This is a genomic window from Streptomyces griseoluteus, from assembly GCF_004784465.1.
Lineage (GTDB): Bacteria > Actinomycetota > Actinomycetes > Streptomycetales > Streptomycetaceae > Streptomyces > Streptomyces griseoluteus.
In genome coordinates this window covers 111,395-226,737 of sequence record NZ_SRRU01000008.1, presented here as the reverse complement: position 1 = coordinate 226,737, position 115,343 = coordinate 111,395, and the positions used below count along the sequence as shown (strand labels likewise).

92 protein-coding genes and 1 pseudogene (2 of these 93 running past the window's edge) are annotated in these 115,343 nt (G+C 71.0%); 55 read left to right on the top strand and 38 right to left on the bottom strand.

Going from position 1 to position 115,343, the window contains the following annotated elements; genetic code table 11:
• A protein-coding gene (locus tag E5082_RS22475; RefSeq protein WP_135793052.1) for an enoyl-CoA hydratase/isomerase family protein crosses the window boundary here: on the bottom strand, positions 1-744 show its 5' portion. 315 nt of this gene lie to the left of the window's left edge; the window shows 744 of its 1,059 coding nt (coding positions 1-744); the start codon lies at positions 742-744; the stop codon falls past the left edge of the window.
• A 181-nt stretch (positions 745-925) separates the two neighbouring features.
• On the opposite strand from E5082_RS22475, the gene E5082_RS22470 reads away from it, so the two are divergent.
• Together E5082_RS22470 and E5082_RS22465 are read left to right on the top strand one after the other, a co-directional pair.
• Positions 926-1,273, top strand: coding sequence for a tetratricopeptide repeat protein (locus E5082_RS22470; protein ID WP_135793051.1), 348 nt, complete (start codon positions 926-928; stop codon positions 1,271-1,273).
• A 97-nt stretch (positions 1,274-1,370) separates the two neighbouring features.
• Complete coding sequence (locus tag E5082_RS22465) at positions 1,371-2,015, top strand: peptide deformylase (protein ID WP_135793050.1); 645 nt, start codon at positions 1,371-1,373, stop codon at positions 2,013-2,015.
• Between the two features lie 8 nt (positions 2,016-2,023).
• On the opposite strand, the gene E5082_RS22460 is transcribed toward E5082_RS22465, so the two are convergent.
• A complete protein-coding gene (locus E5082_RS22460) occupies positions 2,024-3,454 on the bottom strand; it encodes a dihydrolipoyl dehydrogenase family protein (protein ID WP_135793049.1) in 1,431 nt (476 codons plus the stop codon).
• Between the two features lie 192 nt (positions 3,455-3,646).
• Between E5082_RS22460 and trxA the strand changes: the two genes are divergently transcribed.
• A complete protein-coding gene (trxA, locus tag E5082_RS22455; protein WP_135793048.1) occupies positions 3,647-4,060 on the top strand; it encodes a thioredoxin in 414 nt (137 codons plus the stop codon).
• A 1-nt stretch (position 4,061) separates the two neighbouring features.
• On the opposite strand, the gene E5082_RS22450 is transcribed toward trxA, so the two are convergent.
• A complete protein-coding gene (locus E5082_RS22450) occupies positions 4,062-5,072 on the bottom strand; it encodes a LacI family DNA-binding transcriptional regulator (protein WP_190045207.1) in 1,011 nt (336 codons plus the stop codon).
• Between the two features lie 152 nt (positions 5,073-5,224).
• Here E5082_RS22450 and E5082_RS22445 point away from each other — a divergent pair, with 152 nt between their 5' ends.
• Together E5082_RS22445 and E5082_RS22440 are read left to right on the top strand one after the other, a co-directional pair.
• Positions 5,225-5,890 carry a TetR/AcrR family transcriptional regulator gene (locus E5082_RS22445; RefSeq protein ID WP_135793046.1) on the top strand — a complete coding sequence of 222 codons (666 nt, stop codon included), beginning with the start codon at positions 5,225-5,227 and terminating at the stop codon, positions 5,888-5,890.
• A gap of 17 nt (positions 5,891-5,907) precedes the next feature.
• Positions 5,908-7,077 carry an FAD-dependent oxidoreductase gene (locus E5082_RS22440; protein WP_135793045.1) on the top strand — a complete coding sequence of 390 codons (1,170 nt, stop codon included), beginning with the start codon at positions 5,908-5,910 and terminating at the stop codon, positions 7,075-7,077.
• Here E5082_RS22440 and E5082_RS22435 read toward each other — a convergent pair.
• On the bottom strand, positions 6,989-7,732 hold the full coding sequence (locus E5082_RS22435) for a TetR/AcrR family transcriptional regulator (protein WP_135793044.1): 744 nt from the start codon (positions 7,730-7,732) through the stop codon (positions 6,989-6,991). The two genes, E5082_RS22440 and E5082_RS22435, sit on opposite strands and share 89 nt — an antisense overlap.
• 102 nt (positions 7,733-7,834) lie before the next feature.
• Between E5082_RS22435 and E5082_RS22430 the strand changes: the two genes are divergently transcribed.
• Complete coding sequence (locus E5082_RS22430) at positions 7,835-8,398, top strand: NAD(P)H-dependent oxidoreductase (protein ID WP_135793043.1); 564 nt, start codon at positions 7,835-7,837, stop codon at positions 8,396-8,398.
• Positions 8,399-8,460: 62 nt separating this feature from the next.
• Here E5082_RS22430 and E5082_RS22425 read toward each other — a convergent pair whose 3' ends face one another.
• The gene (locus tag E5082_RS22425) at positions 8,461-9,429 is read right to left on the bottom strand and encodes an SDR family NAD(P)-dependent oxidoreductase (RefSeq protein WP_135793042.1); all 969 of its coding nucleotides are present in this window, start codon (positions 9,427-9,429) and stop codon (positions 8,461-8,463) included.
• Between the two features lie 134 nt (positions 9,430-9,563).
• Here E5082_RS22425 and E5082_RS22420 point away from each other — a divergent pair, with 134 nt between their 5' ends.
• From E5082_RS22420 to E5082_RS22390, 7 genes are all read left to right on the top strand, one after another.
• Positions 9,564-10,550, top strand: coding sequence for an alpha/beta hydrolase (locus E5082_RS22420; protein ID WP_135793041.1), 987 nt, complete (start codon positions 9,564-9,566; stop codon positions 10,548-10,550).
• Positions 10,551-10,596: 46 nt separating this feature from the next.
• The gene (locus E5082_RS22415; protein WP_135793040.1) at positions 10,597-11,043 is read left to right on the top strand and encodes a type II toxin-antitoxin system PemK/MazF family toxin; all 447 of its coding nucleotides are present in this window, start codon (positions 10,597-10,599) and stop codon (positions 11,041-11,043) included.
• 373 nt (positions 11,044-11,416) lie between these two features.
• Positions 11,417-12,754, top strand: coding sequence for an ergothioneine biosynthesis glutamate--cysteine ligase EgtA (gene egtA / locus E5082_RS22410; RefSeq protein ID WP_135793039.1), 1,338 nt, complete (start codon positions 11,417-11,419; stop codon positions 12,752-12,754).
• Positions 12,751-14,085 (top strand): ergothioneine biosynthesis protein EgtB, encoded by a 1,335-nt coding sequence (gene egtB / locus E5082_RS22405; protein ID WP_135793038.1) that lies wholly within the window; start codon positions 12,751-12,753, stop codon positions 14,083-14,085. Before egtA ends, egtB begins: the two co-directional genes overlap by 4 nt.
• Positions 14,085-14,864 (top strand): ergothioneine biosynthesis protein EgtC, encoded by a 780-nt coding sequence (gene egtC, locus E5082_RS22400; protein WP_135793037.1) that lies wholly within the window; start codon positions 14,085-14,087, stop codon positions 14,862-14,864. The genes egtB and egtC overlap by 1 nt, the downstream gene beginning before the upstream one ends.
• Complete coding sequence (gene egtD / locus E5082_RS22395; protein WP_135793036.1) at positions 14,861-15,820, top strand: L-histidine N(alpha)-methyltransferase; 960 nt, start codon at positions 14,861-14,863, stop codon at positions 15,818-15,820. Before egtC ends, egtD begins: the two co-directional genes overlap by 4 nt.
• 157 nt (positions 15,821-15,977) lie before the next feature.
• Positions 15,978-16,190 carry a dodecin gene (locus E5082_RS22390; RefSeq protein ID WP_135793035.1) on the top strand — a complete coding sequence of 71 codons (213 nt, stop codon included), beginning with the start codon at positions 15,978-15,980 and terminating at the stop codon, positions 16,188-16,190.
• 58 nt (positions 16,191-16,248) lie between these two features.
• On the opposite strand, the gene E5082_RS22385 is transcribed toward E5082_RS22390, so the two are convergent.
• The gene (locus E5082_RS22385) at positions 16,249-16,740 is read right to left on the bottom strand and encodes a phosphatase domain-containing protein (RefSeq protein WP_135793034.1); all 492 of its coding nucleotides are present in this window, start codon (positions 16,738-16,740) and stop codon (positions 16,249-16,251) included.
• 107 nt (positions 16,741-16,847) lie between these two features.
• On the opposite strand from E5082_RS22385, the gene E5082_RS22380 reads away from it, so the two are divergent.
• Both E5082_RS22380 and E5082_RS22375 read left to right on the top strand, forming a co-directional pair.
• A complete protein-coding gene (locus E5082_RS22380) occupies positions 16,848-17,042 on the top strand; it encodes an antitoxin (RefSeq protein WP_135793033.1) in 195 nt (64 codons plus the stop codon).
• Positions 17,043-17,176: 134 nt separating this feature from the next.
• Positions 17,177-18,931 (top strand): NlpC/P60 family protein, encoded by a 1,755-nt coding sequence (locus tag E5082_RS22375; protein WP_135793032.1) that lies wholly within the window; start codon positions 17,177-17,179, stop codon positions 18,929-18,931.
• Positions 18,932-19,019: 88 nt separating this feature from the next.
• Here the strand turns inward: E5082_RS22375 and E5082_RS22370 are convergent, their stop codons facing one another.
• Genes E5082_RS22370 through E5082_RS22360 form a run of 3 tightly spaced genes read right to left on the bottom strand, consistent with a single transcriptional unit; the run spans position 19,020 to position 22,386 of the window.
• Complete coding sequence (locus tag E5082_RS22370; RefSeq protein ID WP_130329777.1) at positions 19,020-19,769, bottom strand: succinate dehydrogenase/fumarate reductase iron-sulfur subunit; 750 nt, start codon at positions 19,767-19,769, stop codon at positions 19,020-19,022.
• Positions 19,766-21,712, bottom strand: a complete 1,947-nt coding sequence (locus E5082_RS22365) for a fumarate reductase/succinate dehydrogenase flavoprotein subunit (RefSeq protein ID WP_135793031.1) — start codon at positions 21,710-21,712, stop codon at positions 19,766-19,768. The genes E5082_RS22370 and E5082_RS22365 overlap by 4 nt, the downstream gene beginning before the upstream one ends.
• A 2-nt stretch (positions 21,713-21,714) precedes the next feature.
• Positions 21,715-22,386 carry a succinate dehydrogenase gene (locus tag E5082_RS22360; RefSeq protein ID WP_135793221.1) on the bottom strand — a complete coding sequence of 224 codons (672 nt, stop codon included), beginning with the start codon at positions 22,384-22,386 and terminating at the stop codon, positions 21,715-21,717.
• A 119-nt stretch (positions 22,387-22,505) separates the two neighbouring features.
• On the opposite strand from E5082_RS22360, the gene E5082_RS22355 reads away from it, so the two are divergent.
• Positions 22,506-23,390: a LysR family transcriptional regulator gene (locus E5082_RS22355; protein ID WP_135793030.1), complete on the top strand. Its 885-nt coding sequence runs from the start codon at positions 22,506-22,508 to the stop codon at positions 23,388-23,390.
• A 120-nt stretch (positions 23,391-23,510) separates the two neighbouring features.
• On the opposite strand, the gene E5082_RS22350 is transcribed toward E5082_RS22355, so the two are convergent.
• The 3 genes from E5082_RS22350 to E5082_RS22340 all read right to left on the bottom strand — a co-directional run bounded on the left by E5082_RS22350 (position 23,511) and on the right by E5082_RS22340 (position 27,629).
• Positions 23,511-25,640 (bottom strand): putative bifunctional diguanylate cyclase/phosphodiesterase, encoded by a 2,130-nt coding sequence (locus E5082_RS22350; protein WP_135793029.1) that lies wholly within the window; start codon positions 25,638-25,640, stop codon positions 23,511-23,513.
• Positions 25,637-26,449 (bottom strand): SAM-dependent methyltransferase, encoded by an 813-nt coding sequence (locus tag E5082_RS22345; RefSeq protein WP_135793028.1) that lies wholly within the window; start codon positions 26,447-26,449, stop codon positions 25,637-25,639. Before E5082_RS22345 ends, E5082_RS22350 begins: the two co-directional genes overlap by 4 nt.
• A gap of 229 nt (positions 26,450-26,678) precedes the next feature.
• The gene (locus E5082_RS22340) at positions 26,679-27,629 is read right to left on the bottom strand and encodes an SCO0930 family lipoprotein (protein ID WP_135793027.1); all 951 of its coding nucleotides are present in this window, start codon (positions 27,627-27,629) and stop codon (positions 26,679-26,681) included.
• Positions 27,630-28,443: 814 nt separating this feature from the next.
• Here E5082_RS22340 and E5082_RS33460 point away from each other — a divergent pair.
• The gene (locus E5082_RS33460; protein ID WP_268255605.1) at positions 28,444-28,572 is read left to right on the top strand and encodes a hypothetical protein; all 129 of its coding nucleotides are present in this window, start codon (positions 28,444-28,446) and stop codon (positions 28,570-28,572) included.
• A 30-nt stretch (positions 28,573-28,602) separates the two neighbouring features.
• Positions 28,603-29,361, top strand: a complete 759-nt coding sequence (locus tag E5082_RS22330) for a bestrophin-like domain (protein ID WP_135793025.1) — start codon at positions 28,603-28,605, stop codon at positions 29,359-29,361.
• A 90-nt stretch (positions 29,362-29,451) separates the two neighbouring features.
• Here the strand turns inward: E5082_RS22330 and E5082_RS33750 are convergent, their stop codons facing one another.
• A complete protein-coding gene (locus E5082_RS33750; RefSeq protein ID WP_135793024.1) occupies positions 29,452-30,453 on the bottom strand; it encodes a hypothetical protein in 1,002 nt (333 codons plus the stop codon).
• 333 nt (positions 30,454-30,786) lie between these two features.
• Between E5082_RS33750 and E5082_RS22320 the strand changes: the two genes are divergently transcribed.
• Positions 30,787-31,476, top strand: coding sequence for a class F sortase (locus E5082_RS22320; RefSeq protein ID WP_135793023.1), 690 nt, complete (start codon positions 30,787-30,789; stop codon positions 31,474-31,476).
• A 26-nt stretch (positions 31,477-31,502) separates the two neighbouring features.
• Here the strand turns inward: E5082_RS22320 and E5082_RS22315 are convergent, their stop codons facing one another.
• Positions 31,503-32,339 carry a polysaccharide deacetylase family protein gene (locus tag E5082_RS22315; RefSeq protein WP_135793022.1) on the bottom strand — a complete coding sequence of 279 codons (837 nt, stop codon included), beginning with the start codon at positions 32,337-32,339 and terminating at the stop codon, positions 31,503-31,505.
• Between the two features lie 152 nt (positions 32,340-32,491).
• Here E5082_RS22315 and E5082_RS22310 point away from each other — a divergent pair, with 152 nt between their 5' ends.
• Entirely contained in the window at positions 32,492-32,965 is a 474-nt protein-coding gene (locus E5082_RS22310) for a universal stress protein (protein ID WP_135793021.1), read from the top strand.
• On the opposite strand, the gene E5082_RS22305 is transcribed toward E5082_RS22310, so the two are convergent.
• Positions 32,901-34,157: an MFS transporter gene (locus E5082_RS22305; RefSeq protein WP_135793020.1), complete on the bottom strand. Its 1,257-nt coding sequence runs from the start codon at positions 34,155-34,157 to the stop codon at positions 32,901-32,903. The two genes, E5082_RS22310 and E5082_RS22305, sit on opposite strands and share 65 nt — an antisense overlap.
• A 110-nt stretch (positions 34,158-34,267) precedes the next feature.
• Between E5082_RS22305 and E5082_RS22300 the strand changes: the two genes are divergently transcribed.
• Both E5082_RS22300 and E5082_RS22295 read left to right on the top strand, forming a co-directional pair.
• Positions 34,268-35,200 (top strand): LysR family transcriptional regulator, encoded by a 933-nt coding sequence (locus E5082_RS22300; RefSeq protein ID WP_135793019.1) that lies wholly within the window; start codon positions 34,268-34,270, stop codon positions 35,198-35,200.
• Between the two features lie 90 nt (positions 35,201-35,290).
• On the top strand, positions 35,291-36,712 hold the full coding sequence (locus tag E5082_RS22295) for an amino acid permease (protein WP_135793018.1): 1,422 nt from the start codon (positions 35,291-35,293) through the stop codon (positions 36,710-36,712).
• Here the strand turns inward: E5082_RS22295 and E5082_RS22290 are convergent, their stop codons facing one another.
• Entirely contained in the window at positions 36,713-37,813 is a 1,101-nt protein-coding gene (locus tag E5082_RS22290; RefSeq protein ID WP_135793017.1) for a CapA family protein, read from the bottom strand.
• A 228-nt stretch (positions 37,814-38,041) separates the two neighbouring features.
• Here E5082_RS22290 and E5082_RS22285 point away from each other — a divergent pair, with 228 nt between their 5' ends.
• The 3 genes from E5082_RS22285 to E5082_RS22275 all read left to right on the top strand — a co-directional run bounded on the left by E5082_RS22285 (position 38,042) and on the right by E5082_RS22275 (position 40,074).
• Complete coding sequence (locus E5082_RS22285; RefSeq protein ID WP_135793016.1) at positions 38,042-38,587, top strand: sigma-70 family RNA polymerase sigma factor; 546 nt, start codon at positions 38,042-38,044, stop codon at positions 38,585-38,587.
• Positions 38,588-38,721: 134 nt separating this feature from the next.
• Entirely contained in the window at positions 38,722-39,237 is a 516-nt protein-coding gene (locus E5082_RS22280; protein WP_135793015.1) for a hypothetical protein, read from the top strand.
• 183 nt (positions 39,238-39,420) lie between these two features.
• A complete protein-coding gene (locus E5082_RS22275; protein WP_135793014.1) occupies positions 39,421-40,074 on the top strand; it encodes a zf-HC2 domain-containing protein in 654 nt (217 codons plus the stop codon).
• A gap of 10 nt (positions 40,075-40,084) precedes the next feature.
• Here E5082_RS22275 and E5082_RS22270 read toward each other — a convergent pair whose 3' ends face one another.
• Positions 40,085-40,948, bottom strand: a complete 864-nt coding sequence (locus tag E5082_RS22270) for an Fpg/Nei family DNA glycosylase (protein WP_135793013.1) — start codon at positions 40,946-40,948, stop codon at positions 40,085-40,087.
• Between the two features lie 42 nt (positions 40,949-40,990).
• Positions 40,991-43,066: a SpoIIE family protein phosphatase gene (locus tag E5082_RS22265; protein ID WP_135793012.1), complete on the bottom strand. Its 2,076-nt coding sequence runs from the start codon at positions 43,064-43,066 to the stop codon at positions 40,991-40,993.
• Between the two features lie 176 nt (positions 43,067-43,242).
• On the opposite strand from E5082_RS22265, the gene E5082_RS22260 reads away from it, so the two are divergent.
• Entirely contained in the window at positions 43,243-44,655 is a 1,413-nt protein-coding gene (locus tag E5082_RS22260; RefSeq protein WP_135793011.1) for a lipase maturation factor family protein, read from the top strand.
• Between the two features lie 88 nt (positions 44,656-44,743).
• Positions 44,744-46,087: an amidase gene (locus E5082_RS22255; protein WP_135793010.1), complete on the top strand. Its 1,344-nt coding sequence runs from the start codon at positions 44,744-44,746 to the stop codon at positions 46,085-46,087.
• 248 nt (positions 46,088-46,335) lie between these two features.
• Here E5082_RS22255 and E5082_RS22250 read toward each other — a convergent pair whose 3' ends face one another.
• From E5082_RS22250 to E5082_RS22210, 8 genes are all read right to left on the bottom strand, one after another.
• Complete coding sequence (locus E5082_RS22250) at positions 46,336-46,818, bottom strand: GNAT family N-acetyltransferase (protein ID WP_135793009.1); 483 nt, start codon at positions 46,816-46,818, stop codon at positions 46,336-46,338.
• 54 nt (positions 46,819-46,872) lie between these two features.
• Positions 46,873-47,046, bottom strand: coding sequence for a hypothetical protein (locus tag E5082_RS22245; RefSeq protein ID WP_107030878.1), 174 nt, complete (start codon positions 47,044-47,046; stop codon positions 46,873-46,875).
• Positions 47,047-47,343: 297 nt separating this feature from the next.
• The gene (locus tag E5082_RS22240; RefSeq protein WP_135793008.1) at positions 47,344-48,852 is read right to left on the bottom strand and encodes an SDR family NAD(P)-dependent oxidoreductase; all 1,509 of its coding nucleotides are present in this window, start codon (positions 48,850-48,852) and stop codon (positions 47,344-47,346) included.
• A gap of 137 nt (positions 48,853-48,989) precedes the next feature.
• The gene (locus tag E5082_RS22235; RefSeq protein WP_135793007.1) at positions 48,990-50,321 is read right to left on the bottom strand and encodes a wax ester/triacylglycerol synthase family O-acyltransferase; all 1,332 of its coding nucleotides are present in this window, start codon (positions 50,319-50,321) and stop codon (positions 48,990-48,992) included.
• 146 nt (positions 50,322-50,467) lie between these two features.
• A complete protein-coding gene (locus E5082_RS22225; RefSeq protein ID WP_135793006.1) occupies positions 50,468-52,786 on the bottom strand; it encodes a GH92 family glycosyl hydrolase in 2,319 nt (772 codons plus the stop codon).
• A gap of 124 nt (positions 52,787-52,910) precedes the next feature.
• Positions 52,911-54,131, bottom strand: coding sequence for a glucose-1-phosphate adenylyltransferase (gene glgC / locus E5082_RS22220; protein WP_135793005.1), 1,221 nt, complete (start codon positions 54,129-54,131; stop codon positions 52,911-52,913).
• 51 nt (positions 54,132-54,182) lie between these two features.
• Entirely contained in the window at positions 54,183-55,334 is a 1,152-nt protein-coding gene (gene glgA, locus E5082_RS22215; RefSeq protein ID WP_135793004.1) for a glycogen synthase, read from the bottom strand.
• Between the two features lie 40 nt (positions 55,335-55,374).
• Positions 55,375-56,112 carry a (2Fe-2S)-binding protein gene (locus tag E5082_RS22210; protein WP_135793003.1) on the bottom strand — a complete coding sequence of 246 codons (738 nt, stop codon included), beginning with the start codon at positions 56,110-56,112 and terminating at the stop codon, positions 55,375-55,377.
• 203 nt (positions 56,113-56,315) lie between these two features.
• Here E5082_RS22210 and E5082_RS22205 point away from each other — a divergent pair, with 203 nt between their 5' ends.
• Positions 56,316-57,326 (top strand): DMT family transporter, encoded by a 1,011-nt coding sequence (locus E5082_RS22205; RefSeq protein WP_167514119.1) that lies wholly within the window; start codon positions 56,316-56,318, stop codon positions 57,324-57,326.
• A 3-nt stretch (positions 57,327-57,329) separates the two neighbouring features.
• Here the strand turns inward: E5082_RS22205 and E5082_RS22200 are convergent, their stop codons facing one another.
• Positions 57,330-58,523 carry a transglycosylase family protein gene (locus E5082_RS22200; RefSeq protein ID WP_135793002.1) on the bottom strand — a complete coding sequence of 398 codons (1,194 nt, stop codon included), beginning with the start codon at positions 58,521-58,523 and terminating at the stop codon, positions 57,330-57,332.
• A 284-nt stretch (positions 58,524-58,807) separates the two neighbouring features.
• On the opposite strand from E5082_RS22200, the gene gndA reads away from it, so the two are divergent.
• A complete protein-coding gene (gndA, locus tag E5082_RS22195; RefSeq protein WP_135793001.1) occupies positions 58,808-60,247 on the top strand; it encodes an NADP-dependent phosphogluconate dehydrogenase in 1,440 nt (479 codons plus the stop codon).
• A 716-nt stretch (positions 60,248-60,963) separates the two neighbouring features.
• Here gndA and E5082_RS22185 read toward each other — a convergent pair.
• From E5082_RS22185 to E5082_RS22165, 5 genes are all read right to left on the bottom strand, one after another.
• The gene (locus E5082_RS22185; protein WP_135792999.1) at positions 60,964-61,293 is read right to left on the bottom strand and encodes a GNAT family N-acetyltransferase; all 330 of its coding nucleotides are present in this window, start codon (positions 61,291-61,293) and stop codon (positions 60,964-60,966) included.
• A 31-nt stretch (positions 61,294-61,324) separates the two neighbouring features.
• The gene (panD, locus tag E5082_RS22180) at positions 61,325-61,744 is read right to left on the bottom strand and encodes an aspartate 1-decarboxylase (RefSeq protein ID WP_135792998.1); all 420 of its coding nucleotides are present in this window, start codon (positions 61,742-61,744) and stop codon (positions 61,325-61,327) included.
• Between the two features lie 111 nt (positions 61,745-61,855).
• Positions 61,856-62,272: a short-chain fatty acyl-CoA regulator family protein gene (locus E5082_RS22175; RefSeq protein WP_229918753.1), complete on the bottom strand. Its 417-nt coding sequence runs from the start codon at positions 62,270-62,272 to the stop codon at positions 61,856-61,858.
• Between the two features lie 269 nt (positions 62,273-62,541).
• Positions 62,542-63,201 carry a nucleotidyl transferase AbiEii/AbiGii toxin family protein gene (locus E5082_RS22170; RefSeq protein WP_135792997.1) on the bottom strand — a complete coding sequence of 220 codons (660 nt, stop codon included), beginning with the start codon at positions 63,199-63,201 and terminating at the stop codon, positions 62,542-62,544.
• Positions 63,198-63,560: a hypothetical protein gene (locus E5082_RS22165; protein WP_135792996.1), complete on the bottom strand. Its 363-nt coding sequence runs from the start codon at positions 63,558-63,560 to the stop codon at positions 63,198-63,200. Before E5082_RS22165 ends, E5082_RS22170 begins: the two co-directional genes overlap by 4 nt.
• Positions 63,561-63,934: 374 nt before the next feature.
• Here E5082_RS22165 and E5082_RS33745 point away from each other — a divergent pair.
• From E5082_RS33745 to E5082_RS22125, 7 genes and pseudogenes are all read left to right on the top strand, one after another.
• Positions 63,935-64,183 (top strand): annotated as a pseudogene (locus E5082_RS33745) (IS5/IS1182 family transposase); the annotation flags it as partial.
• A gap of 155 nt (positions 64,184-64,338) precedes the next feature.
• Positions 64,339-65,631: a helix-turn-helix domain-containing protein gene (locus E5082_RS22155; RefSeq protein WP_190045206.1), complete on the top strand. Its 1,293-nt coding sequence runs from the start codon at positions 64,339-64,341 to the stop codon at positions 65,629-65,631.
• A gap of 13 nt (positions 65,632-65,644) precedes the next feature.
• Positions 65,645-66,403, top strand: a complete 759-nt coding sequence (locus tag E5082_RS22150; RefSeq protein WP_135792993.1) for a toll/interleukin-1 receptor domain-containing protein — start codon at positions 65,645-65,647, stop codon at positions 66,401-66,403.
• Positions 66,400-68,418: a P-loop NTPase family protein gene (locus E5082_RS22145; RefSeq protein WP_135792992.1), complete on the top strand. Its 2,019-nt coding sequence runs from the start codon at positions 66,400-66,402 to the stop codon at positions 68,416-68,418. Before E5082_RS22150 ends, E5082_RS22145 begins: the two co-directional genes overlap by 4 nt.
• Entirely contained in the window at positions 68,415-69,491 is a 1,077-nt protein-coding gene (locus tag E5082_RS32680) for a hypothetical protein (RefSeq protein ID WP_190045205.1), read from the top strand. Before E5082_RS22145 ends, E5082_RS32680 begins: the two co-directional genes overlap by 4 nt.
• Positions 69,492-69,535: 44 nt before the next feature.
• A complete protein-coding gene (locus tag E5082_RS22130; protein WP_135792991.1) occupies positions 69,536-69,976 on the top strand; it encodes a hypothetical protein in 441 nt (146 codons plus the stop codon).
• A gap of 403 nt (positions 69,977-70,379) precedes the next feature.
• A complete protein-coding gene (locus E5082_RS22125) occupies positions 70,380-73,196 on the top strand; it encodes a SpoIIE family protein phosphatase (protein ID WP_135792990.1) in 2,817 nt (938 codons plus the stop codon).
• Positions 73,197-73,241: 45 nt separating this feature from the next.
• Here the strand turns inward: E5082_RS22125 and E5082_RS33740 are convergent, their stop codons facing one another.
• Positions 73,242-73,562: a sigma factor gene (locus E5082_RS33740; RefSeq protein ID WP_167514118.1), complete on the bottom strand. Its 321-nt coding sequence runs from the start codon at positions 73,560-73,562 to the stop codon at positions 73,242-73,244.
• Between the two features lie 738 nt (positions 73,563-74,300).
• Here E5082_RS33740 and E5082_RS22115 point away from each other — a divergent pair.
• The 6 genes from E5082_RS22115 to E5082_RS22085 all read left to right on the top strand — a co-directional run bounded on the left by E5082_RS22115 (position 74,301) and on the right by E5082_RS22085 (position 92,668).
• Positions 74,301-80,597 carry a protein kinase domain-containing protein gene (locus E5082_RS22115; protein ID WP_135792988.1) on the top strand — a complete coding sequence of 2,099 codons (6,297 nt, stop codon included), beginning with the start codon at positions 74,301-74,303 and terminating at the stop codon, positions 80,595-80,597.
• Between the two features lie 33 nt (positions 80,598-80,630).
• Positions 80,631-83,597, top strand: a complete 2,967-nt coding sequence (locus E5082_RS22110) for a helicase-related protein (protein WP_135792987.1) — start codon at positions 80,631-80,633, stop codon at positions 83,595-83,597.
• Positions 83,597-87,646: an Eco57I restriction-modification methylase domain-containing protein gene (locus tag E5082_RS22105; RefSeq protein ID WP_135792986.1), complete on the top strand. Its 4,050-nt coding sequence runs from the start codon at positions 83,597-83,599 to the stop codon at positions 87,644-87,646. The genes E5082_RS22110 and E5082_RS22105 overlap by 1 nt, the downstream gene beginning before the upstream one ends.
• A 66-nt stretch (positions 87,647-87,712) precedes the next feature.
• On the top strand, positions 87,713-88,963 hold the full coding sequence (locus E5082_RS22100) for a hypothetical protein (protein ID WP_135792985.1): 1,251 nt from the start codon (positions 87,713-87,715) through the stop codon (positions 88,961-88,963).
• A gap of 227 nt (positions 88,964-89,190) precedes the next feature.
• Positions 89,191-90,288, top strand: coding sequence for a PASTA domain-containing protein (locus tag E5082_RS22090; protein WP_229918705.1), 1,098 nt, complete (start codon positions 89,191-89,193; stop codon positions 90,286-90,288).
• A 187-nt stretch (positions 90,289-90,475) separates the two neighbouring features.
• Positions 90,476-92,668 carry a competence protein CoiA family protein gene (locus E5082_RS22085; protein ID WP_167514116.1) on the top strand — a complete coding sequence of 731 codons (2,193 nt, stop codon included), beginning with the start codon at positions 90,476-90,478 and terminating at the stop codon, positions 92,666-92,668.
• A 63-nt stretch (positions 92,669-92,731) separates the two neighbouring features.
• Here E5082_RS22085 and E5082_RS22080 read toward each other — a convergent pair whose 3' ends face one another.
• A complete protein-coding gene (locus tag E5082_RS22080; protein ID WP_135792982.1) occupies positions 92,732-92,917 on the bottom strand; it encodes a DUF397 domain-containing protein in 186 nt (61 codons plus the stop codon).
• On the bottom strand, positions 92,914-93,792 hold the full coding sequence (locus E5082_RS22075; RefSeq protein WP_135792981.1) for a helix-turn-helix domain-containing protein: 879 nt from the start codon (positions 93,790-93,792) through the stop codon (positions 92,914-92,916). Before E5082_RS22075 ends, E5082_RS22080 begins: the two co-directional genes overlap by 4 nt.
• A gap of 171 nt (positions 93,793-93,963) precedes the next feature.
• Between E5082_RS22075 and E5082_RS22070 the strand changes: the two genes are divergently transcribed.
• The 5 genes from E5082_RS22070 (at position 93,964) to E5082_RS22050 (ending at position 99,018) form a co-directional block, all read left to right on the top strand.
• Entirely contained in the window at positions 93,964-94,440 is a 477-nt protein-coding gene (locus tag E5082_RS22070) for an ATP-binding protein (protein ID WP_135792980.1), read from the top strand.
• Positions 94,441-94,573: 133 nt separating this feature from the next.
• Complete coding sequence (locus E5082_RS22065; RefSeq protein ID WP_135793218.1) at positions 94,574-96,208, top strand: restriction endonuclease fold toxin-2 domain-containing protein; 1,635 nt, start codon at positions 94,574-94,576, stop codon at positions 96,206-96,208.
• 15 nt (positions 96,209-96,223) lie between these two features.
• Positions 96,224-96,679, top strand: coding sequence for a hypothetical protein (locus tag E5082_RS22060; protein ID WP_135792979.1), 456 nt, complete (start codon positions 96,224-96,226; stop codon positions 96,677-96,679).
• A 195-nt stretch (positions 96,680-96,874) separates the two neighbouring features.
• Entirely contained in the window at positions 96,875-97,438 is a 564-nt protein-coding gene (locus tag E5082_RS22055; RefSeq protein WP_135792978.1) for a hypothetical protein, read from the top strand.
• A 665-nt stretch (positions 97,439-98,103) separates the two neighbouring features.
• On the top strand, positions 98,104-99,018 hold the full coding sequence (locus E5082_RS22050; protein WP_135792977.1) for a YceI family protein: 915 nt from the start codon (positions 98,104-98,106) through the stop codon (positions 99,016-99,018).
• A 62-nt stretch (positions 99,019-99,080) separates the two neighbouring features.
• Here the strand turns inward: E5082_RS22050 and E5082_RS22045 are convergent, their stop codons facing one another.
• Both E5082_RS22045 and E5082_RS22040 read right to left on the bottom strand, forming a co-directional pair.
• A complete protein-coding gene (locus tag E5082_RS22045; protein WP_135792976.1) occupies positions 99,081-99,584 on the bottom strand; it encodes a hypothetical protein in 504 nt (167 codons plus the stop codon).
• A 92-nt stretch (positions 99,585-99,676) separates the two neighbouring features.
• Positions 99,677-100,075, bottom strand: a complete 399-nt coding sequence (locus E5082_RS22040) for an EVE domain-containing protein (RefSeq protein ID WP_135792975.1) — start codon at positions 100,073-100,075, stop codon at positions 99,677-99,679.
• A gap of 146 nt (positions 100,076-100,221) precedes the next feature.
• Here E5082_RS22040 and E5082_RS22035 point away from each other — a divergent pair, with 146 nt between their 5' ends.
• The 5 genes from E5082_RS22035 (at position 100,222) to E5082_RS22015 (ending at position 108,313) form a co-directional block, all read left to right on the top strand.
• Positions 100,222-102,330: an McrB family protein gene (locus E5082_RS22035; RefSeq protein WP_135792974.1), complete on the top strand. Its 2,109-nt coding sequence runs from the start codon at positions 100,222-100,224 to the stop codon at positions 102,328-102,330.
• Positions 102,323-103,570, top strand: a complete 1,248-nt coding sequence (locus tag E5082_RS22030; protein ID WP_135792973.1) for an McrC family protein — start codon at positions 102,323-102,325, stop codon at positions 103,568-103,570. Before E5082_RS22035 ends, E5082_RS22030 begins: the two co-directional genes overlap by 8 nt.
• Before the next feature lie 270 nt (positions 103,571-103,840).
• Complete coding sequence (locus E5082_RS22025) at positions 103,841-106,246, top strand: AAA family ATPase (RefSeq protein ID WP_135792972.1); 2,406 nt, start codon at positions 103,841-103,843, stop codon at positions 106,244-106,246.
• The gene (locus E5082_RS22020) at positions 106,243-106,641 is read left to right on the top strand and encodes a hypothetical protein (protein WP_135792971.1); all 399 of its coding nucleotides are present in this window, start codon (positions 106,243-106,245) and stop codon (positions 106,639-106,641) included. Before E5082_RS22025 ends, E5082_RS22020 begins: the two co-directional genes overlap by 4 nt.
• Positions 106,642-106,675: 34 nt before the next feature.
• Positions 106,676-108,313, top strand: coding sequence for a hypothetical protein (locus E5082_RS22015; protein ID WP_135792970.1), 1,638 nt, complete (start codon positions 106,676-106,678; stop codon positions 108,311-108,313).
• A gap of 97 nt (positions 108,314-108,410) precedes the next feature.
• On the opposite strand, the gene E5082_RS22010 is transcribed toward E5082_RS22015, so the two are convergent.
• Complete coding sequence (locus E5082_RS22010; RefSeq protein ID WP_135792969.1) at positions 108,411-110,723, bottom strand: DUF2786 domain-containing protein; 2,313 nt, start codon at positions 110,721-110,723, stop codon at positions 108,411-108,413.
• Positions 110,724-110,848: 125 nt separating this feature from the next.
• Between E5082_RS22010 and E5082_RS22005 the strand changes: the two genes are divergently transcribed.
• The 3 genes in view from E5082_RS22005 to E5082_RS21995 are tightly spaced (at most 40 nt apart) and all read left to right on the top strand, a layout consistent with a single transcriptional unit that may run on beyond the window.
• Positions 110,849-112,657 carry a DUF4357 domain-containing protein gene (locus E5082_RS22005; RefSeq protein ID WP_135792968.1) on the top strand — a complete coding sequence of 603 codons (1,809 nt, stop codon included), beginning with the start codon at positions 110,849-110,851 and terminating at the stop codon, positions 112,655-112,657.
• Positions 112,654-113,892, top strand: a complete 1,239-nt coding sequence (locus E5082_RS22000; protein ID WP_135792967.1) for an McrC family protein — start codon at positions 112,654-112,656, stop codon at positions 113,890-113,892. The genes E5082_RS22005 and E5082_RS22000 overlap by 4 nt, the downstream gene beginning before the upstream one ends.
• A 40-nt stretch (positions 113,893-113,932) precedes the next feature.
• Positions 113,933-115,343, top strand: partial view of a UvrD-helicase domain-containing protein gene (locus E5082_RS21995; protein ID WP_135792966.1) — the 5' portion only. It continues 716 nt past the right edge of the window; 1,411 of the gene's 2,127 nt are visible here — the first part of the coding sequence; it begins with the start codon at positions 113,933-113,935; its stop codon lies off the right edge, out of view.

Sequence of the window (115,343 nt, the reverse complement as noted above, 5' to 3'; positions counted from 1 at the left end):
GCCGTGCTCCCGCAGCCGGGCGATGATCTCCTCGACCGTGTCGGCTGCGTAGCAGGAGTCGATCCACTCCCGCCAGCCCGCCAGTTCACCCTCCGGCGCCGGACGCCCGTGCCGGGCGAGCGCCTCCGCCACGTCGAGCGCGTCGAGGCCGGCCACCAGGTCGGGAAGCGCGGCGGACGGTACGTAATGGTCGGCCAGCCCGCACAGCAGCGCGTCCCCCGCCCCGATCTGCGCGCCGGTGAGCGCGAGGTGGGTGCCCAGCTCGCCGGGAGCCCGTGACAGCAGGTAGGTGCCGCCCACGTCCGGGACGAACCCGATGCCGGTCTCGGGCATGGCGATCCGGGACCGCTCGGTGACGATCCGGACGCTGCCGTGCGCGGAGATGCCGACACCGCCGCCCATCACGATCCCGTCCATCACGGCCACGTACGCCTTGGGACAGCGGGCGATCCGCGCGTTGAGCCGGTACTCGTCCCGCCAGAACTCCGCCGAGGCGGTGCCGTCGCCGTCGCGGGCGTCGTCGTGGACGGCGCGGATGTCACCGCCCGCGCACAGCCCCCGCTCCCCCGCCCCGGTGACGACCACCGTCTTCACGGTCGGGTCCCGCTCCCATTCGGTGAGCGCTTCATCGATGAGCCGGACCATGTCGTGGTTCAGCGCGTTGAGCGCCTTGGGACGGTTCAGCGTGAGGTGGGCGGCCCGGCCGATGGTGTGCACCAGTACGGGAGCCTCGGCGCCGGTCATCCGATCGCCTCCAGCAGGCCGTGGGCCACGATGACGCGCATGATCTCGTTGGTTCCTTCCGGGTCCGGTGGACAAGCGGGACACCGACGATCTTGCCTCCGCGGGAGCCTCCGGCGACACCCCCACTTTGGTGGAATATTCAACAAAGACGGGATGCTGTACCCGCCGAAGGAGGTCTCAGGTGGACACCAAGTACTACGACCACGGCACCGCCGCCGAGCGCTGGGAGCGGGCGGGGATGTTCTTCGACGCCAAGGAATACACGAACGCGGCCCGTGTGCTCACCGGGCTGGTCGAGGAGGTCCCGGAGCAGACCGCGCCCCGGCTGCTGCTGGCCCGCGCCTACTACCACTCCGCCCAGCTCAGCCGCGCCGAGGCGGAGCTGCGGATCATCGTGGAGCGGGACCCGGTGGAGCACTACGCCCGGCTGATGCTGGGCCGCACCCTGGAGCGCCAGTCCCGTCACGAGGAGGCCGCGCCGCATCTGCGGATCGCCGCCGCCCTCGCGGGTGACTTCCCGCAGGAGTGAGCCCCCTGGGGGCGCGTCGGGTGAACGGCCGGTTTCGCACCGGACGTTGGTGCGGCGCGCCCCTCTTCCACGCAGGCCGGCGTGGCATCCTGGCGCGATGACACCTGTCAGTGATCACGCTCCCCTGGCCGAGCGGGTGACCGAACTCCTCGCGGCGGGCGGCCCGTTGCCCATCGTCGCGGCCGGGCACCCGGTGCTGCGCCGGCCGGCCGAGCCGTACGACGGCCAGCTCGCACCCGAGGTGCTCACCCGCTTCCTGGCGGCGCTGCGCGACACCATGCACGCGGCCCCCGGTGTGGGGCTCGCCGCGCCGCAGGTCGGGGTGGGGCTGCGGATCGCCGTGATCGAGGACCCGGCACCGGTTCCGGAGGAGATCGCGGTGGTCCGGGGCCGGGTGCCCCAGCCCTTCCGGGTGCTGGTCAACCCGTCGTACGAGCCGGAGGGCACCGACAGGGCGTCCTTCTTCGAGGGCTGCCTGAGCGTGCCTGGCTGGCAGGCCGTGGTGACCCGACCCGCACGGGTCCGGCTGCGCGGGCAGGACGAGCACGGGCGGGAACTGGACGAGGTGGTCGCCGGCTGGCCCGCCCGGATCGTGCAGCACGAGACGGACCATCTCGACGGCACCCTGTACCTCGACCGCGCCGAACTCCGCTCACTGTCGACCAACGAGGCGGTGGCGGCCCGCTGGGCGCAGCCCACACCGGAGGCCGCGGCCGAGGCACTGGGCTTCGAACTCCCCTGAGGGCAGCATCAGTTGTCCCGGTAAGCCTCCAGCAGCCGCAGCCACACCTCGCTCAGGGTCGGAAACGGCGGCACCACGTGCCACAGCCGGTCCAGCGGCACCTGACCGGCGACGGCGACGGTCGCCGAGTGGATCAGTTCCCCGACCCCCGGCCCGACGAAGGTGACCCCGCGCAGGATCTCCTCGTCCAGGTCGACCACCATGCGGGCGCGCCCCTTGTAGCCGTCGCCGTACAGGCTCGCCCCTCCGACCGAGCCGAAGTCGACGTCGACCGCGCGGACCCGGTGCCCGGCCTGCTCGGCCTCCGCGAGGGAGAGGCCGACGGCGGCGGCCTCCGGGTCGGTGAAGACGACCTGGGGCACGGCGTAGTGGTCGGCCGTGGCCACATTGGCTCCCCACGGGGCCTCGTCCAGCGGGGTGCCCGACGCGCGGGCCGCGATGACCGCGCCCACGATCCGGGCCTGGTACTTCCCTTGGTGGGTGAGGAGCGCCCGGTGGTTGACGTCACCGGCTCCGTAGAGCCAGTCGGTGCCGCGGACCAGGAGGGTGTCGTCCACTTCCAGCCAGGAGCCGGGTTCGAGGCCGACGGTGTCCAGGCCGATGTCGTCGGTCTGCGGGGCGCGGCCGGTGGCGAACAGGATCTCGTCGGCCTCGATGCGCGCGCCGTCGCCGGTGACGGCCACGACGGTGCCGTTCTCGCGGCTGACGGACTCGACGGAGGTGCCGGTGCGCACGTCCACGCCCGCCTCGGTGAGCGCCTGCGCGACCAGTTCCCCTGCGAACGGCTCCATCCGGCTGAGCAGGCCCTTGCCCCGGACCAGCAACGTGACCTGCGAGCCGAGCGCCTGCCAGGCGGTGGCCATCTCGGTGGCGACGACACCGCCGCCGACCACGATCAGCCGGCCCGGCACGGTCTGCGAGCTGGTCGCCTCCCGGCTGGTCCAGGGCCGTACTTCGTCGAGTCCGGGCAGGCCGGGTAGCTGGGCGCGGGTGCCGGTGGCGACGACCACCGCCTGCCGGGCGGTGAGCGTGGTGACCGTGCCGTCCTGGGCGGTGACCGTGACCGTGCGGGCGCCGGCGAGGCGGCCGTGGCCCCGGTGGAGCGCGATCCCGGCGCCCTCCAGCCAGTGCACCTGGCCGTCGTCCTTCCAGTGGGAGGCGAAGTCGTCGCGGCGGGCGAGCACCGCCCCGGCGTCGAGCGGGCCCTGGTTCGCGTGGGCCAGGCCGGGGAGGCGGCGGGCGTCGGCCTGGGCGATGACCGGCCTGAGCAGCGCCTTGCTGGGCATGCAGGCCCAGTACGAGCACTCGCCGCCCACCAGCTCGTTCTCCACGATCGCGGTGCTGAGCCCGGCCGCGTGCGCGCGGTCGGCGGCGTTCTCCCCCACGGGCCCGGCCCCGAGCACCACGACGTCGTACGCGATGGTTTCCGTTTCCGTCATGCGGCCAGTGTGGTGGGTGGGCGTCCCGGGGGCCACATGATCCGGGGCTCGGGAATGCCGAAAGGTTTCCTTGAGGGGAAGCTGTAGGGGACGGACGCAGGGAAGGCGGGGCACTACGGCCCGGAATAGGCACCGTGGCGGGCATGTTTCCGCCGGTGGCACTACCTCCACACCAGGAAGAGGGATCACACCATGAGCGGCACCGTGGAGCTGACCAAGGAGAACTTCGACCAGACGGTGGCGGACAACGAGTTCGTTCTCATCGACTTCTGGGCCGACTGGTGCGGACCGTGCAAGCAGTTCGCGCCGGTGTACGAGAAGGCGGCCGAGGAGAACCCCGACCTGGTGTTCGCCAAGGTCGACACCGAGGCCCAGCCGGAGCTGGCGCAGGCGTTCGGCATCCAGTCGATCCCCACGCTGATGATCGTCCGCGACCAGGTGGCGATCTTCGCGCAGCCGGGCGCGCTGCCCGAGCCCGCGCTCACTGACGTCATCGACCAGGCCCGCAAGCTGGACATGGACGAGGTCCGCAAGGACATCGCGGCCCAGGAAAGCCAGGGCCAGGGCCAGGGCCAGGGCCAGGGCCAGCAGTCCAGCGGCGAGTGACCTAGCTCGAAGCCCGGTGGATCAGCGTGGCGTCCAGCACGGTGCGGACCTCGGGTTCGGCGCCGGGCCGGCGTACGGCATGGTCGACCAGTTCGGCGAGTTCGCGGCCGGAGGGCAGTTCGAGGCGGACGGTGCTCAGCCGGGGTCGTAGCAGGCGGCCGAGCATCAGGTCGTCGGCGCCGACCACGGCGATGTCCGCCGGGACGCGCAGCCCCGCGTCCTGCAGGGCGCGCATCAGGAGCATCGCGTACTCGTCGTTGTGGGCGAAGACGGCGTCGAGGCCCAACTCGGGCAGACGGGCGGCCAGTTCACTGGCCGCCCGTTCCGTGTAGGCGAGGGGCAACCCGGTCACGGTCGCCTCGGTGCCATGGAGGGCGCGGCGAACGCCGTTGAGGCGGGGGTGGGAGTAGAACTCCAGGCCGGGTTCCTCGGGGAGGATCACCCCGATGCGGCGGCGGCCCCGGTCGTAGAGATGGGCGGCGGCGCGGTGGCCGACGACGGCGTGGTCCATGAGCAGGGCGTGCGCGCCCTCGACGCGCGCGGGGCCGAGGGTCACCACGGCGCGGGCACCGGCCCGCGTGAGCACCGCGACCCCGTGCGGGCCGAGCCCGGAGCCGGGGACGAGAACGGCGACGGGGCGTAACTCGGCCCAGGCCCGGGCGGCTTCGTCGCCCTGGCCGACGGCGCCGTGCTGGACGACGGTGTAGTCGAGCCGGCTCAAGGCGGCCTGGAGTTCGCCGAGGAAGCGGTGGTAGCGGGGGCCCACCGGGACGGCCGGGGCGGGCATCAGGACCATCCGGCTGTGTCCGGCGCGCAGGGTGCGGGCGGCGGCGTGGGGCACGTACCCGAGTTCTCGGGCGGCGGCATGGACGCGGCGGCGGGTGGGCTCGCTGATCCGTACGGCGTCGGTGTCGTTGAGGACGTAGGACACGGTCGCGCGCGAGACGCCCGCCAGGCGGGCCACGTCGGCGCTCGTGGGCGTGTTCGGTATCTGCACCATGACAGAGCGCATCCTGGCAGAGGCGGCGGGGGCGGCTTCGGGCGGGGCGAGGTCGTACAGGACTGGACGAAAGCACGGCGTGGGCCGACAGACATACGACGCGGTCTGACGAACACGTTCGCCACGAACTTGTTCGGAGCGAACATGTTCGTTACTGTCGCGCCATGACACCACCTCCTGCCGGCTCCCGCAGGGAGCGACCCGCGAAGCCCGCCCTCACCCGAGAGGGCATCGTGGCCGCCGCGCTGGCCGTCCTGCGCGCCGAGGGGCTGCGCAAGGTGACCATGCGGCGGCTGGCACAGGAACTCGACACCGGCCCGGCCTCGCTCTACGTCTACGTCCGCAACACCCACGAACTCCACGCGGCCGTGCTGGACGAACTGCTCGGCACCCTCCCGCCGGTCCCCGCCGAAGGCACGTGGCGGGAGCGCCTGGAGCACGTGCTCACGTCCTGTACGGCGATGCTGCTGGCCCACCCCGAGCTGGCGCGCTCCGCGCTGACCGCGCGGCCGAGCGGGCCGCACTACCTGAACCTGATCGAGACCCTGCTCGGACTGCTCGCCGAGGGCGGGGTACCGCGCGAGCGGGCGGCCTGGGGTGTCGACCTGCTGCTCCAGCACGCCACCGCGACCGCCGCCGAGCACGCCGGCGAGGAGCCGGCGGACGACTGGCAGAACCTGATCGGCACCTTGCGCGAGGTGTCCGAGCGGACCCATCCGCACATCGCGGGCAGCGCCGAGGTGCTGCTCTCGGGCACACCCGAGAACCGGCTCTCGTGGGCCTTCCAGACCCTGATCAACGGCATCGAGCGGACCGCGGTACCCGAATGAGCAACCAGGAGACCTCCATGACCGGAACCGCCGCCCCGCTCCCCCACCACCCGATAGCCGTGATCGGCGCCGGACTCGGCGGACTCACGCTCGCGCGGGTGCTGTACGCGCACGGCGTCGAGGCGGCGGTGTTCGACCTCGAGGCCTCGGCCAAGGCGCGGACACAGGGCGGGATGCTCGACATCCACGACGACACCGGGCAGGAGGCGCTGCGCGCGGCCGGGCTGCACGAGGAGTTCCTCGCACGGGTCCACGCCGGCGGCCAGGCCACCCGCGTCCTGGACCGGCACGCCGAGGTGCACTGGTCGCAGGCGGACGACGGCACGGGCGGCCGCCCAGAGATCGACCGGGGCGAACTACGCGCGCTGCTGCTGGAGTCACTGCCCGAGGGACTCGTCCGCTGGGGTGCCAAGGTGACCGGCGCCCGTGCGCTGGACGGCGGCCGGCACGAGGTGTCGCTCGCCGACGGCACCGTCTTCACCACCGGCCTGCTCATCGGCGCGGACGGCGCGTGGTCGCGGGTGCGGCCGCTGGTGTCGGACGCGGTGCCCGTCTACGCCGGGGTGTCCTTCGTCGAGGCGGACCTGCACTCGGCCGACAGCCGGCACCCGGTCGGCGCCCAAGTGGTCGGCGGCGGCATGCTGTTCGCCCTCGGCGCCGGCCGCGGCTTCCTGGCGCACCGGGAGCCGGACGGCAGCCTGCACGTGTACGCCGCCGTCGCGGCCCCGGAGACTTGGCTGGACGGCATCGACTTCACCGACACCGAGGCGGCCGCGCGGGCGGTGCTCAAGGAGTTCGACGGCTGGCACGAGGATCTGCGGGCCCTGGTCGCGGACGCCGACGCGCCCCTGGTTCCCCGGCGCATCCACGCCCTCCCGGTCGGCCACCGCTGGCCGCGCACGCCGGGCGTCACCCTCCTCGGCGACGCGGCCCACCTGATGTCCCCGTTCGCCGGCGAGGGCGCCAACCTGGCCCTGATCGACGGCGCCGACCTGGCCCGCGCCCTCCTCGCCCACCCCGGCGACACGGAGGCCGCGCTCGCCGCCTACGAGGAGCGGATGTTCCCGCGCGCCGAGCACTCGGCCGCGGACTCGGCCCTCATGGGCGGGATGCTGTTCCGGCCGGACGCGCCGGAGCGGCTGTCGGCGATGTTCGCGGGGCACCAGCCGTGGGCCGAGCAGCGGTGATCCGGTCGACCAGGTCGCACCAGCCCGCCTCCACCCGCGCCATCGGCATGCCGAGCTGGCGGGTCAGGTGGTGGATCAGGGCCGGGTCCAGGTAGGCCAGCAGGACCGGGACGAGGAGTTCGCAGTCCTCGCCCGGCAGCAGTTGGCGCAGCAGCACCAGCAGGTGGGCGCGCATGGCCTGGTTGGAGGGGTGCAGATGGCGCCGGGTGGGCTCGGGCAGCGCGGCCAGTTGCAGGTCGAGCTGGTCGGCACAGAGGTGCAGCACCGCGACGCCGAAGGCGTGCAGCCGCTCGCGCGGGGGTGCGCCGGGGCCCAGCGGGGGCGGGCCGGCGAGGAAGTCGGCCTGGAGCCGGGCGGAGGAGTGGTCCAGCAGGGCGGTGAGGAGCCCGGTGCGGTCGCCGAAGCGACGGAAGACGGTGCCCTTGCCCACCTTGGCCGCGGTGGCGACGGCCTCCATGGTCACCCCGGCCACGCCGTGCTCGGCGATCAGCCGGGTGGCGGCCTCCAGCAGCCGGGCCCGGTTGCGGGCGGCGTCGGCGCGCAGGCAGGGCTCCTCGGGGCCCGTGCCGACCTCCAGCAATCGGGGTGTGTCGACGGGCTCCTGAGGCTGCGGGCAGGGCGGCAGAGCGCTGGACATGAAGACAGCGTAAAGCATGGGGAACAAAACTGGACCCCGGTCCGGTTAGAGTGGTAGAAAAATAAACGGACCCCGGTCCGGATCCTTTCCAGTGTGTTTCACCACCCCTTGGAGTACCTCATGTCCGTTCGCATCCTCGCGCTCGTCGGTAGCCTCCGCGCCGGTTCGCACAACCGCCAGCTCGCCGAGGCGGCCGCCAAGCTCGCCCCCGAGGGCGCCGAGGTCGTGATCTACGAGGGCCTGGCCGACGTTCCGTTCTACAACGAGGACACCGACCTCGAGGGCCAGGTCCCGGCCGCCGCCGCCGAGCTGCGTGCCGCCGCCCAGGCCGCCGACGCGTTCCTCCTCTTCTCTCCCGAGTACAACGGCACGATGCCGGCCGTGCTGAAGAACGCCATCGACTGGCTGTCCCGCCCCTACGGCGCCGGCGCCTTCGGCGGCAAGCCCGTCGCCGTCATCGGCACCGCCTTCGGCCAGTACGGCGGCGTGTGGGCGCAGGACGACACCCGCAAGGCCGTGGGCATCGCGGGCGGCAAGGTGATCGAGGACATCAAGCTCTCCATCCCCGGCTCCCTGACCCGCTTCGCCGAGACCCACCCGTCCGACGACGCCGAGGTCGCCGGCCAGCTGACCGAGGTCGTCTCCCGCCTCCACGGCACCGTGGGCGACGTCATCGCCGCCTGACCTTTCGTAGGTGAGAGGGCCGGAGTCCACTGGACTCCGGCCCTCTCACGCGTGCGCTGGACCTACTTGGCGAACGCGTCCACACCCGTCAGCTCCGCCGACAGGGTCCACAGGCGGGCCGCCTGCTCGGGGTCGGTGGCCCAGTCCTTGACGCCGGCCCAGGTGCCGTCCGCCGGGGCGGGCTCGGCGATGTCGCAGTCCTCCAGGTACAGCCCGCCCAGGCCGTCGAGCCGGGGCGAGGTCGCGGCCCAGACCTGGGTGGCCGCGCCCTGCTCCGGGGTCTTGAAGCCGGCCGGGTTCAGCGGGTTGCCCTGCTCGTCGATCCAGCCGCGCTCGACCATCTCCTCCTTGGGCAGGTGCCGCTGGAGCGGGGTCATGATGCCGCCGGGGTGGAGCGAGAAGGCCCGGACACCGAAGTCCCGGCCCAGGGTGTCGAGCTGGAGGGCGAACAGCGCGTTGGCCGTCTTCGCCTGGCCGTACGCCTGCCACTTGTCGTAGCCCTCGGTCCACTGGACGTCGTCCCAGCGGACCGGCGAGAGGTGGTGGCCGCGCGAGGACACCGAGACGACGCGGGCACCCTCACCTGAGGCGAGCGCCGGCCAGAGCCGGTTGGCCAGGGCGTAGTGGCCGAGGTGGTTGGTGGCGAACTGCGTCTCCCAGCCGGGCCCGACCCGCGTCTCCGGGCAGGCCATGATCCCGGCGTTGCCGATGAGGAGGTCGATGCCGCGGCCGGACGCCAGGAACCGCTCGGCAAAGCCGCGCACGCTGTCCAGGTCGCCGAGGTCCAGCTCGTCCACCTCGACGTGTCCGATCCCGGCCAGCTCCCCTCGGGCGACTTCCGGACGCCGGGCCGGGACGACCACATGGGCTCCCGCCTCGGCCAGCGCGCGAGTGGTCTCCAGGCCGAGCCCCGAGTAGCCGCCGGTGACGATCGCCAGCCTGCCCGTGAGGTCGATGCCCCGCAGGACCTCGTCGGCGGTGCTGTCCGCGCCGAAACCCGAACCGATCTTGTGCTGTGCAGGAGTGCTCATGCCCAGAACGCTACGAATTGGAGTGCTCTCGAAGTCAAGCGGTGCACAAGGACGCGCCGGGAACCTGCGCCGGGACACCCGCGCACCGATCCTGGAGAGGTGAATCACCCGTGGGCGAGGGAAGGGGCACGATCATGACCATGGACCCGCCTCCGTTCGACCCGGAACTCGCCGCCGCTCTGGAACCGCTCAAGGACGACATGGAGCCGGGCCTGACCCCGGACGGCATCGAGGCGGCGCGGGAGAACGCCGCCATGGAGGTGTTCGGCTCGCTGGACCTCACCATGGACGGCGCCTTCGAGGTCGAGGACCGCGAGGTGCCGGGCCCACCGGGTGCCCCGGACGTCTCCCTGTACATCTGCCGCCCCGCCGCCACCACTTCCGGCGTCCGGCTGCCGGTGATCTACTACGTGCACGGCGGCGGCATGATCCTCGGCACCAACCGAGCGGGCGTGGACGCACCGCTGTCCCTCGCGCTGGATCTGGGCGGCGCGGTGGTCGTCTCCGTGGAGTACCGGCTCGCCCCCGAGCATCCGCATCCGGCGCCGGTGGAGGACGTGTACGCCGGGCTGCTGTGGACGGCGGAGCACGCGAAGGAGCTGGGCGGCGACCCGGAGCGGATCGTCCTCGCGGGCGCCAGCGCGGGCGGCGGCCTCGCGGCCGCCGTGGCCCTGATGCTGCGGGACCGCCAAGGGCCGCCCGTGCTCGGCCAGTTGCTCAGGTACCCGATGCTGGACGACCGCAACGACACGCCCTCCAGCCATCAGATGGCGGGCGTCGGCGTCTGGGACCGCACCGCCAACGAGACCGGCTGGAACGCCCTGCTGGGCGAGCGCCGGGGCGGCCCGGACGTCTCCCCGTACGCCGCCCCCGCCCGCGCCACCGATCTCGCCGGGCTGCCTCCGGCCTTCCTCGACGTGGGCTCGGCGGAGACGTTCCGGGACGAGGTGGTGGAGTACGCGTCCCGGATCTGGCGGAGCGGCGGAGTGGCCGAACTCCACGTCTGGCCGGGCGGGTTCCACGGTTTCGACGCCTTCGTGCCCGAGGCGGCCCTCTCGAAGGCGGCTCGCGCGGCCCAACTGGGCTGGCTGGAGCGGCTGCTCGCCGACCGGAAGGAATAAAGCCCGGCGCCCTGAGGGCCGTTGCCCGGCCGTTAGGGTGCACGGCGTGAGCACGTACAGCGAAGAGAACGTCCCCGGCCGCTTCGGCCCCCACGCCACCACCGAGGCCGACCCGCGCCAGGTCGGCCCGGTCGCCACGGAGTACACGCCCGAGCGTGACGGCGACCCCGATCCGGGCGAGATCGTCTGGACCTGGGTGCCGTTCGAGGAGAACGACGGCCGGGGCAAGGACCGCCCGGTGCTGGTCGTCGCGCGAGAGGCCGCCGGCACCTTCCTCGCCGTGCAACTGTCCAGCAAGGAGCACGACGGTGAGCGGGAGTGGGTGGCGATAGGCCAGGGCCCCTGGGACCGCACCGGCCGCAACTCCTGGGTGTCCGTGGAGCGGGTGCTGCGGCTGCACGACGACGGCATGCGCCGGGAGGCGTGCGCGCTGGACCGCATGCGTTTCAACCTCGTCCGGCAGCGGCTGTACGAGCGCTACGGCTGGACCTGACCGCTTCGCAGGGCCCGCCTCGGCCGGGGCGGGCCCTGCGCATGCTCGCGGCGGACTCACCCGGTCGGACCAAATCCGCCCGGACCGCCCCCGAGCCCTCCTGAGCTGCCCGAACCGCCCCCGCCCACCGCTCTCCCCGCCGTGCCCCCACGCGCCGACGGGGTAATGCTGGTGGGGTGCCGCGAAGGCGCCCGGAACCGGTCACAGCCGGTACGGGAGGAAACGCGCGAGGAGACGGAGATGAACGATCCCGGACGTCCCATTGGGCGGTCTTGTGCGATTCGGTGCGAGGGTCTTGGGTGGAATGCGTCTCTGCCCGGCACACGCCCGGCCGGGCTCCGTCGGCACGCTGGAATCCCAGGAGAACCCCGACATGTCTGACGCATCGAGTGGTGACTGTACGGAGCACCACTGCACGAAACACGACTGCACCCGGCACCGCGCGGCGGTCACCGAGGCGGAGGTGGACGCCCTGATCCGGGGCATCTGCTTCAAGACCGGCCCGCCCCGCACCCTCGGGGTGGAGGTGGAGTGGCTGGTCCGTGACCCGGAGCGGCCCTGGCTCCCCGTACCGCCCGAACGGCTCGAAGCGGCCCACGCGGCCGTGCGCACCGTCCCCCTGGACTCGCCGCTCACGGTCGAGCCCGGCGGCCAGTTGGAGCTCAGCTCGCTGCCCGCCGCCTCCCTGACGGAGTGCGTCACCTCCGTCTCCGCCGACCTGACCGCGGTCCGCAAGGTCCTCGCCGGGCACGGCCTCGCCCTCCTCGGCGTCGGCCACGATCCCTGGCAGGAGCCCCGCCGCTTCCTCCACGAACCCCGCTACGACGCCATGGAGGCGTGCCTGGACCGCACCGGACGGGCCGGCCGCCACATGATGTGCGCCTCGGCCTCCGTGCAGGTCTGCGTGGACGCCGGGTACGAGGAGCCGGGCCCGCTGGGCTACGAACGGCGCTGGTGGCTGGCGCACCAGCTCGGCGCCGTCCTGGTGGCCGCGTTCGCCAACTCCCCGCTGGCATCACGCCGGCCCACCGGCTGGTGCTCCACCCGGCAGCTCCACTGGATGGAGATCGGCCCCGGCCGGGCGGGGGCTCCCCCGACCGACGGCGAACCACGGGCCGACTGGGCCCGGCACGTGCTGGACTCCCCGGTGATGTGCGTCCGCCGCGAAGAGGGCCCCTGGGACGTGCCGGAGGGGCTGACCTTCCGCGAGTGGACCCGGTCGCGGGCCCCGCGCCCGCCCACCCGCGCGGATCTCGACTACCACCTGACCACTCTGTTCCCGCCGGTCAGGCCGCGCGGTCATCTGGAGCTGCGGATGATCGACGCGCAGCCCGGTGACGACGGCTGGATCGTGCCGCTCGCGGTGACGGCGGCCCTCTTCGACGACCCGGAGGCGGCCGAGGCCGCGCACCGGGCGGTGAAGCCGCTGACGGAGCGCACGCTGGACCGGCCCGCCCCGCACAATCCGCTGTGGTCGGACGCGGCCCGGCTCGGCCTGGCCGATCCAGGGCTGCGGGAGGCCGCCACCGCCTGCATCACGGCGGCGCTGGCGGCGCTGCCCCGGCTCGGTGCCACGCCCGAGGTGTCGGACGCGGTGGCGGGGTACCTGGACCGTTACGTCCTGCGGGGCCGCTGCCCGGCCGACGACCTGCTGGCCGGCGCCGGCGACACGGGCCCGCGCGCCCACGCGAGGAAGGACATCCGCTCATGACCGCCCAGGAGAGCGGGACGACGGCGGCCGGGACCGAGACGCTGCGCGAGCGGCTGCTCGCCTCGCTGGTCACCGCCCGCGACCGCACCACCCTGCTGACGAGCTGCGTCGGGGACCCGGACCTCACCGCCCAGCACTCCCCGCTGATGTCGCCCCTGGTCTGGGACCTCGCGCACATCGGCAACCAGGAGGAGTTGTGGCTGCTGCGCAACGTCGGCGGCCGGGAGGCGATGCGGCCCGACATCGACGTGCTGTACGACGCCTTCGAGCATCCGCGTTCCGAACGCCCCTCGCTGCCGCTGCTCTCGCCCGAGGAGGCGCGGAAGTACGCGGCCGAGGTGCGCGGGCGGGCGCTGGACCTGCTGGAGAGCGCCGACTTCGAGGGTGGCAGCCGGCTCACCGAGGCCGGGTTCGCCTTCGGGATGATCGCCCAGCACGAACAGCAGCACGACGAGACGATGCTGATCACCCATCAGCTCCGCACCGGCCCGGCCGCGCTGACCGCGCCCGCACACGAGCCGGTGCCGCCCTACACCGGGCCGGCCGAAGTCCTGGTCCCCGGCGGCCCGTTCACCATGGGCACCTCCACCGAACCCTGGGCACTGGACAACGAACGCCCGGCACACGTACGGGAGGTGGCGCCGTTCTGGATCGACACGGTGCCGGTGACGAACGCGGCCTACCAGGCGTTCATCGCGGACGGCGGCTACGAGACCGAGCGGTGGTGGACCCCGGAGGGCTGGGCGCACGTACGCCGCAACTCCCTCAAGGCGCCGCTGTACTGGCGCCGGGAGGGCAGCCAGTGGCTGCGGCGCCGGTTCGGGGTCACCGAGGTGGTGCCGCCCGCCGAGCCGGTGCTGCACGTGTGCTGGTACGAGGCGGACGCGTACGCCCGCTGGGCCGGGCGCAGGCTGCCCACCGAGGCGGAGTGGGAGAAGGCGGCCCGGCACGACCCGGTCACCGGTCGCTCCACCCGCTATCCGTGGGGTGACGCCGACCCGGGGCCGGAGCACGCCAACCTGGGCCAGCGGCACCTCTCCCCCGCCCCGGTCGGCAGCTACCCGGCCGGTCAGTCGCCGCTCGGGGTACGGCAGTTGATCGGGGATGTCTGGGAGTGGACGTCGAGCGACCTCGAACCGTATCCGGGGTTCGCCGCGTTTCCGTACCGGGAGTACTCGGAGGTGTTCTTCGGGCCGGAGTACAAGGTGCTGCGCGGCGGTTCGTTCGCCGTGGACGCGGTGGCCTGCCGGGGGACGTTCCGCAACTGGGACTACCCGATCCGGCGGCAGATCTTCGCCGGGTTCCGCACCGCCCGCTCGGAGTCCGCCTGATGTGCCGCCACCTGGCCTACCTGGGCCCCGACCGGCCGCTCAAGCACCTGCTCCTGGACCCGCCGCACAGCCTGTACCGGCAGTCCTGGGCGCCCCGGCGACAGCGCAACGGCACGGTGAACGCGGACGGGTTCGGGGTCGGCTGGTACGCGGACGGCGACCCGGTGCCGGCCCGCTACCGGCGCTCCGGACCGATCTGGGCGGACCAGTCTCTGCTGGACCTGGCCCGTGTGGTGCGCTCGGGCGCGGTGCTGGCCGCCGTGCGCGACGCCACGCTGACGGGGGCGGACGCGGAGGCCGCGGCGGCGCCGTTCGCGTCGGGGCGGTGGCTGTTCAGCCACAACGGGGCGGTCGCCGGCTGGCCCGACTCGGCCGCCCCGCTGGTCTCCCTGCTGCCCCCGGTCGATGTGCTGTCGCTCCAGGCGCGCACCGACTCGGCGTTCGTCTGGGCGCTGGTCCTGCACCGGCTCAGGTCGGGCGAGGCGCCGGAACACGCCCTCGCCGCGACGGTCCGCCAACTGGCCGCGGCCGCGCCCGCCTCCCGTCTCAACCTGCTGCTGACCGACGGCGAGACCGTCACCGCGACGGCCTGGGGCGACAGCCTCTGGTACCGCGCGGAGCCGGGACCCGCCGTGATCCTCGCCTCCGAGCCGTACGACGACGAACCGCTGTGGCGGGAGGTCCCCGACCGCACCGTGGTCACCGCGAGCCGTACCGAGGTGCGGCTCGCCCCCGTCGAGGACCTCGTGTCCGTGCCACCGAAGGAGCCCTGCACGTGAGCCTGCACGTGACCCGCACCCTCCGCGAGGACGCGACCGACGCCGCGCTGCGTGCCGACGTCCTCGACGGCCTGTCCACCGATCCCAAGACGCTGCCGCCCAAGTGGTTCTACGACGCGCGCGGCAGCGAGCTGTTCGAGCGGATCACGGAGCTGCCCGAGTACTACCCGACCCGTGCCGAGCGGGAGATCCTCCAGAACCGCTCCGGTGAGATCGCCGCGGCCAGCGGCGCCCGCACCCTGATCGAGCTGGGGTCGGGCTCCTCCACCAAGACCCGCCATCTGATCGACGCCCTGACCTCGCTGGAGGCGTACGTCCCGGTCGACGTCAGCGAGAGCGCGCTGGTGCAGGCGGGGCGGGCGCTCACCGGGGAGCGCCCCGGTCTCGCGGTGCACGCCCAGATCGCGGACTTCACCAAGCCGATGACGCTGCCGGGGACGCCCGGCCCCCGGCTGGTCGCCTTCCTCGGCGGCACGCTGGGCAACCTGCTGCCCGCCGAGCGGTCCGGCTTCCTGGACAGCGTGCGGGCCATGCTGGCGCCGGGCGACGGGCTGCTCCTCGGCACCGACCTGGTGAAGGACGAGGCGGTGCTGGTCCGGGCGTACGACGACGCGTCCGGGGTGACGGCCGCGTTCAACAAGAACGTCCTCAGCGTGATCGACCGCGAGCTGGGCGCCGACTTCGACCCGGACGCCTTCGACCATGTGGCCCGCTGGGACCCGGAGCGGGAGTGGATCGAGATGCGGCTGCGCTCGCGTACCGCGCAGACGGTGAAGATCCCGGCGCTCGGCATGGTCGTGGACTTCGCGGCCGGTGAGGAGATGCGCACCGAGGTCTCGGCGAAGTTCCGCCGGGAGGGAGTCGGCGCCGAACTGGACAAGGCGGGGCTGGAGTTGACCCACTGGTGGACCGACTCCGAGGACCGCTTCGCGCTGTCGCTCAGCGTGGCGCGCTGAGCTTCGGCGGGCTGAGGGCGGCTGTCTCCCCGCCCGGCGGGCGATCTCTCGCGCGCCGGGCGGGGATGCGGCACGGTGGATTACGGCGCGACAAACCGGACCGATCGGGCAGCCGGGCGCCGTCACCCTGCCGTACGGCGAAGAGGAGCACCCACCCATGTCGAACCACACCTACCGGGTCAGCGAGATCGTCGGCACCTCCACCGACGGTGTCGACCAGGCCATCCGCAATGCCATCGGCCGTGCCGACCAGACCCTGCGCAACCTGGACTGGTTCGAGGTCACACAGGTCCGGGGACAGATCGAGAACGGGCGGATCGAGAAGTACCAGGTGTGCCTGAAGGTGGGCTTCCGCCTGGAAGAGGTCTGAGACCTCCGAGACGGCCCAGACGCTGAGACGGCTGAGCCCTCCGGGCGCCGCCGCCGGCTCAGGTCCGGCCCTCCTGCTCCTGGGCCTGCTCCAGCGCGGCCGAGGACTCGGCCCAGCGGGCCCGTACGACGGCGAAGCCGGCCCGCTCGGCCGCGTCGCAGACCAGCTCGTCGTCGTCCACCACGACCAGTACCTCACGCCGCCGGGCGAGCCCGCGCAGGATCTCCAGCTTGGTGGTCCGGGCGGGCCTGCGGTCCTGGTCGGGCCGCATGCGCAGCTCACCGTCCGGGAGTCGGTGGAGGGCGAGCCAGCCGAGGGTGTCCCGGCGGCACCGCTCGGGACGCCCGGTGAGGTACACGAGGTCGCAGGTGCGGGCGGCGGTTCGGGCCATCGCCACCCCCTCGGCCAGCGGCGGGTCGAGGGGCGCGGCGGCGAAGAACCCGTCCCAGTCGCGCGGGTGCCGCTCCAGGAAGTGCTGCCGGTGCGCGGTCCCCGCGAGGGTGTTGTCGAGGTCGAAGACGGTCACCGGGCGTTCGCTGCTGTGTGCCACAGGCCCACTGTAGGGCGGCCGTGCCGGGCGCCGGGCGTTCAAGATGCGAAGCCGGGCAGGGCCGGTGACCCTGGGAGGGGAAGCCTCAAGCGACCAGGAGGGCTGCCATGTCCTTTATGGACAAGATCAAGGGAATGCTCAAGGGCCACGAAGACATGGCCGACAAGGGCATCGACAGGGGTGGCGACTACCTCGACCAGCGGACCGGTGACAAGCACCAGTCCCAGGTGGACACCGCCCAGGAGAAGCTCAGGGACCAGTTCGGCTCCCAGCAGCACCGCGACAACCCGCCGCGGTCCTAGGACCTCGCGGGGGCGGCCCGTACCGGTGCGATGCCGGGCGGAACTCTTTACCAGGCATACGTCCGCGTCCGGTTCGGAGCAGATCCGAGCCGGACGTGGTCGTGTGCGCGGCCGGCTGCGGGATCATGCATCGCATGATCAACACTTCACGCCGCGGTCTGCTGGCCGCCTTCGCCGTCACCGCCGCCTCTCTGCCCCTGGGTGCCCTGGCCACCACCCCCGCGCGGGCCGACGCCCTCCCGGCCCCCGTGGACCCGCTGCCCGCCCCGGCCGGGCTGACCTCGGCCCGCTCCTCGGTGACCCTGCCGCCGCTGGACGCCTCCTACTTCTCCCAGCTGACCCTCGCCGCGCCGCTCACCGCCACCGTGCTGCCCGGCACCCCGGCCCGCACCGAGATAACCAGCGGCGGCAGACGCGTCGCGCTGCTCACCCGGGGCGCGCGGACCGTGCTGGTGCCGGGCCCGCGAAGAACCTTCGCCGAGAACAAGCGGCCCTTCGTGGACGACTTCGGGCGCACCCTGCCGGACACCTCGCTCCCGGCCGCCGACCGCTCGTACTGGGGGACCTCTCCGGGCGGCGGGAGCTGGTCCACGCTGGGCCCGGCCGACACCGACTACTCGGTGCTGCCCGGCACCGGTGTCATCGCGCTGACCACCGACTACGCCAGCCGCCACGCGACGCTGCGGGACGACCGGATCACCGACGTGGACGTGCGCGCGACCGCCCGCTTCGACAAGGTGCCCACCGGCCAGGCGTGCTCCTACGCGCTGTCCTTCGGCTACCAGGACACCCACAACAACTACCGGGCCCGGCTGTCCTTCCTGACCAGCGGCGGGGTGGAGCTGCGCGTCGAGAAGGAGGTCACCGACACGGTGACCCAGCTCGTCACGGCCGCCACCCTCACAACCGGCGTCCCGGCGGGTACCGATTTCACGGTCCGGGTGCGGCGGGAGGGCACCCGGATCAGGGTCAAGGCGTGGCGTACGAGCACGGCGGAGCCCTCCGGCTGGGCGGTGGACGTCACGGACTCCACGTTCGGCGCGGGCCGGGTGGGCCTGCGGGCGCTGGCCAACCAGGGCTGCACCAACCTGCCGGTCAGACTTCAGGTGAGCCGCTTCGAGGTGGACGCCGCGAACTGGGACACCCCGCCGACCGTCACCCACGGCGACTGGGTGCGCGTGCTGCCGGAGCCCTTCGACGGCACCTGGACGGCCGACCTGGAGCGCACGGTGCGCGGCTGGGCCGGGTCGACGGCGCCGGACGTGCTCGCGTACGCGGCGATGTTCCTCGGCGGCGCTCCGGCGGTCACCGCCGGGGACGGGCCCGCGCTGGGCAAGCAGGTGCTGGGCGAGGCCGGTTACGGCTATCTGGACCCGCAGGGCTACCGCTACGAGGGCGCCGACTTCCACGAGTACATGAACGTGGGCTGGACCTTCCCCGACGGCACCTACACCGGACCGTCGAGCAAGCAGGCCGGCAATCTGGACTGCTCCGGTTACACGCGGATGGTGTACGGCTACCACATGGGCGTACCGCTGGCGGCGGGCGCGGACACCTCGGGGACGCGGATACCGCGCAAGTCGCGTGACATCGTCGACTACGCGCCCGGTGTCGTCGTCGACCGGACGAACGGCACCGCGCCGCCCGTGGCCGCGCTGCTCCAGCCCGGTGACCTGGTGCTGTTCAACGCCGACTCCAGCGACGACCACGCGACGGTCACCGTGGACCACGTCGGGATCTACCTCGGCCCGGACGCCGACGGCAAGCGCCGCTTCCTGTCCAGCCGGAAGACGGTGGACGGTCCCACCATGTCCGACCTCGGCGGCGCGTCCCTCCTGGACGGCACCGGCACCTACGCCACGTCCCTGCACACCGTGCGCCGCGTCTGACCCCCGAGACACAGCAGACGGGGCCGGGGATGAGCACCACTCCCGGCCCCGCCCGTCCGCCCCCTTCGGCGAACGTCTGCTGAGTTCCCTACCGCTTGCCCGCCTTGCGGGTCGCGCGCAGCCACTCCTTGTTCATTCCGGTGATGGAGAAGAGGGGGATGCCCTTGGGGCAGGCGGTGGCGCATTCGCCGGCCAGGGTGCAGCCGCCGAAGCCCTCCGCGTCCATCTGGGCCACCATGTCCAGCACCCGTGTCTCCCGCTCGGGCGCGCCCTGCGGGAGGACGTTGAGGTGGTTGACCTTGGCCGAGGTGAAGAGCATCGCGGCACCGTTGGGACAGGCGGCCACGCAGGCACCGCAGCCGATGCACTCCGCGTGCTCGAAGGCGAAGTCCGCGTCGGGCTTGGGCACCGGCGTCGCGTGCGCCTCCGGGGCGGCGCCCGTGGGGGCGGTGACATAGCCGCCGGCCTGGATGATCCGGTCGAAGGCGGACCGGTCCACCACCAGGTCCTTGATCACCGGGAAGGCGGCGGCCCGCCAGGGCTCGATGTCGATGGTGTCGCCGTCGCGGAAGGACCGCATGTGCAGCTGGCAGGTGGTGGTGCGCTCGGGTCCGTGGGCGTCGCCGTTGATGACGAGGCTGCACGCGCCGCAGATGCCCTCACGGCAGTCGTGGTCGAAGGCGACGGGGTCCTCGCCCTGAAGGATGAGCCGTTCGTTCAGGACGTCCAGCATCTCCAGGAAGGACATGTCGGGCGAGATGCCGTCCACCTCGTAGGTGGACATGGCGCCGTCGGTGTCGGCGTTCCGCTGGCGCCAGACGCGCAGGGTGAGCCTCATGCGTAGCTCCGCTGGGTGGGATGGACGTACTCGAAGACCAGGTCTTCCTTGTGCAGGACGGGGGCCTCACCGGTGGCGGTGAACTCCCAGGCGGCCGCGTAGCCGAACTCGTCGTCGCGGCGGGCCGCCTCTCCGTCCGGGGTCTGGGACTCCTCGCGGAAGTGGCCGCCGCAGGACTCGGCGCGGTGCAGGGCGTCGAGGCACATCAGCTCGGCCAGTTCGAGGTAGTCGACGATGCGGTTGGCCTTCTCCAGCGACTGGTTGAACTCCTCGCCGGTGCCGGGGACCTTGATCCGGCGCCAGAACTCCTCGCGGACGCGGGGGATCTCGGCGAGCGCCTTGCGCAGGCCCTCGGCGTTGCGGGCCATGCCGCAGAACTCCCACATCAGCTCGCCGAGTTCACGGTGGAAGGAGTCGGGGGTGCGGTCGCCGTCGACGGCGAGGAGCAGGTTGACCCGGTCCTCGGTCTCGGCCAGCACCTCCTGCACCTGGGGGTGTTCGTCGGTCAGCGGCTCCTGGTGCGGGTGGCGGGCCAGGTAGTCGTTGAGGGTGGCCGGCAGCACGAAGTAGCCGTCGGCCAGGCCCTGCATCAGCGCCGAGGCGCCGAGCCGGTTGGCCCCGTGGTCGGAGAAGTTGGCCTCCCCGATGGCGAAGAGACCGGGCACGGTGGTCTGGAGGTCGTAGTCGACCCAGAGCCCGCCCATCGTGTAGTGCACGGCGGGGTAGATCCGCATCGGCACCTCGTACGGGTCCTCGTCGGTGATCCGGTGGTACATGTCGAAGAGGTTGCCGTACTTCGCCTCGACCGCCTTGCGGCCCATGCGCGCGATGGCGTCGGAGAAGTCCAGGTAGACGCCCTGGCCGCCGGGTCCGACCCCGCGCCCTTCGTCGCAGACGTTCTTGGCGGCGCGGGAGGCGATGTCGCGCGGGACCAGGTTGCCGAAGGAGGGATAGATCCGCTCCAGGTAGTAGTCCCGCTCGTCCTCGGGGATCTCCTTGGGCGGACGGGTGTCGCCCTCCGCCTTCGGCACCCAGATACGGCCGTCGTTGCGCAGCGACTCGCTCATCAGGGTCAGCTTGGACTGGTGGTCGCCGGTGCGCGGGATGCAGGTGGGGTGGATCTGGGTGAAGCAGGGGTTGGCGAACAGCGCGCCGCGCCGGTGCGCCCGCCAGATGGCGGTGGCGTTGGAGTTCATGGCGTTGGTCGACAGATAGAAGACGTTGCCGTAGCCGCCGCTCGCCAGCACCACCGCGTCCGCGAAGTAGGTGTCGATCTTCCCGGTGATGAGGTCGCGGGCGACGATGCCGCGCGCCCGGCCGTCGACCACGATCAGGTCGAGCATCTCGGTGCGCGGGTGCATCTCCACGTTCCCGGCCGCGATCTGCCGGGACAGCGCCTGGTAGGCGCCGAGGAGCAGCTGCTGGCCGGTCTGGCCGCGGGCGTAGAAGGTGCGGGAGACCTGGACGCCGCCGAAGGAGCGGGTGTCCAGCAGTCCGCCGTACTCACGGGCGAAGGGCACGCCCTGGGCCACGCACTGGTCGATGATCTCCACCGAGATCTGCGCGAGTCGGTGCACGTTGGACTCGCGGGCGCGGAAGTCGCCGCCCTTGACGGTGTCGTAGAACAGCCGGTGCACGGAGTCGCCGTCGTTGCGGTAGTTCTTCGCCGCGTTGATGCCTCCCTGCGCCGCGATGGAGTGGGCGCGGCGCGGGGAGTCCTGGTAGCAGAACTGGACGACGTGGTAGCCCTGTTCGGCGAGCGTGGCGCCCGCGGAGCCGCCCGCGAGGCCGGTGCCGACGACGATGACGGTGTGCTTGCGCCGGTTGGCCGGGTTGACCAGCTTGGCCTCGAAGCGGCGGGTGTCCCAGCGCTCGTGGACCGGGCCGGAGGGGGCCTTGGTGTCGGCGACCGGGTCGCCGGTCGTGTAGTCGGTGTAGGTCATGGTCAGCTCACCACTTGGGTCATGACGCCCACGGGTACGGCGATGAAGCCGGCCGTGAGCAGCAGCGCGAGGACGTTGGCGGCGGTCTTCAGGACCCGCTCGCGGGTCCGGCCTCCGGCGCCGAGGGTCTGGGCGGCGCTCCAGAAGCCGTGCCGGATGTGCAGGCCGAGGGCGAGCATCGCCACGATGTAGATGACGTTGCCGTACCAGGTGGAGAAGGTGTCCACCACGTTCTGGTACGGGTGGCCCTCCTGGAAGCCGCCGGGGTGTGCGGTGCCGGTGGTCAGGTCCAGGAGGTGCCAGACGATGAAGAGGCCGAGGATGACGCCGCCCCAGCGCATGGTCCTCGTGGCGTAGCTGGTGCGCGCCTTCTTGTGCACGTACTTGCTGGGCCGGGCCTTGATGTCACGGCGGCTGAGCTGGTAGGCGGCGGTGGCGTGGGCGACCACGGCGGCGACCAGGACGACCCGGATGAGCCAGAGCGTCCACTCGTAGTGCATGAACGGCTCGCCGACCGTGCGCAGCCAGTGGGCGTAGCTGTTGAACTCGCCGGCCCCGAAGTAGATCTTCAGGTTCCCGATCATGTGCGCGACCAGGTACAGCAGCATCACGATGCCGCTGACGGCCATCACGGTCTTCTTGCCGACGGAGCTGTCCCAGACCGTGCGCGCCATCGACGGCCGTCGGTCCGTCCGCGTTGCCAGAGCCATGGACAGGACGTTACGACCGGGCAGGCCGATCGGTCCAAGACATGGATCGGCTGGTTTCCATAGTCTCTAGCTATCCTGGAGGTGTGCAGTTTCAGCAGCTCCAGTACTTCGTCGCCGTGGCCGAGACCCGGCACTTCACCCGTGCCGCCGAACAGGTCCATGTCGCCCAGCCCTCGCTCTCCCAGCAGATCCGGGCGCTGGAGCGGGAGCTGGGTGCGGACCTGTTCGTCCGGGCGCGCGGCAACATCGCGCTGACCGACGCGGGCGAGGCGCTGCTCCCGCTGGCCCGCCGCATCCTCGCGGACGCGGACACCGCCCGGCAGGAGGTGCAGGAACTGGTCCAGCTCCGGCGCGGCCGGGTGCGCCTCGGCGCCACCCCGAGCCTCTGCACGGGCCTGCTGCCGGACGTCCTCCGCGCCTTCCACGACCGCTACCCGGGCATCCAGCTACTGATCCAGGAGAGCGGCTCCCGAGACCTGGTCCGCGAACTCGCCCGCGGCGCGCTCGATCTCGCGCTGGTCGTCCTCCCCCTTCCCGCACCGGCGCCCGCGCTGACCACGGTCGAGCTGCTGCGCGAGGACCTGGTCGTGGTCTCCTCCCCCGACGCCCCCGCCCCCGGCGGCGGCCGCGGCTCCGTAGAGATCGCCGACCTCGAGAACGAACGCCTCGTGATGTTCCGCCACGGCTACGACCTCCGCGAACTCACCGTCAATGCGTGCCGCTCCGCCGGCTTCGAGCCGGAGTTCGCTGTCGAGGGGGGTGAGATGGACGCGGTCCTCGGCTTCGTCCGGGCGGGGCTGGGCGTGGCTGTCGTACCCCGGATGGTGGCGAGCCGTGCCGGGCGGGGACTTCGCGTGACCCCTCTTGCCCGCCCTGGCCTCTCCCGGACCATCGCGCTGGCCCACCGCAGCGATGTGGCTCCGCCTCGGGGGGCACGGGAGTTGCAGCGGATGCTGTTGGAGCGGTAGCACCCGCCCGTCTGCCTGGTGCTGTGGTTCGGCGGGTGCGGGTTCGCCGGGGCCGGTCGCGCGGTTCCGCGCGCCTGGCGGGGGTGCGGGCCGCTTTGCGGTCGCACCCCCCTGTCTCCGCTAACTCGTCGCGTCCGCCAACGCCAGGGTGTGGAGCTGTTCCGGGGGGCCCGGGCGGGCGTAGTACCAGCCCTGGGCGGTGTCGCAGCCGAGGAGGCGGAGCTGGTCGGCCTGGGCGCTGGTTTCCACGCCTTCCACCGTGACCGCGAGGTCGAGGCTGTGGGCGAGGGAGACGACGCCTTCGACGATCTTGAGGTCCACCGGGTCGGCGGGGTACTGCTGCATGCCCTGGGTGAAGGAGCGGTCGAGCTTGAGGACGCTGACCGGGAGGCGGCGGAGGTTGGCGAGGTTGGAGTAGCCGGTGCCGAAGTCGTCCAGGGCTATGTCGACGCCCATCTCGGCGAGCCGGCGCAGCGGCTTCAGGAGGCCGTCGTCGGCGCCGATCAGCGCGGACTCGGTGACCTCCAGGCACAGCGCGTCCGGGGTGACACCGGCGCGCTCCAGGATGTCGACGGTGTCCTGCACCAGGCCGGGGTGGGTGAGCTGGCACGGGGAGAGATTGACGTTGATCCGCAGCGGCCCGGCCGTCTTCTCCCGCCACGCACGGGCCTGCCGGATCGATTCCTCAAGGACCCACCGGCCCAGCGGCACGATCAGCCCGGTGTGCTCGGCGAGCGGGATGAAGCGGTCCGGCCCGAGCACCCCGTGCTGCGGGTGCAGCCAGCGGACCAGGGCCTCCGCTCCGCTCACGGTGCCGTCGCCGAGGTGGACCAGGGGCTGGTACTCGATGAAGAACTCGCCGCGTTCCAGCGCGCTCGGCAGCGCGGTGGTGAGCCCGTGCCGGGTGATCGCGCGGGCGTCCGCCTCGGGGTCGGCCAGCTCGGCCCGGTTGCCGCCCGCCGACTTGGCCCGGTACATCGTGATGTCGGCGCTGCGCAGCACCTCCGCCGCCGTACGCTCCCCCGCCGGGCCCTCCACGATGCCGAGGCTGCCGCGCACCAGGAGGTCGCGGCCGTCGATGCCGACCGGGGTGAGCAGGGCGTGGGTGATGCGTTCGGCCAGTTCCTCAACCCCGCGCTCGGTGTCGCGGCCGGTGGTGAGGGCCACGAACTCGTCGCCGCCGAGCCGGGCGACCATCTCGCCGGGCGCGGTGGTGCAGGACTGCAGCCGGTCCGCGACCTCCACCAGCAGCCGGTCGCCGGCCGCGTGGCCGAGGCTGTCGTTGATGGCCTTGAAGCCGTCGAGGTCGAGGTAGCACAGCCCGAAGCGCTGGCCCTCGCCCGCCGCGAGCGCCTTCTCCAGCCGCTCGAAGAACAGGGTCCGGTTGGGCAGCCCGGTCAGGGCGTCGTGCGTGGCCTCGTAGCGCAGCCGCAGATGGAGCAGCCGACGCTCGGTGGTGTCCTCCATCAGCGCCAGCTGGTACTGCGGGGCGCCGTCGGCGTCGCGGAGCAGGGAGACCGTGAGGTTGGTCCACAGCGCGGTGCCGTCGGTCCGGTGGAACGCCTTCTCCACGTGGTAGTGGTCGCGTTCGCCGCGGACGAGCTCCTCGTAGAGCCGCCAGGTCTGGGGCGCGTCCTCGGGGTGGGTCCAGTCCCGGACCTTCCGGCCGCGCATCGTGGTCTCGGAGACGCCGAACATGCGCTGGAGGGCGCCGTTGACCTGGAGGACGTTGCCGTCGAGGTCGGCGATGCCGATGCCGATCGCCGCCCCCTCGAACACCGCGCGGAAGCGGGCCTCGCTGGCGTGCAGCGCCTCGGCGACCACACCCTGGGCGCGGAGCGCGGCCTGCGCGATGCACTCCTGCTCGGCGCGGGTGCGCTCGCGCAGCGCCTGGGCGTACCCGGCGGCCATGGCGTGCTGCAACCGCGAGGAACGCATGCGGAGTTGATCCTGCGGGCTGTCGTCACCGCAGTACAGGACGAGATAGGCGTCGACGCAGTCCAGGGTGCGGGCGAGCACCTCGGGGTCGGTGCCGTGCGCCTCGACCAGCGCGGCGCCGACCGCCCGCGCCTCCCCGGCGTCGAAGCTTCTGGCCCTGAGCGCCCGGCTGAGGCGGTGGGCGAGGGGGAGCAGCAGCTCCTCGAACTCGGCGCGGGTGAGCGACGTGGAGGTGACGGGGTAGACGGCCCGGCTCCAGATCGTCGTCAGCCGCCGCACTCTGCCCTCCGGGCCGTCCGGCTCCGCGCTCACGCCGTACGCCCCACGCCGGCGAACCCGGAGAACGCGAAGTCGTCCTCGTCCTCCCGCGCCGACTCGGGCCGCCAGTTGGGGAGATGGACCAGGCCGGGGTCGAGCAGCTCGAAGCCGTCGAAGAAGCGGGCGATCTCGTCGCGCGGGCGCATCACCAGCGGGTTGCGGATGTCCCGGTACACGTCCACCGCGCCCTCGGCGCGCTCCTCGGGCAGTGGGATGCCCTCGTAGGAGGCGTGGGTGAGGATCAGCAGGCTGCCCGGCGCGAGCGCGGCCCGCAGTTCGGCCACCGCGCGGTGGGGTTCGTCGGCGTCCTCCAGGAAGTGCAGTACGGCCACCAGCAGCAGGGCCACCGGCCGGTCGAGGTCGATCAGCCGGGCCACCTCGGGGCTGGTCAGGATCTCCCGCGGCTTGCGCAGATCGGCGGCGACCACCCCGGCGTCCTCGTTCCCCGCGAGCACCGCCTCGCTGTGCGCGACGGCGACGGGATCATGGTCGACGTAGACGACGCGGGCGCCGGGCCGGGCGGCCTGGGCTATCTCGTGGACGTTGCCGAAGGTCGGGATGCCGGAGCCGACGTCGAGGTACTGGTCGATGCCCTGCTCGGCGGCGAACCGCACGGCCCGGCGCAGGAACGCCCGGTTGGCCTGCATGATCTTGGGCAGGCCGGGGAGGAACTCCATCGCCTTGCGGGCCGCTTCCCGGTCGACCTCGAAGTTGTGCGAACCGCCCAGGTAGTAGTCGTACATGCGCGAGACGCTCGGCACCGAGATGTCGATGCTCCGGGGGGCCCAGGCGGGGCGCTCCATGTATCACTCCAGGCGTAGGCGGCAGGGACGGGCGAGCCGGTGTTCGAGCTGAGGCTACTGATCGCCCGCCAAAGGGGCGACCCGAAACGGAAATTGACCATCCGTTCCCAGTCACCGCCTGCGGGAAGTACCCGTCCGACCCCGCTGGGTGACCGTCCGGGCGCACGGCACAGGGCCCGTCCCCTCCGCGTGACACGGACGGTACGGGCCCTGCGCCGGGCGGTGACCGCTACTGGGCGGGCGCGCCGATCGGCTTGCCCTCGGGCGAGACGGCGTACCAAGTACCGCCCACGCCTTGGCCGTTGGTGTCACCGGGGGCCTTGTCGCCGGTGAAGGTGTAGATGGGCCAGCAGTTGACCGACATCTGCTTCACGCCGTCGGGACGGGTGAAGGGCATCAGGCCCTTCTTCTTCACGCCCTGGGTGTCGTCGGCGCTCACCGGCGCGACCGCGGGCCACTTCTCCAGGCACGCCCCGGTGCAGTTGGAGACGGACTTGGGCCACGCCTTGTCCTTGAGGAAGCGGTAGACCGTGCGGCCGTTCTTGTCGACGACGATGTCACCGAGCTCGGGGTCCTTGCGGACGGAGAGGCCGGGCAGCGAAGTCAGCGACGCCTTCTTGCCGTTGGGGGCGAGCGCGAACCACTTGCCGCCCACACCCTGGCCGTTGACGTCGCCGGAGTTGAGGTCCTTGGCGTAGCGGTACGCGGGCCAGCCGCCGATGGTGAGCTGCTTGGTGCCGTCGGCGCGGGTGACCTCGCCCAGCATGGCCTTGTCGATACCGGCACCGGCGTTGGCGTCGTCGGCGGGGACCGGGGGCCAGGTGGTGGCGCAGTCGCCGTCGCAGTTGGTCTTCGGCGGCTCGGCCGTGTCCTTGTCGAAGCGGTACAGGGTGAGGCCGGACCCGTCGGTGAGCACGTTGCCGAGCTGCGGGTTGGTGGCCACCGTCAGCTTGCCCGCGGGGGCGGCGGCGGTCGGGGAGGCGCTGCTCTGGGCGCCGTCGGCGCCGTAGCCGTTGCCCGCGGTGACTCCGGTGCCGATACCGGCGGCGCTGGCCGACGCTCCCACGTTCTGGGCCGCCGCCGCCGGGGGCGTGACGTTGTCCTGACCGCACGCCGTCGTCAGCGCCAGCACCGAAGCGGCCGTGGCCACCAGTGCGGCGGTCCGCCAGGAGGTCTTCATCCTCAACTCCCCATTTTCGCCAGTTTGTTGCGGCGCTACTGAGTCACCGCACGGCCATGGGTACGGGGCGCGGGGGGCGGAGCGTTCAACGGGGCGGCGAAAAACTTTCGGCGGTGTGCGACGGGGCGTACCGAGGAGGTGGCGGTGCGTACGTGCGTACCCATGGGCCCGGCGGGGCCGCCCGGCGTGTCAAACCAGGTGGGGCGCGTTGTCCCTCCTTCGGATCAATTGCCGTACCAATGGCCGCGGGGGGCTTCGCGGGGCCTCCATGATCTCGCTCGTGCAAGGTCCCCGAACAACCCGATGTGCGGTCGCCACCAGGGCGTTGGCGCTGCTCGCGGTGGTGTGGAGCATGGTCGGCTGCCCGGTCGGCACGGCGTCGGCCGACGCCTGCGCCTACGCCTCCACGGGCCCGGACGGCACGGTGGCCGTGGCGGTGGCCGGAAACCACCATCCCGGCCCACCGCCCTGCCCTCCGCCGCCCCCGCCGCCGTGCCCGCCGACGCCCACGCCTGCCCCTACCCCGACTCCTACGCCCACTCCGACACCCCCACCCCCGCCCACACCCACCCCGACACCGACGCCGACTCCCACACCGACCCCCGCCCCTCCGCCGCCCGAACCGCAGCCGCCCAAGCCGCAGCCACGGCCGACGACACCCGCCCCCAAGCCGCCCGTCCGGCCGACGCCGCCACCACCGGCCCCACGCCCGGCACCGACACCACCGCCCCCGCCCGCCCCGGCACCCGAACCGCCGCCACCCCGGCCGGCGCCGAAACCGCCGAAGCCCACCCCCCGGCCGACCGTGACCCCGGTGAGCTATCCGGCGTACCACGCCCGTCCGGCGCGGCACATCGCCCGCTCCCACACCTCGCCGGTCCGCTACGTCCTGCTCGTCACCATCCCCGCCGTCGTCGCCGTCGCGGCGCTGCGCCCGCGGTGACGCGGCCACACCCACCCCTGGAGGTATCCGTTGTCGGATTGGCTCGTTCTCGTCCTGGCCATGCTGGGCGCCTGTGCCGTGGTGGTGCTGATCACCCTCGTCCGGCACCGGCGGGCCCCGGAGGACGAGGACCCCAGCGAGACGCCCGACGTCATCGAGTACATGACGATGTGGATCGGGGTGGTGTACGCCATCGTGCTGGGCCTGGCCATCGCGGGTGTCTGGGAGGCGCGCAGCGCGGCCGGGGACACCGTCCAGGCCGAGGCGCAGGCACTCCACGAGGTCTCCGAGCGCGTCCGGGTGTACCCGGCGGACGAGCGTGACCAGGTCCGCGCGGACGTCGACGCGTACGTCTCGTACGTCGTGAACACCGAGTGGAAGTCGATGACGGACAAGGGGGAGGTCACCGCGCGGGGTTCGCGGCTGCTGGACAAGGTGCGGCAGGACGTGACGGACTACCAGCCGCGCAGCGACTTCGAGGCGCAGGCGTACCAGCCGCTGGTGGACCAGGTGGCCGCGGCCGACCAGGCCCGCAACGCCCGCGCGGACTCCACCGGCCCGACCATGCCGCCCGTGGTGTGGTGGGGGCTGCTCGCCGGGGCGGTGATCACGGTGGGCATGGTGTTCGCCCTCCAGATCCGGCGTACCGCGCGGGAACTGGTCCTCGCGGGGCTGTTCTCGGCCACCATCGCGTTCATGCTGTTCCTGATCTGGGACTTCGACGCCCCCTTCAGCAGGGGCATCGCGGTGACGGCGGAGCCGTTCCTCACCCTGTTCCCGCACGTGTAGGACATGCCGAGACCCTCGTCCCGGCCCGGCGAGGGGTGGGGCGAGGGCCCGTGGAGGCGTGTCCCGCGCCGGCGAGGACGCGGGCCGGGCTCAGGCGCGCTTCTCGCCTCGGCGGCGCAGCCAGACGAGGCCGCCGCCGAGCGCCGCCGAGGCGACGAGTCCGCCGCCGATGGCCATGTCCGCGGGGGTGGCCCCGGTGGTGCTGCTGCCGCCGAGGCCGCCGTTGACACCGCCGATCACGGTGAAGGCGTTGGGGCGGGTCAGGGTGCGGCCGCCGCAGTCGACGGTGATGTCGTAGCGGCCGGGGCGGGCGTCGCGGTCGATGGTGACGGTGACGCGGGAGTTGTTGTTGCCGTTCGACTCCAGCCGGGCGGTGCGGAAGGCGCGCGAGAAGACGGTGCCGCCGCGGCAGCCCTCGACGGTGATGGTCAGCCGGCCGCCGGCGGGGAGGACGCCGGGGGTGGCGACGATGTTGCGGAGGTTGCCGTCGTTTCCGCCGCCGTGACCGCGGTGGCCGTGCCCATGGCCGTTGCCGAAGTTGCCGTTGTCGTTACCCCGGCCGTTCCCGTTACCGAAGTTGTCGTTACCCCGGCCGTTCCCGTTACCGAAGTTGTCGTTACCCCGGCCGTTCCCATTGCCGAAGTTGTCGTTACCCCGCCCGTTCCCGTTCCCGAAGTTGTCGTTACCCCGCCCGTTCCCGTTACCGAAGTTGTCGTTACCCCGCCCGTTCCCGTTACCGAAGTTGTCGTTACCCCGCCCGTTCCCGTTACCGAAGTTGTCGTTACCCCGGCCGTTGCCGAAGTTCCCGTGCCCGTTGCCGTTCCCGAAGTTCCCGTTGTTGTTGAAGTTTCCGTTCCCGTTGAAGTTCCCGTTGCCGTTGAAATTGCCGTTGCCGTTGAAGTTCCCGATGCCGTTGTTGAAGTTGCCGTTGAAGTTGCCGTTCCCGTTGAAGACCCCGACGTTCGGGCTGACGCCCGTGACGGTGGTGGTGCCGTTCCCGTTGCCCATGCCGTCCGCCACGGCGACGGGGGCGGCGAGACCGAGCACGGCGATCGCGGCGCACGTGGCCGCCAAGGCACGCTGGTTACGCATGTGTTCCTCCGCGAGAGGCACGCCGGGGCCGTTCCCCGGTCGATCGGCGAGAAAGCACCTCCCGACAGAACCCTCAGGCGCAAGGAACACGCCCGCATGTCGAGAATGGGCCGTCCTGGTGAGCACCCTTCCTGTCCGACAACCACACAATCGGATATCGCCGCAGGTCACACCCCGTCAGAAATTCTCTCCGCTCTGCAACTCGGATGGCGCACCGGAAAGCGGGGCCGCCACCCGTTCGCCCGCCGCCCCGTCGCCGCCCGTCCGCGCGGGACTTAGCGTTTTCCCATGCGCGACGGACGTGGTGACAGCCGCGTCGAGAGGGGATGGCGAATGTCTGCGTCCGAGCTGGCGGAGTGGAGCGAACGGGAGGAGCGGCGCAGGAGACGCGCCCCCTGGGGCGTACTGGCGCTCGTGCTGCTGACCGGTGTGGCGCTGATCCGGAACGGGTCCGGCGAGTTCGACGTGGGCCCCCCGCAACCCGCGGCGGCCGCTGCCCCGGCCCCAGACGCGAGGTCCGCACCGAGTGCCGAAGGACTCGCGCCCGCCTCGGCCCCGGTCGGCCTGTCGTTCTCCCCCGCCGACCGGGTCCGTATCCCGGCGATCCAGGTCGACGCCCCGGTCACCCCGGTGGGCCTGGACGCGGACGGGTGGGTCGGCGCGCCCCCGCCCGAGGACCCGAACCTGGCCGGCTGGTTCACCGGTGCGGTCTCCCCCGGCGAGAAGGGCACCTCGGTGATCGTCGGCCATGTCGACAACACCCGGGGTCCGGCCGTCTTCTACGGGCTCGGCGCGCTGAAGAAGGGCGACCGGATCGAGGTGGCCCGGCAGGACGGCCGGACCGCGGTGTTCGAGGTGTACGGGGTCGAGGTCTTCGAGAAGAGCAGGTTCCCCGGCGACCGCGTCTACGGCTCCAAGGGCACCCCGGAGCTGCGGGTGATCACCTGCGGTGGCGGCTTCTCCAAGCAGAACGGCTACGACGGCAACGTGGTCGTCTTCGCCCGCCTGGTCACGGGAGCCTGAGCCCCCGCGACCAGGCGGCGCGTGCACTAGGTCATGCGGCGGGGCGGGACGGTGAGGTGGTAGCCGTGGTCGAGCAGATAGGGCAGGTACTCGCGGATCGCGCGGACGCTCTGCGTCCGGTCGCCCCCGGCGTCGTGGGAGAGGATGACGACGCCGGGGGCGGCGCCGTGTTCCACCCGCTCGACGACCGTGCTCGTGCCGGGGGTCATCCAGTCGGTGGTGTCCACGGTCCAGGCCATCGGCTCCATGCCCATCTCGGCGCCCAACTGGAAGGTGGCCCTGTTCCAGGCGCCGTAGGGGGCGCGGAACCACTGCGGGCGGTCCCCGTAGGCGTCCTCGATGACATCGGATGTGCTCTCGATCTCGTCGCGGATGTCGCGCCGGGCCAACTCGGTCAGCAGCGGATGGCTCCAGGTGTGGTTGCCGACCACATGTCCCTCCTCGGCCATTCGGGCCAGGAGTTCCTTGTTGTCGACGGCCATCTCCCCGCACACGAAGAACATCGCGCGTACGTCGTACTTGGCGAGGGTGTCCAGGATGTGCGGGGTGTAGTCGGGGTGGGGGCCGTCGTCGAAGGTGAGCATCATGTTCCTGCCCTTGCCGCTGAGGCGCAGGATGGGCTGGTGACGCACCTTCAGCTTGCCGGGGGCGGTGCGCGGGCTGCCGGAGCCGATGAGCGGCTGGAGGCGGAACTCGGAGGGCTTGAGGGCCTGGCGGGCCTGGGGCCCGGCGAGACCGGCGGTGGTGCGGGCGGCCCGGTCGCCGCCGCCCGACATGAGGACTCCCCCGGCGCCCGCGGCGCCGAGGACGGCGGCCGAGCCGAGGAGCATCCGGCGCCGTGTGAACAACTGATCCTTCTCCATGAACCATCAGTCGCCCGCCGGCCCCGCGCCGCACCGCACCGACACCGGTGCGGCGGGTCCGGTCCACCCGGTCGGCCGAGTGACGGCGCGATTCCGAGGGCTCTCCTGCCCGTCCCCTGGACGGAACGGCGGCTTCCGATAGCCTCACCGCCGTGACGGAACAGCAGGCAGAGCACGAGCGGCACCGGTTCGAGCGGGGCACGGACGGTCCCAAGGTCATCGTCGTCGGCGTGGACGGCTCCGACTCCTCGCTGCGGGCGGCCGCCTACGCGGGCGGTCTGGCCCGCCGGCAGCGGGCGCTGCTGGCGGTGGTGTACGTGCAGCCGGTGCTGGCGGCCGGGGCGGCGCTCGGGGTGCCGGTGGCGCAGGCCACGGACGAGATCGCCGAGGACCTGATCGCGCAGATCTGGGAGGCGGCGGAGCGGGTGAAGGGGATATTCGAGGTGCGCTGGGAGTTCCACACCTTCCGCGGCGACCCCTTCAACGGCCTGGTCCAGGCGGCCGACGAGCTGAAGGCGGACGCGGTGGTGGTGGGCGCCTCGGAGCAGGCCGGACACCGGATCATCGGGTCGGTGGCGGTCCGGCTGGTGAAGGCGGGGCGCTGGCCGGTGACCGTCGTCCCCTAGCGAGGGGCCGCAGCATCGGCGCGGTCGCCAGGAGCAGCACCCCGGCCGCGGCGATGGCGGTGCGCGGGCCGGTGAGCGCGGCGAGCAGGCCCCACAGCGCGGTCAGCGCGGCCGTACCGGCCTTGGTGGTGACCGACCAGGCGGAGAGCGTACGGGCCACCCGGTCGTCCGGGGTGCGCTCCAGCCGCTCGGCGGCGAGCACCGGGTTGAACACGCCCGCGCAGGTGATCAGGCACAGCTCGACCGCCATGACGAGGACCAGGCCGGGCACACCGGGCCGGACGAACGCCAGCCCCACCGGCCAGCAGGCCCGCAGCACGCCCGAGGTGAGCAGCACGCGGCGCCTGCCGTACCGGGCGGCGAGGGGGCGGGCGAGCCGGGAGCCGAGAAGTCCGCCGAGGCAGGGCACGGCGAAGGCGAGGCCGTAACTCCAGGGCGCGAAGCCGAGCGGGCCCAGCATCAGGACGGCGAGCGGCGGGGCCTGGGCCATGATCAGGCCGTTCACCAGGACCGTGTTGAGGAACAGCGGGCGCAGCCCGGGGCTGGTGAGCAGGTGCCGCCAGCCGTCGAGCAGGTCGGCGGCGCGCGGGCGTGCCGGGTCGCGGGGCGGGCGTTCCGGGGCGGTCTCGGTGCCCTTGATGGCACGGATGCCGAGGGCGGACAGCAGGAAGCTCAGGGCGTTGGCGGCGACCGTCACCACGGGCCCGAACAGGCCGACGGCGGCACCGCCCAGCGGGGGGCCGAGCACGGTGGCGGTCCACGTGGTCGACTCGAACCTGCTGGTGGCGGTGAGCAGCCCGGCGCGCGGTACGAGGCTTTTCAGGTGGGCGCCGGAGGCCGCGGTGAAGGTGAGGTCGGCGGCGGCCACGACCATGGAGACGAGCAGGAGCTGGCCGAAGCCGAGCATCCCGAGGAAGTGGGCCGCCGGAACGGCGAGCAGGACGGCGCACCGGACCAGGTCCGCCATGATCATGACGGGTCGTTTGCGGCGGAACTCCATCCAGGGCCCGAGCGGCACCGCCAGCACCGCGCCCACGGCCGGTCCGGCGGACGCCAGCAGGGCCACCTGGGCGGCGCCCGCGTGCAGCACGAGAAGCGCGATCAGCGCGAAGGCGTCGAACGCCAGCCAGGTCCCGGCCGCGCTCACCGCGTACGCCGCCCACAGCCACCCGAACCGCGACCCCAGCTTCACTGCACAACCTCCCGTTGACCGAGGTCATGAAATCGGCCGCGACCCGACGGGAGCAAACAACCAAACCCCGCATCAGCACAACCAGTGGTTGTACGGCTACCCTGTCGGCCATGGACCTCCAGGCCGTACGCACCTTCGTCGCCGTGGCGGACGCGGGGCAGTTCCAGGAGGCGGCCGCCGTGCTCGCCGTCACGCAGCAGGCCGTCTCCAAACGGATCGCGGCGCTGGAGCGGGACCTCGGGGTGCGGCTGTTCACCCGGACCGCGCGGGGCGCCGAACCGACGCTGGACGGGCGGGCGTTCCTGCCGCACGCGCGGGCGCTGCTGCTGGCCGAGGAACGCGCGGCCGCCTCGGTCCGGCCGGGCCGCCGGGCGCTCCGGGTGGACGTGATCGGCCCGCGGGTCGCCCCGGCCGTCCTGCTGCGCGGCTTCCACGAGGCGCATCCGGGGGTGGAGCTGGACGTGGTCACGCTGTTCGACGCGGACACCGCCGTGGGCGCCGTACAGGCGGGCCGGGTCGACGCGACCTTCCGCGCGGTCGGCATGCCGGGGCGGCCGCTGCCCGGGAGCCTGGCGAGCGCCCGCGTACTGGACGAGCCGCTGCATCTGCTCACCGGCCCGGAGCACGCCCTCGCCGACGCGGACTCGGTGACCCCGGCCGAGCTGGCCGGGCACCGGATCTGGATGCCGAGCATCGTGGAGGGCGTCGAGTGGGCCGCGTACTACGCCTCGCTGGCGGCGGAGTTCGGGCTCACCATCGACTCGGCGGGCCCCAACTTCGGCAGCGCCGCGATGCTGGACCGGATCGCCGGGTCACCGGAGCTGGCGACCTTCATGGGTGAGCACCCCCGGCTCGCCTGGCCCGCCGGGCACGATCTGCGGCGAATTCCGGTAACCGGGCCGACGCCGGTCTATCCGCACTCCCTGATCTGGGACCGGGCCAACGCCCACCCGGCGCTGGCCGCCCTGCGTGCGCATCTGACCGGCGGCTCCGGGGCCCCGCGCGCCTCGGGCACCTGGGTCCCGGACTGGGCCGTGGCCTGAGGCGTCGTGCGTGGCGCCTTCCGAACCGGCCGCCCCTGAGCCATCATGATCCGCCGTCAGCCGTTTGCCGTCGGGGAAGAGGTGAGGCGTGTGGCCAAGATCCGTGCGGGTGAGGGGATTCTCCGTCGCAAACCCATTGAACACATAGAGGAGTCCGAGGCGGCCGAGGGCGCTCTGGAACGTTCGCTCGGCCTGTGGCAGCTCACCGCGATCGGGGTGGGCGGCATCATCGGCGCGGGCATCTTCACGCTCGCCGGCACGGTCGCCAACGGCAAGGCCGGGCCCGCCGTGGTGCTGTCGTTCCTGATCGCCGGTGTCGCGAGCGCCTGCGCGGCGCTGTCGTACGCCGAGTTCGCGGGCATGATCCCGAAGGCGGGGTCGGCGTACACCTACGGGTACGCGGTGCTGGGCGAGTTCGTGGGCTGGTTCATCGGCTGGGACCTGCTGCTGGAGTACACCGCGATCGTGGCGGTGGTCGCCATCGGCATCTCCGGCTACTTCGGCTTCCTGGTGGAGGAGGCGGGCGCGGACCTGCCCGCGTGGATGCTGGGCGCGCCCGGCACCGGCTCGGGGCACCGGGTCGATCTGTTCGCGGCGATCCTGTGCCTGCTGATCGCCTGGCTGCTGAACCTGGGCATGAAGAGCGCGGCCCGGTTCGAGACATTCGTGGTGGCGCTGAAGGTACTGGTGGTGCTGGTGGTGATTGCGGTGGGCCTCTTCCACATCAACACCGCGAACTACCACCCCTTCTTCCCCTTCGGCATCAGTGGCGTCTTCACCGGCGCGGCCACGGTGTTCTTCGCGGTGTTCGGCTACGACGCGATGTCGACGGCGGCCGAGGAGTCCAAGGACGCCCAGCGGCACATGCCGAAGGCGATCATCTACTCGCTGGTCATCTCGATGGTGCTGTACGTGGCGGCCTGCCTGGTGCTGACCGGCATGCAGAACTACAAGGACATCGACCCGGAGAGCGGCTTCTCCTCGGCCTTCAAGTCGGTGGGTCTCGGCGGACTGGCCGACGTGATCGCGGTGGGCGCGATCATCGGCATCCTCACCGTGATGTTCACCTTCATGCTGGGCGTGACCCGCGTCTGGTTCTCGATGGCCCGCGACGGACTGCTGCCGCACTGGTTCGCCAAGACGCACCCCACCCGGCACGTGCCGACCCGGGTGACCTGGATCGTGGGCGTCGGGGCGGCCGCCATCGCCGGGTTCGTGCCGATCGGCGAGGCGGCCGAGCTGACCAACATCGGCATCCTGCTGGCCTTCGTGGTGGTCTGTGTCGCGGTGATCGTGCTGCGCTACCGGCGGCCGGACCTGCCGCGCGGCTTCCGTACCCCGCTGATGCCGTTCATCCCGGCGCTCGGCGCGCTGTTCTCGCTCTGGCTGGTCACCTTCCTGGAGTGGCAGACCTGGGTGCGGTTCGCCGTCTGGTTCCTGATCGGCTGTGTCATCTACTTCGGCTACTCCTACCGGCACTCGGTTCTGGCCCGGCGGCCGCCCACCGAGTGATCACTGCCCCATGGTGAGCCCGGCCTTGGCCGCGCCCCGGCTCAGTACGGTGTTCCGTACCCGGTCACGGGTGGCGGCCAGGTCGGCGCCCGCGGCGATGGCGCGGTTCACGTCGATGGTCCGGCCGGCGTCGAGGTCGTACACCTGGGGCAGGAACTCGGCGCGGCGCACCTCCCAGCGGGCGCCGGGCTCGGCGGGCGGGGCGAAGGTGAAGCGGGCGAGGGTGGACTCGTTGCCGCGCCACTCCCCGGTGCCGGCGCCGCCGTCCGCGATCTGGTCGCCCATGCCGTACACCACCCAGACGCCGTTGACCTTCTCGTACGGCTGGGGCACATGCGCGTGGTCGCCGAGGACGAGGTCGATGTCGGGGCGCCCCCCGGTCTTGGCGGCCGTGAGCTGCTTGGCGAGGGTGATCTGCCCGGCGTCCGGGGCGTCCTGCCCGGCGGAGCCCCAGTTGACGGAGAGCACGACCACGTCGGCGCCCGCCTTCCGGGCGGCCCGCGCGGCGGCGGCGATCCGGCCCGCGTCGGCCGGGTCCACCGCGCCGGACTGGCCGGTGGTGTCGTAGGCGTACGACAGATGGGCGACCTTGGCGGTGCCGGCGCGCAGCAGGGTGACGGTGCGGGCCTCGGTGTCGGTGCGGGAGGTCCCGGCGTGCCGTACGCCCGCCTGGTCGAGGGCGTTCAGGGTGCGGGTGATCCCGGCGCCATCGGCCTGCGGGGAGGCGGTGGAGCAACTGTCGTAGCCGGTGGCGGCGAGGCCCTGGGCCAGTGCGGGCACCGCGGCGACGGCCGGGTCGCCGTCGGCGCCCTGGACCGGCTCCAGGTGACACAGCGCCAGGTCGGCGCCGGCCACGGCCGGGCGGGCCCCGGCGAGCATGGGGCGGAAGTCGTGCCCGCCGCCGGAGGCGTCGAAGCCCGCCCGGTCGGCGGCGGACGCGTACGGCTGCACGCCACCGGCGGCGATGAGGGTGAAGCCCTTCCCGGCGCCCGGCGCGGGCCGCCCGGCGCCGGATCCGGCCCGGTCCTGATGCTGGCAGGCGGCCACCGCCGCGAGCACGGCGGTCAGCGCGAGGGCCACCTGGTGCCTGCGTCCGATCATCAACTCACCCCAGGAGTGTCGGAGGGGACTTGTCGTATTGACAGACAAGCTCTGACGGGCATATGGGTATGAATCTGACCAGCCGCGCAAACAGCCCCTAGCCCATCCGGTGCTGCCGGGCCCCCAGGTGACCGTTCGTCCGACCGTTCACCGACTCCTGGCGACCGCCCGTCGCACCGGCGTGCGCGCGGGGTGCCGCCGGGGGGCGGGCTGCGCTGCCATACGGCCATGACGGCCGGGACCACTGCCCCAGGGACGACGACCGCCGAGCACGAACTCGCCGCGCTGACGCGGGAGCACGGGCGGCCCCTCTTCGCGTTGCTGCTGCGGCTGAGCGACGGGGACCGGCAGCGCGCCGAGGATCTGGTGCAGGAGACCCTCGTACGGGCCTGGCAGCATCCCGAGGCACTGCGTGCCGAGAACTTCGCCTCGGCCCGCCCCTGGCTGCTGACCGTCGCCCGGCGGCTGGCCATAGACGCCCGGCGGGCGCGGCGGGCGCGGCCGCCGGAGGTGGTGGACGAGGTGCCGGAGAACGCCCGCGTGACCGCCGACCACGCCGAGCGGGCCGCCGCCGCGCTCGATGTGCGCGAGGCTGTGAAGACACTCACTCCGCACCACCGTGACGTACTCGTACTCGTGTACTTCCGCGGGGCCAGCGTGGCGGAGGCCGCGGAGATCCTGGGCATTCCACCCGGTACCGTGAAGTCCCGCGCGTACTACGCACTGCGCGCCCTGCGCCAGGTTCTTCCGGGATACGCGACTGACCTGCGGTGAAACCGGGCGCCTGGTCAAGCCTCGGTAAAGCGCCTTGCCGTGGCCCCCGTCGGGGCCATGAGCTGTCCTCATCCGTGTCCCGGGCGGGGGCCGGGTTCGGGCGACGCGCACGCACCGGAGGAAGGCAGGCAGGGATGCTCCACAGAGGTCACGAGCACACGAGCGGCGCCGACGGCGGTGAACTCACCGTACCGATGGCCTGGTTCTACGCCGAGTACATCGCCGACGAGTTGCTGCGCACCGGCGATCTGATGCCACCGACGTCCTTCGAGTTCCGGGCGGGCCGGGACGCGCTGGCGCTCACCGTCTTCCTGTCCGACACCGAGGGGGAACTCTCCGGGGTCCGGGTCGTCTCGCAGCTGGAGACCTGGCTGTCGCTCACGGCGTACGACCAGCCGTGGCGGGAGTGGATCGGCGGCCGGATGGCCGAACTGACGGCACAGGCGGCCACGTCGGAGACTCCCGACCCGGACCTGGCGCTCGCGGGGGACGCCTGGCGCTGGCTGGAGGAGACCGAGCTGCTCGCGCCCGACCTGGACGCGGTGCCGGGCGGCGGCGCGGTCTGGGGCGAGGACGAGGGGCCGAAGGTGTGGACCCCGGCCTGGCGGCTCGGCCTGCCGCTCGGACACCTGGCCATCCATCTGTTCTGAGCCCGTTCCGACGCCGAACCCAGCACATTTTCCGGCCACTTGGAACTCGGACCAATCCGGGGCCCCGGCCGCTCCGAATCCCCATCGGGTTTCTGCGTGCGGCTTGAGTGAATCCGGCGTCCGGTGCGTACCAATGGGTGCACCGCGTAACCCCACCCGCACCCATAGGCACGAGGATTCGGCATGAGGTCCCTGGAAAGGCATCGCGCCGTCGGCGCGTACGCGCTCGGCGTGCTGGACGAGGCGGAGACCTTCCGCTTCGAGGACCACCTCGCCGAGTGCCCCCGGTGCGCGACCGACGCGGCCGAATTCGGCCCTACGGCACGGCAGTTGATGCTGTACCGGGAGGCCACGCCCGCCTTCGTGCCCGCGCTGGTCCAGCCCGGCCCCCGGTTGCTGGACCGGATGCTCGGCGAGATCACCGTACGCCACCGCGCCCGGCGCCGCAGAGTCCTCTACGGGCTCGCCGCCTCGGTGGTGCTGGCGGTCGCCGGCCCCGCGGTGATGGCCTTCGCCGGGCACGGGCAGCCCGCGTCCCACGTCACGGCGGCGACCGATCCGGATACCGGGGTGTGGGCGCGGGTCACCACCGAGGGCGAGCGCTGGGGCAGCGGGCTGCGGCTGGAGGTGCGGGACAGCGCCGGTCCGCACTCCTGCCGGCTGATCGTGGTCGGGCGGGACGGCTCGGAGCAGGTGGCGGGCGGGTGGACGGTCGGCGCGCACGACGAGGGCACCACCGCGACCACGGCCGGCTCCTCGCTCGACCCGGACGACATCGACCACTACGAGGTGCGCACGGACAAGGGCGAGCGGCTGGTGACCCTGCCCGCCCACTGACCGGCGCGGGTCACTTCAGCAGGCGGGACAGCCTGCGGTCGGCCAGCGGTTTGCCGCCGGTCTGGCAGGTGGGGCAGTACTGGAGCGAGGAGTCGCTGAAGGAGACCTCGCGGATGGTGTCCCCGCACACCGGGCAGGGCTCGCCGGTACGGCCGTGGACCCGCAGCCCGCTCTTCTTCTCCGCCTTCAGCCGCCCGGCCGCGATCCCCCGCGAGCGCTCGACCGCCTCGGTGAGGGTGGTGCGCAGGGCGGCGTGGAGGCGGGTGGTCTCCTCGGGGGTGAGGGAGGCGGCGAGCTTGTACGGGGACATCTTCGCCGCGTGCAGGATCTCGTCGCTGTAGGCGTTGCCGACCCCCGCGATCAGCGACTGGTCCCGCAGCGCGCCCTTGAGCCGGCGCCGCTCGCTCTTCAGCAGCCCCGCGAAGCGCTCCTCGTCGAAATCGTCGGCGAGCGGGTCGGGGCCCAGCCGGGCGATCCCCGGCACCTGGGCCGGGTCGCGCACCACGTACACCGCGAGCCGCTTCTGCGTGCCGGCCTCCGTCAGGTCGAAGCCCTCGCCGCTCTCCAGTGCCACCCTGAGCGCCAGCGGGCCCTTGCCGGGGCGCGGCGGGGCGTCCGGCACGCGGTCGCGCCAGTGCAGCCAGCCCGCGCGGGCCAGGTGGGTGACGAGATGCAGGCCGCCGTCGCTCTGCAGGTCCAGGAACTTGCCGTACCGGCGCACGGCCGTGATCTCCGTGCCCTCCAGGGCGGTGACCGGCGGGTCGTAGGTCTTCAGCACGCTGATGGCGAGCGGCTGCACGCGGGTCACCCGGCGTCCGGCCAGGTGCTCGGTGAGGAAGTCCTTCAGCGCTTCTACCTCGGGCAGTTCCGGCATGTGTCCAGGGTGCCACCGGTGGGCCGCGGTGACAGGCGGCGGTCAGCCGTCCGGGTTCGTCCGGAACTCGCACCACACGGCCTTGCCGCCGCCGCGCGCCTCCACGCCCCAGGCGTCGGCCAGCATGTCGACCAGGAGCAGCCCGCGTCCCGAGACGCCGTCGTCCCGCGGTTCGCGGCGGCGGGGCAGCGCGCTGGAGGAGTCCTCCACCTCGACGCGCAGCCGCCGCTCGCCGCCGGTCGTCAGGCGCAGGGTGACGGTCGCGGAGCCCTCGGTGTGCATCAGCGCGTTGGTGATCAGTTCGTCGGCGACGAGTTCGATCTCGTCGGCCCGCTCCCCGGCGCCCCAGGCCCGCACCTCGGCGCCGATGAGGTGCCGGGCGCGGGTGAGGGCATCGGGGTCGCCGGGGGCGACGTGCTGGCGGAGCCGGCCGCGCGCTCCGGGTTCCTCGGGCTCCCGGCGGCGCAGCAGGAGCAGGGCGACGTCGTCCTCGCCGCCGCGTTCCTCGGCCATCGCGATCAGGCGCCCGGCGAGTTCGCGTACGTCGTCCGGGCCCTCGGCGAAGATTTCCGCGAGGTCCCGCATGCCGTCGTCCAGGTCGGCGCCGGGCTGTTCGACCAGGCCGTCGGTGCACAGCAGCAGGGTGTGGCCGGGGTCCAGCTCCACGGTGGCGACGGGGTACTCCAGGCGGCCGAACTCGGCGGAGAGGCCGAGCGGGAGCCCGCCCTCCAGGTCCAGGCGCCGGGTGGTGCCGTCGGCGTCCCGGAGCAGGGGGTCGAGGTGGCCGGCGCGGACGACCTGGACGACCCCGGTGGAGAGGTCGGCCTGGGCGTAGAGGCAGGTGGCGAAGCGGTCGGTGTCCAGTTCGTCGAGGAAGAGGGAGGCGCGGGCCATGACGGTGGCCGGGGTGTGCCCCTCGGCGGCGTAGGCGCGCAGCACGATCCGGAGCTGGCCCATGACGGCGGCGGCATGGGTGTCGTGGCCCTGGACGTCTCCGATGACGGCGCCGACCCGGCCGCCGGGCAGCGGGATCAGGTCGTACCAGTCGCCGCCGATGTCCCGGCCGAGGGCGCCGGAGCGGTAGCGCACGGCCACGTCGGCGCCCCGCACGCTGGGGATGGTGCGGGGCAGCATCGCCTGCTGGAGGCTCTGGGCGAGGTCCTTCTCCTGCTCGTAGAGCATGGCGCGCTGGAGGCTCTGGGCGATGCTGCTGCCGAGGGCGACCAGTACCGCGCGTTCCTCGGCGGAGAAGCCACGCCGGTCGTTGTAGAGCAGGCCCATCGCGCCGAGCGGTCGGCCCTGGGCGATCAGCGGAAGGTAGGCGGCGGAGGTGATGTGCAGCTCGGTGATGTGCGGCCAGAGGATCGGGTACTCCGCGGCGAACTCCTCCGGCGATTCGATGAACCGGGGGACGAGGGTGCGCACGACCTCGCTCATCGGGTAGGGCTCGTCGATCCGGGTGATGCGGGTGCCGGGCACGAAGCTCTCCGTTGGGCCCTCCGCGACCAGCCGGATGCGCCCGGCCTCCACCAGGCCGATGACGACGCTGGCCGCGCCGAGGTGGCGGATGCCGTGGGTGTCCTTGAGGGCGTCGATGACGTCCTGGACGCTGCGGGCGTGGGCGAGCGCGGCGGAGACGGCCTCCACGATCCCGGCCTGCTGACGGAACGCCTCCTCCTGCGCGGTGCGCGGGGCCCGGGCCGGACTGTCCGCGAGTTCCCGGGTGGCGTCGCGGACGAGGCCGACGACCCGGTGCGGGCGGCCGGAGCCGTCGCGGCGGATGGCACCCTGGCTGTGCGCCCAGCGGATGGCGCCGTCGCGGCGGCGGATGCGGAAGTAGGCGCCGTAGGTCTCGCTGCCGTCCTTGATGGCGCGGGCGACCGCCGCGTCCAGCCGGGCCGCGTCCGGCGGGGGGACCCGGAGGGCCAGGGAGGTGGCCCGGCCGTCGTACTCGTCGGGGCGCAGGTCGAAGATCTCGTGAGCCCCCGCGTCCATGTGGAACAGGCCCGCGTCCAGGTCCCAGTCGAAGCTGCCCATGTGGTTGAGCGCCAGGATCGTGTCCAAGTCGGCGGGCCGGTTCTCCGGGAGTGACAGGGCACTCGCACCCCGATCAGCCATGGGGCCACCTTGCCAGCAAATGTCCGAATCTTCGAGCGGGGCGTGGCAGGGTGTGCCCGCCCGGCCCGTACGGGTTATGCGGGCGGGCGGCGCGGTACCCGGAAGGCCGGGCGGACGCGACGGGCGGGGAGCGGCCCCGGCCGGGCGGCCGCCGTGAAGGCAGGAGTGCGAGCGCGATGGAGTGGTTCACCGCCCCCGACTACTGGCTGAGCCGGCTGGTGCTCCAGCGCGGGCTCGCCGCGCTCTATCTGGTGGCGTTCCTGGTGGCGGTACGCCAGTTCCGGCCGCTGCTGGGCGAGCGCGGGCTGCTGCCCGTACCGCGTTATCTGGCGCGGGTGTCCTTCAAGGAGTCGCCCAGCCTGTTCCACGCCCACTACTCGGACCGCTTCTTCGCCGGGTGCGCCTGGGCGGGCTGCGCGGTGTCGGCGGCGCTGCTGGCGGGGGCGGACTCGTTGCTGCCGCTGTGGGCCGGGATTCTGCTGTGGCTGGTGCCGTGGGCGCTGTACCTGTCCATCGTGAACGTGGGGCAGACCTGGTACGCGTTCGGCTGGGAGACCCTGCTGCTGGAGGTCGGCTTCCTGGCGGCGTTCCTCGGCAACGACGAGGTGGCGCCGCCCGTGGTGGTGCTGTTCCTGCTGCGCTGGGTGCTGTTCCGGGTGGAGTTCGGCGCGGGGTTGATCAAGCTGCGCGGGGACGCCTGCTGGCGCAAGCTGACCTGTCTGGACTACCACCACGAGACCCAGCCGATGCCGGGCCCGCTGAGCTGGTTCTTCCACCACTTGCCCAAACCCTTGCACCGGGTGGAGGTGGCCGCCAACCACGTCACTCAACTCGTCGTCCCGGTGCTGCTGTTCACCCCGCAGCCGATCGCCTCGGCGGCCGCCGCGCTGATGATCGTGACCCAGCTGTGGCTGGTGCTCTCCGGGAACTTCGCCTGGCTGAACTGGATCACCATCGTGCTGGCCCTGTCCGCGCTCCGGCTCCCCGCCGAAGCGCCCGCCGTGCCCGCCGCGCCGCTCTGGTACGAGGTGCTGGTGCTCGCCCTCGGCGTGGTCCTGCTGGCGCTCAGCTCTCGCCCGGTGCTGAACATGGTCTCCAGGCGCCAGGTGATGAACCGCTCCTTCGACCCGCTGCGCCTGGTCAACACCTACGGGGCGTTCGGCAGCGTCAGCCGGCACCGCTACGAGGTGGTGATCGAGGGCACCGACGACGAGCGCCCGAGCGAGGACGGCGACTGGCGTGCGTACGAGTTCCGCGGCAAGCCCGGTGATCCCCGCCGCTGGCCGCGCCAGTACGCGCCCTACCATCTGCGGCTGGACTGGCTGATGTGGTTCGCCGCGCTGTCGCCCGCGTACGCCGGGGAGTGGTTCGGCAGGCTGGTGGAGAAGCTGCTGGAGGACGACCGCGACACCCTGCGCCTGCTGCGCAGCTCCCCCTTCCCGCCCGGCGCCCCGCCCCGCTTCATCCGGGCCCGCCTCTTCCGTTACCGCTTCACCACCTGGCGCGAGCTGCGCGAGACGGGCGCCTGCTGGGAGCGGACCTATGTACGGGACTTCCTGCGCCCGACCCGGCTCAGCGGCACCCGGTGAACCGTCCCCCTCTCGACGCCGGGCGCGGGAGCGGGCACAGTGCTGCCGTGCGCGGCGTCCGCGCGCCCGGAGTCCCCGAGGAGTGCACGTGAGTACGTGGGTCGGCCGTACGGCCGCCGAGATCGCCGCCGCCGTCCGCGAGAAGCGGGTCACGCCCCGGGAGGTGGTGGCGGAGCATCTCGCGCGGATCGCGGAGCTGGACGGGCGGGTCGGCGCGTTCCGCACCGTGCGCGCGGAAGCGGCCCTGGCGGAGGCGGACGAGGTCGGCGCCCGCCCGGACCTGGCCGAACTCCCCCTGGCGGGCGTGCCGGTGGCGGTGAAGGACAACCTCGGCGTACGCGGCGAGTCCACCCGCAACGGCTCCGCCGCGACCCCGGACAGCCCGGCCCCCGAGGACCATGTGACCGTGGCCCGGCTGCGCGCGGCGGGCGCCGTGGTGGTCGGTCTGACCAACGTGCCCGAGCTGTGCGTGTTCGGCACCACCGAGGGCGTGTACGGCACGGCCCGCAGCCCGTGGGACCTCACCCGCACGGCGGGCGGTTCGTCCGGGGGCAGCGCGGCGGCGGTCGCGGCGGGCCTGGTCCCGCTCGCGCTCGGCAACGACGGCATGGGCTCGCTGCGCATCCCGGCGGCCGCCTGCGGCCTGGTCACGCTGAAGCCGGGCCATGGCGTGGTCCCGGCGGGCATCGGCCACGGCGACTGGTTCGGCATGTCGGAGAACGGCCCGCTGGCCACCACCGTCGAGGACCTGCGCCTGATGCTCGCCGTCCTCGCGGAGACCGCGTTCCCGGCGCCCGGGGAGCGCACGCCCCGCCGTATCGCGGCCGCCGTACGCAGCCCGCTGGCCGGGGTCACGGTGAGCGAGCCGTTCCGCACGGCGGTCCGCGAGGCGGCGGGCCTGCTCAACGGCGCCGGGCACACCGTACGGCGGGCCGAGCCGCCCTACCCCCTCGACCTCGGCCTGACCGCCCTGCGGCACTGGACGGCCGGTACGGCGGTGGACTCGGCCGAGCTGGACCCGGCCCGGCTCGCCCCGCGCACCCGTACGCACGCGGCCGTCGGCCGGCGCTTCGTGCGCTCGGTCCGCACCGGCGACGCCCGCGACCGGCTCCGCGCCCGCCTGCTGCCGTTCCTCACCGAGTACGACGTACTGCTCACCCCGGCCCTGGCCCGCCGCTCGCCCGCCGCCGCGCCCTGGCACCAGCGGAGCTGGCTCGCCAACGTGGCGGTGAACACGGCCAGTTCACCTTTCACCCCGGTCTGGAACCTGACCGGCTGGCCCGCGATGTCGGTCCCCTTCGGCGCCCTGCCGACCGGCGCCCCGGCCGCGGTCCAGCTCGTGGGCCGCCCGGGCACGGAGGCGGACCTGCTGGCTGTGGCGGAGGACCTGGAGCGACTGCGTCCCTGGGCGCGTACGGCACCGCTGAGCTAGGGCCTTTCTTCCGGATCAGGCCGGCTCGGGTCGACGGTGCTTTCGGGCCGACCCGAGCGGAGTCTGGTGCGTGCAGCTGCAAGGCGGAGGAGGGAGTCCACGCGATGGGGGTGCCCCCGCGCGAGCGCAGCCGAGCGTGGGGGAGTCGGCGAGTGGCGACAACGCCGCTGGGGGTCCCCCCTGCTCGGAGAGCTTGGGGGAGTGCGTGCCAGACTCCCGCGACCCCGGCAAGATCCGGAAGACAGGCCCTAAAGCGCCTTGTGCATGATGTGCAGCCCGACCAGCCCGTCGCGGGGGTGGTCGAAGGCGTTCGGGACCGTGCCGAGGACGGTGAAGCCCAGGGAGGTCCAGAGGCGGACGGCGGGGTTGGTCTCGACGACGGCGTTGAAGACCATCGCGCGGTAGCCCCGGGCCTTCGCCTCGGCGAGGATGTGTTCGGCGAGCGCCCGGCCGGTGCCCCGTCCGGCGCGGTCGGGGTCGACCATGAAGCCGGCGTTGGCCACGTGCGCGGCGGGGCCGCCGTAGTTCGGGGTGAGGTAGGCCGAGCCGAGCAGGGTGCCCTCGGCGTCCTCGGCCACGTACACCCGCTTGGCGGGGCTCATCCAGAGGGCGCGGGCGGCTTCCTCGGGGGTGCCGGGGTCCCAGGTGTAGGTGTCACCGGCGGCGACGATGCGGTGCCAGACGGGCCAGATCCGGGGCCAGTCACCGGCCCCGGCTTCTCTGATCAGCATGGGCGTGAGTCTGTCACGCCCATGCGCCCGACGGTCGCGGGGGTGCGGAAGGGGTCAGTCCACGCTGGGCAGGATGTGGGGTTCCGCGAGGTCGTCCTCGTAGCCCGCCAGGCGGATCGGGGCGGAGCGAGCCCACACGTCCAGGCTGCCGAGTTCTCCGGGCCTGCGGCGGGAACGCTCCGTGCGTTCGTCGGGGCCCTGTTCGCTGGTCGTCTTCTCCGGTGTCACCGCGCACTCCTTATGTGTCGGATCACCCTGGGGGGCGTCCCGGACTTCCAGGTTAACCAAATGAGCGGACCCGCGCTCGATAGGGAGTGCAAACAAGACGTAACTTCCGCCCGCCCGCCGCCCCCTCAATCCCCCTTAATGTGGGGCCGTTTACCGCAAAGCGCATCCGTTGCGCGGGCCGTCGATTCACCCGCTCGGCCCAGCCATGCGTCTGCCCGGCCGAAGCCCCGTCATACGACGGCGCGGCACCGGACCGAGGTCCGGTGCCGCGCCGTCGGGTACGGGAGGGCGGTCGCGTCACCACTTGCCGGGCGCGTAGTCCTTCATGAAGACGCCGTACAGGTCCTCGCCATGCTCGCCGCGCACGATCGGGTCGTACACGCGGGCCGCGCCGTCGACCAGGTCCAGCGGGGCGTGGAAACCCGCCTCGGCCAGACGCAGCTTGTCGTAGTGCGGGCGCTCGTCGGTGATCCAGCCGGTGTCGACCGAGGTCATCAGGATGCGGTCGGTGTCGAACATCTCCTGGCCGCTGGTCCGGGTCACCATGTTCATCGCGGCCTTGGCCGCGTTGGTGTTGGGGTGGCCGGCGCCCTTGTAACCACGGGCGAATACGCCCTCCATGGCGGAGACGTTCACGACGTACGCCCGCCCCTTGGCAGCCTGCTTCGCGGCGGCGGCCATGGCCGGGCGGAGCTTGCTGATCAGGATGAACGGCGCCGTGTAGTTGCAGAGCTGGGTCTCCAGCAGCTCCACCGGGGAGATCTGCTCGATCGACTGCACCCAGGTGTTGGTGTCGACCACGTCGGGCAGCAGGCCGCCCGCGTCGATCGCGGTGCCGTCCAGGTGCCGGGCGACGCTGGCGTTGCCCGCGACCAGGGCCAGGTCGGCGACCTTCTGGGCCTCCAGGCCACTGCTGCCGACGGGCAGCGCGGCCAGGCCGTCGACCGCGCCGGAGTTGAAGGCGCCGATCACCTGGTGGGCGGGCAGCTCACCGGCGGGCAGCGGTGCGCTCTCGCCGTCGACCAGCGCGGCGTAGGCGGAGGGCAGCCGGCGTACGGTCTGCGTCGCGTTGTTGATCAGGATGTCCAGCGGGCCGGCCTCGGCGACCCGGTCCGCGAGAGCGACGGCCTGGGCCGGGTCGCGCAGGTCGATGCCGACGACCTCCAGGCGGTGCAGCCAGTCCGCGGAGTCCTCCATCGCCTTGAAGCGGCGGATGGCGTCCTTGGGGAACCGGGTGGTGATCGTGGTATGGGCGCCGTCGCGCAGCAGCATCAGCGCGATGTACATGCCGATCTTGGCGCGGCCGCCGGTGAGCAGGGCGCGCTTGCCGGTGAGGTCGGCGCGGGCCTCGCGGCGGGCACGGTTCTCGGCGGCGCAGCCCTGGCAGAGCTGGTGGTAGAAGTAGTCGACCTCGGTGTACCGCTGCTTGCAGATGTAGCAGGAGCGGGGGCGCTGGAGTATGCCCGCGATCCGGCCCGCCTCGATCTTGGAGGTGGGCAGGATGCCCTCGGTCTCGTCGTCGATGCGCTCGGCGGAGCCGGTGGCGGTGGCCTCGGTGACCGAGCGGTCGTGCGCGGTCTTGGCGGCCCGGCGCTCCTGGCGGCGGCGCTGCTTGACCGTGCGGTAGATGTGCGAGGTGGCCCGGCGGACCTGGATGGCGTCGGGGTGGTCGACGTCGATCCGGTCCAGCTCCTCCAGCACGCTGAGGCAGACGGCCAGGCGCTCCGGGTCGATACCGGGCCCGTAGACCATCTCGTCCGTGGACACCGCGTCCGTGGACGCCGCGCCGTCCTCTGTCACCGTCATCGCGCTGCCGCTTCCCTGATCACCCGCGCGGGGGCATGGGCGCGCCCGCTGTCGGCCGGGGAATTTTACGGAGCGCCCGGCCCCTGGACCAAACCCGCACCGGTGGCGGGCGGCCCGGGGACCGGGAACGGCCGAGGTCAGACCTCGCAGGCTGTGAGCAGGGTCTCCATCTCGGCGGTGAGCGCGCGGGCCAGAAGGTCGAGGTCGGGCACCGCGCGGGCGTCGGCCACGAGCCCGTAGTGGACGCGTCCCCGGTAGGTGGAGACGGCCACCGCGAGCGACTGGCCGGGGGCGAGCGGGGCGAGCGGGAAGACCTCGGCCAGCTCGTGCCCACCGAGCTTCAGGCCGATGCCGGGCAGCGGGACGCTGGTGACGAGGATGTCGAACCAGAGCCGCGCCGCCTGTCCGACCAGCGGCCCGCCGAGCCGGTGTCCGAGCGCCGGGACGTGGTCCGCGAGCAGGGCGACGGCACCGGCGCCCCGGTCGGAGCCGGCGTCCTTGTTGCGGACCATCCCGGCACGCACCGTCTCCAGCCGGGCCAGCGGGTCGGGGTCGCCGACGGGAAGCCGTAGCAGGTACCCGGAGAGCCGGTTGCCCTGTGGCTGGGCGGTGCGCGGGCGGCGCCGGGAGACCGGGATGAGGGCGCGCGGGGCGACGCCCTCGCTGCCGTCGCCGCGCTCGTCCAGCCAGCGGCGCAGGGCGCCCGCGACGACCGCGATCAGTACGTCGTTGACGGTGCCCCCGGCGCTCTTCCTGACCCGGTGCACGTCGTCGATGTCGAGCACGGCGCCGGCGGTGCGGCGGGTGCCGCTGGGGGCGGAGGTCAGGGCCGGAGCGGGGCTCATGCCGAGGGTCGAGCGGGCCAGCGAGGCGCCGATGTCCAGGGCCCGGCCCAGATCGGAGACTGCGCCCCTGACCAGGTCGGGGACGCGGCCGGGCAGCGCACGCACCTCGGAGAGCAGGCCGGGCCGGGACTCGGCGGGGCGCGGGGCGCGGTCGGGCAGGTCGACGGGGTCGAGCAGGGAGGCGGCCAGCTTCAGGGCGCGCAGGCCGTCGGCGAGGGCGTGGTGGAACTTGAACAGCACGGCGAAGGACACGCCGTCGGCGCCGGGCAGCACATGCGCCTCCCACGGCGGCCGTCCGCGCCGCAGCGGGCGCTGCATCAGCCGTCCCGCCATGCCGTGGAAGTCGTCGGTGGGGGCGTGCAGCCGTACGTGGTCCAGGGGGTCGAAGTCCGGGACGGGCTCGCGGGCGGCACCGCCGAAGGCGAGGGGCTGCCAGACGTCACGGATGCGCATGCGCAGGCCGGGGACGGCGGCGGCACGGGAGGCGAGCAGGTCGGCGGCGTGTGCCCCGGCGGTGGGTGACTGGGTGGCGAAGACGCCGAGCGCGCCGAGGTGCATGGGGTGCCGGGGGGACTCCATGTTCCAGAAGGCGAGGTCGAGCGGGGCGAGCGGATCGGAAGTCAAGGGCGTGCCTCGCGTCGTCGACGGGTGGGCTTTGTCCGAGTCAATCCCCGAACCCCGATTACGGTCAAGTGCTAGCAGGTCACTCACAGTTAACAAGGGATAAAGTCCCGCCCCCGGAGAGGGGCGGGACCCGGCAGACCCTCAGGTCACCTGAGTGCGGGGGGCGCCGCCCGGGGTCCGGTGCCCCACTCGGACGGGCGCGGGCCGACCGTGAACGCGAGCGTCCGCAGGGAGCGCAGGGCGCGGGTGGTCAGGTAGGTGCGGTCGTGCGCGGTGCGGTCGGTGCGGACGCCCTGGATGTAGCGGTCGGCCGCAGAGGTGCCGGGGGCGGTGACGGTGAGGCCGCCGGTGGGCCAGTAGCGGCGGTCGAGGGTGAGGTCGACGCGGTCGAAGACGGGGGTGGACAGTCCCCAGGTGTCGTAGCCGGGCTGGACCGGGAAGACGCCGATGGACGACAGCACGTTCCAGGCCGACATGGTGCCGAGGTCGTCGTTGCCGGTCATGCCGGTCGGGGTGTCGGTGAACAGGGTCAGCGCGGCGTGCACCACGTCGGTGGTCTTCCAGGGCTGGCCGGTGGAGAGGTAGGTGTAGGGCGCGATCAGGTCGGGCTCGTTCTGCGGGTTGTACTTGTCCGCGTTGTAGTAGTCGTACGCGTTTCCGTGCACCCACACCCGGCTGGCGGTCGTCACGGGGTCGGCGAGGAGCTTGTCGTAGGCGAAGAAGGAGTCCAGGCGGCGTACGGCCGCCTGCTTGCCGCCGATCAGGCCGATCATGCCGGGGAGGTCCTGGGGCACCAGCCACTGGTACTGCCAGGACGTGCCCTCGTGGAAGCCCACGCTCTTCGCCGGGTCGGCCGGTCCCGTGAAGGTGCCGGAGGCGTCGCGGGCGCGGAAGAAGCCGGTCGTGTGGTCGAAGACGTTGCGGTAGTTCCGGGACCGGGCCGTGTAGCGGGCGGCGTCGTCCGGGTGGCCGAGGGCGCGGGCCATCTGGGCGAGCATGGCGTCGGACAGGGCGTACTCCAGGGTGACGGAGGCGCCGAAGTGGTAGTCGGAGTCACCGGCCTTGGCGTACGGGCGGCCCTTGACGTACGGCGCGAACCCCTGGGCCAGGTACTCGGCGTTGGACTCCCGGCCGACGCCCGGATAGGCGGCGGGCGGGACGCCGTCGGCGTTCTTCCTCAGGGCCCGGTAGGCCCGGTCCTCGAAACCCTTCAGCAGGCCGAGGTGGAAGGCGGTGGTGAGGAAGGGGGTCACCGGGTCGCCGGTCATGATGTTGGTCTCGACCGGGCCGTAGCCCCACTTGGGCAGCCAGCCGCCGTCCTCGTCGATCCGTACCACCGAGCGGGCCATGTCGCGGGCCTCGCGCGGGGCGAGCAGGGCGAGGAGCTGGGCCTGGGTGCGGTAGGTGTCCCACAGGGACCAGTTCTGGTAGTAGGTGAAGCCCCGCGCGTGGTGCGGTTTCTGGTCCCAGCCCAGGTAGCGGCCGTCGGCGTCGCTGCCGATGTTGGGCGCGAGGAACGAACGGTACAGCGAGGAGTAGAAGGTGCGGCGCAGCGCCGGGTCGCCGCCGTGCGCCCGGACGGTCGAGAGCCGCCTCTCCCACGCCTCGCGGGCCCGCCGGCGCACGCGGTCGAAGGAAGTTGCGCCCTCGGCCCGGAGGTTTGCGGCGGCGCCGCGCGCGTCGACGTACGACAGCGCGGTGGTCGCCTCGACCGTGGGGTCCTTCGTGGTGTCGAACCGGACGTACGCCCCGCCCGTCCCGGTCCGCGCCCCGGCGGTGACCGCGCCGGAGTCCCAGGTGCCGTAGGCGGTGAAGGGACGGCTGAACCGGGTGACGGTGTACACGGTGTACGGGCCGGTGTCCCGGCAGAAGCCGTGGCCGGAGATCTTCGTGCGTACGGTGCGGTCGTCGAGGATCTCCACCTCGGCGCCGCCCGGCTTGTGCAGCGACTGGGCGGCGTTGAGCAGCACGTTGGCCTGCGTGGTGGCCGGGAAGGTGTAGCGCTGGACGCCCGTGCGGGCGGTGGCGGTGAGTTCGGCGCGGATGCCGGTGCCCAGACCGACGCGGTAGTAGCCGGGGCTCGCCTCCTCGTCGTCGTGGGAGAAGGCGGCGGCGTAGCGGGCGTTGTCGGTGACGGTGACCTCGCCGGTGGTGGGCAGCACCGGCAGGTCGCCGCCGATGCGGCAGCCGACGCCGGAGACGTGGAGCAGGGAGAAGCCGCGGATGTGGTCGTGGGTGTGGTCGTAGCCCGTTCTGTGCCCGGTGTCCGGGGAGAGCTGCACCATGCCGAACGGCACGGCGGCGCCGGGGAAGGTGTTGCCCTCGTTCTGGGTCCCGATGAACGGGTTGACCAGGTCGGTGAGGTGGCCGTCGGACGGTTCGGCGGCGCGGGCCGGGGTGGCGGCCAGCGCGGACGCTGCCATCACCCCGGCCAGGCAGAGCCGGGTGCGCCGGGTCCCTCTCATGTCGGATGACCTCCGCTGGTTCGACGTCGTTGCCTGCATCGTGCGGGGCGAACGGCGTGAACTCGGGCATCCGGGACGGTTCGAGGGCGGCGCGTCGCGGGGTCCGCCGGTTTCCGGCGGCGGGTCAGGTGACGAGCTGGCCCTTGCCCAGGGCGATCACCCCGCCCTGGGAGACGGTGTACAGCTCGGCGTCGCGGTCGGGGTTGACCCCGATGGTCGCGCCGGGCGGGACCTCGACGTTCTTGTCCAGCACCGCGCCCCGTACCACCGCGCCCCGGCCGACGCGCACGTTGTCGTGCAGCACCGAGCCCTGGACGACCGCGCCGGGGTCGACACGTACGCCGGGTGAGAGCACCGAGCGGCTGACCTGGCCGCGGATCAGGCAGCCGGCGCTGACGATGGAATCGCTGGCGATGCCGCCCGCGCTGAACCGGGCCGGGGAGAGCTGGTTGGCGTGGGTGTAGATGGGCCACTGGGTGTTGTACAGGTTGAACGCGGGCCGCTCGGCGATCAGGTCCATGTGGGACTCGTAGTACGCGTCGAGGGTGCCGACGTCCCGCCAGTAGCCCTGGTCGCGGGTGGTCTCGCCGGGGACGTGGTTGTCGTGGAAGTCGTAGAGCTGGGCCTCGCCGCGGCCGGTGAGCTGGGGGAGGATCGAGCCGCCCATGTCGTGCGCGGACTGCTCGTCCTCGGCGTCCCGCTGGAGGGCCTCGATGAGGACCTTGGTGGTGAAGATGTAGTTGCCCATGGAGGCGAAGACGCTGTTCGGGTCGTCGGGCAGACCGGGCGGGTCGGCGGGCTTCTCCAGGAAGCGCTGGACCATGCGGCCGTCCGAGCCCGGTGTGATCACGCCGAACGACGAGGACTCCGCCCGCGGCACTCTGATTCCGGCGACGGTGACGCCCGCGCCGCCCTCGATGTGCTGGCGGAGCATCTGCCGGGGGTCCATGCGGTAGACGTGGTCGGCACCGAACACCGCTACGTACTCGGGCTGTTCGTCGTGGACCAGGTTGAGCGACTGGAGGATGGCGTCGGCGCTGCCGAGGTACCAGCGCGGGCCGAGGCGCTGCTGGGCGGGGACGGGGGTGACGTAGTTGCCGAGCAGGCTGGACATCCGCCAGGTGGTGGTGATGTGCCGGTCCAGCGAGTGCGACTTGTACTGGGTGAGCACGCAGACGCGCAGCACGTCGGCGTTGACCAGGTTCGACAGCACGAAGTCGACCAGGCGGTAGGTGCCGCCGAAGGTGACCGCGGGTTTGGCCCGGTCCGTGGTGAGCGGCATCAGCCGCTTGCCCTCACCGCCGGCCAGCACGATCCCGAGAACCGAAGGACCTCCTCGGCGCATGGCGCCTCCCCTCCCCTTGGTTGATCCCACTGATGCCCTGGTGGGCGGCGGCTAAGCCTGCTTGCGGATCTCCTCGTACAGTCCCGCCGTGCGCCGGGCCACCGCGTCCCAGCCGAACTCCCCCACCGCGCGGGCCCGTCCCGCCTCACCCATCCGCCGCGCGGCCGCCGGGTCGGCGAGCACATCGTCGAGGGCGCGGGCGAGGTTCCCCTCGAAGTCGCCGTCGGTGTCGACGAGGAGGCCGGTGCGGCCGTGGTCGACGACCTCCGGGATGCCGCCGACGCGGGAGGCGACGACCGGGGTGCCGCAGGCCATGGCCTCCAGGTTGACGATGCCGAGCGGCTCGTAGACCGAGGGGCAGACGAACACGGTCGCATGGGTGAGGAGTTGGACGACTTCGGCGCGCGGCAGCATCTGCGGAATCCAGAACACCCCGGCCCGGACGGCGCTGAGTTCCTGGAAGCGGTCCCGGAACTCCCGGTCGATCTCCGGGGTGTCGGGGGCGCCGGCGCAGAGCACGACCTGGGTGTCCGGGCCGATCTCCCTGACGGCGCGCAGCAGTTGGGGCACGCCCTTCTGCCGGGTGATGCGGCCGAGGAACAGCACGTACGGCCGCTCCGGGTCGATGCCGTGCCGGCGCAGGGCGTCGGTGCCGGGGTCGGGTCGGTACAGGCGGGTGTCGATGCCGTTGTGCACGACGTGCACCCGGTCCGCGTCCAGCGCTGGGTAGCAGGCGAGGATGTCGTCGCGCATGGCGCCGGAGACGGCGATGACGGCGTCCGCCGACTCGATCGCGGTGCGCTCGGCCCAGCTCGACAGGGCGTAGCCGCCGCCCAGTTGCTCGGCCTTCCAGGGGCGCAGCGGCTCCAGCGAGTGCGCGGTGGTGACGTGCGGGATGCCGTACAGCAGCTTGGCGAGGTGGCCGGCGAGAGCCGCGTACCAGGTGTGGGAGTGGACGAGGTCGCTGCCCTGGAGGGTGGCGGCCATGGAGAGGTCCACGGAGAAGGTGCGCAGGGCGTCGTTGGAGCCGTCCAGCACGGGCCACGGGCGGTGCCGTACGACGCCGACGCCTCTGCCCTCGCCCCAGCAGTGCACCTCCAGGTCCACGAGCTCGGCCAGCTCGCGGGCGAGGAACTCCACATGGACGCCCGCACCGCCGTACACGTCCGGGGGGTACTCACGCGTCAGCAGTCCCACTCGCACCCGGTGACTCCCTGGGGTTCGGCGGCAGTTCCCTTCATGGTCACCCAGAAGCGGCGCGCGGGGAAGAGCCCGGCGGGCGGCTGAAGCAGCAGTCCCCGCAGACGCCTCCGCCGGGGACCCGGTAGTAGAGGCAGCAGCTCCGCCGGCGGAACCCGGTGCCCGAACGGGCTCCGGTGCCCCGCAACAGGGGGTGCGCGAAGAGGGCGCTGGTGAGGTGGGCCGCTCGGTGGGCCACATCCGGACGGGTGTTGAGCCGGGCCCACTGGTCCAGTTGCCGTGCCGCTCCGGCGAGGGCGGAGGCGGCGTTGCCCCACAGGAGGCCGGGGGCGACCCCGTACCGGCGGGTCAGGGTTTCCCCCAGGGGCCGCAGGTGGGCGTGGAGCACGGTGCCGGCGAGGGTGCCGGGGTCGCCGGGCAGCGGGCGGACCTCGGTCAGCCAGAGGTCGTCGGGGGCGGTCGCGGCGGCGTCCCAGCGCAGCAGGCGCGGGTCGAGGTCGGGCACCCGGCCGTACAGCGCGGCGCAGGCGAGCGCGGCCGACCAGAGGCGGGCGGCCAGCCCCTGCTGGGCCAGGGAGGCGCAGACGCGGGGCTCACGGACGCCGAGCCGGTCCGCGATCACGGCGACCCGGTCCGCGACGGCGTCGGGCTGAACAGCCGCCGGCCGGCCCGCGTATGTCTGGTCGAGAGGAGGTGCGCTCAGGTCTGCGGGACTGCCGGTACGCAGGACGAAGAAGCCGCCGAGCGGGCGCAACGCGGTCAGGCCGGGATCGAGTTCCACGGTCAGCACTTCTACCAGTCCCCCGGGATACGGACGTTCGGTCACCCGCCTTGGGGATGAGTGGGGCGCATTCGTACTCCATCGGCAGTAGGACTCATCGCGTGCTCAGGGACGACGACCAATCGGGCGTGAGCGGGCAGAGTATCCGGCATGGAAGCCGACCGTGCCCTGAGCCGGGCCCGCCTGCCGCGAGGGAGCCGCAGATGAGCGCCCTCGCGTTGTCCGTGCTGCTGTCCTTCGTCTCCGCCGTCGCGTACGCGGGCGGTGCCGTCGTGCAGGAGCGCGTCGCGGACTCCTGCTCCGGTGAGCGGTTCGCGCCGCTGCGCAGGCCGGGTTGGTGGGCGGCGCTGGGGCTGAACGGCCTCGGCGGGGTGCTGCATGTCGTGGCCCTGGCCTTCGGCCCGCTGAGCGTGGTCCAGCCGCTGGGCGCGCTGACCATCGTCTTCGCGCTGCCCATGGCGGCGCTGTTCGTCGGCCGGAGGGCAGGGGCGACCGCCTGGCGGGGCGCGGTGATGGCGACGGCCGGTCTCGCGGGCCTGCTCTCGCTGGTCGGTGCCTCCGACGCGGGCTCCCTGGGCCCGGCGCAGCGGACGGCGCTGGCGCTGGTGACGGGCGGTGCGATCGTCGCGCTGATGATGGCGGCACGGGCCGCGCACCGGCATCCGGCCGTGCGCAGCGTGCTGCTGGCGACCGGCGCGGGCGCCGCGTTCGGTATGTCGTCGGTGTTCACCAAGACGGTCGCCGTCGACTGGAGCGCGGGCGCCGGTCTCGCCGGGCTGCCGTCCCTCGCGGTGATCGCCGTCCTCTCGGCGGCCGGGGTGTTCCTCTCCCAGTCGGCCTACCGGGACGGCGGGCTCGCCGCACCCCTGGCCACGCTGACCGTGGTCAACCCGGTGCTGGCCGCCGTCGTCGGCATCGTCCTGTTCGGCGAGACCTTCCGTCACGGCACCACGGGCACTCTGCTGGCACTGGGCTGCGCGGTGGTGACGTGCGGCGGGCTGATCCTGCTGACGACGGAGCGGATGGGCGGCCCGGCCGCCCCCGAGGTGCCCGCCGCCCCCTCGGAGACCGCAGGCGTACCGGGTACGAGGTGGCCGGTGGACCCGGCCGCCCCGGTACTCACGTCCGTGGACGCCGACCCCGTACGGGAACGGGCCGGCGGGGACACCCCCGCCGACCCCCGCGCCCTGCCCGACGTCCCTCTGTGCGCCTGACCGTCAGAGCTGGGCGCCGTGCGCCCGGAGGTAGGCGACCGGGTCGACGTCGCTGCCGAAGCCGGGTCCGGTGCGCACCTCGAAGTGCAGGTGGGGACCGGTGACGTTGCCGGTCGCGCCGGACCGGCCGAGGCGCTGGCCGGCGCCGACGCTCTGCCCGGACCGCACGGAGATCGCGGAGAGGTGGGCGTACTGCGAGTAGCGGCCGTCGCTGTGCCGTACGACGACCTGATAGCCGTACGAACCACCCCACCCGGCCGAGACCACCAGGCCGTCGGAGATGGCATGGACGGAGGTGCCGGTGGGCACCAGGAAGTCGACGCCGGTGTGGTAGCCCTTCGACCAGTGCGAGCCGGCCGTGCGGTAGCTGGTGCCGATGGAGGCGTGCACCGGGGCGACGACGGTGTGGCCGGAGTGGCCCGAAGACGTCTTGTGCTCGGTGGCGGCCTTGCGCTGCGGCTTGGGCGCGGCCTTCTTCTCGGTCTTCCGCGGCTGCGTCCGGTGCTTGGGCGCGGCCGTGACGGGCGCCTTGGCGGCGCCGTGCAGGCTGAGCCGCTGGCCGGGGACGATCAGGTCGGGATCGGCGCCGATGACCGTGCGGTTGTCCTCGTACAGACCGCGCCAGCCCTCCCGCACGCGGTGCTCCCCGGCGATGCCGGACAGCGTGTCGCCGCGCACCACGGTGTACATCTCGGCGCGGCCGGCACGGGACTGCGGGGTGGTCTGCGGGCGTACGTCCTGGGCGGCGGCGGGTCTCGCCTGGCTCCTGGCCGATCTGGCCGGACGGCTCGGCGCGCTCTCGACGTGGGGCGCGTTCCCCCCGCGGGCGAGTCCGGCGCGCGGGCCGCAGGCGGGCCAGGCGCCGGGGCCCTGGCCGTCGAGGACCTTCTCGGCGACGGCGATCTGCTGCGCCCGCGTGGCCTGGTCGGCGCGGGGCGCGTACCGGGTGCCGCCGTACGCCTCCCAGGTGGAACGGGTGAACTGGAGGCCGCCGAAGTAGCCGTTGCCGGTGTTGATGCTCCAGTTGCCGCTGGACTCGCAGGCCGCGACCTTGTTCCAGGTGGAGGCGTCCGCCGCGTCCGCGGTGCCCGCCGCGACCAGCGGAATGGCGAGTCCGGCGCCGCCTGCGGTGACGGTGAGTGAGGCGCGGTTGATCCTGCTCGGCTGGTACCGGCGATGCCGGCCGCGTACGGCCATGGTCCGAAATCCCCTCGACATGCGTCAGGAGGGGCAAAAGTAAGCGCCGGGAACAGGCCAGGACAAGAGCGGAATCCGGCCTGTCATGCGTTCAAGTGGCCGGAGACGGGCGTTGGTTGAGGTCGCGGCTTTCCGGTACCCCGTGAAGTGAGCCGACAGGGGTACTGCGTCCGTACCCATGCCTGGCGAGCCGGATGTGCGCTCGCCGGGGCGGCGCGACAGGATGGGCCGCAGGGCCCCCACCGACGGAGCCGCAGCAACGACGCAGCTAGGGAGCAGGCGGTATGAGCAATCACGCGCAGATCGGCGTCACGGGCCTGGCGGTCATGGGCCGCAATCTCGCCCGGAACTTCGCGCGCAACGGCTATACGGTCGCCGTCCACAACCGCACGGCGTCGAAGACGCGCGAGCTGGTCGAGGAGTTCGGGGACGAGGGCGAGTTCGTCCCGGCCGAGACCGCCAAGGAGTTCGTGGCGGCGCTGGAGCGCCCGCGCCGCCTGGTGATCATGGTGAAGGCGGGTGAGCCGACGGACGCGGTGATCGAGGAGTTCGCGCCGCTGCTGGAGCCCGGCGACATGATCATCGACGGGGGCAACGCGCACTTCGCGGACACCCGGCGCCGCGAGCGGGAGCTGCGCGGACAGGGCATCCACTTCGTCGGCACCGGCATCTCCGGCGGCGAGGAGGGCGCGCTGCACGGGCCGAGCATCATGCCGGGCGGCTCGGTCGAGTCGTACGACTCGCTGGGGCCGATGCTGGAGAAGATCTCCGCGAAGGCCGACGACGGCGCGCCCTGCGTGACGCACGTGGGCCCCGACGGCGCCGGGCACTTCGTGAAGATGGTGCACAACGGCATCGAGTACGCCGACATGCAACTCATCGGCGAGGCCTACCAGTTGCTGCGCGATGTCGCCGGGTACTCGCCCGCCGAGATCGCGGACATCTTCCGCACCTGGAACCAGGGGCGACTGGACTCCTACCTGATCGAGATCACCGCCGAGGTGCTGTCCCACGTGGACGCGGAGACCGGCGAGCCGTTCGTGGACGTGGTGGTCGACCAGGCGGAGCAGAAGGGCACCGGGCGCTGGACGGTGCAGATCGCGCTCGACCTCGGCGTGCCGGTGTCCGGCATCGCTGAGGCAGTCTTCGCGCGGTCGCTGTCGGGCCACGCGGCGCTGCGGGAGGCTTCACGGGACCTCGCGGGGCCGAAGCCGACTCCGCTGAGCAAGGAGGAGGCCGCCGCCTTCGCGGACAAGGTGGAACAGGCGCTGTACGCCTCCAAGATCGTCTCCTACACCCAGGGCTTCCACGAGATCGCGGCCGGCAGCGCGGAGTACGACTGGGACATCGACCTCGGTGAGATCGCCGCGATCTGGCGCGGGGGCTGCATCATCCGGGCTGCCTTCCTCGACCGCATCCGGGCGGCGTACGACGCGCGTCCCGATCTGCCGAGCCTCCTCTCGGACGAGACCTTCGCCCGCGAGATCGCCGACGCGCAGGACGACTGGCGCGAGGTCCTGGTCGCCGCGACCCGCCAGGGGGTCCCGGCCCCCGGTTTCTCGGCGGCGCTCGCGTATTACGACGCCCTCCGCGCGGACCGCCTGCCGGCGGCTCTGACCCAGGGCCAGCGGGACTACTTCGGCGCGCACACCTACCGGCGGGTGGACAAGGAGGGGTCCTTCCACACGCTGTGGGGCGGGGGGCGCGAGGAGGTCTCGGCGTAGGCCTCCGGCGGATCGGCGCAGGTTGTCCGGCTGGGGCTGGGGTACGGTTCACCGGCCTGGGCGGGGCGCCTCGCTGGGAGGACAGGCGGCGCGGCTCCGGGCAGGAGCCGCGCCGCTGCCGTACGGGGACCGTGCGCCTCCGCGAGGCGCGGGGGGCCGACGCAGGCGACCGGGCTGGGAACCGGCGGGGGGGAACTGGGCCGACGAGCCACCCCCTACTAGCGCGGGCGCTCTTGCCGTGGCCACTGCGGATGCGTGGCGGGGGGCGAGTCGTCCTGGTGACGACGCATGCGTGGCGGAGCCGCGACGGGCCGGGGCCTCCCCCAGCCGTCGCGGCTCCGGTTGTTCGCCCGAGCGAGCGGGAGAGCCCGGCCGTCGGTCCCGATCGACGTCCGCCTCCTATCCCTCAGTGGCTCAGCGGGGGTCCCGGCTCCGGGCTCGGCACGGGCTCCGGGCCCGGTGGGATGGGCGACGGGGAGGGGCCGGGCGGGACCGGGCCGGGGGCCGGAGGCGGGGGGCCCGGTGCCGGAGGTGTGGGCTCGGGGGCCGGGTCCGGGGGTGGTACCGGCGTGGGGTACGGGTCCGGTGGGGTGGGGCCGGGCGCCGGGGGGACTGGGTCGGGATTCGGCTGGGTCATGACTGCCTCCGTGCGGTCGCCGGACTTCGTGGTGACCACCTCCCGACTACCCGCCGGGTCCCGCTCCACTCCCCCGCGATCAGCGGCGCACCCGCTCCTTCGCGGCGGCGACCAGCGCGGGATCGGCGGCAGGCGCCTCGTCGGGATGCCGCTCGGCCCAGGCGGCGACGTACGGACACAGCGGCACGACGGGCACGCCCTCCCGCCCGGCGAGCGCGTACAGCTCCCGGGCGAGCGCCCCCGCGATGCCCTTGCCCTCGTGGGCGGGCTCCACGAGGGTGTGGACGGGAACCAGGGCGCGCGCGGGCGAGTCGAGCACGAAGTACTCGATGTGCCCGACGACTTCGCCCCCGGCGACGGCCTCGAGCCGGCCCGCCGTCCGGTCGTCACGAATCTCCACACCGCTCATGGGCACGCACGCTCCTGGTCGTCGTCCACCCTCAGGCCGAAACGGCCTGCGGACTGCGCTGCTGGTCGGAACCGGGCACCGGCTCGGACGCGTCGGAGCCGAGGGCCACGATCCGGTTCCCCGCGTCCACGTGCACGACCCTGGGCTTCAGCTCGCGCGCCTCGGCATCGGAGACCTGAGCGTAACTGATGATGATCACCAGATCACCGGGCTGCACGAGATGCGCGGCCGCCCCGTTGATCCCGATCACGCCGGACCCGCGCTCGCCCTCGATGACGTAGGTCTCCAGCCGGGCGCCGTTGGTGATGTCCACGATGTGCACCAGCTCACCGGGCAGCAGATCGGCCGCCTCCAGCAGCTCGGCGTCGATGGTCACCGATCCCACGTAGTGCAGGTCGGCCTGGGTGACGGTGGCACGGTGGATCTTGGACTTGAACATTGTACGAAACACGAAGAAACTCCCGATTCGTCTGCTCCCTGCCTGCTATTGCAGGTCAAGGGCGGTCTTCGGAGATTACCTCGTTTCGCATGTCCGGTCAGCTGTCGCCAGGTGTTCGAGGACTCACACTGACCCGTTGCCGACTTTTCTGATGCCGCGCGAGAAGACGAGAGCGGCCAGGTCCTGGCCGCTCCGCAGCGGGCGGCCGAGAGGTGATTCGGCACGCTGGGGGCAGTCTCGGCGTTCGCAGGCGCGGCAGCCCATGCCGACGTGGGTGGCGGCGGAGACATCGTTGCGAGGCCGTCGGCGTAGATGAGGCGGTGGGGACCGGTGGATCTCCCAGCCGAGGCCGATGGCGAAGGTCTTTCCGGGTTCGCCCCAGCCGCCGCGGTGCCGGGTGAGGGCACGCCCGGCCCACAAGTAGCGATGTTCCTCGGGCCTTTCGGCGATCTGGACGTGGCTGCGGCCAGGGGCGGCTGGGTGGGCGGTCGGGCCCTGATCGGTCGATAGCCCGGGCTCTGACGTGTGCGTCGAGACCATGCCGACCAACCGCACCGTGCAGGCGGCGTCCACGTGCCCGCGGGTGCCGCGCCCACCTCCGTCCAGAAGGCCGCTCATCTGGTTGAGTTGGCAACGGTTCTGGGAATGCCGCTGCCGCACGGCCGGTTCACCGCAGCCAATGGGGAAGCAGCCGAAAGGTCCTGGACAAGGGCACGTTCGTCTTCGGAGGCCCAGACGCCGGAGGTTCCTGATGGCGGGCGTCAGCAGTCCTGGAAGCCACGGGCGATTCAAGTAGGCCAATTGCCCTTTCAGGCATTCCCGTCATGGATCCGCGCACCCAGATCCTCCGCCCACTCCAGTGCCCACGCCTTGAGTTCTTCGATCTGCCGGGAGGTGAGCCCGTACGCGGTGTAGTCCTCATCCTCGTACCAGTCCGCGCCGATAAGCCGGTCCCTGAGGTCTTCAAGGCTGAACTCGTCGTGGGCACGACGGCGGCCCAGGGATTCGAGGTCGGCGGTGGAGCGGTGGCGGGAGGCGGCTTGGACGTCGATGAGGTCACGGACGGTGCCGCGGTCGGCGAGGGCACGGACCTTGGTGCCGATCACGTCATCGAGGGAAAGAACAGGGCCGTAGGGGGTCTGAGCGGGAGGGGCCCAGAACGCCTCCTTGAGGACGTCGACCTCGCATTCCTCGCCGGTGTCCGGATCGGTGACGAGGAAACGGCCGCTGAGCGGATCGGTCTGGACGTGCGTGGTCCGCCATCCGCGCGCGCTGAGACCTGCTGTGAGTGAGGCGACGATCTCCCGCATCGGAGCGGGGTTCTCGGTGGCGACGTCGAGGTCGCGGCTGAAGCGTTCGACCAGGCCGTGGGCCTGCACGGCGTATCCGCCGGTGAGGACCAGAGGGTAGGGGGAGCCGAGGTCGAGGATGTCGGCGAGGAGACGCTCGTGGAGCGGAGTGAGCTTCACGCGGCGGTCGTGTCGGCCGGAGCGGTGCGGAGCAGCTCAGGGAAGGCGTCCTCCCAGACCTCGCGGATGTAGGGACTGACCAAGCGCCGCAGGACGGACCACTGCTCGGTGAGCAGCCGGTGGTGCAGGAGGGCCACCAGGTCCTCCTGCAGTCCTTCGGCGAGGACAGTCCGGTAGAGCGTCATGCGGGACTTCGGACGGTCCAGGCTGTAGCTCGTCCGCCCGGACCAGACGACGTGGAGCGGCAGCTCCACGTTGCCCTCGACGGGGCCGGCCAGCTCCTGCAAACGCTCGGGCAGTCGGCTGCGGTAGCGGTCCCGCAGCACCTCGGCGCGGGGAGCGGTGATCGTCGGGTCCATGCATCCAGTATCGCTGCTGGGAGGCGGCGGCATGGCGGATACAGGGCTCTTCTGTCGTACGGGTCGGGCGCCGCCCGCCCCTCCCTCGGACGCTCATCATGACCTACCCGTACAGCCCCCGGTGGCGTAGCAACCGGCTGCCCTGCCGACCTAGGACCAGCCCCGCTCGCGGGCGCGGGTGATCGTGGCACAGCAGGTCACGCGGAGGACCGCCGCAATGGAGTCGGCTGCCGCTTCCGTCTCGGCGTCGGGAATGACGACGGTCCCGAGGAGGCCCATGGCGCCGGCGCAATGGACGAGAGGGCACCCGGCGGGCGACGGTCAGGGCATCCCGCTCGCGATGTCGCTGACCGGCGGTAACCGTTGGCGACGTCACCCGGTTGCCGCCTCTGCTCGGCAGGATCCCGCGGGTAGCGGGGCCGGGCGGCCGCCCGTGCCAACGGCCTGATGCCCTGCTCACGGACCGCGGCTACGACCATCACGAGTACCGCCGTCTTGTGCGGGCTCTCGGCATCACACCGGTGATCGCCGAGCGGGGCGAGGACCAGAGCAGTGGCCTGGACGTCTTCCGGTGGGGGGTCGAGCGCACGATCGCCTCCATTTTCGGCACGACTTCCAGATAGTCCGTTTCTCCAGTCCTCCCTGCCGCGCATGTCGCGTTCCCATGTCGGAGAAGGAAACGGGAAACAGCATCGATCGTCTTGTCCGCCCCGGCCAGACTGCCGCACGCTACGTGCAGCGCCGACTCGGCCGATGGCGGGAGGGGTTGGAGGTTTCCGTGCCACAGCCGTCCACCGGGTTCGGCGAGGAGTTGAGGAAGCGGCGTCTGGAAGCAGGGCTCAGCCTCACTGCCCTGTCGGGCTCCGTGCACTACAGCAAGGCGCAGTTGAGCAAGGTGGAGCGGGGCCTGAAGACCCCCAGCCGTGACCTCGGCCGCCTGTGTGACGCCGCCCTCGGGGCCGGCGGGGCCCTGCTGTCCCTGCTCGTACCAGAGACCACCGACCCGCCCGTCGATCCGGCGCCAGGCTTTGTCCACGAGGAGGACTGGATCATGCAATTGTCGCCGGACGGCCCGAACACCTTCCAGCCCTTGAGTCGACGGGATGCCCTAGGCGCCGGTGCCGCTTCGCTGCTGGCGTGGCGGTCGGACAGCGCGGGCCCGGCCTCGCCGGCCGCGGGCGCGGAAATGGTGGAAGCCTCCCGCTCGCTGTTCACCCACTACCGCAGACTCGGCCAGACGGTGGCGCCCGGTCTACTCCTGCCCGTTCTGATCGCACAGACCCACACCCTGCGGGAACTGTCCGCCCACTATGACAGCGGCACCCGTCGCCACCTGCTGGCCCTTGGCTCCCGGTACGCCGAATACGTCGGCTGGCTGGTGCAGGAGACCGGGGACGAGCGGGCAGCTCTGTGGTGGACGCAGCGCGCGGTCGATCTGGCGGCCGCCGGCGGCGACCGGGCACTGGCGGGTTACGCGCTGGTCCGCCGGGCCCTGATCACGCTGTACCGGGACGACGCCGAGCAGACAGTCGCTCTGGCCCGTCGCGCGCAGAGCAGGGCCCTGCCCCCGCGGATACGCGGGCTCGCTGCACAGCGCGAAGCCCAGGGCCACGCCCTGGCGGGTGACCGCCGGTCCTGTCTGGACGCGCTGGACCGCGCGCGTGCGCTTCTTTCTCTCCGGGACGAAGGGACCGACGAGCCGGTGATCGGCACCATGCACCTTCCCGATCCGGTCGGCATGGTCACCGGCTGGTGCCTGGTCGATCTCGGGCAGCCGCGGGAGGCGAGCGAGGAACTGGACCGACAACTCGCCCTGGTCGGCGGGGACGCGGTTCGCACCCAGGTCAGGTACGGCGTCCGCCGCGCACTCGCCTACGCGTCGGCCGGCGAGATCGACCACGCCTGCGACCTGGCGGCGCCCCTGCTCGACGGAGTGGAGGCCGTGGGTTCCGCCACGGTCACGACCGACCTGAGACGGCTCGCCCGCGCCCTGGCGCGCCACGCGAACCATTCCTCCGTACGCCAGCTGGGACCGCGACTCGGCACGTTGTCGCGCCCCTCCACCATCTGAAGGAGTCACTGGCATGCCCCACGTGTTCATCAACTACCGCACCGGCGACGGCGAGCGGACCGCGGCCCTCCTCGACCAGGAGCTGTCACGTCGCTTCGGCCAGGACCGCGTTTTCCGCGCGTCCAGGTCCATCACCCCAGGGGACGCCTACCCCGAGGTTCTCCTGACCGCGTTACGCCACAGCTGCGTGCTGCTGGCCGTCGTAGGACCGGACTGGACGAACTTCCGCAGTCGGTTGCAAGATCCCGACGACTGGGTGCGCAAGGAGATCGAGGCCGCGTTCGAGTGCGGGCTCATCGTCGTTCCCGTGCTGGACGGCCGCAAGACCGACCGACTGAACAAATCGGCCATGCCCCCCGAGCTGGCGCGGCTCGCCGATCTGCAGTCCCTACCGTTCGACAGCACTCACGACACCGAGGCCGGCGTCCGGCGTATCGGTGATCTGGTCGCCGAGCTGGTGCCCGAGCTGCGGGACCTGATCGAGCCCGGCGAGCCGTCGCCGGCGTCGACCAGCGTGCACAACTCGATCGGGGACGTGAGTGGAACGTCCGTCCAAGCGGGCGACTTCAGCGGTGACGTCGGCGGCACGATCGTGAAGAACTCCCACGGCACGGTCCACACGGGCAGCGGCAGCATCTACAACAACTCACGCCATGTGTCGGGCGACCGCTACATCTCGGGCACCGGGACGACGTACACCGAGGGCGACCACCACGGGGACGTCCACCAGCGGTTCGGGGATCCGGAGCGGCCCCAGGACGACCGACAGTGAGCAGAGAACACACCACCCGGGTCGAGAGCACGCGGGGCGTCACCCACACGGGCGACGGCCACATCTACGTCAACCTCGGTTCCGCTGCCGACAAACCCCGAAAGCCGGTCTTCCGGCAGCTTCCCGATGATCAACTGCGCTGGATCCGAAGGGTGTTAGTCGCTCCGGTCAACATGGGAAGGGCACGCAACACGCTCGAGGAGACGGGCACCGTCATCCTCGACGGTGCTCCCGGCAGCGGCCGCTCGGCCACGGCTCGCGTACTGTTGCGCGAACACCACCGTCCCGACGGTGCCTTCCGCGAGCTCCTGCCCGCCGAGCGGGACGAGCTGCCGCTGTACGACGACCCGGCTTTCGTCGACCCGGGTGACCGGCTGCTGCTCGACCTGTCCACCGCGGAGGCCGGTCTGTGGCATGCGGCCCGGGTCGGCCTTCCCGCCCTGCGCCAGACGGTGCGCGAGCGGCGAGCCCATCTCGTCGTCGTCATGCCGCACGAAGGGACCCTCGATCCCGACCTGCAGCACTTCCGTGTCGAGACCGGACCGCCAGCTTTCCCCATGGAGGTTCTCAGACGACACCTGCGCGCCCACGGCGTGCCGTGCGAGCAGTTTCTCCGGAACGACGTCACTGTCGACGAGTTCCTGAGCGAACGCAAACCCATGCGGGAGATCGCCGACTTCGCCGACCGCATACGCCGTGCCCGCGAAACGGCCGGGCCCGGCGAGGGATTCCCCGAGTGGTGCGCGGCCGCGAAACGTGCGCGCGCCGGGCGCCGCGCCGAAGTCGCCGACCGCGTCGCCGGTTTACCCGACGCCTCCCAACGCGCCCTGATGGTCGCCGTGTCCATGCTCAACGGCGCGCACGCCGACGTCGTCCACTGGGCGGCCGCACTTCTGCTGAGCACGGTCGGGGCCCCTGAGGAGGAGACTCCGCTCCTCCAGCGCAAGGACCTCGCCCAGCGGCTGTCGGAGATCTCGGCCCGCCCTGGGCCGGACGGTCGCGTGCGGTTCACCGAGCTGGACTACGACTCCGCCGTCCGCGCCCACTTCTGGGACCACATGCCCGACCTGCGGCCGCACCTCGGCGCGTGGGCCGCGCGGGTCGTCGAGTCGAGCGACCCGCATCTCGTGCCGGACGTCCGCGACGGAGTGGTGGCCCGGCTGGCGGGTGAGTATCTGCGAACCGGGCGGCCCGACACGCTCGCCGCGCTCGCCGAACGGTGGGGCGCACAGGGAGCGGGCAGAGCCCGGTCGGAGGCCGCGGTCCAGGCGCTCACCTGCGGTCTCGCGGACCCCGCCCATGGCAGGGACTTCCGTGAGCGGATCTACCAGTGGTGCGCGTACCGCCGGCTGACCGGTGAGTTCGCCCAGGTGCTGGTCCAGGTCTGTGCCGACGTCCTCGCGCTGGACCATCCGGACCACGCCCTGATCCGGCTGCACCATCTCGCCCGGCGCGAGCGCGGCGCGGCCCATGCGCTGCAGGCCCTGTGCGACCTGGTGGCCGGCAGCCGACGGCTACGTCGAAGGCTGCTCGACCGGCTGGCACGCGGCGACCTCGCACCAACCGACCTGGCCATCTTTCTGCGCGTCAGCGATCCGGAGCCGCTCACGGACCGCTCCGTCACCACTCGCGCTCTGGTCGACGAGGACAGGGTACGACGCTCGCTGATCACGTGCTGGCGTGCCGTGCTGACCCACGCGGTGTCGCGGCCGGAAGGCCGACGCGTGGCACCACGGGCAGAGATACAGAGCTGGCTGCACTGGACGGCCGAGGGCGCCGGTGACCGGGGGGAGGTCCTCCTCGACCTGATGGTCGCTGCCGCCGACCGATGCGGGGAGGACCGGGGCGCGGCGTTCGCCGCGTTGTACGCGTCCGCACGCCAGGCGGAGTTCGCTTCTCCGGGCGTCGGCGCCCACTCCACCGAGACGACCGACCTGTTGCTCCACAAGATCGGCGTGGCACAGAACCTCGGTCCTGCCGCCCCGTCGGCATCGGCCAGAAGGGGGCGATCATGACGACCGCACGCAAGACGACGACCGTGTTCCTCACTGTTATGTGCGGCCTGCTGCTGACCATCGTCGGCTTGGTGCAGCGATGGCCCGGCTGGACCTGGCCGGTGCTGGCCGCGCTTCTTCTGGTGCTGCCCACGGTGACGTTCCGGGTGGCCTCGCAGCGCCGCGGCCCGGTGCCGGTCAGCTTCGAGGAGCAGCTCACGGCTGCCCCAGTGGAGCGAACCGAGTACCGCGTCAACCGAGTCGCGCTCCCGAGCCTCTGGGACGACTACCACTTCGTCTTCTCGGCGACCGTACGGTGGTGCTTCGCCGACGGTCCGGGGCGCGGCACGGTCGTCAACCCGGCCGGCCTCGCCGTCGACGCGGTCCTCAGCCGGGCCCGCGCGATTGCCGAGAAGCGGGAACCCGGCCACGCCTCGCTCCTTCAGCACGAACTCGGTGGCGCCCTCAGCCGCATGTGCCCGGATTCCACGGGCCACCTCCGGGCGATGGCCGAGGACATCAACCTCACGTTGCCCGACGAGGACCAGGAGCGTCTGGATCGGCTCGCCGGCGTGCGCAAGGACGAGGCGGTCTGGGAGCACCAGCGCAAGTACGAGCAGAGCAAGCGCCGGTATCTGGGCGAGGACGCCCTCAAGGACACCGGCAGCGCCGTCGTGTGGTGGCTCACCAGGAACGACGAGCACGTGGCGAAGACCGTGGCCGACCTCCCCTTGCTGGCGCAGCTGACCTCCGCTGCCAACGACACCGACGTCCCCGAGCGCCTGCTCGAGATGCTGCCGAACCGGCCAGGAGGACCCTGTACGCCGGACATCGGCACGGAGTCTGCCGATCTCCCAGCCCGTGAGCCCTCGGCTGCAGACCACCTGTCGGGGTTCTTCGAAGCTATGGGCTTCACGGAGGACGACGACCGGCGGGCGATGCTGGCCCGACAGTTCTCGCAGCTCGTCGAGCAGCACAACCGCCATGAGACAGCGGAGGACCTCCTACGCCGATTCGATCCGCCGAGACCTCCCGCTCCCGAGACCGGAGCGGAACCGGCGCCCGACCCCGGGCCGCCGGCCGACACGGTCTGACCGTCGATCGGGACATTTCATCCCTGCGCATCCAGGAGGACGCGATGGACGCAGAACTGGCCGCGATGGCGGCATCGGGGGCCACCACCCTGGTCTCCCTCATGGTCACCGATTCCTGGACTCACGCCCGCGCACTGATGGGCCGGTTCCTGGCACGTGCGGGCGCGGACACCGTCGCGATCACCGGCCTGGACGACGCGCGTGCGCGGCTGCTCCTCACGGGCACCACGGCGGACGAGCGCGCCGCGTCCGGCATCGCGGCCGAGTGGCAGACTCGTCTCTGCGGGCTGGTGGAAGCCGGGGTGCTCACCGGCGAGGAACTAAGTGCTCTCGGGGCGTCGCTGCGCCGACTGGCGGCCGCAGCGGGCCGCACAGCAACGGTGCACAACACCGTCTCCGGCGGCACCCAGCACGGCCCGATCGTCCAGGCCGGCACCGTCACCGGCCTGGCCTTCCCGCCAGATCCGTCCCCCCGCCGGGAATAGTCGCAGGGCGGGGCAGCAGGCTCCTGCCGCGGTGCAGGTCAGCAAGCCGAGTACCGTCCGGTCTGATGCTGATCTTGCGCTCCGCCGGCGGAAGGCTCCTGGCCCCTGCCGAGTCGGGCCTACGATGCCGCCGACCGCGAACCGGCCCGGTTTCCAGGAACGCAATCACCACGGGGTCGGCCGGGAACGAGGGCGCACGGCTCGCCGCGCAGCACATCACCGCCGCAGCCGGGGCGGTCAGCCGCCCACCCACGCCTGCCGCGCCGACGGGCATCTGGTCTCGACGCCTTGCTCCCGCTCAGCTCGTTCCTTCCCGCACCGACGCCGTCTGCTGCTGCGAGCGGCAGCCGCGTGACGGATTCGATCTGCGTCTTCTTGCCCGAAGTGGTGTTATCAAGGGTGTATGGAGGCATTCTCCGGACGCCCTCCGGGCCCGGGACGTCATCCGCCCGTCGGACGCTCGCGCAACGGTCGCGCTCGCCGGATCGACCTGCGCAGTGCGGCCGGTCAGGTGTTCCTCCTCCAGGTCGTCATCGTGGTCCTGCTGGTGGTGGCCGCGGTGGTGGGCATGGTGCTCCAGGCGGCGAGTGACGCTCTGCAGCAAGGGCGACGGGAGTCGGTCGTCGCGGCCCAGTCGTTCGCGAGTGCCCCTGGCGTGGCCGCGGCACTGCAGAGCCGAAACCCCTCAGCGGTGCTCCAGCCGCGGGCCGAGGCGGCGCGCAAGCGCACAGGCATGGATTTCATCGTCGTCCTGAGCACGAAGGGGATTCGTTACACGTACCCCTATCCGCGGGAGATCGGGAAGAAGTTCGTCGGCGATATCGCACCGGCGCTGAAGGGCCGTACCGTTGTCGAGCAGGTCGGTGGGCCGCCTGTTCCCGCGGGCCGGGGGACGGCCGTGCAGGCGGTGGTCCCGGTGACCGACTCGCGCGGCAAGGTGGTCGGCCTGGTCTCCGCCGGAATCACGGTCAAGAACGCGGCGGGGCTGTGGCTGCCGCAGCTGCCGATCATCTTGGCCAGCGGCGCGGTCGCGCTGGCGCTGGCCATCACGGGAATGACGCTGGTGTCCCGGCGGCTGCGGCGGCAGACCTACGGCCTGGCTCCGGTGGAGCTGGCACAGCTGTACGAGCACCACGACGCGGTCCTGCACGCCGTGCGGGAAGGGGTGCTGATCACCGACGCCGACGGACGGCTGCTGTTGGCGAACGACGAGGCGACGCGGCTTCTCGGACTGCCGGCTGACGTGCGGGGGCGCTCGGTGCGGGAGTTGGGACTGCCGGAGCCGGTCGTGAGCCTGCTGTCGTCGCGGGAGGAGGTCACCGACGAGGTGGTTCGCGCGGGGGACCGACTGCTGGCGGTGAACAAACGGCCGACGTACCCGCAGGGCGACCGGGGAGGCAGCGTGGTGACCCTCCGGGACACCACGGAGCTGGCGGAGATCTCGGGTCGGGCCGAGGTCTCGCGGGAGCGGCTGAAGCTGCTGTACGAGGCGGGGGTGCGGATCGGGACGACGCTGGATGTGAGGCGTACGGCCCAGGAGCTGGCCGACGTGGCGGCGCCACAGTTCGCCGACCTCGTGACGGTGGATCTGCTCGACACGGTGCTGCGGGGGTGGGAGCCGACGGCGGAGGGCTGGCGGCATCTGCGCCGGGCGGCGATCGGCGGCGAACCGCGGTCGATACCGGTATATCCGCTGGACGAAGTGATCGCGTTCTCGCCCCGCACCCCGCAGATGCGGACCCTGCAGGAGGGACGGGGGCTACTGGAGACGGACCTGCGCCGGTCAGAAGGCTGGTGGGAACAGGACCCGGAGCGCGCCTGGAAGGCCCTGGAGGGCGGGCTGCGGTCGCTGGTGGCCGTGCCGCTGCGGGCGCGGGGCATACCGCTGGGCGTGGCGAACTTCTACCGGATGGCGGATTCCCCCGCGTTCGAGCCGGAGGATCTCGCCTTCGCGGAGGAACTGGCCGTACGGGCGGCGGTAGCCATCGACAACGCGCGGCGGTTCACCCGGGAGCACACGATGGCGGTGGCGCTGCAGCGCAGTCTGCTGCCGCGTGGACAGCCTGAGCAGGACGCGCTGGAGGTGGCCTGGCGGTATCTGCCCTCGGAGGCGGGGGTGGGCGGGGACTGGTTCGACGTCATCCCGCTTCCGGGCGCGCGCGTGGCCCTGGTGATGGGTGACGTCGTCGGTCACGGGCTGCACGCGGCGGCGACGATGGGCCGGCTGCGCACCGCTGTGCACAACTTCTCCACCCTGGACCTGCCCGTGGACGAGGTGCTCGGGAACCTGGACGACCTGGTCGTGCGCATGGACAACGAGAAGAACATGGGTGATGCCGTGGATGGCCAGGAAGGGGAGGAGGTGACCGGAGCGACCTGTCTGTACGCGGTTTACGACCCGGTGGCGGGAACCTGCACGATGGCCCGTGCGGGACACCCGGAACCGGTGGTGGTGCGCCCGGACGGGACGGTCACCTGCCTCGGTGTGCCGGTCTCGGCGCCCCTCGGTCTGGGCGGCTACCCCTTCGAGAGCGTCGAGGTGTCCCTGCCGGAGGGTTCCCAACTGGTGCTGTACACCGACGGCCTGGTGGAGAACCGCACCCACGACTTCGACGTCGGGGTGGAGCGGCTGCGCCGGGCTTTGGACGGGTCCGGGAAACGCACTCCGGAGGAGACGTGTCAGGCGGTGATCGACGCGCTGAAGCCCTCACACCCCTCCGACGACATCGCGCTGCTGACGGCACGTACCCGGATGTTCCCGCCCTCGTGCGTGGCCGAGTGGGACGTGCCGCCCGATCCGGCGGTGGTGCCCTCGGTGCGGGCGCGCTGCAGGGAGACGTTGCGGGAGTGGGGGCTGGAGGAGACCGGATTCGCCACAGAGCTGATCGTCAGCGAGTTGGTCACGAACGCGATCCGGTACGGCTCGCCACCGGTCGGCGTGCGGCTGTTGCACGGACGCTGTCTGATCTGCGAGGTCTCGGACGGCAGCGGTACCTCGCCGCGCCTTCGGCGGGCGGAGACCACGGACGAAGGCGGGCGGGGGCTGTTTCTGGTGGCGCAGTTCGCGCAGCGGTGGGGAACGCGGTACACGACCCGCGGCAAGGTCATCTGGACGGAGCAGCCTCTTCACGACAGCGAATCCGCCGCCTCGGGCCCCGCACCGGTCGACTTCCTTCTCGACCAGTTCGACCTCGGCCAGTTCGATGATCCCGGTTTGTGAGCCGACGTCGACCGGCGGACCACCAGGTCGCGTACGTCGAGAACTTCAAGCCCTTGGCCGGTTGAACTTCCGCGCTGCCCGCATCAGCCCCAACGCGCCGTGATGGAACAGGTCGTCATAGTCCGGACCCCGATCCAGATACCGGGGAACCATCTTGTGCACGAGCCGCTGAATGTGCAGGACGAAGAGTCCCGTGCGCGGATACGGAGATCGTCGGCAGGCAGGCTGCGCAGCGTTTCGTCGTCGGCTTCCTCCACCGTAGTCCGGTCCGCCCCGGACCAGCACGGCAAGTCCGACCTCCGCCTCGGCGGTCAGCAGATGTGTGTCCGGCCGTCGCCGAAACCGGTCGCTCTCGAGGACAGCCATGGCAGCGGCCACAGCGGCCGTAAGGTCCCCGACGCCCCCGCCGATCGCCGCTTCCGGCAACGGGAAGGGAGCCGTCGGCGAGCCCCGCCGACTCGTATCCCTCGGGGTCGGCATACCGGTTCATCGGGGCGCTGACGGCGCCATTGAAGGGCCAGGCGGCATCACACACATTTTCCTCACCAGTTCGTGCAACCTTTTCCACATCTGGACTGTCACCACCTGCATGCACAGCCGCACCCCGGACGGGCAGCCCAAGCCTGGCCAGCTCCTCACGCAGCCGCTCCAGCTCGACGCCACCGAGCCCCGGCGCGCGAGCGTGCGCCACGCACACGGATTCCGGCACAGCGCCGTCGACCGTCGCACGCCGAAGCCGGGCCAGGAGCTCCGCCAGGGCGGGCCTTCAACCCCGGCCCACGATCACCCTCACCCCCCGAACCAGCCCCGGCCCCACTCCCGGACTCGACCCCGGACGAGCCCTCCGGCGTGCCATACCCTCCGACGGACTGGTACCTCCCAACGCCCCACGCCCACCCGGTAACACCGCCAGCACGTTGGTAACGCGTTGACAACGTCAACGGATTGACTCCTATCTAGATTCAACCTCCACGTGTACCGTGGCGGACGCCACACTCTCGCTCGGCCACGAGGAGCTGTGCGGCAATGCGTGCAGGGGGCACCTTCTGCTCCCAGGCCCCGATCGGGTGCGGGAACAAGACGGCGAAGGCGAGGGGGGCAGCGGTGAGTCAGGAGCTGCTGGGCGGCAGGTTCCGCATCGGGCATGTCATCGGCAAGGGCAACATGGGAGAGGTCCATCGGGCCGAGGATCTCCGGGCCGCCGAAGGCACTGCTGAGCGCACGGTCGCCGTCAAGACCATCCTGCGCCGCCGTACCGGTACCCGGATCGACACCGCCGCCGACCCCAAGGCCGCCGAACGCTTCGCCCGTGAAGTGCGCATCATGCGACGCCTCGACGACCCCAACCTCACCCGGATCGTCGACGGCGGGGTGGCGGAGGATCATGACGGTCTGCCCTACCTCGCCATGGAACTCCTGAACGGCGAGACGCTGCGCGATCTCCTAGGGGAGGAGCGGCAACTTCCCGTCACCTGGGCCGCGGCGATCGCCGCCCAGATCTCTTCCGGTCTCGCCGCCGCGCATGCCGCCGGTGTCGTCCACCGTGATCTCAAGCCCGCCAACGTCATGCTGACCCAGGGCGGCATCGTCAAGGTCCTCGACTTCGGTATGGGTCGCATCGTCGACGATCCGGACGAAGCGCGGCTGACGAGCACGGGCGTCAGCGTCGGCACCGCCCGCTACATGGCTCCGGAGCAGTTCGAGGCCAAGCAGGTCACGCAGGCCGCCGATCTGTACGCACTGGGCTGCGTGCTCTACGAAATGCTCGTGGGCGTACCCCCGTTCACTAGCGAGTCCCCTTTCGAGCTGGCCGCCAAGCACACCCGCGAAGAACCGACGTCCATCACCCTCATCCGGAGCGGGATTCCCACTGAGCTCATCCGGCTCGTCGACCGTCTTGTCGCCAAAGACCCGGCAGCCCGTCCCGCCGACGCGGTGACCGTACGCGACGCGCTCCTCCCCCTGGCCGGTCATGACGGCGACGTCTCGCCGCTGCCGCACTGGAGCGCCTTGGATCCGACCCGCCCTTTCCGCACCCCTGCCGCCCAGGCCCCCCCGCAGCGGGCCACTTCGGCGCCGAAGACGGTGGCTCCCGCCAACTCCGGCGCGGGCATGGACGTCTTCGGTGTCCACCGCACGCTCATCAAGGACTACCGCTCCTTCACCGAGGGCGGCACCGTCATCCGTGACGACCGCATCTCGGCGTTCGTAGAGGACGACCTCAACAACAAGTCGCAGTGGCCCGACCCCTGGCTGTCGCTGAACCCGTTCTTCCAGGGCGGCGGCACAGTGGTCGAACTCGCCGGCCAGAAGGTGCTCCACGACGAGTGCGCCCGTATCTTCCAGGCGAAGAAGACCGAGGGCGGCACGGTTCCCGACGGTCGCCCGCTGACACTCCACCAACATCAGCGTGAGGCCATCGACGCCGCCAAGTCGCGTGCCTCGTACGTGCTGACGACGGGTACCGGTTCCGGCAAGTCACTCGCCTACATCGTGCCGATCGTGAACAAGGTGCTTCACGACCGCGACGCCGAGGGCCCCAACACCGAGAAGCGGGTACGGGCGATCATCGTCTACCCGATGAACGCACTCGCCAACAGCCAGCTCAAGGAGCTGGAGAAGTATCTGCGCGACGGTTACGGCGCGGGACACGAGCCGGTGACCTTCGCCCGGTACACGGGCCAGGAGGACGATGAGAAGCGCAAGGAGATCCGCGACAACCCGCCGGACATCCTGCTCACCAACTACGTCATGCTCGAACTGATGCTGACCCGCCCCGCCGACAGGGCGATTCTCATCAAGATGGCGCGGGGGCTCGAGTTCCTCGTCTTCGACGAGCTGCACACCTATCGCGGTCGTCAGGGCGCCGACGTCGCCCTGCTGATCCGCCGGGTCCGCGAGGCCTGCCAGGCGCAGAACCTCCAGTGCATCGGCACCTCGGCCACCATGTCGACGGAGGGCACGCTCGACGACCAGAAGAACGTCGTGGCCGGAGTGGCGAGCACCCTGTTCGGTACGCCGGTGCGCCCCGAACACGTCATCGGCGAGACGCTGGTCCGCGCCACCCACGAATCACCCGATGCCGTCCCCGCCGAGCGTCTCAACTCCCCCGCAGCTCCTCGCGCCTACGACGATCTCGTACGCGACCCGTTGGCCCGCTGGATCGAATCGCGCTTCGGCCTGGCCACCGACGCGGCCACGGGGCGGCTGGTCCGCCAGCAGCCCACGAAGATCGAGGTGGCGGCGAAGGAGCTGCACGAGCAGTCCGGGGTCGCCGAGGAACAGTGCGCCGCCGCGATCCGCGCCACTCTGGAGGCCGGCTCTCAGGCCCGCCACCCGGTGACCGAGCGGCCGCTGTTCGCGTTCCGGCTGCACCAGTTCCTCTCCAAGGGCGACACCGTGTACGTCACCCTGGAGGACAAGCTCTCCCGCCACCTCACCCGCTCGTACCAGCTCGAACAGCCGGGAAGCAACGGCAAGTTGCTGATGCCGTTGGCGTTCTGCCGGGAGTGCGGCCAGGAGTATCTGACCGTGTGGCGCACCGAGAAGGACGGCGAGGTCCGGTACGAGGCGCGCCGGGACACGTCCGCGACGGGCGGCCGGCAGGGTGACGGCTACCTGTACGTCGACCACGAACGGGCGTGGCCCTCGAACATGCAGTACGCCGTGGACGATCGCCGTCTGCCCGAGTCCTGGCTGGAGCTGGACGACAAGGGACAGGAGGTCGTGAAGAAGCCGTACCGCGACCGCGTGCCGCGCGCCGTCACGGTGGATCCGTTCGGCCGCGAAGGGAGCGGCGAACTCCAGGCCGCGTTCATCCCCTCGCCCTTCCTCTTCTGCCTGCACTGCGGTGTCGCGTACGAGCAGACGCGCGGCCGGGACTTCGCGAAACTGGCGACGCTCGACCAGGAGGGCCGCTCCTCCGCGACCTCGCTGATCTCGGCGTCGGTGGTGCGGTCGCTGAAGTCGGTGCCGGAGGAAGTCCTCGACAAGGAGGCGCGCAAGCTCCTCACGTTCGTCGACAACCGGCAGGACGCGTCCCTCCAGGCGGGACACTTCAACGACTTCGTGCAGATCACGCAGTTGCGGGGGGCTCTGTACCGGGCGGCTCTGGACGCCGGTGAGGACGGCGTCCACCACGAGGACCTGGCTTCCGCGGTCACGAACGCACTCGCCATGGACCCGGCCGACTACACGGGTGAGAGTGATCTGCCTCCCTCCCTGGCCCGGAACGCCGCCAAAACCCTTCGCGACGTGATCGCGTTCCGGCTCTATCTGGACCTGGAGCGCGGCTGGCGCATCACGATGCCGAACCTGGAGCAGACCGGCCTGCTGGAGATCGGCTACGAGGACCTGGACTGGGTGGCGGCCGCACAGGACCGGTGGGCGGGCACGCACGAGGCGCTGCGTGACGCCGACCCGGCTCTGCGGGCCGAGGTCATGAAGGCGCTGCTCAACGAGATGCGGCGCTCCCTCGCCATCGACGTCTCGTACTTCCGAGACGACTTCGACTCGCTCCAGAGGGCAAGCGAGGAACGGCTGATCGACCCGTGGGTGCTGTCCGCCGCCGACAAACCGAAGGTCGGCACCGCCTATCCGCACCCCTCCCGGCCCGGCATGGACCGCTCGGCCCTGTTCCTCTCGGCCCGCGGCAAGTTCGGCAAGTACCTGCGGCGTGCGGACACCTCGTTCAAGAAGCTCGACCCTGCCGATCTCCAGCTCGTCATCGAGGAGTTGCTGAAGGTCCTGGCCAAGGCGGGCCTGGTGAAGGAGGTCACGGAGGCTCCGCAGCGCGCGGGCCGCTATCGCAGGTCCCCGGCCCCTACCGCGACCGGCTACCGGGTGGCCGCCCAGTCCCTCGTCTGGCGTGCGGGCAAGGGCGAGCGCGGCACACATGACCCGCTGACCCGCACCTACCAGAGCGGCGACGGTCCACGCGTCAACACCTTCTTCCGCGATCTGTACCGGGACGCGGCGGGCGCCCTGTCCGGCCTGTTCGCGCGCGAGCACACCGCACAGGTCTCGCCGGAGGAGCGGGAACAACGCGAAGAGGCCTTCCGCAAGGCCGAGCTGAAGCTGCTGTACTGCTCCCCGACGATGGAGCTGGGCGTCGACATCTCCCAGCTCAACGCGGTGATGATGCGCAACGTGCCGCCCACCCCCGCGAACTACGCGCAGCGCTCGGGCCGCGCGGGCCGCAGCGGCCAGCCCGCCCTCGTCACCACCTACTGCGCGACGGGCAACAGCCACGACCAGTACTACTTCCGCCGCTCGGAGCGCATGGTGGCGGGCGCCGTCGCTCCACCGCGCCTCGACCTCGCCAATGAGGACCTGGTCCTCTCCCATCTCCAGGGCATCTGGATCGCGGAGGCCGGCCTGAAACTGGGCCGCGCCCTCCCTGACGTGCTCGATGTGTCGTACCCGGAGACGGGCGAGCGCCCGAGCCCCGCTCTGCAACTGCTGCCGGACATCCTCGCGGCCTCCCTCGACGAGAGCGCGCAGCACCGCACGGTCGACGCGGCGCTGCGGGTGCTCGGCCCGCTGCTGCCGGAGTTCGCCGACACGACGTGGTGGCACGACGACTGGATACAGGACCGGGTCCGCACGGTCCCGGAGCGGTTCGACCGCGCCTTCGACCGCTGGCGGCAGCTCTTCCGCGCCGCCCTCGACGACCAGTACATCCAGAACAAGCGGCGCCTGGACTACAGCCTCACCGAGTCCGACCGCCTCCGGGCCAACGCCCGCCGCCGCGAGGCGGAGACGCAGCTGAACCTGCTGATGAACGAGAGCGTCGACAGCAAGTCGGTCCTCTCCGACTTCAACCCCTACCGCTACCTCGCCTCCGAGGGCTTCCTGCCCGGCTACAGCTTCCCGCGCCTGCCGCTGGCCGCGTACATCCCGACCATCGGCCGCCGCCGCGGGGACGGCGACTACCTCCAGCGGCCCCGCTTCCTCGCCATCCGTGAGTTCGGTCCCGGCGCCCTCATCTACCACGAGGGCGCCCGCTACCAGGTGACGCGGATTCAGCTGCCGCCGGACTCCTCCGGGGACCTGGCGACCAGCGAGGCCCGCCGCTGCGCGAAGTGCGGCTACCACCACGACCCGGCGGAGCGCCAGGACCGCTGCCAGATGTGCGACGAGCCGCTGGGCCCGGCGACGCACGGCCTGCTCCAGCTGCACACGGTGTACACCACGCGCCGGGAGCGGATCTCCTCCGACGAGGAAGAGCGGCGCCGCGCCGGATTCCGGCTGGAGACGTCGTACCGCTTCCAGGACCACGGCGCTCGCAAGGGCCGCCTCAACGCCTCCGTCGCGGACGCCTCCGGCGTGCCGCTCGCCGGCCTCGCCTACGGCGACTCGGCGACCATAAGGATCACCAACCTGGGCCGGGTCCGGGCCAAGAAGGACGAACCGGCGGGCTACTGGCTCGACCTGGCCGACGGCCGCTGGATGAACGACAAGGACGCCTCCGAGGCCTCCGGCGACTCCAGCGAGCTGCCGGTGGTCGACGAGGACGGCAAGGAGCGGCGCCGCAAGAAGCGGGTCATCCCCTACGTGGAGGACCGCCGCAACATCCTCGTCGTCACCCTCGACGAGCCGCTGCCCGAACCGGTCGCGCTGTCCCTCATGTACGCGCTGGAGCGGGGCATCGAGGCCGCGTTCGAGCTGGAGGACGCCGAACTGTCCAGCGAGCTGCTTCCGCCGGACGGCGGCCCGCGTGACCGGTTCCTGTTCACGGAGGCCGCCGAGGGCGGCGCGGGTGTGCTGCGCCGCCTCCAGGCGGAGCCGGATGCCCTGGCGAAGGCGGCCCGGTACGCGTTGCAGATCTGCCACTTCGCCGGGGACGGCACCGACCTCGGCGGCCCGCACCCGGACCGCCCCTGCGCGCTCGGCTGCTACGAGTGCCTGCTGACGTACGGCAACCAGCTCGACCACTCGCTGATCAGCCGCCACGCGGCGCGCGAACTGCTGGTGCGGCTGGCCTCGGCGATGGCGCGGCGCGAGGAGCGCGGGGAGTCGCGGACGGAGCAGTTCCGGCGACTGACCGAACAGGCTCCGGCGGCACCTACGGCTGTCGAGCCGTCGGCCGCCGCGGAACTGGTTGCGAACGGTGACTTCCTGGGCTGGGCCAAGACGCGGGGACTGCACCTGCCGGACGAGGCGAACCCCTTCCTCACCGAGGCGAATGCCATGCCCGACTTCGTCTACCGGCTCCCCGGCGGAAACGTGGCCGTTTTCGTCGACACGCCTGACAAGGAGCAGGACACCTTCCGGGACGAGGACGCCGAGGACCGTCTCTTCAACGCCAGTTGGGATGTCGTCCGCTTCCCGCATGGCGACGACTGGGACGCCATCGCCAGCGCCAACGCCCGCTACTTCGGCACGCCGACCGCCAACTGACGACCGCCTTCTCCTGAGGACTCAAGAACACACATGGCACTCACGTACTCAGCCGGCTCCCTGGTGAAGGCCCGCGGCCGCGAATGGGTGGTACTTCCCGAGAGCAAGCCCGACCTGCTCGTCCTGCGCCCGCTCGGCGGCTCGGACGACGACGTCGCCGCCGTGTTCCCGGCGTTCGAGACGGTCGAGGAGGCGCGGTTCGCTCCGCCGGAGCCGAGCGACCTCGGTGACCAGCGGGCGGCCGGCCTGCTGCGCACGGCCCTGCGGGTCGGCTTCCGCTCGGGCGCGGGCCCGTTCCGCTCACTGGCCGGCATCGCGGTGAAGCCGCGCGCGTACCAGCTCGTCCCGCTGCTGATGGCGCTGCGTCAGAAGACGGTCCGCATGCTGATCTCCGACGACGTCGGCATCGGCAAGACCGTCGAGGCGGGCCTGATCGCGAGCGAACTGCTCGCGCAGGGCGAGGCGTCGGGCCTGGCGGTGCTGTGCTCGCCCGCGCTGGCGGAGCAGTGGCAGCAGGAGCTGCGGAGCAAGTTCGGCATCGACGCGGAGCTGGTGCTGTCGTCGACGGTGACTCGCCTGGAGCGGGGCTTGGACCTGGGCCAGTCTCTCTTCGACCGCTACCCGAACGTCGTCGTCTCCACGGACTTCATCAAGTCCACCCGTCACCGCGACGACTTCGTACGGCACTGCCCCGACCTGGTGATCGTCGACGAGGCGCACACGTGTGTGGCCTCCGACGACGCCAAGACGGGCACGCAGAACCAGCTGCGCTACGAGCTGCTGCGGCGGGTCGCCGAGGACGCGGAACGACACCTGTTGCTGGTGACGGCGACCCCGCACAGCGGCAAGGAGTCCGCGTTCCGCAACCTGCTGGGCCTGGTCAAGCCCGACTTGGCGCACGTCGACCTGGAGTCGGAGCGGGGTCGGAAGCTGCTGGCCCAGCACTTCGTGGCCCGCAAGCGCGCGGACGTCCGCCAGTACCTCACCAAGGAGGACGGCCTGGCCGACGATTCCCTCGCGGAGCGTACCGCGTTCCCCTCGGACCGCTACTTCAAGGACGAGACGTACAAGCTGTCCCCGGAGTACCGGGCCCTGCTGGACGACGCGATCGCCTACGCGAGCGAGCGGGTGGAGGAGGCGGACGGCCGGGGCCGGAGGGAGGCCCGAATAGCGTGGTGGTCGGCGATCGCGCTGTTGCGCTCGCTGGTGTCGTCCCCGCGGGCGGCGGCGCAGACGCTGCGCACGAGGTCCGCGGCGGCGGTCGCGTCGTCGGCTGAGGAGGCCGACAAGCTGGGCGCTCCGCTGAACAGCGACGCGGCCGACAGCGACTCCATGGAGGGCATGGACGTAGCGCCGGGCGCGGAGATCGAGATCGACGACCCGCGCTCGCGCCTGGCCGAACTCGCCGACCGCGCGCAGGAGTTGGAGGGCCCCGCGCAGGACCTCAAGCTGAAGGCCCTGGTCAAGCACCTCAAGGGACTGTTGGCCGACGGCTACAACCCGATCGTCTTCTGCCGCTACATCCCCACGGCCAAGTACCTGGCCGAGCAGTTGGCCAACGACCCGGAGACAAAGAAGCGCGGCCCCCTGGGCGCGAAGACGGTCGTCAAGGCGGTCACGGGCGAACTGTCCCCGCAGCAGCGCATCGACAACATCGAGGCGCTGGCAACGGAGGCCGGCCAGGACGCCGCCGCGCGCCGAGTACTGATCGCCACCGACTGCCTGTCGGAGGGCGTGAACCTCCAGCACTACTTCGACGCCGTGGTCCACTACGACCTGGCGTGGAACCCCACCCGGCACGACCAGCGCGAGGGCCGCGTCGACCGCTACGGCCAGCGCCGCGACGAGGTCCGCGTCATCACCCTCTACGGCGACGACAACGGCATCGACGGCAAGGTCCTCGAAGTCCTCATCAAGAAGCACCGCCAGATCAAGAAGGACCTGGGCATCTCGGTGTCGATCCCGGACGAGCTGTCCACGGGCGTGACGGACGCGATCGTGGAGTGGCTGCTGATGCGCGGCCGCGAGAACGAGGACGCGCTGTTCAGCGCGGACGCGTTCAAGGTGAGCACGGCGAAGCTGGACAGCGACTGGAACTCGGCGGCAGAGCGGGAGAAGGCCTCGCGTTCGCGGTTCGCACAGCGCTCGATCCACCCGGAGGAGGTCGCCCGGGAGGTCGCCGCCATCCGGGACGCGCTGGGCGGTACGGGTGAGGTGAAGACGTTCGTACGGGAGGCGCTGGGCTCGCTGGGCGCGGTGCTGCGCGGAGCCGACGTGCAGGAAGACTTCACGGCCCAGGTGGGCGGTACGCCGGCGGGCCTGCGGGACGCGCTGGCGACGGCCGTAGGGGCTGAGGTGATCGAGCAGGACCGGCCGATCCCGTTCCGGACGGATCCGGCGGTGGCGCGGGGCGAGGCGGCGCTGGTGCGGACGGACCCGGTGGTGGGCGCGCTGGCGTCGCACGTCCTGAACGCGGCGCTGGACACCCAGGCGGACGGGGCCCGCCCGGCACGCCGCTGCGGTGTGGTGACCACGGACGCGGTGACGACGCGGACGACGCTGCTGCTGGTCCGCTACCGCTTCCACCTCACCCTGCCGTCACGGAGCGGCGAGAAGCAGCTGGTAGCGGAGGACGCGAGGCTGCTGGCCTTCGAGGGCTCCCCGAAGAACGCGGTGTGGCTGCCGCAGGAGCGCGCCACGGCCCTGCTGGACGCGACGGCGTCCGAGAACACGGACCCGCACTTCGGCGAGCGCATGATGAAGCGCATCCTCGACCAACTCCCGGAAGCGAACGGCTATCTGGAGACGTACGGCGAGGAACTGGCCGCCGAGCTGGACACCTCGCACCGCCGCGTGCGCCAGGCCTCCGGCGAGATCGTCCGGGGCCTGTCGGTGACCGCCCAGAAGCCGGCCGACGTCCTGGGCGCGTACCTCTACCTGCCCGCGAACCCTTCCGCTTCCTCCTCCACCCCTGCCGCTGTTTCTGGAGCGTCCGCCTGATGTCCGCCACGACCCGCAACCAGGTGTTCACCGCCGTCCACACGGTCGGAGGTCTGCTGCCGGCCGACATGCTGCTGCGCATCTCCGAGGGCAAGGACGTCCCGGGCTCGAAGCCCGCCGACTACGGCCTCCCGTCGTCCCGTTCGGTCCGGGACGAGGCGGAGCGCAGCTGGGAGTACCTGAAGCCGCTCTGGCGCGACGTGCGTAAGAACCTCCCAGAGGACCGGGCGACGGGCCTGCCCGCGACCGACCCCACCGGCCGTGCGGGAGCAGACTGGCTGGCGCCGCTGTGGCGGGAGCTGGGCTTCGGCCGGCTGAGTCCGATCGGCACGGAGGGCGTCACGGCGGACTCGGACGCGGAGAAGCGGTTCGAGGTCTCGCACCGCTGGCGGCACGCGCTCATCCACCAGGTGGCATGGAACGCCAACTTGGACAAGCGGCCGGGCGGCGCGGGTACGGTCCCGCCGCAGTCGATGCTCCAGGAGTGCCTGAACCGGACCGAGGTTCACCTGTGGGGCGTCCTGACCAACGGCCGCCAGGTCCGCCTGCTCCGGGACTCCAGCGCGCTGGCCACGGCGTCGTACGTCGAGTTCGACCTGGAGGCGATCTTCGACGGTGAGCTGTTCAGCGAGTTTGTGCTGCTGTACCGGCTGCTGCACGTGTCGCGCTTCGAGGTCGCGGAGGACGCGGCACCGTCGACGTGCTGGCTGGAGAAGTGGCGCACGGAGGCGATAGCCCAGGGCACCCGTGCCCTGGACCAGCTCAGGAAGGGCGTCCAGCGGGCGATCACGACTCTCGGCACGGGCTTCCTGAAGCACCCGGACAACCGGGAGCTGCGGGAGACCCTGGAGGTCAAGACCTTCCACTACGCGCTGCTGCGCCTGGTCTACCGGCTCCTGTTCCTGTTCGTGGCAGAGGACCGCGAGGTCCTGCTGTCCCCGTCGGCGGACGAGACGGCGAGGGATCGCTACGCCGCGTACTTCTCCTCGGCCCGCCTGCGCCGGCACGCCCAGCGCCGCCGGGGTACGGCCCATGGTGACCTGTACCAAGCGCTGCGCTTCGTCCTGTCGGGCCTGGGCAACGACGACGGCCTGCCGGAGCTGGGCCTGCCGGGCCTGGGCGGCATCTTCGACGACACGGAGGCGGACAAGCTCCTGCACCGCCTGTCGCTGTCGAACGAGCCGCTGCTGGAGGCGGTCCGTGCCCTGTCGATCGTGCGGGACACGAGCAGCAAGCGGAACCGGGTGGTCGACTACCGCCACCTGGACGCGGAGGAGCTGGGCTCGATCTACGAGTCCCTGCTGGAGCTGGTCCCGAAGCACAACGCGACGGAGCGTACTTTCGAGCTGGTGGAGCTAGCGGGCAACGCTCGTAAGACCACGGGCTCGTACTACACCCCGTCCTCGCTGATCGAGTGCCTGCTGGACTCGGCGCTGGACCCGGTGATCGACGACGCGGTGAAGCGCGGCGAAATCCGGGCAACGCGCTCGGGCCAGCCGGACGCGAGTGAGGCGATCGTCGAGGAACTGCTGAACCTGACGGTCTGCGACCCGGCCTGCGGCTCGGGCCACTTCCTGGTGGCTGCGGCTCGCCGCATCGCGAAGCGGGTGGCGGCGGTACGGGAGCAGAACCCGGAACCGACGATCGACGCGGTGCGCCACGCCCTGCACGAGGTCGTCGCGCGGTGCATCTACGGCGTGGACCTCAACCCGATGGCGGTCGAGCTGGCCAAGGTGTCGCTCTGGCTGGAGGCCCTGGAGCCGGGCAAGCCCCTGGGCTTCCTGGACGCCCACATCAAGCACGGCAACGCACTGATCGGAGCCACGCCGGCACTGCTGGCCAACGGCATACCCGACGACGCCTTCAAGCCGATCGAGGGCGACGACAAGAAGATCGCGTCGGCCATCAAGAAGCGGAACGCCAAGGAGCGCGGCGGCCAGCTCAGCTTCCACACCGAGGAACGCATCTGGGTCTCCAACGCCGCCTTCGCGGCGAGCCTGCGGGACATCACCTCGGCTCCGACCAACACCCTGCGCGACGTCCGTCTCCAGTCGAGCCGCTTCCGTGAGCTGGAGCAGTCGGCGGAGTATCTCCGGGCCCTGCACATCAGCGACGCCTGGTGCGCGGCTTTCGTCTGGCCCAAGTCACCGGGTGCGCCGACTCCGGTCACAGAGGGTGTCTTCCGTGACCTTCAGAGCGCGGGCGCGGGCATTCCGGCGAGCACGAACGACGAGGTCATCCGGCTTGCCCAGCAGTACAGGTTCTTTCACTGGCATCTGGAGTTTCCGGAGGTCTTCAGCGTCTCAGAGGCTGCGAACGGCGACGTTGATCCGTCGGTGGGATGGGATGGGGGCTTCTCGTGCGTGCTGGGGAACCCACCGTGGGAGCGCATCAAGTTGCAGGAGCAGGAATTCTTCGCCCAGCGTGACCCGGAGATCGCCAAGGCCGCGCATGCAGCTGCACGCAAGCGTCTCATCTCGGCCTTGCCGGAGACGAACCCAGACCTGTTCGCCGAGTTCACTGCGGCCAAGCGTCAATCCGAAGGCGAGAGCCAATTCCTACGCTTGTCGCTGCGCTACCCCCTCACCGGGCGGGGTGACATCAATACATACGCGGTCTTCGCCGAGACCGACCGCATGATGACGGGACCGCGTGGCCGAACGGGCGTCATCGTGCCCACGGGCATCGCAACGGACGCTACGACACAGTTCTTCTTCAAGGACCTGGTACAGAACGGGGCGATAACGGCCCTGTACGACTTCGAGAACGCGGCACCGCTCTTCTCTGGCGTTCACCGTTCTTTCAAGTTCAGCGTCCTCTCCCTCACTGGTCGCACCATGCATGAACCGGCTGCGCGGTTCGCCTTCTTCCTCCACGACCCATCAGAGCTGAACGACTCGAACAAGACGTTCACGCTCACTCCGGAGGAGATAACTCTCCTCAACCCCAACACGGGCACCTGCCCCGTCTTCCGCTCCCGCCGCGACGCCGAGATCATCCTCGGCATCTACCGCCGTGTTCCTGTTCTGATCAGGGAGGGCGACTCCGACGGTAACCCGTGGGGCGTGTCATTTATGCGTATGTTCGACTTGTCGAACGATTCGCACCTCTTCCGCACACGGGAGGATCTGCAGGCTACGGGATGGCTACTAAAGGGAAACATTTTCACCAACGGTGAACAGAGAATGCTCCCTCTGTACGAAGCCAAGATGGTCGACTTCTATAATCATCGCGCCGCCGATGTCGTGAAAAGTGAAACTGCAGCAAAGCGCCAGAACCAACCGGATTACCTTAGCTCAGCCGAGTGGGAAGCTCCGGATAGGTCTGCCATTCCCTATAGCTGGGTGACAGAACAAGAGGTCCGCGCCAGAGTCGCCACTAAGGGCTGGCGGGAAAGTTGGCATTTGGGCTGGCGAGATGTCACCAGCCCTACCAACGAGCGCACAGTCATAGTCAGCCTAGTGCCTGACTCGGCAGCCGCCAACAGCCTTCCAACGTCTCTCATAGCGCCGCACCTGGTAAGCCGCGTCGGTGAACTGGTAGCCAGCCTCAGCTCCTTCGCATTGGACTACGTTGCGAGACTGAAAGTCGGTGGCGTACACCTAAATTTCTTTCTCTGCAATCAGTTCCCAGTCCCTGCCCCACAACACACGGCAGGCCACCAAGCCTTCATCCGTTCACGTGTTCTGGAGCTGACTTACAGTAGCTACGACATGCAGCCTTTCGCCATCACGCTAGGTGACATGCGGTCTCCCTTCCGCTGGGACAGCGCCCGCCGCCAGGTGATCCAGGCAGAACTGAACGCCCTCTTCTTCCATCTGTATGGAATATCCCGCGATGACGCTGACTACATCCTCGATACCTTCCCCATCGTCCGCCGTAAGGACGAGGCCAAGTACGGCACCTACCGCACGAAGGAACTGATCTTGGCCGAGTACGACCGCATGGCCGCAGCCGGCGTCAGCCTCGAAAACCCCTTGGTGGACGGCGTGAACTACACCTCCACTCTCACCCCGCCCCCCGGCCACGGCCCCCGGCACCCCGCCTGAGCGCCCGGCAATCGCCGCGCGCACCCGACCACCCTCAACTGTGAGAAGCCACTTCAGGAGCGGGCAATGGACAACGCGATTCAGCTGATCAGTGACGGTGATGGGCTGGCGGTCATCGGCAATGCGACGGATGTCGAACGCTTCCTCCTCTCGGAAGGACTGCCGTCGAGGGACCTCGGTGTGCAACGGCTCAAGTCCGTCTTCAGCACCGGGGCCGCAGCCGCTCAGGCAGGTTCGGAGATTGTCGCCAACTCCGGTCGGTGGGTGAAGCTGACCAAGGAGTCCGCTGAGCGCGTCAAGCAGTTCGGGCTGATGAAAACCAAGACGCCAGGCATCAGCCACGCCATGGTAGGAAAACCCGGCTCTATCAAGAACTGGCTCCAGGTCGAGAAAGGGGCCGGCTCGTTCCTGACGAACCCGGCCCATCTGGCTGGCGCCGCCGGGATCATGGCGCAGCTGGCGATGCAGCAGACCATGGACGAGATCACCGACTATCTCGCGAGGATCGACGAGAAGGTCGACGACGTGCTCCGCGCTCAGAAGGACGCTGCGGTCGCCCGCATGATCGGGGCAGATCTCATCATCGAGGAGGCCATGACCATCCGGGAGCAGGTGGGCCGGGTCTCCGAGGTCACGTGGTCGAAGGTGCAGGCCGCACCAACGGCGATCGCAGACACCCAGGCGTATGCGGTGCGTCAACTGGACGCTCTCGCGGAGAAGCTGGAGGGCCAGACCAAGATCGGTGACCTCGCCACAACGGCCAAGGAGGTCGAGTCCAAGGCTCGGGAGTGGCTCGCTGTGCTTGCTCGTAGCTTCCAACTGCAGGACGCGTTCGCCGTGCTCGAACTCGATCGAGTGCTGGACACGACTCCGGACGAGCTGGACCGGCATCGCCTCGGGCTTCGGATTGCCCGACAGAAGCGGCTGGATGCCATCTCACGGAGCACCGAGCGTCTGGTAGCCAGGATGAACGCAGCTGCTGATGCGGCCAACGCGAAGGTGCTGCTGCACCCGACCAAGTCCCCGGCCGTAGTCCAGTCGACCAACCAAGTTGCAGCCGGCGTTCATGACTTCCACGGACGGCTCGGGATTGAGTCCGGTCGCCGGCCATCAGAGGCGAGGCGGTGGGTGCACGCGGCCACGGAGGTGAGGGACAAGGCACTCGAGACGGGAGCAAAAGGCGTCGATGCCGCCAGAAGCCTCGGCAACGAGACCCTAGATCGGGCCAACTCGGTCAAAGGCAAGCTCTCCAGCGAGATCGCCGAGCGAATGCGCCGTCGGCGCGGGGACGAGGAAGAACGCGGCGGGGAAAGCTGAGTGAGCGCTGCCCTTCAGCCGCGTGCGCAACTGAACTTCGTCGAGTACGACCGCGTGGCCGCAACAGGCGTCAGCCTCGAAAGCCCCTTGGCGGACAGCGAGAACTACGTCTCCACTCTCACCCCGCCCCGGGCCATGTCTCTCGACAGCCCACCTGACATCCCGACACACGCCGTACGACGGCAGGAGTAAGCTGCCCAGCCTGCTCCATAGCAGAGGAAATATACTTGAATCCGTACACCGCCCCACCGCCGTCCCGTCCTTGGTGGAAGACCACCCCGGCCGTGCTCGGCAGTCTGGTGCTGGTCGCCCTGCTCGGCGCGTTCAGCTTCCCCCTCGGCTTCATCGTGATGATCGCCGCCATAGTCGCGGTGTGGGTTCTGCCGCCCTGGCGCTGGTTCGCCAAACTCGGGGCGATGTTCGGAGCCTTCGTGCTTCTGACGGTCGGCGCAGGCCTGGGCGGGCAGCTCGACGACAGCGGGTCGGGCAAGTCCGACGCCAAAACGCGGAGCGCGGATGACGCAAGCGCCAAGGTCACGTCATCCCCGAGTTCCAAGGCTCCCGAGGTTCTGAAGGCCGCTGACTACACAGGCAAGTCGCTGGCCCTTGCCGAGACACAGGCCCGATCCGCGGGTTTCACCCCCAGTCACCATGACGCGGCACAGGACGACCGTACGATCATCATGCGGTCCGGATGGACGGTGTGCTTTCAGAAAGCCGACGGGACCGCGAAGACCATCGACTTCTCAGCCGTCAAGGCCGGCGAGCCGTGCCCCAAGAAGGACGGCGGTCCGGTCCCGTGGCCCACGATGCCGAACGTCCTCGGCACGACATACAACGGAGCAGTCAAGAACCTGAACCAGGCCGGTATCGACACCGACCGCATCACGCTCGATGACGTCTATCTTGACATCGACGCTCCCACCGCCGAGGAAGCCGCCGAGGACGGTGACGAGTGGCGGGTGTGCTTCCAGTCCCCCGCCAAGGGAGCCAAGGTGACCTCCGGCACCACGGTTCGCCTCGACCTGGGCGAGTGGTCCGACGTCGACCTCGTGCAGCACTGCCCGGCAGCGAAGGACACGACGTACAAGATTCCGGCCAACGACCCGGATTACGACAGTGACAACGGCGCCACCGGGAGCAGCGGGTCAGCAAGCGGCGGCTCCTCGTCATCGTCCGGCGGCTCCTCCGGCGGCGGCAGCGTCGGTGTCGTTCACCCTGGCTCGTTCTGTTCGCCGGCCGGGGCGACCGGCGTCACGAAGGCGGGAACCCGCATGATCTGTGGCCCGGGCTCCGACGGCCGAAACCGCTGGCATTCCTCCTGACCCGTACGTTCCCGGCCGGCCCCGCCTCCGCACCCCTCGTTGGAACGAGCCCTGACGGGCTCGGCGGGGCCGGTCGTTGCCCCACTGCACCGCACACCCGCCGCCCGGAGACCCGATGCCTCCATACGAGGAAGACACGCGCAAGGTCCAAACAGCAGTCATAGGCCGGCCCGGATCGGACTGGCCTGTGTTCCTGCCGTTCGACCACGACGACTACGACCGGTTCATGCAGGGTCGGAGCCGCGACGATTTCTACTGCGGCACCCTGCTGGGTGGCTGCGGCAAAAAGCTGACCGCGAAGAGGTACCTGCACAAGAAGTGCCACTTCGCGCACCGGCCGCCCGTGCACTGCCGTCGTACGCAAACCGGCGAGGACAGTGCCGACCACCTCTACATCGGTCAGGCGCTCCAGCGCTGGCTACGCCGACAGGGGCACCAGAAGGTCACGGTGTCGTACCCGGACCTCGGTTCGGGGCCGGGCGGAGCTGTAGAGGTCCGTTTCGGTTCCGGTACACGGCTCATCCGAGTGCAGATGGACCGCATGTCCCTCAAGCAGTGGGAAACGACCCGCGCTCAGTTCACCGGCGACAACATGCGCGTCCAGTGGGTTTACGGGCCGAACAGCGGGATCGCGCACAACGAGGTGAAGGCCCAGGGGCATGCCATTCGCTTCAGTTGCCGCACCGAAGGCGATACGCGCAAGGTTTATGTCGGCACTCAACACCCCGACCAAAGCGTCAAGTTGGTCACTCTGGACGAGTGCCACCTGACGGACGAGGGAATCGTCACTCCACACCTCACCAACGAAAGACCCATGGCCACAGACGTCGACACGGGCATGGACACGACGAACCAGCTCGCCTTTCCTCTCGTCCCCGGCCAACTCGCGTTCACCGCATCGGTCCCCGCCGAGGAACAGAACGTCACGGCACGCCGCCTCTACGAGGCGGACATCCAGCCCCTTGGGTCGGTGATGACCCGCATGCGGATCGCGCTGCCGCTCCATTCCGTGCCGCCCTCCCCTCACCGGCTCAATGTCATCGAGAGCACCGCTCACCTCATCCCCCTGACCGACTCCGGCACCGGACAACGGACCTGGTTCATCGAGACCGCCGGATTCTCCCCGCTTCCCGCCCAGAGCGATCCACGCTGGCCGGACCTGCGTCCCGCCCCCGAACCCGGGCGACTGCCGTCCCCGGCAAAGTCCGCAGCACCTGCCGAGGACGAGGCGCTGGTCGGGTTCCTGCGCGGCAAGCTCATGCAGATCGCTCGCTCGCGCGGTGTCATCAATTGGGAAACACTCATCCGTTACAAGGGGTACGCACCGGGAGACTTCACCCCGCAGGACCGTGTGCGACTCCTCGTGGCCGTGGACCGCCCCCGGACAAGCGGCAAGCCCGTGCTCTCCTCTTTGGTGAAACTGGCTAATCAAGCACCAGGACCCGTATCGCGCTTTGATGAAGTTCTTGCCGGCCTCGGCTGGGGAGCCGACCTCTTGCCGGAAGAGGTCCGCAGCATTTGGGCACACCAGCGGAAGACTGCGTATGACCTGGTGCGACAGGAAGCGCCGTCTGGGAACACCGCACCGCCCGGAGGCGCAACACCGGACGGCAGCGACCTGATCAGCCGGTTCCGCGCGGAACTGGAGCGGGTTGCGTTCCGACGGTCTCTCATAAACTGGTCGACCTTGGTGAAAGTGACAGGCGCCCGCTCAGGGGGAATCACGCCCAGCGCTCGCGTGCGACTCCTGGTGGCAGTGGACGGGTCGTACAGTCACGCACGTCCCGTTCTGTCCTCTCTGGTGAAGCTGGACGGCCAGGAGACCGGCCCTGCCCCGTTCTTCGGCCAAGTTCTCAGGGAACTGGGCTGGACTCCCGGCTCCACGCTGCGCTCCCCTGACGCAGCATGGCCGACCGAGCGTGACCGTGCGTACGCCCTCGTGGCCAAGGCAGTGTCCGCCTCAAAGAACCCCCCGCCACCGGTCAGGGCGGACCACGCTCTGTGGGCCAGACTGGGTATCAAGAGGAAAACCGTGGTGAAGGCCGTCCGGAGAGCACTCGTCTCGGCAGCGCAGCGCGGGGTGAGGGTCAGCTGGCAGACTCTGGCATCAGCAGCAGGCGTGAAGCCGGAAGCTCTCCCCGACCGCACACGTGCTTCGATCCTGATCGACGTAGATCGCGGCGCAGGTCAGGACGGCGTACTGCTCTCGTCCCTCGTGGTCTCTCCCGGGAACCTACCCGTCCCTTACTTCGCGGACATTCTGAAGTACTTGGGCCGCCCCTACTCGTCGTATCCGCTCGAACTCAGCCGCATCCGCAAGGTGGAGCAGGCCCGTGTCTTCGCCGCATACGAAGGGTCAGTGAACCGCGAGGAGGCGTAGGAGACCGCCGATCTATGTGTCACGGTGTCAGGGCTTGCGCTTCTGCCACCGTGACACGCCACCTCAGGCCCCCGCCGCGAAGTCCACGAAGTGTGCCCAGACGTCTCGCCTCACCGAGAAGTCGGGGCGCGTGACGTCTTTGGAGTCGCGTACGTATACGGCCTGTTCGGTGACGGCCACCTCCACGCAGCTGTCACCCTGAGTGCCGCTGTAGCTCGACTTGAACCAGGCGAGTTCGGTGCTGCTCATAGCTCTCCTCGCAGTCGCTCCAGCAGACCCCGCGAGTCTTTGGGGTTCAGGGCCTGCGAGCGCAGTGTGTCATAGCGGTGGTAGAGGAGACTCACGTCGTTCGGGCCGGAGATCAATCGGCCGTTCTGCTGCCCTTCCGAGTACGCCAACCGCCGATGCTCCGGGGTCTCCAGAAGCTGAAGAGGCCCATCCAGGCACCCATGGGACTCCGCGTCCACCGGCATGATTTGAAACGCCACGTTCCTCGGCTTGGTCAGCCTCAGGACGTGGTCCAGCAACCCCCGCGTCACCTCCGCACCACCGAGTCGCCGTCGGAAGACATGCTCCTCGACGATGAAGCTGAACGGGACGTTGGGCCGCTCGTCGAGCATCCGCTGTCGCTCCAGTCGAGCAGCGACCTGCGCCTCCAACTGCTCGTCCGACAGCGGGGGAACGCTGTTGCCGAAGACGGCACACACGTACCCCTCCGACTGCAACAACCCCGGCACCAACCGGCACTCATACGTGCACAAGCTCACCGCCCGTCGCTCCAGCCGAGCCCACTGCCGGAACCAGGCCGCCAGCCCCGCCTCCCCTCGCGTAAGGAAGCGCGCCGACCGCCGTAACGCCCCCGTATTCCCCAGCGCCTCCTCCGCGCGCTCCACGAACGACGCGTCCGGCATCCGCCGCCCCAGCTCCACCGACTCCACGGTGTGCTTGGAGAAGCGGACCAGCTCCCCGAACTGCACCCGGCTCAGCCCTGCGTGTTCGCGCAACGCCTGGACGACGGCCCCGAAGGTCCGCAGACTGTCCGAGGGGTCCGGTTCCCGCTCGGCCTCGCAGGCCGTGGCCGCTTCCGTGGCCGTCAGTTCGTCGCCCGCCCCCACGCCCGTCATACGCGGTCACCTCCGAATGCCTGCCCGCTCGGCCCTCGCCGTCGTCCCCATGGACAACACCCAGCGTGACGGGAGGTTTCGCGTACCGTCCACGGAATGTCCCCGTACGCTGACGCAGCGTACGGGCCGCGAAGCTGGATCACGCTCCCGCACGCCCGTCACCGTGGTCCCATGAACGCGACCACACCCCAGCTCCGGCCCATCGTCCGCAACTTCGCGCAGTGCCTGTCCTCCACCCGCCGGGGCGCCCGCCTCGCGCGCCTGCTCGCCTACGAACAGCTGCGGGCCTGGGAGGTGTCCCCCTCCGTCACCGAGTGCGCCGAGCAGATCGTGGCCGAACTCGCCGCGAACGCGGCCCTGCACGGACGCGTCCGGGGCCGCGACTTCCGCCTCACCCTCGTCCTCAACCACTTGGCCGCCGGTATCCTCCGGATCGCCGTCACCGACGCGCGCGGCGACCGGCTGCCCACCGCCGTCACCGACTTCGCGACAGCTCCGGACAGCGAGTCGGGCCGCGGTCTGCTCCTGGTCGCCGCCCTGGCGGACCGGTGGGGCGCGGAACCGTACCCGCCGGGCGGCAAGACCGTCTGGGCGGAACTCGACACCCTCGCCACTCAAGAACACCGGCCCGCGGGCGAAGGCGATTGAGGCCGATGCCGACACGCTGGACACGCACGGTTCCGCGGCCCCCTGCGTCGACAGAACCCCTGTGCGATAGAAATGACGTCCAACTGGTCTGCGGGAGCGGACCGTTCGCCGCGAGGGGGAAACGCGCGTGGGGATGCCACCGGACCTGAAGGTGATCGCCGAAGGCATGATCAAGGCGTCCATGGGCATGGTGGGGACGGTCATGGTCGGCACCCGTGACACCGCCATCGCGCTCTTTCACGAGCTGGACCGTCAGCACGGCATGGCGGGGGACGACGACGCGGGGCGGGCGTTCGCGAAGGTTTACAACTCCGCAGCGGCCACCACGCTCGACAAGATGGGCTTCAGCGCCTACGTGATGGGTGAGACCGGCAAGGGGCTGATGCGGAACGTCCGCGAGTTCATGGCACGCGAGAGCCACATCGTCTCGGCCATCCTGGAGAAGCAGGTCGACCTGACAGCAGGCATGGGCGATCCCGGAGCGGACTGCACGGAGAGCTTCCTGGGCCTCGGGCAGGAACTTCCGGAGGTCATCGGCGACACCGCCTGGTACGACCAGTACGCGCCCGCCGGTATGAGCGACCGCTTCCGTGGTTCGCCGGAGAAGCTGCGTGACGTGGCCGGCTCCTGGCGGGCGGGCGGCAAGATGATGCTGCGCTTCATGCACGATGCGCAGGCCTACGCGCACACCGCGGACAAGGCGCACTCCGGGGAGGCCGCGGACGCGTTCCGCCGCTACTTCGCAGGCTTCGTCGGTTTCGCCGAACCCCCGGACCAGGCCCAGCAGGACGAGACCTTGGTGGCCAACCTCGTGGCCGCGTGCACACAGCTCGCCAAGGCCTGCGACCAGTACGCCGACCACGTCGAGGCGGCCAAGCGGAAGATCATCCAGGACCGGACGGACCCGTTCCATGTCGACATGCCCTGGGACCAGCCGATGTTCGGCGGCAACGGCGACGACGGCGGACTGCTGGACGCCGTACTCGGCGACGTGTGGATCCACCGCCTCGGCAACGTCGCCCACGCCCTCGACGAGTCCGAGCGCCGGGTCAAACTCCCCCAGGGCTCGGACGACCCACCCGGGCTGCCATTCCCCCCTCTCCTGCCGGTGCCGGTGCCGGGCGGTGTGCCGCTACCGGTCTCCCTCGCCTCGTTCCGCGGGCAGGTACCGGGAGTCGTGCCGATGGCGAGCAGGGTCGACCCATCCATACCCGCGCAGGACCCCATCCCCCCGGAGCCCGGCACCACCCGTCTGCTCACGCCTACCGAGCGGCAACACTTCCGGACCTGGCTCAACTCGCTCAACACGGGCGGCTTCGCCGGAGGCGGTGGGGCCACGAATCCCAACAACGCCTACCAGCTGCGCGTGTCCGGCTACCCGGAGCGTGAGGTTCCCCTTGTCGGCCATCGGCGGGGTCTCATGGTGGACGGTATACGTCCGGTGGACGGCTACCTGGTGGAGGCCAAGCACGTACAGGACCCGAACTGCAAGAAGCGTAGCTTTCGCAGCATCGAGCGGGTCAATGAGACCCTGGCCAAGCCGGTGAAGGTGGACGCCAAGGGGAGACTGAAGTTCGACCCGATGATCGACGGCATGTACGGCGGTGACGAGCGGGAGCTGCGCCGGTACAAGAACGCGATGGCCAACCCCGCCAATTCGGAGATCCGTGGACTTGAGATCGCCACGAACGGCAAGGACAACGCCGCCTACTGGGAGTCGATGATCGCCATGAACGGTGTCAACGGCTCCGCGCGGTACGTACCCTGAGAGTGAAGGACTTCTGTGACAACCGAGTACGACCAGCGGTCGAACTTCGTCTTCGCTCCGCCCGTGGACAACCCGGCCGCCTGGCAGGCGAGCCTGGACACCTTCAGGAACGCGCTGGAGCGGGACTTCCCCGACGCCTTCCTCGAAGCCAGCACGTCCGCCATGCGCGGGTTCACGGTCCTGGACTTCGAGATCGAGGTGGCTCCCGACGTCTACATCACCGGCACGTCAGCCATGCCGGCCGCGGACTACGCCTACATCAGCATCATCGACGCGACAGCCGACGAAGCGGCCGCGTTCGCCCTATGGCTCCGTGACTCGTACGTCCCCTCACCCGCCAGTGTGCGTTTCATGAGCAGCTTCCTGATGGAGAACGGCGACGAGGTGTCGTGGCATCTCCCCGCGACAGGAGACGCCGCGGACATCGCTGCCGTGATGCGCGAGCACCTGGCGGCCGCCGGAGCCGAGTGACCGGGTTCCGGGGGACACGGGCCCGCCGCCGCGTTTACAGACCTTCGTTTGCTCGCTAAGAGGTTCCGAAGGGCGTCCGTCCTGAGTGTCTTCGCGTTGGCGTCAATGTCCGCCCGAGGGTGGGAGTCGGGCAGGTTCTCCGTCACAGTGGTCGTACTCGGTCCAGGGGAAAACCGTGGCGGTAAAGGAAGACCGATGACGGAACCGGCTCTGTTCGAACTGGACGCCGTCGTGGTCGGGCAGCCGAAGCGTTCACGGTGGCGCAGGTACGTGGACCCCGCCCTGGCCGTGTCCACCGTTGAGGGGATCCCGGTCGCCCAGGTCACGTACACCGACGACACGTACTCCGTCCTGACGAAGACCTCAGGTGAGTTGATACTTCGCATCGAGCGGTTAGGGCCGGCGAAGTTCCGCTTCACCGACGCCGCGGACCGGGAGGTAGGCACCGCTGGGGCCCGTGGGCTCATGAAAACGCGGCAGTTGATCCTCCAGACGGAGCAGGGGCGTCGGCTCCTTCTCACGCGGCCGGGTCTCGCGTATGTCGAATGGCATCTCACGGAGACCGATCCGGAAGGGGACCCGGCACCGGAGATCGGTCGAGTCACGGTGAGCACCATCGACGCGTGGATCGGGTTGCAGCAGTACGCCGTCCACATGAGTCCCCGCATGGATGCCTCGGAACGGCGAACCGTCGTCGCCTCGGTCGTCTGTCTGCAGTTGCGGCGGCGGCCTCCGGGTGCCGGCACAGCACCGGCATGAGAGGAGCCCTGGCGCTGCGGCCGGGAGAGCCCACCGGGTCGTGTCGGCTGTCAGCGCCTTCGCTGGAGTAAGGCCACTGAGAACTGCCGATGGGGGTCACCAGGTTCGTCCGACACGACCCACAGTGACATCACCGCACGGGGTCGCACGCCTACTCAGCTCCCGCCCACGGCACGGACGTCAACCCCTACCACCCTCATGGTGTCAGCGGCTGTTGGTCGCGTGGCCGCGACCGGCGGCCGAGCGGGACGAGAACGCCGCGGAGGCGATCGGGCGCCACGGCTGCCGGACCCGCCCGACCAGCGCGGCCCGACGCCAACCCCCTCCACGAGACGCGGGATGTGTGGGCCGCGTGACGGAAGCGCGAGCCAGGCGTGAAACGCCGCGCCGCCGCACGTGGAATTCGCCACAGCAGTCGAGCAAAGCGAAGAGCCGTAGAAGTGGGGCTCTCCCCCTACAGACGGCCAGTGCCAGTGGTCAGGCCGTCAAAGTGTCCTTCTGCAGGCCTTCCTCGACCTAGAGGGACCCTCCTCAACCTGTCCTATGATCGTTGAAAAGTTGACCTCATTACGCCTGCAACTGGTTCTGGGTAGATCTCGGCGGCCGCGCACATGGAAAGCGATGCGGCCCCGCGGCAGTGACACGGGATAAGAAAGGTGATCAACATGGCCCTCGGACTCCTCCGACGTCGGCGCTCCTGGAGCGCTGCCGATGCCACGCCGGGATTCTCGGTGCCGCTGCCGGCCGGCGCGGGCGCTTACGGCTGTGAGGTCGTCGATCCCATGGGGCAGCCCATGAGCGGCGCCGACGTCAGGGTGACCGCGCTGGACAGCCACCGCGTCACTGCCCGCGGCACCGCGGATCCGTACGGCCGGTTCATGGCGACGCTGCCTCCGGGTTCCTACAGCGTGATGGTCTCGGCGGAGGGACTGACCCCCGCCCGCAAGAACGTCGACATCGTCGCCGGAGTCGTCCTCCCCCCGGAGCACATCGCGCTGCTGCCCGCCCGACAGCTGCAACTCCCCTCGCCTGGAACCTGGTTGTTCGACCCTCCGCACACGGCGATCCGGTTCATCGCCAAGCACGTGGGGATGGCGCACGTCCACGGCCGCTTCACCCGCTTCGACGGAGGCATTCGGATCGCGCCGGATATGGCCGACTCCCAGGTCTCGGTGCGGATCGACGCCTCCAGCATCACCACGGGCAACAGGACCCGTGACAGCCACCTGCGTTCCGCGGACTTCCTCGACGTCGAGCACTACCCGTACATCGACTTCGTCAGCACCCGGTTCGTCTACCGCGGCGGTTCCAAGTGGACGCTGCACGGCACGCTCACCATGCACGGCACCAGCCGCTCCGTGGGCCTGGACACGACCTACCTCGGCACGGTGAACGGCGGGTACGACCAGGAACTGCGCTGCGCGGCCCTGGCGAAGGCGGAACTGCACCGCGAGGACTTCACCCTCAACTGGCGCTCGATGCTGGCCCGCGGCATCGCGGTCGTCGGACCGACCGTGCAGTTGGAGCTGGACGTCCAGGCCATGTACCGCACCCCTGAGACCCCGACGCCTCCGGAGTAGGCGACACGCCCGTCTTCCGGGCTTCCTCCCGGCCCGGGACGCCCGACCGCGGACGCTTCGGGCTAACCGGGCACGGGTGCCTCCCAGCGGTAGCCCTTGGCCGCCTCTCCGTAGGGGCGCAGCAGCGGCTCCACCTCCGCGCGCACCAAGTCGGCGTCGACCGGCGGCAGCGTCAGCCAGGCGCGGCGCATGCGGACGCTCCAGGTGGCAGAGTCGGGGAACACCGAGAGGCGGGGAACCAGGTCCCGCAGGACCAGACCCTCACGGAAGGGTGCCAGGCCGGAGACCTTCAGGCGGCAGCCCTCCGGGAAGGCCCGCTCACCGAAGACGACCGGCTCGTCCAGGGCCCGCACCGGGCCGGCGAGCGTGGCCCGGCCGATGACCCGCCCCAGGTCCCGCGTCGGATTCCGGAAGCAGCCCCGCGTGGTGTAGAGGAAGATCTCGTCGCCTTCGTCCAGCGTTCGTGCCGCCTTCGACCGGCCCGCCGGAAAAGCCATCCGTTGCTCGGTCACCACCCAGCTCAGGGCGGCCCGGTCTCCGATGATCAGCAGGTGCGAGGACGGCATACCGATCACGATAGTCGGGTGTGGACTCACTGCTCGACGGGCGAGGAGCCTCGCGCCGGAGACCCGTCCCGCATCCCATCAGTCCCGTCGTCCTACAGCCCCGCCCTCTCCAGCAGCACCGGCAACGCCTCGGGTTTCACCTTCTGCACCGGCCTCACCTGGCCGAGGCCCAGTTCCTCCCGGCCGACCGGGCTGGCGCACAGGGCGTCGGTCGCCTCCGGCAGCAGGGTCACCTCGACCCGGTACGCGAACTCCGCGTCCTCGGGATCCTCGTACGGCTCCTTGTCGACTTCGGCCAACGCTGCCACGGCCGACTCCGGTTGGCTGAAGAAGAACCACAGGCGGTCCCCGGGGCTCATACGGTTGCGCCGGCTGAGCCAGAGATCGAGCTCGGGTTCTTCGTGGGCGAGCCGGCGGATGGTCTCCTTGGTGGAGGGTTCCCCGTCCAACGTGTCCTTGTTCGGGTTGAGGATGTAGATCCAGTCCTCCACGGCTCCCCCATCGCCTGAGTCGCTGAGCTCCGCGGGTGCGGAGCTGGAGCTGCCTGCACCGGTCCATGGTGTCAGCCGACGCAGTCGGCCGTAGGCGAAGTACCGACATCGGGTGGCGTTTTCCGGGCTTCCGGCATCATGGCGTCATGACAGGTGGGGTGGATGTGGGTACGGCGGCGGGCCAGTTCGACCGGACGGCCGTCTCGGAGATGGAGTCGGCCGCCGAGGAGGAGCGCGAGCGGGTGCTCTCCCTCTTCCCGCTGGAGGAATGGAAGACACTGCCGCTCGAGCGCTACGCCCTCGGGCAGCCCTCGCCCTCCGGGTCTGATCCGACGTACTGCCGGGTGCTCGAGTTCCTCACTCCGCACCTGGGCAGCATCAAGGGCGGCAGCGCCGCGAAGCACATCATGTTCCGCCACCACTCGGGCGAGTGGCGCTTGGCAGCTCCTCTCCGTGGCATGGACCCGCAGGACGCCTGGAGGGAACTGCGGGCACAGTTCACGCAGGCTTTTGACGCTGTAGGGGCGGGCGACTTCGAGGCTCTGGACGACCTCGGCGCGCTGCGCTTCGGTCCGGCCTTGGTGACGAAGGCACTGGCGACCTACTTCCCTCAGCACTTCCTGCCCATATACGCAGGAGAGCACCTACGCCGATTCATCATCCGGTTGGGCGGTCCCGCCCAGGGGGACGCACCGGCCTGGCGAAGCAATCGGCGCCTGCTCGATCTCGTGCGGTCCCGTGCGGAGTTCGAGGGCTGGTCGGGGCAGGAGGTGATGCACTTCCTGTACGAACGGTTCGACCCGCGACCCCGCCAGCGCATCATCTGGAAGATCGCACCGGGCGAGCGGGGCAGGCTGTGGAACGAGTGCCGGGAGGGCGGGTTCATCTGCGTCGGCTGGGATGAACTCGGGGACCTGGCCCTTTACCAGAGCGACACGGATCTGAAGCAGGCGCTGGACACACACTGGCCCGGCAAGCGTGGGGGTAGTTTGACCCTGGCCCGTCGGCTGCTGGCCTTCCGCGACTTGGAAGAGGGCGACCGGATCGTGGCCAACAGAGGAGTGGACGAGGTCTTGGCCACGGGTACGGTCAGCGGGAGTTACCGCTTCGAGGACTTGGGCACTCGCGAGGAGTTCCAGCACGTCGTTCCCGTCGACTGGGATGTCTCCCACGCGCAGAGACTGTCCGAGCCTCAGCAGTGGCGGTCCACCTTTGCCAAGGTCGACCCCTCCCTCTTCGCAAGGATCACCAGCCATCGAGCTGACTCCGTGCCGAACAGGAATTCCGCGGAGTCAACCGCTCCCGTCGCCCTCCCCGAGGACGTTCAGGCAGTCCTGGACGCCCTCAAGCGCAAGGGGCAGGTCATCCTGCACGGGCCGCCCGGCACCGGCAAGACACGACTCGCCCTCGGCGCCGCCCTCGCTCTGGCCGGCCGCGCCGACGTACTCGACGGTTCGGCACCGGAGCGGCGTACGCAGGCGCAGGCCGAGGTGTTGAGTGGTGATCGGGTCCGGCTGGTCACATTCCATCCGTCTTACGGATATGAGGACTTCGTCGAGGGCTTCAAGCCGGACCTTGACGCAAAGGGCTCCGGACTGACCCTTGCCCTCGCGGACGGCTTGTTCCACACGCTCTGCAGCCGCGCCGCCGACCATCCCGGCCAGGACTTCCTCCTGATCATCGACGAGATCAACCGCGGCGACCTGCCGAGGATCTTCGGTGAACTGATCACGCTCCTCGAACTCGACAAGCGGAACCTGCCCGTCGACCTGCCAGTCAGCAAGCGCAGCTTCTCCGTGCCGCCGAACGTCCGCATCATCGGCACGATGAACACGGCGGACCGGAGCATCAGCCACCTGGACGCCGCGGTGCGCCGCCGCTTCGCCTTCCTGTCCGTGGGTCCCGACCCGGACGCCGTGTCAGGAACGGTCGGCCCGCTCGACCTGGCGGCCTTCTTCGAGGCCCTCAACAGCCGTATCGCGCACCACCTCGACTCCGATCACCAGATAGGACACGCCTACCTGATGCGCGACGGAGAGCCGATCGCCACCGAGGAGGACCTGGCCGCCGCCTTCCACCACGAGGTGGTGCCGCTCCTGGAGGACTACTGCCTGGGCCGGGCGGACCTGTTGCACCCCATCCTCGGCGACCTGGTCGACGCCGAGACCGGGCGTCCGCTCCTCATGCCCCCGCAGGATCTGGCGGACGCGTTGGCGACCGAATTCACCAGCGGCGCCACCGGCCCGGATGCCTGACCGCACGCCGGTCCAGCTCGGCGAGTACGAGTCGGCCCCGCTGGAGCCGGGGCAGCTCACTCGCCGGGACTTCGACCGTCTGCACGCCCTCCAGGCACGGGGCCATCTCACCCTGACCAGGGAGCGCACCGGGTGGCGGCTCAAGGCCGACGCGACCGTCGGAGTCCTGGTCCTGGACCGTGTCCGCGTGGTGATCTCACCCAAGTTCGCCATTCCCGGAGAGCAGCTCATGAGCTGGCTCGCCTACGCCCTCGGCACGCCCGTCCCGGCGACGGCCAGACGCTGGACCACCGGCCCCGAGGGATACGCCGACCTGGTCGCCGCCGCCCTGCTCGAAGAGTGCGAGCGGCTAGTGAGGGAGGGGCTGCGCCGGGACTACGTACGCCGCCGGAGTGTGGAACCGGTGCTCCGGGGGCGCCTGGACGTCGCCGCCCAGGCCACCCGCCGCTACGGGCAACTTGACCAGCTGCACGTCCGCACCTTCGACCGGGAGGCGGACATCTGGGACAACCGCGTTCTCGGGAGCGCGCTGAAGGCGGCCCTCGGTCTGACCGCCAGTCCTGGCCTGGCGCGCGCGCTGCACGGCGCCGCCGGCGCCTTCCCGCAGGCCCCGACCCCGGCCGCGGCACTCCGCGCACTGGACCGCACCCAATACACGCGCCTCAACGCCCGCTACCGCCCCGCCCACACCTGGGCCCGCCTGCTGCTGCGCGGGGGCGGTGTGACGGACCTGCTCACCGACCAGGGCACCACGGCGGACGGTCTTCTGCTCGCGATGCCCGCGCTCTGGGAAGCCGTCGTCCGCCGTCTCGGCACCGAGGCCGTCGTCCTGCACGGCGGCCACGCCGTACCCGGGGGGAGCGGCGCCGGCATCACCGTCCGCGGAGATCTGGGCAACGCCTCGGCCTTCCGGCCCGATCTCCTGCTCAGCCTTCCAGGAGTTCCCGGACGCGACACGGCATATCGCACACTGCTGCCCGTGGACGCCAAGTACAAGCGCTACGACCGCCACGGCGTGAGCGCGGCCGACGTCCACCAGCTCCTCACCTACGGGAGCGGCTACGCGTCCGCCGACGCCCCGACGGCCGTCATCGTCCATCCCCAGCCGGGCAGTCACGCCCAGCGCACACTCCAAGTGCGGTGCGCCAAAGGCCTGTTGGGCATCATCCGCGTCCTCGGTGTCAACACCCGCACGGCGCCCGAGCAGGCGACGGCCTGGATCGGCTCAGTACTGCGCTGACCATCACACGCCGGCCGGTCGGTGGCGGCCGCCGGGAGCGGTGAGGTGCCTGGACGGCCGACTCGGCAGACCTGCAAACCGAACGCATTTTCGCACCAGACAGGAAGCTAGAACACGTGTACACAATTCTACCGAGTATTAATTCGCAGAAGTCCGTTGACGACGCTAACAAGCTTCCGCCATGCTCGGATCGACAACGGCTCACCGTCCCCTCGCGCCGCCTTGGGCACGCCCGCCGCAGCCATCCACAGCGCCCAAGGAAGCCGAGCCATGAGCGACAACGCCAGCCTCCGTGACCTGCTCCTCGCCCGTCTGCCCGGATCAGGGCTCTCCGCCGAGGAACAGGCCCTGCTGCGCGATCTGCTGCCTGCCGCTCAGCCCCTGAGCGGTCGCCGTTCGGGGACCGTGTATATGCGGTCCATCACCGCCTCCGGATGGCGCGGTATCGGCCCCGCCGCCACTGTCCGGCTGAATCCTGGCCCCGGTCTGACGCTGGTGGCGGGCCGCAACGGCTCCGGCAAGTCGAGCTTCGCCGAGGCTGCGGAGATGGCCTTGACCGGCGACAACTTCCGCTGGCAGGGACGTACTCAGGTATGGAAGAAGGGCTGGCGCAACCTCCACGAGCACTCCTCCCCCGAGATCGCGGTGGAGCTCGTCTTCGACGCCGGCAGTGACGGAGAAGGCGCCAAGGAGCCCGTGACCGTACGCCGGATCTGGCACGGCGAAGGGCTTGAGGAGTCCCGCACTGTCGTGGAGGAGGCCGGGCAGACCACCGGCGAAGACGTGCACGATGTGATCGACGCCGAGCAACTGTCGCTGTACCGGCCGTTTCTCCCGTACACCCAGCTCGGTGCGGTGATCAACGGGCCGCTGACCGCCCTGCACGACGAGATCTCCCGGATCCTCGGCCTCGAGCTCCTCAGTGACACCGACGCGGCGGCGCGGGCTCGGGCCAAGTCCCTGACCGACACCGAGAGCGCCGCGAAGGCCCTCACCGCCACCGTGATCCAGGAGTTGTCGGAGGTGGACGACCCGCGCGCCAAAGAAGCGATCACGGCTCTTTCCGGCAGGAGCCCCGACCTGGACGCCATCCGGGTCCTGCTGCAGGGCCACGGCGCCGCCGACGAGGCGCACCTCGCCCGACTGCGTCGGCTGGCCGATCTCGAGCTCCCGGACCGTCCCTTGATCGCGAAGGCGGTGACCCGGCTTCGCTCGACGGCCGCCGTGGCCGACGACGCACGCCACGGGTCCGCCGAGGACGCCCGGCAGTTGGTCAAACTGCTCGACGCCGCGCTGGAACACCGCCGCCGCCATCCCGATGTCTCCCACTGCCCCGTATGCGGCACCACGGACCTCTTGGACCGCTCGTGGGCGGAACGGACCCGCGCGCAGGTCGAAAGGCTCCAGGTGGAGGCCGCCGAGGTCGAGGCGGCACACCGCGAACTCGTGAACGCGGTGCGGGAGGTGCACGACCTGATGCGTCCGGCCCCCGCCTGGCTCCAGGCCGACGAGTCCTCCCTGGCCGCGCTCTGGCGGGATCTGGTCGCCTGCCGCACGGTTCGTGACCCACGCGAGCTGGCCGACCGTGCGGAACGCGCCGAAGCAGTCCTCGGTGATGCCTGTGACCAGGTCCGTGAGGACGCCCGCCGACGCGTCACAGCGCAGGACGGCCGCTGGCAGCCCGTGGCCGCACGCCTGTCCGCATGGTTGGTGCAGGCGGAGGCCGCACAGGCGGCCAAACCCGCCCGCAAGCAAATCAAGGCCGTACGCGACTGGGTGCGGGCGCTCACCGACGAGTTGCGGGACGCCCGGTTCAAGCCGTTCGCCGACCAGTCCGGGCAGATCTGGCGGCTGTTGTGCGAGCGCAGCAGCGTGTCGCTGGGTGCCATCGGGCTCACGGGTGTCGGCCCGCAGCGGCAGGTCAGTCTCCCCGTCTCCGTGGACGATGCCGACGCGCCCGCCTTCGGCGTCATGAGCCAGGGCGAACTGCACTCACTCGCCCTCTCCCTGTTCATCCCGCGCGCCACCCACCAGGACAGTCCCTTCGGTTTCCTGGTCATCGACGACCCGGTGCAGTCCATGGACCCGGAGAAGGTCGACGGCCTCGCCAAAGTCCTCGACCTGTACGCGCAGCACCGGCAGGTCGTCGTCTTCACCCACGACACCCGGCTCGAAGAGGCCGTCCAACGCCTCGGTCTGCGGGCCACGGTTCTGCGGGTGTCCCGGCAGACCGACTCCGTCGTCCACGTCGCCTCCGTCAGCGACCCCGTGAGCCAGGCCCTGGCGGAGGCACGGGCCATCGCTCTCGATCCGCATCTGCCGCCTGAGGTCGCCGACCGGGTGCTGCCCTCGATGTGCCGTCTGGCGCTGGAGGCCGCCTACCAGGACACCGCGCGGCGTACCCTGCGCGAGGCCGGAGTCGGGCAACGCGACATCCAGGAGCGGGTCACCCGGCCAGGGCCCCTCACCGGCCTCGCGGCCCTCGCGATGGGCATGCGGGGCAACGCGGCGCGCGAGGTGCTGGACGCCGTCGCCCACGACCACGGCCCGTGGGCCCGTGAGTTGATCCAGGGGCTGAACCAGGCATCGCACCAGGCTCCGACCACGCCCATCGGTGATCGCCTGGCCCTGGTCGACCGTACGAAGCGGCTCGCCAAGGAGGTGCTGGCCCGGTGACCACCACCACGCGCTCCACCCGCGTTCTCCCCACGGACGAACTCCTGGCGGCCGCAGACCGGTTGCTCAATCCCTCGGACGAGACCGCGCTCTCCCCCGGTGTCCGGGCGCGCGCCGCGGCCACCCTTCTCCGGCTGGCCCTCGACGAGACCCTCGACGCCTTCTGGCGGGCGGTCAGCCCCCGTATGACCCGCAGCACCGGCCGCACCCGCATGCTCTGCCTGCAGTGGTACGTCAGCCCCTCCGTCGCGCGCCAGTGGTACACCGTCTGGTCCGGACTCAGCGCCGCCTGTCACTACCACACGTACGACCTGCCTCCGACCCCCGCCGAGGTACGGGCCTGGCACCAGGACGTGAGTGAACTGCTGCGCGTCCTGACCGCCGCCCGCGCCTGAACCACGCCGCCCCCGACACGTGAGGAACAGCACGATGGACGCCCGCCGCTACCGCATGGTGGTCACCAGCCGGACCGACTACGTGCGCACCGGTGCACTCGTCGACGAGCAACTGCGCCACTGGCTCGCCCAACCACCCAAGCGCTACAACGTCGACGCGTTCGCCGAGGGCCGCAATGAGATAGCCGGAGGAGTCACGCTCGACCACGACTCCGTCACAGGGGTCACCGGTGCCTACGGACGGTGGCGGCTCCGGGAGACCGCTCCCGGCGGCACCTGGCAGACCACCCTCGTGACGCGGCAGATCACCGACGGGCCGACCTGGGTCCAGCTCGACGTCGAGCACCTTCCCGACGACGCCGAGGCGGCCCCGGTGCCGGCCAAGACACCCCGGCTCGCGAAGCACCTGCTGGAGGCGCTCGACGCGCACGACGGCCTGGCAGACGTGACGGCCATGCCCCAAGTCGTCGAGGCCGAGGATGTCGAGGCGGTCATCGACGAACTGTGCGACGCCGACCGGCGCCTCCCCGTCGTCATGGCGAGCACGCCGTACGACGCCGACTTCGACGCCTGGCTGGAGGGCACCGTCGACCCTCTCGTCCGTCCCCTGGCCGGGCTGGCGATCCTCTACGTGCTCACCCCGAAAGCCGAGTCGGTCTTCAACCGGGCCCTGGAACACCACCGCGTGTACAACGGCGGGATCCGCACCTACCTGCCGGGCGTCGACCCGGCCTGGCCCGCCGACGGCCAGCGGCACCGTGTGATGTCGAAACGGCTGATCACCGAGAACCCTCGGTTGGCCGCGCGCATCCTGAACCAGCTGCCCCAGGGGCTGGCTACCCGGTTGCCGTTGCCCGACGCCCTGGACTCCGTGCCGCTCATGCGCACACGAGCCAGGGACGGCGTCGGCGGCTCCGAACAGGAACGGCTGCGCGACGAGAACGACGCCCTGCACGAGATCTTGGAGGAGGCGGCACGCGAACAACGTGTCAGGGCCGACGAGATCCGTGACCTCAAGCGGGAGCTGCGCCGGGCGGAGAACAACGAGGCGCAGGTCGTCGTCGATTACGACGAGCAGTACAAGGAGCTCCACCAGGCCAAGGCGCAGATACGGGAACTGCAGAGAGAACTCCTCAGGCTGGGCGCCGCCGAGCAGGCGTACGCGACGGTGGAACCCTCGCTGGACGCGCCCACCTCCTTCGCCGAGATCCTGGACCGGATCGACGACATGCGACGCGTCCACTTCAGCGGCCGGCGCAAGTACACCCTGGAACTCGACGACCAGGCCTACGGCTCGTCCTGGGTCCGGATGGCCTGGGACGCACTGCTGGCCCTCCAGGACTTCGCGGAAGCCGTCGCGAGCGGCGAGGCGAACTGCGACTTCAAGCAGTGGTGTGCGGACGCACCAGAGGGAGCGCACGTCATCTCGCCCCGCAAGGTCGTCAGAGACGAATCGAAGTCCGTGAAGGCGAACGGCGAGTGGAGCCGGGCGCGCACGTTCCCCGTGCCCCGCCATGTGCATTCGGACGGCAAGCTGTTCATGGGGGCTCACCTGCGGATCGGCGGAGGCAACACCATCGCGCCGCGCCTGCACTACTACGACGGCGCCTGTACCGATCACGGCATCTACGTCGGCTACATGGGCCCGCACCTGACCAACACCATGACCTGACGCGGCCCCCGGAAGGCGCCGCCCCGCACCGGTCGGCCGGTGCGGGGCGGCGCCTTCCCACGCCCTCAACCCTCCTGGTCACCAGGCGACACGTGGCTCAGATGGCGAGCCGTGCAGCCTGGCCCTCTTCGTCGAAGGCCGGACCACCGATGTCGGCGTCCCGCCCGTCGGCCACCCCCTGCCAGTAGCCGGTGCCCTTGAACGTCGTCGGACGGGTCTTGTTCAGCTTCGGGTACTGGGCGGCGAGCCGCGCCTCGACTACCGTCGTCCGGTCGGCGAGGACCAGCGCCACACTGCGGCCGCCCGGTCCCTCTCCTTCCGCCTCGGTTCGCTGCTCGGCGGCGGCCCTCGCAACCTGCTGGGCGGCACCGATCCGCGCGGTCACCTCGCGGATGAAGCCGAGCATCCAGGAACGCTTGTAGGCTCGGGCGTCCTCGCCTTCGGGTCGATGCTGGCGGTCCGCACGGTCCGCTCCCTCCAGCATCTGCAGGCGCAGGCTCGCGAACAGCACCTCGGTGGCCTGGATGTCAGTCTCGAAACCGAAGAGATGGACGCGGTGACGGTTGGCCTTGCCGCCGGGGTACACCGATCGGCAGCGCATCTCGTAGCCGATCCTGGCGAGCAGCCGCCGCCCCTCCTTGACGTAGGGCGGGTACAGGTCGACGATCCGGTCCACGGGCCGCTCTGGCTCGGTCACGTCGTCGAGCATCGCCTGCTCGATGCCGTACTTGGCCATGAGCTCGGTGGCCTTGGCCAGGTAGACGCGGGCCTCTTCCTCGGTGGCCCCCGCGTTCTCCGCCTTCCGCAGCAGCGATCTGACCTTGCCGAGCAATGCCTCGGGCAGTCCGTCGCGCGCGGCCCGGGGGCCGGGCCCGGACATGCCCGAGTCGGACGAGGTGCGGTCGTCGGCGCGCGTCCGGGCGTCCGCCTCGTCGCTCTCGTCCGTGCCGTCGTCCTCCCGGGCGATCAGGTCCGCCAGGTCCTCCGGGTCCGGGACCAGTTCCGACAGCACCTTGAGGGCCCAGAGCCGCCAGACGGCGGTGTCGTCACGACGGACCTGTGCTCGCACCGAGCGAAGCCGCTGAAAAGTACCGTCGGCACGCCGTACGAGGAACTCCAGCCGTGCGTGGCCGAGTTGGGCGACCGCCAGCAGCGCGCACAGGTCGAAGGCGCTGTCCGGGACGTAGTCGATCTCGATGCCGGGTTCGGGGTACCACTCCTCGTGCTCGTCCGCCGGGCCCTCGAATCCGAACAGGTCGGTCAGCAGGCTCTGGGTCGCCGCGCCGGTCCTGACCCGCACGACGGACGTCGACGGCTTCCCGGAGTAGGCCAGCGCGGCCGCCCGCTCCTCCGGAGAGGTGACGACGCGGTACCAGACGGGGACCGTGCCGAGCATGCCGTGCCAGGTGGTGTCACCCCGGTCATGGCGATCTCGCGCCTGCTGCTCGACGTCCGCTCCGAGCCGCTCGTCCCACCAGGCATCCTCGCCGGGTTGTTCCTGCGCGTCTAGGAACGCGTCCAGGTAGTCGGCGGCGGAGCGCCGCGCCCCGTGCTTGCTGTCGCCGAGCAGGGCCCGCTCGCACGCGGAGAGGGCGTCGACGACCGGCTGGAGTACGAGCGACATGTATCGCTTGACCGCTTCGGACAGCTCTGCGAGGAACGCCCGTGTGGCCTCCGATCCCCCGGCCTGATGTCTGCGCCGCCACGCTTCGAGCTGTTCTACGCAGGCCTGTTGCTCGGCCAGCCACACCAGGTGCCCAGCGCCCTGGAGGTGTTCCTCCCGCAGCAGCACCGCGTCCTGGACCGCGGCGGCGGTACCGGGTGCGTCCAGTACGGCCCGTGTCAGAATCCGCAGCGGCTCCGGTTCGCCGGCGAAGAACTCGGCGGGCGTGACGAGTTGCCTGCCATGTCGGCGCGGCATTGACTCCGGACGGTCGATCTCACCGTCCCACGGGATTTCCGCCGACCAACGCGCCCGCCACCCCGCGAAGTCGGCGGCCGGGTCGCCGGTTCCCGGCTGGTCCCGCCTCCACCGCCACAGCAGCATCTCCTCCCAGCCCTCGGCGTTCCAGGACCACAGGGCCGGCTCATCGCTCGCCGCCAGCCGGGACCGGAGTTCTCGTACCGCTCCCTCCAGATCGTGGAGGTGTCCCCCGGCAATCAGCCGCTCCAGCCAGCGGACGGTCTCCGCCACGGACTGGGCCCGTGCCTCATCCGCGGCCACTCGCGCGACCGTCACCGACGCGACCAGTGTCCGGTCACCCAGATCGGTGGGAAGCAGCTCGAAGAGCCGGGGTCCGGCGGTCTCCAGGACGGCTGCGAGATCCCCGGCCCTGATCTCCAGCCAGTCCGCTCGCCTCTGTCGGAACTCCTGTTCCGACAACCCGTCCCCGCCGCTCATCACTGTCATGTGATCCCCTCCCCGATGCGAAAGGACATCCTAGAAAGCCGGGCCACGGCGAAGGCGGCCGGGCTGTCGGTGGGGGCCACTACGCTGAGGCAAGATCGGGCTGGTGCGTGCTGAGGGGGATGTCCATGGCCGATGAGTTTCCCGAGTTTCGGCTGAGGCTGCCGAACGGCAAGATGGTGGCCCGGGGACGGCTCCTGCCGGAGAAGGGCGCCAAGGGAAGCCGGATGTTCGTCGTCGCGGCGGGGTCCCCGGTCCGGGCCAACACCGTGCCCTCGTTCGCCGCGAGGAAACCACCGTCGTACTACACGCGGCAGCGGTTGATCGACACAGGTGTGATCCGCAGGTCCGACCGTTGGCGGGGATATCTGGAGACGGTGTCGGACATCGAGTGCACCTCGCCCTCTGCCGCCGCCGAGATACTCATGGGCTGCAGTGCCAACGGGTGGGGGGTGTGGAAATCCGCCGACGGCCGTGCGCTCATCGACCACTTCGGGCCGTCCGCGGCCGTTCCCAACCGCCCGTGGTTGGTGCGCGGTTCGAACGTCTCGCGTCTCGACCTGGTCCGGCGTCAGTGGCTCCCGGAGGGACTCGTCACCCTCGCGGCCTCCCGTCTGCGCCAGGGCGTCCGGCAGGGTGTCGGCAAGGACGAGCTGCGCACGCTGGTCCAGGAGGACTACGATTCCACCGCCACGTACAGCCAGCGGCAACAACTCGTCGAGGACCTGCACGCCTTCCTGTCCCGGATGAAGCCGGGCGACACCGTGTGCACCATCTCCGGCGGGCACCTGTACGTCGGTGAGATCACCGGCGAGGCCGAGCAGACGCAGTCGGAGGACCGGCGCACCAACCTGCGCCGGCCGGTGGAGTGGAAGCCAGCCGGGCACCCGTACGACGAACTTCCCGAGGAGCTCCAGCAGAAGCTGTCCATCCAGCACGACGTCGTCGACCTCACCTCGGTCCAGGCCCACATCGAAGGCCTCGGCCTGACCTACGAGGAGCTGGTCGAGGAGGCGGAGGCCATAGAGCGGGACCCCAGCACAGAGTTCCCGGCGCTCACCGCCCGCCGCGAGCTGGAGCTGCCCGAGCCGACCGATGAGCTGGCCGGTGAACTCCTCGTGCACGACACCGAGTGGTTGCGTGAGGTGTGTGATCTGCTGTGGGACGACCGCCAGCTGGTGCTGTACGGGCCGCCGGGCACCGGCAAGACGTACCTGGCGCTGAAGCTCGCCGAGTTCCTCGGCGGCGGCCCCGAGCAGGTCAAGCTGGTCCAGTTCCACCCTTCCTACGCCTACGAGGACTTCTTCGAGGGCTTCCGGCCTCAGGAGGACCCGCAGACCAGGGAGGTCGCCTTCCGGCTGACCGCCGGCCCGCTGCGTGAGCTGGCCGATCTGGCCTCCCGCGAGGGCAACCGGCACATCCCGCACTTCCTGATCATCGACGAGATCAACCGGGCCAACCTGGCGAAGGTCTTCGGCGAGCTGTACTTCCTCCTGGAGTATCGCAACAAGTCGGTGCGGCTCACCTACTCCGGCGACGATTTCGCGCTGCCGCCGAACCTCTTCGTCATCGGCACGATGAACACCGCCGACCGGTCCATCGCCCTCGTGGACGCGGCGATGCGCCGCCGCTTCGCCTTCGTCGAGCTGTCGCCACGTACGGAACCGACGCGCGGCCTGCTGCGCCGCTGGCTGGCCAAGGAGGGCAAGGACGCGGAGCCCGCCGACCTGCTCGACGCACTCAACACCCGAATCGACGAAGCCGATTTCCGCATCGGGCCCTCGTACCTGATGAAGAAGGGCGTCTACCGGGAGGGCGGACTGGAGCGGACCTGGCGGACGAAGATCCTGCCCCTGCTGGAGGAACATCACTACGGGGAGGGCATGGACATCGAGAAGCGGTACGGGCTGGCCGCGCTGCGGGAGTCCTTGGGATGACGTCCGCAGTGGACGCCGTGCGGCCCATCGAACTGGTCGAGCACGCGCCGGCGACCCGTCACTCCCTGCCGGATGCCGTCGGCCGTGCCCTCGCCGCCTCCGACGTCGTGGACGCGGCCCCCGACCCGTACACGCCCGGGTTCTGGTCGCTGCGGGCCGGCAGCAAGGTCGGGGCCGTGGCCGTCACGTCACCGGACGGCGGCCCTCCGGTCACCGTACGCGTCACGCCCAAGGTGCCCATCGCACGGCTCTTCTTCCTGCTCGGCTACAGCCTCGATCCGAGCAGGAGTTGGCGGGACGAGGAGGTCGAGGTCGCCGAGCACCGCGATCTGCTGCCCGCGCTCGCCCACGCCGTGGAGCGGCAGGTGGACCGGGCCCTGCGACAAGGCCTGTTGCAGGGTTATCGGGCGACCGAGGAATCCGCGCTCGTCGTCCGCGGCCGGATCAGAGAGGCCGAACAGATCCGGCGGCGCTTCGGTGCGATGCTGCCCGTCGAGGTGGCGTACGACGAGTTCACCACCGACATCGCGGAGAACCGCATCCTGCGTGCGGGCGTCGAGCGTCTCCTCCGGCTGCCCGGCGTGCCACGCGACGTACGCCGCAGGCTCCTGCACCAGCGGGCCCGGCTGGCCGACGTGACCGCGATCGTCCGCGGGCAGCCGCTCCCCGACTGGCTGCCCACCCGTCTCAACGCCCGGTACCGGCACGCCCTGCACCTCGCCCGCGCGGTCCTGGACGGACTCTCCGCCGAGCACACGCCCGGCGGGCTGCGCATCGACGGCTTCCTCTTCGACATGAACAAGCTCTTCGAGGACTTCGTGACGGTCGCCCTGCGGCAGGCCTTCCGCACCACGGGAGCGGGTCACACCGCCCGCCTCCAGGACTCCCACCACCTCGACGAGGCCGCCGCGATCCGCATGAAGCCGGACCTCGTGCTGTACGAGCCGGCCGGCGAGACCCCGTGTGCGGTCGTCGACGCCAAGTACAAGGCGGAGAAACGGGGCGGCTACCCGGACGCCGACCTGTACCAGATGCTGGCGTACTGCACGGCGCTCGGCCTGCGCGAGGGCCATCTGGTGTACGCGAAGGGGAACGCCCCACACACCGCGCACGTGGTGCGCCACGCGGGCACCGTCATCCATCAGCACGCCCTCGACCTGGACCAGGAGCCCACCGGACTGCTCACGGCCGTCGAGGGCCTGGCCCGGCGGTTGGTGAACACCCCGCGCGTATGATCGACTGCGGCGTGTCCGTCCAGGGTGGGGAGTTCACCTCGTGCCGCAGCTCGCGTTCGCCAACAGTTTCTGGGAGAGCTACGACTCCCTGGAGAAGCCCGTCAAGGCCGGCGTGCGCAAGGCGATGCAGAAGTTCCAGCTGCTCTCCGTGCCCGAACTGCACGCGGACAAGGGGCTCCACCTCGAGTCCGTGCAGAACGCGCAGGACACCCGCATGCGGACCATCCGCATCAACGACTTCTGGCGCGGTGTCGTCCTCGCCCCGGACGACGGCAGTGATGTGTTCCTGCTTGTCAACGTCGTACGGCACGACGACGCGTACACCTGGGCGGCCAAGCGGCTGTACACGACGAACTCCGCGACGCGCGCACTCGAAGTCCGCAACGTTGTCGCCCTCGAGCAGCTGACTCCGGCGCTGGAGAAGGCGGCTGCCGCCGCCGACTCCCTGCTCTTCGCGAAGTACTCGGACACCGTGCTGCGCCAGCTGGGCATCGACGACCAGGTGTTGCGGGCGGTGCGGACCATCGTCGACAAGGCGCAGCTCAAGGCGTTCGAAACACTGCTGCCGGAGGACCAGTGCGAGGTGCTCCAGTACCTGGCCGAGGGATTCGGCCCCGACGAGGTGTACCGGGACGTGGTCGCCGTCCGCCGTCCGGTCGACGCGGGCCCCGACCCGGACGAGAGCCTTGCCGTCGCCATCGCCAACACCACGAGCCGCATCACCCTGGTCAGCGGTCCCGAAGAGCTGGCGGACGTCCTGGAGAAGCCGTTCACGGCCTGGCGGGTGTTCCTGCACCCTTCGCAGCGCCGCGTCGCCTACCGGGTGTCGTACGGCGGTCCGGTCCAGACCACGGGCGGCCCCGGCACGGGCAAGACGGTCGCGGCCCTGCACCGCGTCAAGCATCTCCTCACCCGCGCGCCCGACACGCGGGTACTGCTGACCACCTACACCAACGCGCTGGCCGGCTCACTGCGCGAGAACCTGTCGCTGCTCCTGGGCGGTGACGACGCACTGCTCGGCCGCGTCGACGTGACGACGGTCAACGCCTACGCGCACGGCGTCGTGACCCGCCTCGACGGCAGGTCCCCCTCCCCCGTCAACGACCGGGAGGAACGGCAGCTGTGGCAGCGTGTCGTCAAGCAGCTGGGCCTGCCGTGGACGGAGCAGTTCCTGGCTCAGGAGTACCGGCACGTCATACTCGCCCAGGACCTGCGCACCGCCGACGCCTACCGCAGCACGCTGCGGCGCGGGCGCGGCAGCGCGCTGCCGTCGGCGCGACGCGACCAGCTGTGGTCGGCCGTCGAGCTGTTCGAGTCGATGCTGCGTTCACAGAAGGCCACCACGCATCTGAAGGTGTGCGCACGCGCGGCTGACCTCCTGGCCGGGTCGGCGCCCACGCACGACCACGTCGTGGTCGACGAGGCGCAGGATCTGCACCCCGCACAGTGGC

What these genes read in the sequence shown, in the direction of transcription:
- E5082_RS22465 (WP_135793050.1), top strand. Translation starts at nt 1,371, where the DNA reads ATGACACCTGTCAGTGATCACGCTCCCCTGGCCGAGCGGGTGACCGAA.
- E5082_RS22460 (WP_135793049.1), bottom strand. Translation starts at nt 3,454, where the DNA reads ATGACGGAAACGGAAACCATCGCGTACGACGTCGTGGTGCTCGGGGCC.
- trxA (WP_135793048.1), top strand. Translation starts at nt 3,647, where the DNA reads ATGAGCGGCACCGTGGAGCTGACCAAGGAGAACTTCGACCAGACGGTG.
- E5082_RS22450 (WP_190045207.1), bottom strand. Translation starts at nt 5,072, where the DNA reads ATGCGCTCTGTCATGGTGCAGATACCGAACACGCCCACGAGCGCCGAC.
- E5082_RS22445 (WP_135793046.1), top strand. Translation starts at nt 5,225, where the DNA reads ATGACACCACCTCCTGCCGGCTCCCGCAGGGAGCGACCCGCGAAGCCC.
- E5082_RS22440 (WP_135793045.1), top strand. Translation starts at nt 5,908, where the DNA reads ATGACCGGAACCGCCGCCCCGCTCCCCCACCACCCGATAGCCGTGATC.
- E5082_RS22435 (WP_135793044.1), bottom strand. Translation starts at nt 7,732, where the DNA reads ATGCTTTACGCTGTCTTCATGTCCAGCGCTCTGCCGCCCTGCCCGCAG.
- E5082_RS22430 (WP_135793043.1), top strand. Translation starts at nt 7,835, where the DNA reads ATGTCCGTTCGCATCCTCGCGCTCGTCGGTAGCCTCCGCGCCGGTTCG.
- E5082_RS22425 (WP_135793042.1), bottom strand. Translation starts at nt 9,429, where the DNA reads ATGAGCACTCCTGCACAGCACAAGATCGGTTCGGGTTTCGGCGCGGAC.
- E5082_RS22420 (WP_135793041.1), top strand. Translation starts at nt 9,564, where the DNA reads ATGACCATGGACCCGCCTCCGTTCGACCCGGAACTCGCCGCCGCTCTG.
- egtA (WP_135793039.1), top strand. Translation starts at nt 11,417, where the DNA reads ATGTCTGACGCATCGAGTGGTGACTGTACGGAGCACCACTGCACGAAA.
- egtB (WP_135793038.1), top strand. Translation starts at nt 12,751, where the DNA reads ATGACCGCCCAGGAGAGCGGGACGACGGCGGCCGGGACCGAGACGCTG.
- egtC (WP_135793037.1), top strand. Translation starts at nt 14,085, where the DNA reads ATGTGCCGCCACCTGGCCTACCTGGGCCCCGACCGGCCGCTCAAGCAC.
- E5082_RS22390 (WP_135793035.1), top strand. Translation starts at nt 15,978, where the DNA reads ATGTCGAACCACACCTACCGGGTCAGCGAGATCGTCGGCACCTCCACC.
- E5082_RS22380 (WP_135793033.1), top strand. Translation starts at nt 16,848, where the DNA reads ATGTCCTTTATGGACAAGATCAAGGGAATGCTCAAGGGCCACGAAGAC.
- E5082_RS22375 (WP_135793032.1), top strand. Translation starts at nt 17,177, where the DNA reads ATGATCAACACTTCACGCCGCGGTCTGCTGGCCGCCTTCGCCGTCACC.
- E5082_RS22370 (WP_130329777.1), bottom strand. Translation starts at nt 19,769, where the DNA reads ATGAGGCTCACCCTGCGCGTCTGGCGCCAGCGGAACGCCGACACCGAC.
- E5082_RS22365 (WP_135793031.1), bottom strand. Translation starts at nt 21,712, where the DNA reads ATGACCTACACCGACTACACGACCGGCGACCCGGTCGCCGACACCAAG.
- E5082_RS22360 (WP_135793221.1), bottom strand. Translation starts at nt 22,386, where the DNA reads ATGGCGCGCACGGTCTGGGACAGCTCCGTCGGCAAGAAGACCGTGATG.
- E5082_RS22345 (WP_135793028.1), bottom strand. Translation starts at nt 26,449, where the DNA reads ATGGAGCGCCCCGCCTGGGCCCCCCGGAGCATCGACATCTCGGTGCCG.
- E5082_RS22340 (WP_135793027.1), bottom strand. Translation starts at nt 27,629, where the DNA reads ATGAAGACCTCCTGGCGGACCGCCGCACTGGTGGCCACGGCCGCTTCG.
- E5082_RS33750 (WP_135793024.1), bottom strand. Translation starts at nt 30,453, where the DNA reads ATGCGTAACCAGCGTGCCTTGGCGGCCACGTGCGCCGCGATCGCCGTG.
- E5082_RS22320 (WP_135793023.1), top strand. Translation starts at nt 30,787, where the DNA reads ATGTCTGCGTCCGAGCTGGCGGAGTGGAGCGAACGGGAGGAGCGGCGC.
- E5082_RS22315 (WP_135793022.1), bottom strand. Translation starts at nt 32,339, where the DNA reads ATGGAGAAGGATCAGTTGTTCACACGGCGCCGGATGCTCCTCGGCTCG.
- E5082_RS22300 (WP_135793019.1), top strand. Translation starts at nt 34,268, where the DNA reads ATGGACCTCCAGGCCGTACGCACCTTCGTCGCCGTGGCGGACGCGGGG.
- E5082_RS22290 (WP_135793017.1), bottom strand. Translation starts at nt 37,813, where the DNA reads ATGATCGGACGCAGGCACCAGGTGGCCCTCGCGCTGACCGCCGTGCTC.
- E5082_RS22285 (WP_135793016.1), top strand. Translation starts at nt 38,042, where the DNA reads ATGACGGCCGGGACCACTGCCCCAGGGACGACGACCGCCGAGCACGAA.
- E5082_RS22280 (WP_135793015.1), top strand. Translation starts at nt 38,722, where the DNA reads ATGCTCCACAGAGGTCACGAGCACACGAGCGGCGCCGACGGCGGTGAA.
- E5082_RS22275 (WP_135793014.1), top strand. Translation starts at nt 39,421, where the DNA reads ATGAGGTCCCTGGAAAGGCATCGCGCCGTCGGCGCGTACGCGCTCGGC.
- E5082_RS22270 (WP_135793013.1), bottom strand. Translation starts at nt 40,948, where the DNA reads ATGCCGGAACTGCCCGAGGTAGAAGCGCTGAAGGACTTCCTCACCGAG.
- E5082_RS22265 (WP_135793012.1), bottom strand. Translation starts at nt 43,066, where the DNA reads ATGGCTGATCGGGGTGCGAGTGCCCTGTCACTCCCGGAGAACCGGCCC.
- E5082_RS22260 (WP_135793011.1), top strand. Translation starts at nt 43,243, where the DNA reads ATGGAGTGGTTCACCGCCCCCGACTACTGGCTGAGCCGGCTGGTGCTC.
- E5082_RS22250 (WP_135793009.1), bottom strand. Translation starts at nt 46,818, where the DNA reads ATGCTGATCAGAGAAGCCGGGGCCGGTGACTGGCCCCGGATCTGGCCC.
- E5082_RS22240 (WP_135793008.1), bottom strand. Translation starts at nt 48,852, where the DNA reads ATGACGGTGACAGAGGACGGCGCGGCGTCCACGGACGCGGTGTCCACG.
- E5082_RS22225 (WP_135793006.1), bottom strand. Translation starts at nt 52,786, where the DNA reads ATGAGAGGGACCCGGCGCACCCGGCTCTGCCTGGCCGGGGTGATGGCA.
- glgC (WP_135793005.1), bottom strand. Translation starts at nt 54,131, where the DNA reads ATGCGCCGAGGAGGTCCTTCGGTTCTCGGGATCGTGCTGGCCGGCGGT.
- E5082_RS22205 (WP_167514119.1), top strand. Translation starts at nt 56,316, where the DNA reads ATGAGCGCCCTCGCGTTGTCCGTGCTGCTGTCCTTCGTCTCCGCCGTC.
- E5082_RS22200 (WP_135793002.1), bottom strand. Translation starts at nt 58,523, where the DNA reads ATGGCCGTACGCGGCCGGCATCGCCGGTACCAGCCGAGCAGGATCAAC.
- gndA (WP_135793001.1), top strand. Translation starts at nt 58,808, where the DNA reads ATGAGCAATCACGCGCAGATCGGCGTCACGGGCCTGGCGGTCATGGGC.
- E5082_RS22185 (WP_135792999.1), bottom strand. Translation starts at nt 61,293, where the DNA reads ATGAGCGGTGTGGAGATTCGTGACGACCGGACGGCGGGCCGGCTCGAG.
- E5082_RS22175 (WP_229918753.1), bottom strand. Translation starts at nt 62,272, where the DNA reads ATGGTCTCGACGCACACGTCAGAGCCCGGGCTATCGACCGATCAGGGC.
- E5082_RS22165 (WP_135792996.1), bottom strand. Translation starts at nt 63,560, where the DNA reads ATGGACCCGACGATCACCGCTCCCCGCGCCGAGGTGCTGCGGGACCGC.
- E5082_RS22150 (WP_135792993.1), top strand. Translation starts at nt 65,645, where the DNA reads ATGCCCCACGTGTTCATCAACTACCGCACCGGCGACGGCGAGCGGACC.
- E5082_RS32680 (WP_190045205.1), top strand. Translation starts at nt 68,415, where the DNA reads ATGACGACCGCACGCAAGACGACGACCGTGTTCCTCACTGTTATGTGC.
- E5082_RS22130 (WP_135792991.1), top strand. Translation starts at nt 69,536, where the DNA reads ATGGACGCAGAACTGGCCGCGATGGCGGCATCGGGGGCCACCACCCTG.
- E5082_RS22125 (WP_135792990.1), top strand. Translation starts at nt 70,380, where the DNA reads ATGGAGGCATTCTCCGGACGCCCTCCGGGCCCGGGACGTCATCCGCCC.
- E5082_RS33740 (WP_167514118.1), bottom strand. Translation starts at nt 73,562, where the DNA reads ATGGCTGTCCTCGAGAGCGACCGGTTTCGGCGACGGCCGGACACACAT.
- E5082_RS22110 (WP_135792987.1), top strand. Translation starts at nt 80,631, where the DNA reads ATGGCACTCACGTACTCAGCCGGCTCCCTGGTGAAGGCCCGCGGCCGC.
- E5082_RS22105 (WP_135792986.1), top strand. Translation starts at nt 83,597, where the DNA reads ATGTCCGCCACGACCCGCAACCAGGTGTTCACCGCCGTCCACACGGTC.
- E5082_RS22100 (WP_135792985.1), top strand. Translation starts at nt 87,713, where the DNA reads ATGGACAACGCGATTCAGCTGATCAGTGACGGTGATGGGCTGGCGGTC.
- E5082_RS22080 (WP_135792982.1), bottom strand. Translation starts at nt 92,917, where the DNA reads ATGAGCAGCACCGAACTCGCCTGGTTCAAGTCGAGCTACAGCGGCACT.
- E5082_RS22075 (WP_135792981.1), bottom strand. Translation starts at nt 93,792, where the DNA reads ATGACGGGCGTGGGGGCGGGCGACGAACTGACGGCCACGGAAGCGGCC.
- E5082_RS22070 (WP_135792980.1), top strand. Translation starts at nt 93,964, where the DNA reads ATGAACGCGACCACACCCCAGCTCCGGCCCATCGTCCGCAACTTCGCG.
- E5082_RS22065 (WP_135793218.1), top strand. Translation starts at nt 94,574, where the DNA reads ATGCCACCGGACCTGAAGGTGATCGCCGAAGGCATGATCAAGGCGTCC.
- E5082_RS22055 (WP_135792978.1), top strand. Translation starts at nt 96,875, where the DNA reads ATGACGGAACCGGCTCTGTTCGAACTGGACGCCGTCGTGGTCGGGCAG.
- E5082_RS22050 (WP_135792977.1), top strand. Translation starts at nt 98,104, where the DNA reads ATGGCCCTCGGACTCCTCCGACGTCGGCGCTCCTGGAGCGCTGCCGAT.
- E5082_RS22045 (WP_135792976.1), bottom strand. Translation starts at nt 99,584, where the DNA reads ATGCCGTCCTCGCACCTGCTGATCATCGGAGACCGGGCCGCCCTGAGC.
- E5082_RS22035 (WP_135792974.1), top strand. Translation starts at nt 100,222, where the DNA reads ATGACAGGTGGGGTGGATGTGGGTACGGCGGCGGGCCAGTTCGACCGG.
- E5082_RS22030 (WP_135792973.1), top strand. Translation starts at nt 102,323, where the DNA reads ATGCCTGACCGCACGCCGGTCCAGCTCGGCGAGTACGAGTCGGCCCCG.
- E5082_RS22025 (WP_135792972.1), top strand. Translation starts at nt 103,841, where the DNA reads ATGAGCGACAACGCCAGCCTCCGTGACCTGCTCCTCGCCCGTCTGCCC.
- E5082_RS22015 (WP_135792970.1), top strand. Translation starts at nt 106,676, where the DNA reads ATGGACGCCCGCCGCTACCGCATGGTGGTCACCAGCCGGACCGACTAC.
- E5082_RS22010 (WP_135792969.1), bottom strand. Translation starts at nt 110,723, where the DNA reads ATGACAGTGATGAGCGGCGGGGACGGGTTGTCGGAACAGGAGTTCCGA.
- E5082_RS22005 (WP_135792968.1), top strand. Translation starts at nt 110,849, where the DNA reads ATGGCCGATGAGTTTCCCGAGTTTCGGCTGAGGCTGCCGAACGGCAAG.
- E5082_RS22000 (WP_135792967.1), top strand. Translation starts at nt 112,654, where the DNA reads ATGACGTCCGCAGTGGACGCCGTGCGGCCCATCGAACTGGTCGAGCAC.